We start from the raw sequence: 112,151 nt of genomic DNA, 5'->3' as shown, positions 1-112,151 counted from the left end.
GCGCCACCGTTACAGGCAAGCCGACAAGCTCGGAAACGCGCAGTCCGGTGGCGTAGAGCACTTCGACCAAGGCATGCAGGCGCAGCTCCGCCAGCCTGTCGCCATGGCCAAGCCCGGGATCGCTGGCCTCGAGGGCCGCACGGTCGATCAGCCGGCCGGTCTCGGCCTCGCTCATCGTCTTGGGCAGCGGGCGGCCCTTTTTCGGGCTGTCCAGCGTGCCGGTCGGGTCGTCGCCGCGCAGGCCCTCGGCATAGAGGAACTTGAAGAACTGACGGATCGCGGACAGTTTGCGCGCCTGCGATGTCGGCGCGAAGCCGCGCGCGGCGATCTCGTCGAGATAGGCGCGGATATCGGCCGCGGCCGCACCGGCGAGCCCGCCATCGATTTCGGTCGAAGCGTCCTCGAGGTCGCGGCGGTAGGAGGAAAGCGTGTTCTCGGCAGCGCCGCGCTCGGCGCTCATCATTTCCAGAAAGGCTTCGATGCGGGCGGCGCTGTTCATTTCCTTCAGGCGGTTCCGAGATCGGTTTCTTCTTGGAGCTCAGTTTTTCCTGGAGCTCAGTTTTTCCGGGGATTCAGCTTTTCCTGGGGGATGCGCACGCTCATCTCCGCTTTTTTCGGCTCGACGAACATCACCAGCGCGAACATCGTACCATAGGCAATGCCGGCCAGAATCGCGAGGGTCACGACAAAGCGAAACAGTGTCGGCATCAATTTTCGCTCGTCTTCTTGTTCTGCGTTTCCAAACCCTGTGCCCTTATGGGACGCCAATCCGGCCAATTCAAGAACAAGCGGAGGCCTGTTCGCAACTTCTGATGCGTCCGTCTGCCCATATCGGGCTCAGGGCACTCGGCGCTTGACGCAAACCGGCTTTTCATGTCGATACGCCGGCAAAGAGGGCCCAAGAAACGCCGATGAACGCACAGGCAAATCCTCCAGGCGAGACCCATGCCGCGCTGCTTGGCCAGCTGGGCAACCGGTCCATCGTGTTTGTCGGGCTGATGGGCGCCGGCAAGACGGCGATCGGCCGCAAGGTGGCGACGATGCTGGCGTTGCCGTTCATGGACAGCGACCATGAGATCGAAAGCGTTTCGCGCATGACCGTCCCTGAACTGTTCGAGCGCTACGGCGAGACCGAGTTCAGGGCCCTGGAGCAGCGTGTCATCCTGCGCGTGCTGGAGAACGGCCCGCAGGTTCTGTCCACCGGTGGCGGCGCCTACATGAACGCGCAGACGCGCGAGGCCATCGCCGCCCGTGGCGTGTCGGTGTGGCTGAAGGCAGAGCTCGACCTTCTGATGGACCGTGTTTCCAAGAAGCAGAACCGGCCGCTCCTGAAAAGCGCCGATCCGCGCGCCGTGCTGGAGCGACTGATGGGGGAGCGCTATCCGGTCTATGCGACATCGGATGTCACCGTGCCCACCCGCGACGACCGCAAGGAGGTCATCGCGGCCGAGGTGGTGGAGGCGCTGTGCCGGCATTTCGGCATCGATGCGATCGTCGCGACGGGCGAGGTCGAATCATGAGCGCGGATCAGCCAGTCACCGTCGAAGTCGGGCTCGGCGACCGGGCCTACGACATATTGATCGGCTCCGGCCTGCTTTCGCGCGCCGGCACCGAGATCGCGCGCCGCCTGCCGGGCACGCGCGCCGCTGTCGTTACCGACGAGAATGTCGCCGCCGCGCATCTCGATACGCTGAAGGCCGGGCTCGAGAAGGGCGGCATCCAGCCCGTTGTCATCACGATGCCGCCCGGCGAGAAGACCAAGAGCTTCGCCCATCTCGAGGAGGTGGTCGATGGCGTTCTGGCCGCCAGGCTGGAGCGCGGCGACGTGGTCGTCGCGCTTGGCGGCGGCGTCATCGGCGATCTCACCGGTTTTGCCGCCGGCATTGTGCGGCGCGGCATGAATTTCGTGCAGATCCCGACCTCGCTGCTGGCGCAGGTCGATTCCTCGGTCGGCGGCAAGACCGGCATCAACAGCCCGCGCGGCAAGAATCTTGTCGGCGTCTTCCTCCAGCCCAAGCTGGTGCTGGCCGACACCGAAACGCTCGACACGCTGCCGGTCCGCGAATTCCGCGCCGGCTATGCCGAGCTTGCCAAATACGGGCTGATCGACCGGCCGGAATTCTTCGCCTGGCTGGAAGCGAACTGGGCCAAGGTGTTCGCCGGCGGTCCGGAGAGGGCGCAGGCGATTGCCGAGGCCTGCCGCGCCAAGGCCGATGTCGTCGCCCGCGACGAGTTCGAGACCGGTGACCGGGCGCTGCTCAACCTCGGCCACACGTTCGGCCATGCGCTGGAGGCCGCCACGCAGTATGACGGAACCCGCCTTGTCCATGGTGAAGGCGTCGCCATTGGCATGGCGCTGGCGCATCGGTTCTCGTCGCGGCTCAACCTGGCGAGCCCCGATGACGCGGCGCGTGTCGAGACGCATCTGCGCGCCGTCGGCCTGCCGTGGCGGATGGCCGACATTCCGGGCGACTTGCCGGATGCCGAGGCGCTGCTCGCCTTCATCACCCAGGACAAGAAGGTGTCGCGGGGCGCGCTGACCTTCATCCTGACGCGCGGCATCGGCCAGGCCTTCATTGCCAAGGACGTGCCGGCCTCGGAAGTGCTGTCGTTCCTCAGGGAAAACCATCCGGTCAGCAGGAAAGCCGGCTGAGATGGAGACCGGCTGGATCGTTGCCGCCATCCTTGCCGTTCTCGTCCTGCTGGCCCTTGCGTTGCGCAAGAGCCTGCTGGCCGTGCTCGGCTACGAGCTGTCGCGCATCGAACCGCAGCGCTCGAGTGAGGCCGAATTGCGCGGCGCGGTCGATGATTTCCGCCGCGATGGCCAGGTGGTGCGCGAGGATCGCGACCGCGTGGGCGGCCTGTTCGATCTCGCAGAGCTCGAAGTCTCCGACATCATGGTGCATCGCACCAACATGCGCTCGGTCAATGCCGACAATGCGCCGGAAGCGGTGGTGCGCGAGATCCTGCAAAGCCCGCACACCCGCATGCCTTTGTGGAAAGGCTCGCTCGACAACATTGTCGGTGTGCTGCACGCCAAGGATCTGCTGCGCGCGCTGAACGAAGTCGGCAATGATTTTTCGCAAATCGACGTGATGAAGATCGCCTCGAAACCGTGGTTCGTGCCCGACACGACGACCTTGCAGGAACAGCTCAACGCCTTCCTGCGACGCAAGGCGCATTTCGCCGTCGTCGTCGACGAGTATGGCGAGGTCGAGGGACTGGTGACGCTGGAAGACATCATCGAGGAGATCGTCGGCGAGATCGCCGACGAGCACGATGTCGACATCCAGGGTGTCAAGCAGGAGGCCGACGGTTCGGTCGTCGTCGACGGCACCGTGCCGATCCGCGACCTCAACCGGGCGCTCGACTGGAGCCTGCCGGACGAGGAGGCGACCACGATTGCCGGCCTCGTTATCCACGAGACGCAATCTATCCCCGAGGAAAAGCAGGCTTTCACCTTCCACGGCAAGCGCTTCATCGTCATGAAGCGCGACAAGAACCGGATCGCAAGGCTCAGAATCAGACCCGCGGCCGACGCTTAGACCAGGATTGTCGGATTAGGATCATGCTTACGCTCAGCAGTCCTTGGTCCAGCGTTCGCTGAGCGTCGCCCCCGTTTCGGCGTCGATCGCCACCAGGCTGACTTCGTAACCCCAGAGATTTCGGATGTGGCGAAGGGTTGCGTCGCGGCTTTCATTATCGAGCATGATGCCATTCTTCACCTTGTGCTGCAGCCGCAAATGCCTGTCCCCGAGCAGGGCCACGTCCACGACCTGGATATCCGGCCGGCTTGCACCCAAATCATAGCTCTGGGCCAGCGCGGCCCTTATCCTGTTGTAGCCGCGCTCGTTGTGGATCGAAGCGACCTCGTAGTGCGGTTGGTCGGCTCCGTCGCCCAGCACGAAGAACCGCCATTTCCGGATCAGGGTCGGACTGAGATATTGGCGGATGAAGGATTCGTCGCGGTGATTGGCCCAGGCGTCGAGCAAGGTTTCAAGCCAGTCGCCGCGGCCGGCAATGTCAGGGAACCAATCACGATCCTCCGCTGTGGGCTCGGTCGAGATGCGCTGGATGTCCTGCATCATGTCCAGACCCAGAGCATAGGGATTGATACCGGAAAACCGCGGGTCGTCGAAGGACGGCTGGAAGATCACATTCGAATGGTTGCGCAGGATTTCGAGCATGGCGCCTTCGCTGATGCGGCCACGGTCGAAAAGCGTGTTCATGAGCGTGTAGTGCACGAAGGTGGCGCAACCCTCGTTCATCACCTGGGTTTGCCGCTGCGGATAAAAGTACTGGGCAATGACGCGGACGATCCTGACAATCTCACGTTGCCAGGGCTCAAGGATAAGGCTGGTTTTCTCAAGGAAATAAAGCAGGTTTTCCTCCGGCAGATGGAGCGATTTCTTCCGCTCCGACACGCCGTCTTCGCTAGTTTCGGCCTTGTCGTCCTCTTGCGAAGGAGGCAGCGTACGCCACAAATCGTTGTAGGAGCGTTCCTCGTATTCGAGGCGCTCTCGAAGCTCTTCGCGCTGCTGCTCCCCTGACGGTTTTGGCGGCCGATGATATCGGAAGACGCCCTGGTCCATCAACGCGTGGGCGGAATCGAGGATCGCCTCCACGGCGGCGAGGCCATGTCGTTCCTCGCATCGGGATATATAGCTCTTGGCGAAGTTCAGATAGCTCAGAATCCCCCCTGCGTCCGTCCATTGCCGGAAGAGATGATTGTTCTTGAAGAAGTGATTGTGTCCAAGCGCGGCATGGGCCGTCACCAGGGCCTGCAACGCCATGGTGTTTTCCTCCATGAGGTAGACGATGCAGGGATTCGAGTTGATGACCAATTCATAAGCCAGCCCACGTCTGCCTTTGCGGTAGAGAAGCTCGTTGTAGAGGAAATGCTTGCCGAACGACCAATGCTGGTACATCAGCGGCATACCGACCGAGGAATAGGCGTCGAGCATCTGCTCGGAGGAAATGACCTCCATCTGCACGGGGTAAACGTCTAGGCGAAGCTCTTCCATCCCAAGCGCTTCGATCTCGTCGTAGACCCGCGACAGTTTCTTGAAGTCCCAGTCCGCCCCGGAAAAGAGCAATTCGGATTTGCGCGCTGGAGTGCCCATCCGCCTTGTCCTCATGCGCTTTTGCGCAGTGCCGGCTGCCTGGCGAAGAGTTCACGAAAGACCGGATAGATGTCGGCTGGAGCAGCAATGCGCTTCATCTGGAAATTTGGCCATTTTCCATCGACAGTGCTGTAGGCGCGCCAGAGCGAGGTCCCGTTTTCGGTCGAACCGAAAATATGGCTCTCGCGTTCATCGATGATCTCCACATAGGCGAAATACTGGCACAGGCGCATGAGCTTGCCGCCGAGAAGCTCTATGCAGCGCTCGGAGTCGGTGGCGAAATTGTCGCCGTCGGACGCCTGGGCGGCATAGATGTTCCACTCCTTGGCCGGGTAGCGCTGTTCGATGATGCGATGCATTTCCTCAAGTGCCGTGGAAACGACGGTGCCGCCGCTCTGGGTGTGATAGAAGAACGTCTGTTCGTCCACCTCCTGGGCCTCGTGAGTGTGTCGAATGAACACGATGTCCGTCCTCTCATAACGGCGCGTCAGGAAGAGGTGCAGCAGCACGAAGAACCGTTTGGCCAGATCTTTTTCGCGCTCTCCCATGGACCCGGACACATCCATCAAGCAAAACATGACGGCGCTGGCATTGGGCTGTGGCTGCGGGTCGAAACGATTGAAGCGGATGTCGACCGGATCGACATAGGCAACTCGCCTGCGGCGACGTTCCAGCCGGTCGAATTCCTCGCGCAAAGCCGCGATCCGCTCGCGCCTTGCCGTGTCGAGCGGTTGTGCTTCCAGTATGGCGATCTGCATGGCGATCGCGTCCAACTGCGCCTGTTTGGGACGCCGAAGCGCGATGCGGCGGCCATGGCTGTTGCGCATGGTGCGGCCGACGTTGATGTTGGTCGGCGACCCGCTGGAGGCGAAGCCCGCCCGCTTTGGTTTGAACGTCAGTATCTGCTTGAGATTGAGCTTGACCAGATCTGGCAGTTCCAGATCCTCGAAGAAGAGGTCGAGAACCTCCTCGCGCGACAGCACGAAACGAAAATCGTCTTCGGATTCCTTGTTTCCGGGAGCGGAGGAGCCCATGCCTCCCCGCCCGGGCTTGGGGATCAGATCCCCGGAAATGTAAGTCCTGTTTCCGGGCAGGACGTGCTGGCGTCGGCCGCTATTTCCGGCATCGCTGAACACCGGCTCGCTGGTGTCCTTATGCGGCATGGGCACGGCATGCTCGCGGCCGACCTCAGCGATGCGGCCCTCGCGGACCTTGTCGCGGATGCTTCGCTTGAGTTCCTCGCGCGCGCGCTTGAGGAAGCGCTGGCGATTGCCCAGGCTCTTGTCCTTCGGATTCAGGCGGCGGTCGATGAAGATCGGCATGGAAGCGTTCGGGCTTGCCTCAACCCGCCTTGTTCACGCGCATGTACCAGTCGACAAGCCGGCGCACCTGCCGCTCCGTATAGCCGCGTTCCACCATGCGCTGCACGAATTCATTGTGGCGCTTTTCCGTGACACTGTCCTGCTTGGAGCCGAAGCTGATCACCGGCAGCAGGTCCTCGACCTGGCCGAACATGCGCTTTTCGATGACTTCGCGCAGCTTTTCGTAGCTTGTCCAGGACGGGTTGCGGCCATGATTGCGCGCCCGTGCCCGTAGCGTGAACTTGACCACTTCGTTGCGGAAGTCCTTGGGATTGGCGATGCCGGCCGGCTTCTCGACCTGCGACAATTCCTTGTCCAGAATCTCACGGTTGAGGATCTGTCCCGTGTCGGGATCCTTGTAGTCCTGGTCCTCGATCCAGGCGTCGGCATAGGCGATGTAGCGGTCGAAAAGGTTCTGGCCATACTCGCTGTATGATTCCAGATAAGCCTTCTGGATTTCATGGCCGATGAACTCGGCATAGCGCGCCGCGAGTTCCGACTTGATGAATTCGAGATAGGCAGCTTCCGTCTCCTTCGGGAACTGCTCGCGCTTAATCGCCTCTTCAAGAATATACATCAGATGCACGGGGTCCGCCGCGACCTCGTTGGTGTCGTAGTTGAAAGTCTGCGACAGGATCTTGAAGGCAAAACGTGTGCTTACGCCGGTCATGCCCTCGTCGACCCCCGCGGCGTCGCGATATTCCTGAACCGACTTGGCCCTGGGATCGACCTCCTTGAGGTTTTCGCCGTCATAGGCGCGCATCTTGGTGTAGAGCGGCGAATTTTCATGCGCCGCAAGACGGGTCGAGACCGTGAACCGGCTGAGAATGTCCAGCACCTCAGGCGCGCAGGGGCTGCCAGCCAGTTCGCTCTCGCGCAACAGCTTCTCGTAGATATGCCGTTCTTCGGTGATGCGCAGGCAGTAAGGCACCTTGACCACCAGAATGCGGTCGAGAAACGCCTCGTTGTTCTTGTTGTTTTTGAACTGCTGCCACTCCGACTCGTTCGAATGGGCAATGATGATGCCCTGATAGGGGAAGGAGCCGAAATTCTCGGTGCCATTGTAGCTGCCTTCCTGGGTCGCGGTGAGCAGCGGATGCAGGACCTTGATGGGCGCCTTGAACATCTCGACGAATTCGAGCAGGCCTTGCGTGGTCCGGTTCAGGCCGCCGCTGTAGGAATAGGCGTCCGGATCGGACTGGCTGAAATTTTCCAACTGTCTGATGTCGACCTTGCCGACCAGAGCCGAGACGTCCTGGTTGTTCTCGTCGCCGGGCTCGGTCTTGGCGATCGCGATCTGGCGCAATCTCGACGGCATCAGCTTGACGACGCTGAATTTGGAAATGTCACCGGACAGTTCGTCCAGCCGCTTGGCCGCCCAAGGCGAGATAAGTCCGTTGAGGCGGCGCCGGGCTATCCCGTATTTATCCTCCAGCAGGTCGCCCATGCGATCAGGATGGAAAAGGCCAAGCGGGGATTCGAAAATCGGACTGATCTGGTTGCCGACCTTGAGCGTGTAGATCGGTCGCTCTTCCATCAGTTTCTTCAGCCTTTCGGCAAGAGAGGATTTGCCGCCGCCGACAGGGCCGAGAAGGTAGAGGATCTGCTTGCGCTCCTCCAGTCCCTGGGAGGCATAGCGGAAATATCCGGCGATCCGCTCGATCGTATCTTCCATTCCATAGAAGTCGGAGAAGGAGGGATAGATCTTGACGGTGCGGTTGGAGAAGATGCGCCCGAGCCGCTCATCCTTGCTGGTGTCGACGAGGTTCGGCTCGCCAATCGCCTCGACCATGCGCTCGGGGGCCGAGGCGTACATCGACTTGTCTTCGCGGCAGGCCAGGAGATATTGCTGGAGACTGATCTCCTCCTGAGCCGCCTTGGTATAAATCTCTGAGAACAGATTGAAGACGTCAGACTGGTTCTCACCCATGATGCTTACCCTCAGAGCCGTTTTTGGCTGTCGAACGGCCACTTACCTATTCAACTGTCGGAACGCATTGTTGTTCCCTTCACATCAACGGGAGTACGTGCACTGCACATGAAACCGGGGATGCTGCCCATGCGTTGGACGCTCGCCATGGAACAGGAGAGATGGCGGGAGCACAATGATTGACCGACGAAGATTTGTCCTGGCTTCGATGGCGACGATGCTGCCACGGCGCGGGTCGGCCGCCTTGCGCGGCCCGGTGCCAAGGACCTTCGACTACGGGCCGGCCAAGCTCGACATCTATGCGCCCGATGGCGCCAAGGGCTTGCCGGTCGTCTTTTTCGTCCATGGCGGCACCTGGCAGTTCGGCAAACGTACGCAGGTGAACGCCAAGCCGGCCTTCCTGCTCGCCAATGGGTTCTGCTTCGTCTCGATCGACTACCGCATGCTGCCGCAAGCCGATGTCGCGACCCAGGCCGGCGACGTCGAAAGGGCCTATGTCTATGTCAGGGCCAACATCGCCCGGTTTGGCGGCGATCCCAGCCGCATCGTCGGCATGGGTCATTCGGCCGGCTGCCATCTGATTGCGTTGACCGGCATGCGCGGCGGATTGCCTGGCGTGGCGGCGCTCATCCTCGACGACACCAGGGCCTATGATCTTGCGGCGCTCCAGAAAAACGGCGGCATGGTGCGGGCCTATGCCCGGGTCTTTTCCGATCCTTCGCAATGGGCGGCATTGTCGCCGGCCAGCTATATCGATGGCCGCAAGCATCCGCCGACCTTCATCGCCTATTCCCGCGCCGAGGGTCGTGACCGGGACTCCAAGGCTTTCGCCGAGCGCCTGCGCGCCACGGGCACGCAAGTGACGCTGTTCGACGGCAGCGCCTACACGCATTTGTCGATCAACCGCGATTTCGGCGAAGACGGCGACGCGTTGACCGCCGCCGCGCTGGCGTTCCTGAAATCGACGGTCGGCTGATCCCTGCCGATTTCCGTCCGCCCCCTCTGTCACTGGATCATGCCAAAAGCGGCGGCGGGATATTGCCGCGCGGACGTCCGTGGGTGCAATTGCGCTATCTGTTTGTCTTGACGCAACTCCGGACGGAAAACCGATTCACGCTTTTCCCGGAATTGCTCCTCGATCGTGAGCGGGAGAAAATTGCATGAACGGTGCCGCTGTCCTGTGCGATGTGCTGCTGGCCAATGATGTGACGGTCTGCTTCGCCAATCCCGGCACCTCCGAGATGCATTTTGTGGCCGCGCTCGACCGCAAGCCTGAAATGCGCTGCGTGCTCGGCCTGTTCGAGGGCGTCGTGACCGGTGCCGCCGACGGCTATGCGCGCATGACCGATCGTCCCGCCGCGACGCTGCTGCACACCGGCCCGGGTCTCGCCAATGGGCTGGCCAATATGCACAATGCCCGGCGTGCGTTCAGCCCGATGATCAACATCGTCGGTGACCATGCCTCCTATCACCTGCCGCTCGACGCGCCGCTCACCAGTGATATCGAAGGCCTTGCGGCGCCGATGTCCAAATGGGTTCGCCGCATCGAGGGGCCGGCCGATGTTCAGCCGGCGACGGAGGCGGCCTTTCGCGCCTCGCTGACGCCGCCGGGCGTCACGACGCTGATCCTGCCGGCTGATGCTGCCTGGGGCGACGCTGCCCTGGCCTCGTCGGGCAAGGTCGTCGTTCCGCCGCCGCCGGCCGTCGACATGGACGCCGTGCGCAAGGTCGCCGCCGCGATCCGAAGCGCTCCAGGCCGCGTCGGCATGGTCGTCCGCGGGCGGGCCGCACGGGCCGATGGGCTCGAGATCGCCGGCCAGATATCAGCCGCCAGCGATGTCCGTCTGTTCAGCGAGGTGCTGATCGCGCGGATGCAACGTGGGCGCGGGCGAGTGGCGCCGACACGCATTCCTTATCCAATCGATGCGGCGACGGGGTTGCTCAGGGATATCGACGTGCTGGTGCTGGTCGGCGCGCGAGAGCCGGTCGCCTTCTTCGCCTATCCGGGAAAACCCGGACGGCTTGTCAGGGAAGACTGCCAGGTGATGACACTCGCCGCCCATGGCGATGACCTGCACGCGGCGCTGGAGGCGCTCCGCGATGAGTTCGGTGTCAAGCCGTCGCGGCAGATGATGTCCGCGACCGCCCTTCCAGAGGAGGCAACCCCGAGCGGCAACCTGACGGACGATGCCATCGCGCTGTCGGTGGCGCGCAAGCTGCCGGACAACGCGATCGTCTGCGATGAGGCGGTTACCTCGGCGCGCCGTTTCTTCGCGCTGTCGGCATTCGCGGCGCCACACGATTACATGATGGGCACGGGCGGATCGATCGGCGGCGGCATTCCGATGGCGACCGGGGCGGCAATCGCCTGTCCCGACCGCAAGGTGATCAATCTCGAAGCCGATGGCAGCGGCATGTATACGGTGCAGGGCCTGTGGACGCAGGCGCGGGAAAATCTCGACGTGGTAACGATCGTCTTTTCGAACCGGACCTACGCAATTCTGCATGGCGAGATGCGCAATGTCGGCGTGAGTGCCATCGGCGAGAATGCCAGGCGCATGCTCGACCTCGACCAGCCCGCGCTGGACTGGGTTTCGCTGGCCAAAGGTATGGGCGTGGAGGCGGCGCGCGCCGACACATGCGAGCGGTTCGATGCGCTCCTGGACAGCGCCTTGTCTCGGCGCGGTCCGTTCCTCATCGAAGCGCTGATCTGACCGTTTGCGAAAGGCGAGCCGTAGGTCGCCGGCTGAACGACCTACCAGCGGGTCTTTTCGCCGGGAGCCGCCGGTTCAATCGCCAGCGCATGCACACCGGCCTTCAATTCGTCGGCAAGCAGTTCGTTGACGGCGCGGTGGCGGTCGATGCGGCTCATGCCGGCAAAGGCGGACGCGACGACGCGGACGCGAAAATGCGTCTCGCCGGTACCGTCATAGGCACCGTGATGGTCGGAGCCATGATGGTGATGGCCGGCATGGAGGTGGCTTTCGTTGATGATGATCAGCCGCTCGGGCGAAAATGCCTTGTTGAGCTTGTCTTCCATGATCGCCTGTATGGACATCGCCATCTCCCTTCACCACATATGGCTGGTGCGTCAGCCTGGGGCCGCTGCAACGCTTCAACAAATAGATCGTTCGAACAAAATGGATCGTTCGTCCGCTTTTAAGCCGCGATTCAGCGGTTAGGGCGATGATCGCGAAAATGTCAATTCTTGTTTCGCATCTGCGAACGCCCCATAAATGGGTGAGATGAAGCCGTATCCCAAATATTTCGAGAAGATTCGCATCCGCCCGGAGAAGGACGCGGAGGTGAAGTCGGACTCGCCGATCTGCCAATGGGATGGCTGCAAGGAGCCGGGTACCCATCGCGCGCCGGTCGGGCGCATGAAGGAGGGCGAGTATTTCCGCTTCTGCTTCGACCATGTGCGCGAGTACAACAAGGGCTTCAACTACTTCTCCGGTGTGCCGGACACCGAGGTGGCGCGCTTCCAGAAGGAGGCGATGACCGGCCACCGGCCTACCTGGAAGATGGGCATCAACGGCGCCTCGACGCGTTCGTCGCCCGATATGGCGCAGATGCGCTCCGGCCGCGCCGGCTACTACAACCGCATGCGCGACCCGTTCGACCTGTTCAAGGGACCGAAGGACCCGCGCGAGGCGCGCGAGCGCAAGGCCAAGCCGCTTGAGGCCAAGGCGCTGGAAACGCTTGGCCTTGATACAAAGGCGACTGGCAAGGATATCAAGGCGCGCTATAAGGAACTGGTGAAGCGTCACCATCCGGATGCGAATGGCGGCGACAGAGGTTCGGAAGACCGGTTCCGCGATGTGCTGCAAGCCTATCGCGTGCTCAAACAGGCGGGCCTGTGCTGAGCGACCCTATGGTTTGTGTCGTTTTCCAACTTTCATAAGGGTGGAAAAGGCTCTAAGACCGCCCCCGAACAAAATCGATTGCCGGCGAAACGGGACGTTTCGCCCGTGGGAGACGTTGAGAGATATGAACAAGGTCGATCGCGACATTGCCAACCTGCCCGACACGACGGTGTCGGTGAAGGAGAAATTCGGCTTCGACTCCAAGATGGTGGTACCGGCCTATTCGGTCACCAGCGAGCATGTGCCCGATGTCGATCCCGACTATCTGTTCGACAAGGCGACGACGTTGGCGATCCTCGCCGGCTTTGCCTATAACCGCCGCGTCATGGTCTCGGGCTATCACGGCACCGGCAAGTCGACCCATATCGAGCAGGTCGCGGCGCGCCTCAACTGGCCCTGCGTGCGCGTCAACCTCGACAGCCACGTCAGCCGTATCGATCTTGTCGGCAAGGACGCGATCGTCGTCAAGGACGGGCTGCAGGTCACCGAGTTCCGCGACGGCATCCTGCCCTGGGCCTATCAGCACAATGTCGCGCTCTGCTTCGACGAATATGACGCCGGCCGTCCGGACGTGATGTTCGTCATCCAGCGCGTGCTGGAATCGTCGGGCCGGCTGACGCTGCTCGACCAGAGCCGGGTCATCCGTCCCCATCCGGCGTTCCGGCTGTTTTCGACCGCCAATACGGTCGGCCTAGGCGACACCACCGGCCTCTATCACGGCACGCAGCAGATCAACCAGGCACAGATGGACCGTTGGTCGATCGTCACCACGCTCAACTACCTGCCGCACGACAATGAAGTGAACATCGTGCTGGCCAAGGCCAAGCACTATCGCGACGGCAAGGGCAAGGACATCGTCAACAAGATGGTGCGCGTCGCCGACATGACGCGCTCGGCCTTCATCAATGGCGATTTGTCGACCGTGATGAGCCCGCGCACCGTGATCACCTGGGCCGAAAATGCCGAGATCTTCGGCAATATCGGCATGGCGTTCCGGTTGACCTTCCTCAACAAGTGCGATGAGCTCGAGCGCTCGGTGGTTGCCGAGTTCTACCAGCGCGCCTTTGGCGAGGATCTACCGGAGAGCGCCGCCAACGTGGTGCTGGGCTAAGCAGAGCCTCGATGGCGGGTCCAGGCGACAACACGCGCAACAAGTCGAAGACGGGGTCTGAAGCCGACAGCTTCAAGCGCGCCGTCACCGTCTGCATGCGCGCCATTGCCGGCGACAAGGACATGGAAGTCGGCTTCGCCAAGGACAGGCCGGCGCTGGCCGGCAGCCGCGCGCGTTTGCCAGAGCTGCCGAAGAAGGCGTCAAAGACCGATATCGCCATCACCCGCGGGCTCGGTGATTCCATGGCGCTGAAGCGCGCCTGCCATGATGTCCGCATCCACACCAAGCTGGCGCCGGAAGGCAAGGCAGCCCGTGCCGTCTATGACGCGGTCGAACAGGCCCGCGTCGAGGCGATCGGCAGCCGCGCCATGCAGGGCGTCGCCGACAATATCGGCTCAATGTTGGAAGACAAATACGCCAAGGCCAACCTCGTCGACGTCAAGGACAAGGCCGACGCGCCGATCGAGGAAGCGCTCGCGCTCATGGTGCGCGAGAAGCTGACCGGCCGCGCCATTCCGAAGAGCGGCGAGCGGCTGGTCGAACTCTGGCGGCCCTGGGTCGAGGAGAAGGCAAGCGCCGATCTCGACGGGCTTTCGGCCAAGCTCGACGACCAGCAGGCCTTTGCCCGCGTCGTGCGCGACATGCTCGCCTCCATGGAAATGGCGGAGGAACTCGGCGACGACCAGGAGACGGAAGACTCCGAGGACAATGACGACAACCAGCCGCAAGGCGAGGAGCAGAGCGAGGAGGGCGGCGAGGACGATTCCGGCTCCGAGCAGTCGCAATCCGAGGACGCCGAGGCGTCCGCCGACGACGAGCAGTCGGCAGAGACGGAAGCCTCCGATGCCACCGCCGACGATCTGTCGGACGATGACGATGCCGATGCCGAGACGCCTGGCGAGGCGCGGCGCAACGACAATCCCTTCACCAACCTGCCGAAGGAAATAGACTACAAGGTCTTCACCACCGCTTTCGACGAGACGGTCGGCGCCGAGGAGCTTTGCGAAGAGGAAGAGCTCGACCGGTTGCGCGCATTCCTCGACAAGCAGCTCGCCAATCTGTCCGGCGTCGTCGGCCGGCTCGCCAACCGCCTGCAACGCCGCCTGATGGCGCAGCAGAACCGGTCGTGGGATTTCGACCTGGAAGAAGGCTATCTCGACCCGGCGCGGCTGGTGCGCGTCGTCATCGATCCGATGCAGCCGCTGTCCTTCAAGCAGGAGCGCGACACCAAGTTCCGCGACACGGTGGTGACGCTGGTGCTCGACAATTCGGGGTCCATGCGCGGCCGGCCGATCACTGTCGCCGCGACCTGCGCCGACATCCTGGCGCGCACGCTGGAACGTTGCGGCGTCTCGGTCGAGATCCTCGGCTTCACCACAAGGGCCTGGAAGGGCGGACAGGCGCGCGAGAAATGGCTGAAGGACGGCAAGCCCCCCAACCCGGGCCGGCTTAACGATCTGCGCCACATCATCTACAAATCCGCCGACCATCCGTGGCGGCGGGCGCGGCGCAATCTCGGCCTGATGATGCGCGAAGGCCTGCTCAAGGAAAACATCGACGGCGAGGCGCTGCTGTGGGCACACAACCGCCTGATCGCCCGGCCCGAACAGCGCAAGATCCTGATGATGATCTCGGATGGCGCGCCGGTCGACGATTCGACGCTGTCGGTCAATCCGGGCAATTATCTCGAACGCCATCTGCGCGCCGTCATTGAACTGATCGAGACGCGCTCCCCGGTGGAGCTTTTGGCCATCGGCATCGGCCATGACGTCACGCGCTATTACAGGCGCGCCGTCACCATCGTCGATGCCGAGGAACTCGCCGGCGCCATGACCGAGCAACTGGCCTCGCTGTTTGCCGAGGAAAGCGCGCGCGACACGCGGCGCGGCGGCATCCGGCGCGCCGGATGATCCTTTCGCAGGGCGGCTTTCGGCAAACGGTTTTCGCCGCTTGCGCGCTCGCCAGTGTGGTCTTTTCGCCGGCCAATGCCAGCGGGCCGGCTTCGGTCGAGGTCTCGGCAAGACCAATAAGCCAGTTCAGAATAGGACATGACGAGAAACAGTTCGGTCCGCTCGAATTCGTCGGCGGACTGGAGATGACCTCGCCATCGCGCGATTTCGGAGGGCTGTCGGCTCTTCGTTTCCTGAAAGCGGGCGGCGATTTCATCGGCGTGGCCGATACCGGCTACTGGTTCTTCGGTACGGTGGCCCGCGACGCCGACAGGCGGCCCGTGGGCATCCAGAACTTCCGCATGCAGCAGATGGTCGACCAGAACGGCCAGCCTGTCGACGAGAAATCGGAAGTCGATGCCGAAGGTCTCGCGGTCAAGGACGGCGTCGCTACGGTCGGTTTCGAGCGCAATCACCGGATCGCCCAGTTCAACGTCGATCCCAGCAATATGAAGGCGTCATTCAAACAGCTGGACTTCCTGGTTCCGGTGCAGGAGTTGCGGCAGAACCGCGGCTTCGAGACCGTCACCCATGCCAATGCCGGCGGTCGGCATCAAGGCAGTCTGGTCGTGGTCTCGGAAAAGAGCCTCGACAAGGCAGGCAATATCTATGCCGCCATCATCGAAGGACCGCTCAAAGGCGTCTTCACCGTCACGCGCAATGGTGATTTCGACATCACCGATGGCGCCTTCCTGCCGGATGGCGACCTTTTGCTGCTGGAGCGCAGTTTCACGATGGAGGGCGGCCTCAGGATGCGTCTGCGACGCATCCACGGCGAGAGCGTCGAGAAGGGTGCCGTCGCCGACGGGCCGGTGCTGCTGGAGGCCGACATGGGCTACCAGATCGACAATATGGAAGGGCTCGATGTCTGGACCCGCGATGACGGCGCGTTGATGGTGTCGCTGATCTCCGACGACAACCACTCGATCCTGCAGCGCAACCTCTACCTGGAATTCATCCTGTACCAGAATTGAGCGGCGCACCTTTCCTCTCCCCCGTCGATCTGGGGAGAGGTGTCGAGCGTAGCTCGACGGAGTGGGGAGCGACGGTTCATCAGAGAGTTACGGACGCGCCCTGTCAGGTCACTGCCCGTTGGTGGCTATCCAGATGACATGGCGCGCGCCGCGCTTCCCGTTGGCGCGCGTCTTGACCTCGTCGACGGCGAAGCCGGCCTGCTTCAGCCGGCGTGTGAAACCGCTGTCGGGGCCTTGCGACCAGACTGCCAGCACGCCGCCTGACTTGAGCGCCGCGCGTGCCGCTCCAAGGCCGGCCGCGCCATAGAGACTATCATTGCCCTTGTAGGCGATGCCTTCCGGGCCATTGTCGACATCGAGCAGGATGGCATCCCAGGCGCCGGATCGTATCTCCTGCCCGACATCGCACTCGCGGATGGTCACGCGGGGATCGTCGAGGCAGCCGGCGAAAATTCCTGCCATCGGGCCGCGCGCCCAGGCGACGACAGCCGGCACCAGCTCCGCGACGACGATTACGGCATCATCGGGCAGTTCGGCAAGCGCGGCGCGCAAGGTAAATCCCATGCCGAGCCCGCCGATCAGGATTCGCGGCCGCCGATGACCGGCAATCCTGGAGCAGGAGAGTTTTGCCAACGCCTCCTCGGAGCCGCTCAGCCGGCTGTTCATCAGCTCGTTGGTGCCGAGCATGATCGAGAATTCGGAACCGCGCCGTTTCAGCCGCAATTCCTGTCCGCCGTCCGGCGTTTTTGCCGAATCGAGCTGGACCCAGGGGATCACGGCCTAGACCACCGCGACGGCCGGCTGGCTCCAGCGGGCGGCGAGCAGCCGGTAGGGGATGAGCGCGACCACGGCGATGATCAGCTTCACGCTGAGGTCGCCGAGCGCCCAGGAAACCCAGCGCATGGCCTCGACATGGAAGACACCCATCAGCGGCGCCGTTTCGAGCGCAAAGCTGTCGTTGGGGCCGGTAAAAGCGAAAGCGGCCGAGAACGCGACGGTGAAGAAGACCATGGTGTCGAACACCGAGCCGACCAGCGTGCCGACGGTTGGCGCCCGCCACCAGCTCTGCCGGCGCAGCCGGTTGAACACAGTCACATCGAGCAATTGCGCGGACAGGAACGCCGCGCCCGAAGCCGCCGCGATGCGCACCAGCCGGTCGGCGGCGGTCTCGAATTCGATGAAGCCGTGGCGGAACAGGAAGGGCGGCACGAGGATGGAGCAGACCACCGCCGTCATGAAGCCGACAAAGACGATCCTGCGCGCCACGGCGGGTCCGTAGCGGCGGTTGGCAAGGTCGGTGACCAGGAAGGAGAAGGGATAGGTGAAAGCACCCCAGGTGAGCAGATCGGCCAGCGACAGGCCGCCGATCCGGCCCTGCATGGGGAACTGCACAAGGATGTTGGACGCCACGACGACAAGCGCCATGGCGGCCACGAAGGGCAGGTATCGCGAAAAGGAAGGCATTTTTTTATCCTGGGTAATGGAACCAGCGGAGCGTTTTGCCGAAAGACCGGATCACGCTCGCTTTGTTCGAGCATCGAATCCGTCAACCGCTTCGCGGTTGCGATCCGATGCTCAAGGCCAACGAGTGGCTGGCCGGGCGGTCGTCCCCCGCCTGAAAGACGAATTAAGCAGCAGCCTGCTCGGCGATCTTCTTGGCGATCTGCTTCTTCAAGAGGCGCGCGCGCTGCGAGAGTTCCTTGACGTCGGCCTTGGCCAGGAAGGCATCGAGGCCGCCGCGATGTTCGACCGAACGCAGCGCATTGGCCGAGATGCGCAGGCGCACATTCTGGTTCAGCGCTTCCGAGATCAGCGTCACGTTGACGAGGTTCGGCAGGAAGCGACGCTTGGTCTTGTTGTTGGCGTGGCTCACATTGTTGCCGGTCTGGACTGCCTTGGCAGTGAGTTCGCAGGTGCGGGACATGGTTTTAACCTTCAGTTCTCTCGTGACCTGCCAAACCTTTGTGCCCACGCCGGGTGGCGCGCGGTTCTGGTCAGGCGGCCTTATGGAAAAAGTTGGCGTTCCATAGTTGCATTTCGCCAATGCGTCAAGCTCCGGTCCTGCGCGCAAGCGGCATGCATTTCACATTAAGGCCGGAATTCACCCTATAAGCCGTTCCATAGGGACATGCCAAGCCGGGTTGCCCGCCTCCGGCCGAAAAGATCGAGGACCGATCCTGCCATGCTTCGTTCGACTTCCGCCCTTGCCGCCATGCTTGCCATCGCCTTGCCATCGGCTGCGTCCGCCGGTTCGCCGCAATCTTTCAAGGGCGAGTACACGGTCTCATTTCTCGGCCTGTCGATTGCGAAATCGACCTTTTCCAGCCGCTATGAGAACGGCGTCTATTCGATCAACGGCAGCGTCTCGGCGGCGGGTCTCGCCAGGCTGTTCGACGACACGCGCGGCACGATCTCGTCCAAAGGCACGATTTCGGGCCAGAAGATGGTGCCGCAGGCGTTCCGCGCCGACTACACTTCGGGTAAGAAGGCGTCATCGATCGACATCCGCTTTGCCAATGGCAATGTGACCTCGACGCAGGTCATCCCGGCGCCGGGCAAGCGCGACCCCAACAACTGGGTGCCGCTCGGCGCCGGCGACCTGGCATCGGTGCTGGATCCGATGGCCGCGACCGTCATCCATGCCGACAGTCTCGACAAGGTCTGCGGCCGCACCGTGAGGCTTTACGACGGCGAGATGCGCGCCAATCTGACGCTGAGCTATGCTTCGAAAGGAACGATCTCGGTGCCGGGCTACAAGGGCGATACCGTTACCTGCCGAATGGGTTTCCAGCCGGTGGCAGGCTACCGCAAGGGTCGCAAGGCGCTCAACTATCTCAAGGATAAGAGCCGGATGATGGTGACGTTTGCGCCACTCGGCCAAACCGGGGTATATGCGCCGATCCACGCCACGGTTGGAACGCAGATCGGCACCTTGACCATCAGCGCCAGGCGTTTCGAAGCGGTACAATAGGCACGCTCTCACGACGGAAGAGGGCGCGCCACGGGAGACGGAATGGCGCGCGCTACACTGATCGGTTTTTCGGCGGTCGCCATGTGGGCCCTCCTGGCACTGCTCACCGACGCATCCGGCATGGTGCCGCCGTTTCTTCTGTCGGCGATCACCTTCTCTATCGGCACCGGGGTCGGGCTTGTCGCTCGGCTGTTCATGCCAGCCGCCGACAAGAGCCGGAAGATACCGCCGCAAGTCTGGCTAATCGGCATTGCCGGCCTGTTCGGCTACCACTTCTTCTATTTCACCGCGCTGCGTAACGCGCCGGCGGTGGAGGCAAGCCTGATCGCCTATCTGTGGCCGCTGCTGATCGTGCTCGGTTCGGCGCTGATGCCGGGCGAGAAACTTGCCTGGAACCATGTCGTCGGCGCGCTTCTCGGCCTTGCCGGCATGGTGCTCATCGTCACCAAGGGCGGCGGCCTCGCCTTCGATGCGCGCTACAGCTTCGGCTATGCCATGGCCGCCGTCTGCGCGGTGCTGTGGTCGTCCTATTCGCTCCTGTCGCGGCGTTTTCCCTCGGTGCCGACCAGCATCGTCACATGGTTCTGCGCGGCGACCGCCGTACTGTCGCTCGTCTGCCATCTGGCGCTGGAACAGACGGTGCTGCCTGACGGCGCCGGCCAGTGGCTGGCCGTGCTTGGGCTCGGCCTAATGCCGGTGGGCGCGGCCTTCTACGCCTGGGACATCGGCGTCAAGCGCGGCAACATCCAGGTGCTGGGTGCGGCAAGCTATGCGGCGCCGCTGCTGTCGACGCTGGTGCTGATCGCGGCCGGCGTCGCCGAGCCGTCGCTGCGCATCCTCGCCGCCTGCGTGCTCATCACCGGTGGCGCGGCCCTGGCGGCAAAATCGCTGTTCCTGCGCAAGTCGGCGGCGGCCGAGAGCGGAGCCAAGGCATCCGAGAGCGGAACTGGCGCATCCGAAGGCGGAGCCCGGGCATGATCATGCCGTTTGCCGGCGGCATCGACGCCAATGCCAATGCGACGTTGATCTTCTCGCTGGTGGCGGCGGTGATCTACGCCTTCACATCAGGCACGTCGCCGACACTCGCCCGCTCGGCGGCAAAGACGCTCGCCGTCGCCATGCTTGCCGTGCTCGCCGCAATGCAGGGCGGCCCGCTGCTGCTGGTCGCCGCCCTTGCGCTCAGCGCGGTGGGCGATGCCTTCCTGTCGCGCGATGGCGAAAAGCCGTTTCTCGGCGGGTTGGCGAGTTTTCTCGTCGCCCACATCGTCTACATCGTGCTGTTCCTGCGCAGCGGCGGCGGGCTGGATGTGCTTGGCGCCGAATCCTGGCGGGGCGCGACCGCACTGGCAATGGCGGTGTTCGCGATCGTCATGCTGGCCGCGCTCTGGCGCCGCGTCGGTCCCGGCCTGCGTCTTCCGATCGCCGTCTATGTCGTGGCAATCCTGGCGATGGGCATGGCGGCGCTGACGACAGGCAACGCCTGGGTGATTGGCGGCGCCGTGCTGTTCATGGCATCGGACGGGCTGCTCGCCACGGAAAAATTCCTGGTGGCGGCCATCTCGCCGCATCGGGCGTGGATGCGTTTTGCGGTGTGGGCCTTGTACTATGCCGCCCAGCTCGCAATCACACTCGGGTTCCTGCTGGGCTAAAGGCGCGTCGGCTGCCAGCCCGGTTCAGCCAGTTCGAAGGCGACGAAATCAAAGCCCGGCGCGACCGTGCAGCCAACCAGGGTCCATTCGCCCAAGCTGCGCGCCGATTGCCACCAGCCCGCCGGCACGACGATCTGCGGCCGTTCGCCCGCCGCGAGGTCGATGCCGAGAACCTGCTCGATCAGGGCACTGCCTTCTTCCCACATCGACAATGCCAGCGGCGCACCGGCATGGAAATGCCAGACCTCGGCGGCGTCCTTGACCCGGTGCCAAGCCGAAACCTGACGCTTCTCCAGCAGGAAATAAATGGCGGTCGAATGGCCGCGCGTGCCGCCGGCTTCATCGCGAAAGGTCTGCGTATACCAGCCACCCTCGGGATGCGGCTTCAGTCCGAGCGTCGCGATGATTTCCGCTGAGCTGTTCATCTGTCGAAGGCTAAAGCGCGTCGCGTTGAAACGGATCGATGCGGCGCGTTTTAGGTCCTTGTTTATTATGCATGTCGTTTCCCAAACCAGGTTCCCAAAACCAGGTCGCTTTTGGGCGGCATGCATAGCACGGCGCTCAGAAATTGTCCTTGCGCTTGCGGATCTCGGCGAACACCTCGGCATCTCCAGCCCTTTCCATACCGAGATGCTTGCGAATCGCCGGATCGTGCCAGCGCAGGAAAGGATTGGTCGACAATTCCTCGCCGATCGTGGTCGGCAGCGTCGGCTTGTTGTCGACGCGCAGCGCTTCGATCCTGGCGGCGCGCTCCTTCAAAGCCGAATTGGTCGGGTCGACGGTCAGCGCGAAACGGGCGTTGGCGAGCGTGTATTCGTGGCCGCAATAGATTGTTGTGGCAGCAGGAAGTGCGGCAAGTTTCTTTAGCGATTCGTACATTACCGGCGGCTTGCATTCGAACAACCGCCCGCAACCCAGCGCAAACAGCGTGTCGGCTGTGAACGCCACCGTCGATGCCGGCAGATAATAGGAGACGTGGCCGGCGGTGTGGCCGGGGGTGGCGATCACGTCGATGCGTTCATCGCCGAGATGAATCACGGAACCCTCTTCGACCGTTTCGTCAATGCCGGGAATCTTGGCTTTTTCCGCCTCCGGGCCGACGATGCGCAGCTTGAAGCGCTCCTTCAGCGCCAGATTGGCCTCGACGTGGTCGAGATGATGATGCGTGGTCAGGATCATGGTGGGCGTCCAGCCGGTGCGCTTGATCGCTGCCAGGATCGGCGCTTCTTCGGGCGCGTCGATGATCGCTGTCTGTCCGCTTTCGGGATCATGCACCAGAACGCCAAAATTGTCGGTGCGGCACATGAACTGTTCGATTTCGACCGCCATCGCATCTCTCCATTTTGTTGCCGCAGACATAGGGCGCCGGCGCGCCGATGTCATGTGGGAAGCACCGAACAAAATCCGCGATCCCAGACGCCTCGGGACCTTTTGTTGAATCCGGCCGATATCACGGCTACATCCCTGAAATGCATTCCGACATCGTCGATCTTCGCTCCTTCTATTCGACAACGCTCGGCCGGTTCGCCGAGCGCTCGATCACCATGGCGCTGTCGTCCATATGGGCCGCCGTGCCCAATGAACGGCTGGTCGGCCTCGGCTATACCTTGCCCTGGCTGGAGCGTTTCGGCGTCGATGCCGAACGGGTCTTCGCCTTCATGCCGGCGACGCAGGGCGCCGTGGTCTGGCCGGCGATGGGGCCGACGGCGACGGCCCTGGTCTTCGACGAGGAACTGCCGCTGGTTGATTCCTGCATCGATCGCATGCTGCTCGTCCATTCGCTCGAACATGTCGAAAATCCGCGCGAGACGCTGAATGAGATCTGGCGGGTGCTGTCGCCGGCGGGCCGCGTCGTCATCGTCGTACCCAACCGGCGCGGTGTCTGGGCGCGCTTCGAGCATACGCCGTTCGGAAATGGACGGCCTTTCTCACGAGGCCAGCTGACGGAATTGCTCCGTGAGGCGAATTTCACGCCAGCGGCCTGGTCGGATGCGCTGTTCTTCCCACCGTCGCGGCGGCACTTCATGATGCGCTTCCACAATGTGCTGGAGCGCGTCGGCCGGCGGCTGTGGCCGATCTTTTCCGGCGTCATCGTCGTCGAGGCGCAGAAGCGGCTCTATCAGGGTGTCCCGGTGGTCCAGCGCGCATCTCGCCGCGTCTTCGTGCCGGTGCTGTCGCCGCATGGTGCGACGCGGCTTGGCCGCCGGGCCGGCGCGGAGGGTGCGGCCTCGCCGGCTCGCCGGGTGAAACCCTCGTGATCATGGTAGAAACGCGCGCCGCGCGACCTTTCCCGGCCTATCTGTCGTGGTCAATGCGCAGCCTGGTTGATATTCGGATGCCTTCGGTTTTCTTCATCTGGGTTCAGCGTCGCTTCTGAACGCAAGGACATTGGGTATGGCTGATCAACCAGACAACGCTGTACACTCCCGGCCGGTGGTTGCGGCCGTCGAAACCAGCAGCCTGCGAGACCAGGTGATGACGATCAAGCAGGCGCTGGTGGGATCGCCGGTTCGCAAGTGGCTGCTGTGGACTTCGGTCGGCATCATGGCCGTCATCATCGCGACGTCGGTTGGCCAGGTCCTGCTCAACCGCTGGAACCAGCCCTTCTACGACGCGCTGGCGCGCAGGGACATGGCGGCTTTTCTGCACCAGCTTCTTGTCTTCGCAATGATCGCTGGCGGACTTCTGGTGTTCAATATCGGCCAGACGTGGCTTAACCAGATGATCCGGCTGAGGCTGCGCGAGGCGTTGACGCTGGACCTGATCGATCAGTGGATGCGGCCGGCGCGCGCCTTCCGGCTGGCCAATGCCGGCGCCATCGGGGTCAATCCCGACCAGCGCATGCAGCAGGATGCGGCGCATCTTTCCGACCTGTCGACGGATCTCGGCGTCGGCCTGCTGCAGTCGCTCATCCTGCTCGTGTCCTTCGTTGGCGTGCTGTGGGAGCTGTCTTCGGGCTTTGTGTTTCACGTCAACGGCTGGTCGCTGGCCATACCGGGCTACATGGTCTGGGCCGCGTTCCTCTATGCCGGCACCGCCTCCTGGCTGAGCTGGCTGGTCGGGCGACCGCTGATCCATCTCAACAGCGACCGGTACACAAGGGAAGCGGAGCTGCGCTCCTCGATGGTGCGCGTCAACGAGAATGTCGATGCCATTGCGCTGTACCATGGCGAGGCCGACGCCAAGCGGCGGCTCGAACTCGACCTTGGCACGGTGCTGGGCGCCATGCGGCGCATCTATACCGCCCAGATCCACCTGTCCTGGGTGACCGACACCTATGGCTGGATTACCTTGGTGGCGCCGATCCTCGTCGCCTCGCCGGTCTATTTTTCGGGCGATATCAGCTTCGGCGGGCTGATGATGGCAGTAGGCGCCTTCAACCAGGTCCACTCCTCATTGCGCTGGTTCATCAACAACATCGGCAGCATCGCGGACTGGCGCGCCACGCTGATGCGCGTCGCCGACTTCCGCATCGCGCTCGTCGAGACCGATGCGCTGCATGGCACGGAAAAACGCATCACCTTCAGTGAGAACGCGAATGGCAGCATGACTTTCGAGAATCTCCAGGTGGCCTCGCCGGAAGGATGCGCCAAGCTTGCCGACCAGCATGTCGAAATCCGTACCGGCGAACGTGTGATGATCACCGGCGAGCCGGGCGCCGGCAAGACGCTGTTCTTCCGTGCCATTGCCGGCCTGTGGCCTTGGGGAAGCGGGAAGATCGGCATGCCGGCGGGAGAGGCCCCCATCTTCGTGCCGCGTGTCCCATATTTCCCGGCCGGCACGCTGCGCGAGGTCCTCGATCATCCGAACGGGGTTGCTCCGGCCAGCGATGCGGAAATTTCGGCGGTGCTTGCCGAAGTCGGTCTCGGACGACTGTCGTCTTCGCTGGATCGGTCGGCCCGCTGGGAGCGTGAGCTGGGCGATGACGAACAGCGTTCGCTTGCCTTCGCAAGGCTCGCCTTGCGCAAACCGAAGTGGGTCATCATTGACGAAGCGATGGACGCGTTCGATGGCCCCACGCTGAGGCGGGTGTTGTCGGTGCTGGAAAAGCATTTGCCGGAAGCGGCCATCCTTAACATCGGGCGCGGCCAGCACAACAATCAGTTCTTTCCGCGCGGCTTGGCAATTGTGAAGGATTCCGGCGCGCCTGCGCTGAAGCCTGCCCGCGTCAGGGCTGGCGCCATCGAACCGCCGCCTGTCGCCACCCGCCGCAAGAAGTAGACTGCTTTCGGACCTTGACCGGTAGGTTCGCGGAGACGCCTTGTGCATGTCGTTGCCCCAAAGTCCGCTGGTCGTTTTGGGCGAGAGGCAATCAGGCAGGTCGGGCGCCAAAGGTGTCGCGAAACTCGTTGTAGAGATCGCGGCGCCAGCGCCGGCCACAGACATAACCGTTGACTAGTTCCGGCAGCGAATAGCCAAGCGCCTTCGACGAGCGGTTGGCCATGTAGCCCTCGAATGCCTCCGGTATCCGGCCCCTGAGAATATCGGCAATGATCTGCCGCGAAACCATGTAGGGCGGGATATGCGGATAGGCGTGGGCGATATACGGATGCTTGTCCATCAGGTTCGCATAGGCTTCGACATAGCCGCCGCGACGGCGCGAAATCGAATTCTGCGAATTGTATTTCGTCCAGTCGATATCCCCGGACAATTGCGCGCCGCACCGCCGCGCCAAGCGCAGCAGCAACTCCCGGTCCTGCATCCTGGTGATGTCGCTGTCATAGCCGCCGATTGCCAGCAAGGCCTCGCGGCGGGCGGTTATCGCGGAACCGGCGAGGAAGATCGTCTGCGCCACGAGCGTCCGCTCGAGCATCATGGGGCTCACGAAGGCCTCGGGGTTGACGCAGTTGGTGGCGCGGCCGCTCTTCACGGAAACATATGAGCTGATCAGCACTTCGAGCGCCGGATCTTCATCGAATCGGGCCAGGGTGCGCGCAAGCCGATGCGGCAGGTAGACGTCGTCGGAATCAAGGAATGTCACCACCGGTGCCCGCGCACGCTCGATTCCAGCATTCCTCGCGGCGTTGGCGCCTCGCCATTTCGCGCCGACATAGATCAGCCGCGGATCGCTGATGCGGGCCAGCGCCTCCTCCGTGCCATCGGTGGAACCATCGTCGACGACGATATGCTCAAGCTTCGGCATGCTCTGGGAAAGCACGCTCTCCACGGCACGCAACACCGTGTCGCGCCGGTTGTGGGTCGGCGTGATGACCGTGATGAGGGGAGAGCACTCCATCTTCCCGGTCATGCCGCGTCAGCCGGTTCCAGCGCAAAAATGCGCGTCCTGTCTGTTCCTTCGATCTTCAGGATGGTCGAATGGATCGGATGTCCCCTTCCGTGACCTTCATCGTATTCGTTCGAAGGGTACAAAAACCAGCCGCCCATGTCACCCCATCGCACCGAGGCTCAACCCATGAGGAGTGATGAATTCCGTGCCGAGCGCTTCAAGTGCAACACCATCGCCGCCCGGCATGTTTGCGAACCGCCGATACGAAGATGTCGCTGCCTGTCGCGGATCGCCTCTATTCTCCATGACGTCAGAGGTAATCGCTTCGCCGTCGATGTTGGGGCAGATTGGTCCTTGCGAGGCCGGTCGCTGGCCTCGACCAGAGGGAGTTATGTCATGACCGCCTATGCTGTTGCCCATATGCGCCAAGTCAAGATGGGGCCGCAGATCGCCGAGTATCTGCACAGGATCGATGCCACGCTGGAGCCTTTCGGCGGCCGGTTCCTCATGCATGACGGCGATGTGGAGGTGGTCGAGAACGACTGGCCGGGCAACCTCATCATCATCGAGTTTCCCGACAGGCAACATGCGCGCGGCTGGTACGACTCGCCCGCCTACCAGGCGATACTGTCGCTGCGCACCAACAATTCTCAATCCGACGTGGTGTTCGTCAACGGCGTCGAACATCCGCACAGGGCCACGGATGTCCTGGGATAGGAACGATTGCGGTTGCTGTTTTGGTGCCGTCGGTTTTGCGCGTGAATGCATTCATCCACCCGCAAAGTCGGGCAGAACTTCAATCTCGTCATGGACGAGTCCCACGGCCAGGCTGAACTGGCCCCAAAATGCCAAACTGTAGAATGCCAGGCCGACAAGCAGAGACATTGGAATTTGCCAGACCGGCATTCCCGTCTGCCGGGCATGCCGTACGACGCGCCGTGTTGTACGCCACGACATGGTCAGCCACCGGCTGAGCGACTTTGCGATCCGGCGGCCACGATGGGGACTCCCCAGTTCTCTAAATTTCCGGTCGGCATCGCGGCCGGTCACCAATGCGCGCCAGCGGAAGAATCGCCAGCCGCGCGGCGGGTGATGATAGACGCGTGCATTGGCGCTGACGAGTTTGTGGCCGTCGCGCTCAAGCGCACGCATCAGGAGCGTACAGGAAACCTTGAAACCATTGTTTTCGGGAAAGGGGTGATTGGCAATCCAGTCACGGCGAAAAGCCACGTTGTTGGCGTTTATCGCCCGTTTCAAAGCAAAACGCATGTCCTTTTGCGCCATTGGGAAAAACCAGATCAGCGCAAACGTTCGCGACATGAAGTCGTCGTAGTAAAGGTAGGTGTAACCGTTTACGGCGACGGTCGCTGGATCTTGAAATGGACCGAGCATGGCCGAGAGCCATCCAGATTCCACGACCGTATCGGAGTCTGTAAAAATGACGACATCGCCGTCGGTTGCTGGAATGCCGTTGTTCTTAAGATCGTAGTACCGTCCGCCTGGGCATGCGGCGAAGATCAAGTCGGCAACCTGCTCGAGCTGCGATGCCGCGGATGCGATGTTGCTTCTCAGCAAAAGTGTATCCGCATCGTCTCCGCCATGGGAGAAAACGACCTGTGGCCTAGCAAAACCCAGCGAAGAAACAGCGCCGATTTCGCGCGCCAAGGCAGTCAGCCCGACGCTGACCTCTTCGAGATCGACCGACCTGGCGTTCTCCATTTCCAGGATCAGGCAATAGCTCAGGGAATTTAGCGGCACGTTCCAAGAGATCCCATTACAGCGTCAAGAATTCAAGCAACCTCTTAGGAGCACGAAGAAATCCAGATATCAACCATTATCGTTTCAGCAAAAATATTGCCTGCTGGCCGAAGAAATTCCAGAACCACCAGGGCATCGACAGGCCGATCCTCTGGCCGTTGGCGTCGAGCGCGGTTGCCTTTTCCACCGTCGCGCCGAGTTCCTCGCATAGATTGACGAAGTCACGGATGGTGCAGAAATGGATGTTGGGCGTGTCGTACCAGGAATAGGGCAGGTCCTTGGTCACCGGCATGCGGCCCTTGACGAACAGCGACAGGCGCACCCGCCAGTGACCGAAATTGGGGAAGGAGACGATCGCCCGGTTGCCGATCCTGAGCAGTTCGTCGAGCACCAGCTTCGGGTTACGGGTGGCCTGCAACGTCTGCGACAGGACGACGAAATCAAAACCCTTGTCCGGGTAGAATTCGAGATCCTTGTCGGCATCGCCCTGGATGACGGAGAGGCCTCGCGCCACGCATTCGTTGACACCACGCTGCGACAGTTCCAGCCCGCGGCCGTCTATCTGTTTGGTGTCCTGCAGGAGTTCGAGCAGCGAGCCGTCGCCGGAGCCAACATCGAGCACCCGCGATTGCGGGGGAATGAGATTTGCGACGACCTCGAGGTCAACGCGCTGCGTACCGTTGACAGTCATGGATTGAGCCCCCTGGCGCGCGCCGCCGAGCCGATAAAGCCGTTGATGGCCGCGAACAGTTCCGGCTCGTCGAGCAGGAAGGCGTCATGGCCGCGATCGGTCTCGATCTCGACGAAGGACACCGAGGCGCCGGCGGCGTTGAGCGCGTGCACGATGGAGCGGCTTTCCTCGGTCGGAAACAGCCAGTCAGACGTGAAGGACACCAGGCAGAAGCGGGTCTTGGTGCCGGCGAAGGCGTCCGCCAGCCTACCGCCATGATCGGCGGCGATATCGAAATAATCCATCGACCGGGTCATGTAGAGATAGGAATTGGCATCGAAGCGATCGACGAAGGTCATGCCCTGGTGGCGCAGATAGCTTTCGATCTGGAAGTCGGCATCGAAGCCGAAGGTCAACGCTTCGCGGTCCTGCAGGTTGCGGCCGAATTTTCGGTGCAGGGCGGCTTTCGAGAGATAGGTGATGTGGGCGGCCATGCGCGCCACCGCCAGCCCCTTTTCCGGGCGTTTGCCATAGTCGAAATACTTGCCGCCATGCCACTCCGGATCGGCCATGACAGCCTGGCGGCCAACCTCGTGAAAGGCGATGTTCTGCGAGGAATGGCGGGCGCCGGTGGCGATCGGCAGCGCTGCAAAGACGCGCTCGGGATAGCTCGACGCCCATTCCAGCACCTGCATGCCGCCCATAGAGCCGCCGAGCACGCAGAACAGTTTCTCGATGCCGAAATGGTCGATCAGCATCTGCTGCGCACGCACCATGTCGCGAATGGTGATGACCGGCAGGTCGAGCCCATAGGGTTTCCCGGTGGCGGGATTGGTCGAAGCCGGGCCGGTGGAGCCCAGGCAGCCGCCGATGACGTTGGAGCAGATGACGAAGAAACGGTTGGTGTCGATGATCTTGCCGGGGCCGATCAGCACTTCCCACCAGCCAGGCTTGCCGGTCACCGGATTGGTGTTGGCGACATGCTGGTCGCCGGTCAGCGCGTGGCAGACGAGGATGGCATTGGAGCGGGCATCGTTCAGCTTGCCATAGGTCTGATAGGCGATCTGGAACGGCGACAGCAGCGTGCCGGCGTCGAGCTTGAGCGGCTTGTCGGGCCCGAAACGCAACACCGGGCTCGACGGCTGGTCGGCCTCGTTGTTGGTCTTTCCTGCGCGCTGAGCGGCCATCACGTCTCTCTTGCTGCATCGTGCGTTTGCGGAAATCGCTGCCGATCCGCCCGCCGCCGATACGTTCGTCCGGCCGGTCACGGACAACAAAAAACCGGCATTGCCTTCGCAAGCCGGTTACATCACGCAAACGGCCCTTTAGCGAATTGTTTAACGTGGCTGCAAGCCGACCGGCCAAATCACCACGGAAGTTCGCTGCTCTTCTAGAACTCGCCCGCCTTGCCGTCAATGCCGGCCGCTGGCCCCACTGCCACCTCTCGACATTGCGGCCCATGGCTTGTATTTCCGCTGCGGCTTCCGGGTGGAGGCATTTTCGACGGATTTTGCAAAAAATGAACCAGATACCGGATCAGGCACGTCCAACCCCGCGCGCGGGCATCATGGACATCGATGCCTATGTGCCCGGCAAGAGTACCGCACCCGCCGGTGTCGCCAAGGTCCACAAGCTGTCGTCGAACGAGAACCCGCTCGGTCCGTCGCCGAAGGCGATCGAGGCCGCGCGCGAGGTGGCCGCCAGGCTCGATATTTATCCGGACGGCACCGCGAGGCGGCTGCGCGAGGCGATCGCCGAGGTGCATGGGCTCAACCCCCAGAACATCATCTGTTCCAACGGCTCCGACGAGATCCTCGGCCTGCTGGCGCAGACCTATCTGGCGCCAGGCGACGAGGCCATTTTCACCGAACACGCGTTCATGGTCTACAAGATCTACATCCAATCGGCCGGCGCCACGCCGGTCGTGGTCAAGGAAACCGACGAGCGCGCCGACATCGATGCGATGCTGGCCGCGGTCACGCCGCATACCAAAATCGTGTTCCTCGCCAATCCCAACAACCCGACCGGTACCTATGTGCCGTTCCAGGAGGTGCGCCGCTTGCATGCCGGCCTGCCAAGGCATGTGCTGCTGGTGCTCGACGCGGCCTATGCCGAATATGTCCGCCGCAACGATTATGAGGCCGGCATCGAGCTGGTCGGCAGCGCCGAGAACGTGGTGATGACCCGCACCTTCTCCAAGATCGGCCTGGGTGGAGCACGGATCGGCTGGATGTATGGCCCCATGCACATCGTCGACGCCATCAATCGCGTGCGCGGTCCCTTCAATGTCAACACCACCGCGATCGAGGCCGGCATCGCCGCGATCCGCGACCGCGCCCATATCGAGCGCAGCGTTGCGCACAACGAGACCTGGCTCGCCTGGTTGACCGAAGAGATGACCGCGCTTGGGCTGCGGGTGACGCCCAGCGTCGGCAATTTCCTCCTCATTCATTTCCCGGACGACCAGAAGCATTCTGCGGCGGCGGCGGACGATTACCTGACCGCGCGCGGCTATATATTGCGGCGCGTTTCCGGCTACGGCTTCCCCAACGCGCTGCGCATGACTGTCGGCACCGAAGAGGCCAATCGCGGCGTCGTCGCCGCGCTCACGACATTTCTGAAAAGCTAGAGCACCATGACATCACCGATGTTTGAGAAGATCGCGCTGGTCGGCATCGGCCTGATCGGCTCGTCGCTGGCCCGCGTCATCCGCCGCGAGGGGCTGGCTCGCCATGTCGCCATCTCGACGCGCAGCGTGGCCACACTCAAGAGGGCCGAGGAACTGGGCCTCGGCGATTCCTACACCACCGACGCGAAGGAAGCGGTCCGCGACGCCGATCTGGTCATCGTCTCGGTGCCGGTCGGCTCATCCGGCGCGGTGGCGCAGGAAATCGCACCGGCCCTGAAAAAGGGTGCGATCCTCACCGATGTCGGCTCGACAAAGGCCTCCGTCATCGCGCAGATGCAGCCCCATGTCCCTGACGGCGTCCATTTCATCCCCGGCCATCCGTTGGCGGGTACCGAAAAATCCGGGCCGGACGCCGGTTTTGCCGACCTGTTCGACAATCGCTGGTGCATCTTCACGCCCCTGCCGGGCACCGATCCGGGTGCGCTGGAACGGCTGTCGGAATTCTGGCGCCGTTGCGGCGCCAACATCGACACGATGGACTCGCAGCATCATGACATGACGCTGGCTATTGTCTCGCATTTGCCGCACATCATCGCCTACAACATCGTCGGCACTGCCGACGATCTGGAATCGGTGACCAAGACGGAAGTGATCAAATATTCCGCCTCCGGCTTTCGCGATTTCACGCGTCTGGCCGCCTCCGACCCGACCATGTGGCGGGACGTGTGCCTTCACAACAAGGATGCCATCCTCGAAATGCTGGCGCGGTTCTCGGAAGATCTGGCGTTCCTGCAGCGGGCGATCCGCTGGGGCGACGGCGACAAGCTGTTCGACCTGTTCACCCGAACCCGTGCCGTGCGCCGCTCGATCATCGAGGCCGGCCAGGATATCGACGCGCCCGACTTCGGGCGTCAGGCGGTCGAGCACCCGGCGAAAACCTAGCAGGTTCTCAGGCTTGGGCGGGCCAGTGGGCCGCCATCATTGCCAGCGTCTCGGTTCGCTCCGGTGCGCCCAGCCTGCCGCCGAAGCGCTGGCATTTGAGCGCGGCGGCCGCGCTGGCAAAGCGCAGGGCGTTCTCTATCGGCATGGCTTCCGCCAGTCCCACCGCAAAGGCACCGTGAAAAACGTCACCAGCTGCCAGTGTATCCACCACTTTGATCTTTGGCGTCGCGACATGGCGAACAGTTCGGGTCGAGCGGTCGAACCACCAGGTGCCTGCCGCGCCGCCGGTGACGGCGACAAAAGCATCGGTACGCGAGGCCAAGTCGGCGCAGGCGGTCTCAGGGTCGAGCGCGTGCCCGCAGACGATGCGCGCCGCCGGCTCGGAGGCGACGATATGCGAAGCCAGCGGCAGCATCTGCTCCAGCACCGCCAGCGGTGCTGTATCGGCGTCGAGAATTGCCGGGAGGCCGGCAGCGCGCGCCGCCGCAAGGGCAAGTGCCGCCGCACCCGGCCAGCGTACGTCGACCAGCACGGCATCGAATGCCGTGACGTCCGCGAACGGCAGGGCCAATGGATCGGCTTGGGCCCGGCTGTCATAGAACGGCACGATGATGCGCTCGCCATGCGCGTCGACAAGGATCGATGCCAGTGCCGAGCGGGCGCCCCTGACGCGGCGCACATGGCTGCAATCGACACCTTCCGCCTCGATCCCCGCAATCAGCTGATCGCCGATCGGATCGTCGCCGGTGCTCGCCCACAACGACACCTCGGCGCCGAGGCGCTGTGCGGCACAGGCAGCGCTCGTGGCCATGCCGGAGGCGATCTGGACGCCATCCGAAGCGATGAACTTTCCCTGATGGGTCTTGCCATCGAAGCTATTGCACCGGCTTGATCTTGCCCAGCGGGATGAAGCCGAGTGCTGCCTTGCCCTTGACCACCTTCAGCGGCATCGACGGTTCCTTGCCGAGCAGAGCGAGAGCGGCAAAGCCCTGTTCGATGGCGTTCTTCTGTTCGGGTATCGCGCCGGCAAGAATTGTCGCCACGGCTTTCGGATCCTTGATCCTGATCATCAGATCGGCGTCGACCAGGCCTTCGGCATCCACCGACAGCGGCCCCGACACGGTAACCCGCGCCGTGCCTGACGACAGATCGAGGTTGCGGATCTCGACCCTCTGGCCGCGCAGGCTCTTCACCTGCGTTCCGATCAGCGCGACACCATTCTTCAGCGTGGCGTCGCCGCTGGCATCGAGCGCCGGCAGCACGCGCCCGCCAATCGCGTCGGGGTCGATCTCGAGATCAGTGAAGCTGCCGACATAGTCGACGTCCTGACCGTTCGGCTGCAGCTGGCCTGACGCCTTGCCGGCGCTGAACAGTTCCACCGGATCGGTGTCGTCGGCCGGATCGGTTTGACCTGACAGGCCCTCCGCCTGCAATGCGACGCGCCGTGGCAGCGGCCATGACAGTCTGACGTTGGCCTGCAGATTGTCCCAGTCGATCCATAGCGGCACCATGCCGGGGACAGAGGTCCTGAGCGGACCGCGCAGATCGGCGGTCGGCGACAGGGGCTGGATGATCTGCGCGGCCGCATTGAAGGAGCCAGACGAGGCCGCGATGTTCTTGGCGTCGTCCTCATAGGCCAGATTGTCGCAAGAGACGGCAAAGCTCAGCGGATAGCCACTGACCTGGAGGTTGGCGCAGCCGGCCTGGATGCCGCTCTTGTTGAGCGTGGCGACCGCCTTGTCGGCCTCGGTCCTGACCCTGTTGGCCAAATAGAACCAGCCGGCGCTGTAGATGGCGAACAGCACAACGATGAGCGCCACGAGCCAGAACAGGCCGCGGCGGGACTTTGGTCGGCGGTCGTCACTTGACGTCATGCTTTGGCTCTCGTTAACGCATGGGTATGGGTGGACGGACCTTCGATTCCGACAACACCGGGTAGACAGAGACGAATAGGTAGACGGAGACGGTCGGAAAAAACACCGTGTTCCGGTGCGGCATTGCCATTCTTTTTGCGATCAGGCGCGGCGATATGGGCGATTTTTGGGTGTTTGGCTACGGTTCGCTGATCTGGCGACCGGGTTTCGCGCATGTCGAGACGCGGCGCGCGCACCTGCATGGCTATCGCCGCTCGCTCTGTGTCTACTCCTTCGTCCATCGCGGCACGCGCCAGCGGCCCGGACTGGTGCTCGGTCTCGACCATGGCGGTTCCTGTGTCGGCCTTGCATACCGTGTGCCCGGCGATTTGCGCGACGAGGTCATTGCCTATCTGCGCGAGCGCGAACTCGTCACCAGCGTCTATCTCGAGCGTACGCTCAAGATTCGGCTCGACGGCGGCGATATGGTCGAAGCGGTTGCCTACATCGTCGACCGCAAGCACGAGCAATATGCCGGTGCGCTGGCAGCCGCCGATGCGGCGGCCGTGGTGCGCGGCGCGGTCGGCCAATCCGGCAACAACGAGGATTATGTCTTCAGTACGCTGAAGCATCTGGAAGCGCTGGGCATCCGTGACCATTGGCTGGAGGATGTTGCGCACCGGATAGCGCCTTTGTGAGCGTTGGCTCTGCGGAAAAAAGCAGCCAGGCCTTTGACCTCGACGCGGCGACACCTAGGTTAGGCTCCGAATCCCAGCCAGCGGGCAGCGTCCGCCCGGTTTCAACCATCACGGAGATCCGCCTTGCAGAAACGCCGTCTCGGTCGCACCGACCTTTCCATCGCGCCGCTTGTCCTGGGCGGCAATGTCTTCGGCTGGACCGCTGACGAGAAAACCTCTTTCGACCTGCTCGACCGCTTCGTCGGGGCCGGACTCAATGCCATCGATACGGCGGACGCCTATTCGCGCTGGGTTCCGGGCCACAAGGGCGGCGAGTCCGAAACCATCATCGGCAACTGGATGAAGGACCGCGGCAACCGTGACAAGGTCGTGGTGGTCACCAAGGTCGGCTCGGATATGGGACAGGGCCACAAGGATCTCTCCGCCGCCTATATCGAAAAGGCCGTCGAGGCGTCGCTGAAGCGGCTTCGGACCGATGTCATCGATCTCTATCTGTCGCACTGGCCGGATCCGACCACGCCCTATGAGGAAACGCTCGGTGCCTACGAGAAGCTGCTCGCCAAGGGCAAGGTCCGCAATATCGGCTGTTCCAATCTCGATGCCGGCCAGTTGCGGGCGGCGCTCGATGTGGCGAGCCTGCGAGGCCTGCCACGCTATGAGGTGCTGCAGCCGGAATACAATCTCTACGATCGCTCCTCCTTCGATGGGCCGCTGCGCGACCTATGCGTGGCCGAGGATATCGGCGTCATCACCTATTTCAGCCTCGCCAGGGGTTTCCTGAGCGGCAAGTACCGCAGCGAGGCCGATCTTAACCAAAGCCCCCGTGGCGGCGGGGTGAAGGACTATCTCAACCCGCGCGGCATGCGCATCCTTGCGGCACTCGACGCCGTATCGGCCAGGCTTTCGGCCAAGCAAGCGGAAGTCGCGCTTGCCTGGGTTATCGCGCGGCCAGGCGTCACAGCGCCGATCGCCAGCGCCACCAAGCCGAGCCAGATGGACAGTCTGATCAAGGCTGCGTCGCTGAAACTGACCGCCGACGATATCGCCGAACTCGACAAGGCCAGCGGCTGAAGCTTCCCGCGCCGCCGCGCACGAACGTCCAAGACCACCCTCAAGTCTTGCCATACCGTCTTTCGCACACAGGGCAGGATGAGGTGCAAATGTTCGAACCGCTTCTTTCGCAGCCGGCCCCTTGGCGCCAGCTTCTGGCGCTTGTGCTTGCGTCGACCGTCGTCATGGGCAGCCCGGGGCCGGCAACGATAAGCGTCACCGCCGCTGGCGCCGCCTTCGGCCTGCGCCACTCGCTGCGCTACACCTGCGGGATCGTGCTGGGCACGATCGCCGTGCTGCTGGTCGTGGCGACCGGGGTGACGGCGGCGCTCGCCTCGATGCCGGGGCTGGGGCAGTTGCTGGCTGCCGCGTCAGCGACCTACATCCTCTATCTCGCCTTCAGAATCGCCACGGCGCCGCCGCTCGCGGCACGCACTGCCGAGGCTTCGCGCCCGACCGGGCCGGCTGGATTCCTGCTGGCGGTCGCCAACCCGAAGGCCTATGTGGCGATCGCCGCCGTGTTCGCCGGTGCTACTTCGAGCGAGGCCGGCGCCGGGCTCGGCCCATGGACGAAGCTTGGTGTTCTCACCCTGATGATCGTTGCCATCCACGCCCTCTGGCTTGTCGCCGGGGCGGCGTTCGCCGGCATGTTGCGCAGGCCGGCGGCGTCGCGGGTCATCAATCTGTTCTTTGCCGCAACGCTGGTGCTGACCACGGTGTTGGCGGTTTACGGCTGATTGCCAGCCCGGGGTGTTCGCTTCAAGCCTTGACGCCAAGTTCCCCCAACCGCTTGATCGCCGTAGGCGGCAGGGCCGGAGGGTTTGGAGTGCGCGATGCGTCGACGAGAAGCTGGTCGCAGGCGGCTTCGGTCTCGCCGATCAGCCGCGCCATGAACTCATCCTTGGCCAAGCCCGGCGGTATGGGCGGCAGGAAACGCGCCTTGATGGTGCCGGGATAGCGCAGGAACTTGCGGCGCGGCCAATAGAGGCCGGCGACATGGGCGACCGGTACCACCGGAACGCCAAGCTGCGTATATATTTCGACGATGCCGTATTTGTAGGCCGGCTCGTCGCCAGGCGCCCGGCGCGTGCCCTCGGGATAGATGATCAGCTGGCGTGGGTTGCGCGCCATCTCTTCCTTGGTCGCCGCGACCACCGCCTTCAAGGCTTTGGAGCGGCTGCCGCGATCAACCGGGATCATGCGCATCTTCATGATGTACCAGCCGAAGAAGGGAATCCAGGTCAGCTCGCGCTTGAGGATATAGAGCGGGTCCTGGAGAAAAGGAAAGAAGGCGATCGCGTCCCAGAACGACTGGTGCTTGGGTGCCAGGATGAAAGAGCCCTCAGGCAGGTTCTCCTGCCCGGTGATGTCGTTTTTGGTGCCGGCGATCTTGTCATAGAGCCACATGCAGCTGCGCGACCAGAATTTCGGCACGAACCAGGCGCGGTGACGGGGAGACAGGAAATAGTAGGGCGTCCAGAGGATCATCTGGACGATCAGATTGACGTAGAAGACGAAGTTGAACGCCAGCGATCTGACATAGAGCATGGGGGAGGTCCGGTGAGGAAGTGTGCGTTGGTTACACCAAGCGCGGGGAAAAAGGAAATGGGCCAGGCCTGTCCCGACCGATGCTGAAGCAAGGTCCGCAGACGCGGCCTTGATCCGGTCACGCTACCCCAATCGTGCCAGCCGCTCCTTCAGGCGCGGGGCGGCGAAATCAAGAAAGGCGCGAAGCTTGACCGGCAGCAGGCCGTGGCCCGCATGCACCAGGCTAACCGGCCATGGTTCCGGTTCGAATTCCCGCAGCAGGATGCACAACATGCCTGACCGCACCGCGGCATCGACCTGATAGGAGAGCACCTTCGTCGGCCCAACGCCGGCAATCGCGGCGTCGATCGCCGCTTCGGCGGTGTTGACCTGAAGCCGCGAACGGACCTGCACCGCGACTTCCCTCTTGCCGCTGGCGAAGGTCCATTGGGCGGCGGAGGCAAGCCCCTCGAAGGTGACGCAACTGTGCGCGTCCAGGTCATCCAAGCTCATGGGCGTGCCGTGCTCGGCCAGATAGGCAGGGCTGGCACAGACGACGCGGCGGATCGCGCCGACCCCAAGGGCAACAAGGCTCGAGTCTGGCAATTGTCCGATGCGAAGCGCCAGATCGAAATGGTCCTCGACCAGCTGGGTTACGCGGTCGGCCAGGGTGAGCCGGATGTTGACGTCGGGATAAGCGGCGAGAAAGCCGGTGACGACCGGCAGCACATGAAGGCGGCCGAAGACGACCGGGGCGGTGATGGCAAGCTCACCGGTCGGGGCGCTGTACTCGCCCGCCGCCGTGCGTTCCGCCTCATCGACATCGTCGAGGATACGTCGGCAGGCCGCAAGATAGGCTTCGCCGGCATTGGTCGGTGTCAGCCGGCGAGGCGAGCGGTTCAGTAGACGGGTGTTCAGATGGCGCTCCAGATCTGAAACCTTGCGGCTGACGGTCGCAAGCGGAATGCCGAAGCGGCGGGCCGCGGCGGAAAGGCTGCCTGCCTCCACCACGGCTACAAAGAGTGACATGGCCTCGAGACGATCCATTGCGGCTTCCAGAAAATGGAAGGATGGATTGCGAATATGCCATCTGCATTTAAATCGTGGAAGACCTTACATCTGATGAAACGGCTCGCACATGGCGGCCCTGTCAATGAAGGAACCGCGATGTCCGAGAGCCGTCCTCCGCTTCCCCCTTTCACCGCCGAAACGGCAGCACAGAAGGCGCGCATGGCGGAGGATGCCTGGAATTCGCGTGACCCGGCACGTGTCGCGCTCGCCTATACGACCGACAGCCGCTGGCGCAACCGCTCCGAGTTCCTGCAGGGGCGCGATGCGATCCAGGCTTTCCTGACACGCAAATGGACACGTGAACTCGACTACCGGCTGATCAAGGAGGTCTGGGCTTTCCATGGCAACCGCATCGCCGTGCGCTTCGCCTATGAATGGCACGACGACAGCGGCTCCTGGTTCCGCAGCTATGGCAATGAGAACTGGGAGTTCGACGAACATGGGCTGATGCGCCTGCGCATCGCCAGCATCAACGACCTGCCGATCAGCGAGGCCGACCGCAAGTATCACTGGCCGCTCGGGCGCCGCCCGGACGACCATCCAGCATTGTCTGAGCTCGGGCTTTAGAGCAACTCCAGGAAAAGTTTGAAACGGTTTCGGTCCGGAGTCGCGTCAACTGCCATAGGTCCCGTTGCGGGCAAGGAGGCTTTCGATGAACGCGCATGCATTCACCAGCGACGTCGCCTTTACGCCGACCGTCAAGGCGATCCAGGCGCGCAAAGGCTCGCGCCAGTCTTACGCCCGAGTTGAGGAGCGCGGCAGCTGGCAGGCTAATATCACGCCGGACCTTGCCGCCTTCATCGAAGCGCAGACCAGCGTGTTTCTGTCGACGGCCAACGGCGATGGCCAGCCCTACATCCAGCATCGCGGCGGGCCGGCCGGTTTTCTCAAGGTGCTGGACGAGAAGACGATCGGCTTCGCCGATTTTTCGGGCAACAGGCAGTTCATCACGCAGGGCAACCTGGCCGATAACCCGCGCGCCTTCCTGTTCCTAATCGACTACATGCTGCGCCAGCGTATCAAGGTTTGGGGCACGGCGCGCGTCGTCGAAAACGATGCCGAGCTGACGGCGAGACTGATGCCGCAGGATTACAGGGCGCGTCCCGAGCAGGTCATCCTGTTCACGGTTTCGGCCTGGGACGCCAATTGCCCGCAACATATTCCGCAGCGTTTCGAGGCAGCGGATGTGACGGCGGCCCTCGGTGAACGGGACAGGCGTATTCAACAGCTCGAGCAGGAGATTATGCGCCTGAAGGCGTCGAAAGGGAGAGACGAAGCGTGATGATGCAGCGCCGAGGGCTTAGCCGCCAGCCGCGGTCTCGGCCAGTGCGAGGCCGTCGGGCGTCTGCTTCACCGGCACGATGCCGCGTGCCAGCGCCAGCAGATATTTGTTGTACTCGGTGAACAGCACGCGCAGGGCCTGCGGCTTGGTCAGCCAGCCACCATTGTCGAGATTGGAATTGACCACCGGGTAGGGTTCCAGCTTGGCGCCATGCAGCAGACGGCCCATTTCCAGGAGGCTGCGCGGCATATGGTAGTTGTTGGTGACGAGGATCACCGTGTTGTAGGCATGGCTCTCGACCCATTTGGCGCTTTCCTCGGCATTGCCGATCGTGTCGAGCGCGGCCCGGTCGATGTCGACGCAGCAGGAAAACAGCTTCTTGTCGCCGCCGGTCGCGGCCTGGAGCTGGCGACGGCTGGCAGAAGGATGCACGCCACTGATCAGGAGACGCTCGCCCTTGCCGGACGCCAGCAGGTCCATCGCGGCGTCGAGGCGAGACTGGCCGCCGGTCAGCACGATGATGGCATCGGCCTTGGCCGGGTTGGCTGGTGTGGTCAAATGGCTGACCTTGTTGGCAAACCAGCCGAAGCCGCCGGCGAACAATGTTGCGAGGATCAGGAGGGAGAGGGCGGAGAGACGCAGGGCGCTCCGCAAACGGCTGACCCTGCCGTGGGCGCGCGAACGAGCCACCACCGGCATCTGTCCAACCGTCCCGGTCGAATCCCGCACGTCCATAACCATATGGTTAATCCCGAAATGCGGCCTTTGGTAGGTAAAAGTCGCACTTTGCGTTACGCATATTCTCTATCCGTGATCGCCCTGCGTTCATCCAGGCCGTCCACCCAAAGCGCGTCCCCTTTTTCATGCATCGGGTTGGCGAACGTCGATGTCGCTGAGATAGGCTACGACCGTGGCATGCGAGGTCGCCGCCGTCAGCGCGCCGATCACCAGCACCATCATGACCACCCCCAGATAGCCTGCCGAGCCGATGGCGAAATTGCCGAACAGGGCGGTTGCCTGATCGGCCTGGGGCGTCGCCATGTTGCGCGACGACCACCAGGAAAAGGCGACGAAGACCAGCACCGCCGCCGCGCCGCCGGCGGCCGCGCCCCTCATGCCGGTGACCAGGAAATGCCGGCGGAATTCGCGCGCGATGAACCGCGCCTCGGCACCGACGAAATGCAGCACCTCGATGATGTGACCATTGCCGGCCATGGCGCCGCGGGTTGCGAACACCACGGTCAGCACGGTCGCCGACAGCATCAAGACCAGCACGGCGATGCCGATGGTCACCGTGGTGCGGGCCATAGCCACCAGCCGGTCGACCCAGGTGCGGTGATCGTCGAGTGATGCGCTCGGCAGCTTCGGGGCGATCGCGGCGCGCATGGTGGCGAAGTCGGGTGGGCTGTTCTCGTCAATGGTGACGGTGATCAGGCGCGGCACCGGCAGGTCGTCGATGTTGAGGCCTGAACCCAGCCACGGTTCGAGAAGCCTTGCCGTGGCTTCACGGTCGATGATCTTTGTCGACCGCACGCCGGGGAATTCGCCGGCGATCCGCGAAGCCTGGGCAAGCGCTGCTTCCATGTCGAGACCATCGACCGGTTTGATCTGGATCGTCGCCTCGCGCGAGATCTGGTTCTCCCAGACCGAGGCGGTGTCGCGCACCAGCGTCACCGCGCCGAAGGTGAGGCAGGACAGGAAGGTCATGATGGCGATGACCAGGACCAGCGCACGGCCGGCGATGTTTTGCGCCGGCACGATCGGCGCCATCCGGCGCTGGGCGCGCGGCCTTGCCTCGGCCAACTCGGCGTCACGGTCTTCCAGGTGTTCTGCGGACAGCTCAGTCATAGACATCCAGCCTTCCGCCAGCCAGGATCATGCGGCGTGCGTCGACCTGTTCCATCAGGCCAAGATCGTGGGTGGCGATGACCACGGCGGTGCCGAGCCGGTTGAGCTCGATGAACAGCCGCAGCAGGCGCCGCGCCAGGGGCGGATCGACATTGCCGGTCGGCTCGTCCGCCAGCAGGATCTCGGGCTGTTCGATCAGGGCGCGGGCGATCGCGGCGCGCTGCTTCTCGCCGCCCGACAGGACCGGCGGCAGCACATGCATGCGCTCGCCCAGCCCAACCCATTTCAACAGCTCGGTGACATCGGTGCGGTAGCTCGCTTCCTCGCGCCCGCGCACGCGCAGCGGCAGCGCGACATTTTCATAGGTGGTCATGTGGTCGAGCAGGCGAAAATCCTGGAACACCACGCCGATGCGGCGCCTGAGATGCGGCAATTCGGTGCGAGAGATGCGCGAGCGGTCCTTGCCGAAGATGGTGATCAGGCCGCGCGTCGGTTTCAACGACATGAAGAGCAGGCGCAGCAATGTCGTCTTGCCGGCGCCCGAAGGGCCGCTCAGGAACTGGAAGGAGCGCTCCGGTATGTGCAGGGAAATGTCGCGGAGTATCTCCGGACCCATGCCATAGCGGAGGCCGACATTTTCGAAGCGAATCAATTTCGGCGACCTGAAATTCCTAGAGCATGATGCCGAAAAGTGTGAAGCGGCTTTCGGACGACATCATGCTCCACCTCTTTGATTTAGAGCCGGATTCGAATTTCACGTCGATTCGACCTGAAATCATCCGGCTCTGCCGGCGGCGAGCCGGCCCGTTCTGGGAAAAGACCATCGGCCGGCATGGTTAACCGGCGGTTAATTTCTATGCTCTTTCGGCGCGTCACGAGGGCTCCGGTGGTGAAACGTTAACCATTTGTGTTTACGCAAAAGAAACGAAAAGCGAACAGGTGCAATACTGGGCCATGACGGCTGACGAGCGAACCGCGCGCCCGGTTTCCGGCGAAATCATGACCGATCCGCCGGCAATTGCCGTGGCGCACCGAATCTGGCGCGGTCCGGCGCCCGATATCGTCGATGCCGATTATGTCGTGATGCCGCGGACAGCCGCGGCCACGCAAGCCAAACCGCAGCCGCCCCCGATTATTACGCCGCCCGTAGAGGGCATGGATATGCTGCGTAAGCCAGAGGCGCCGGCGGTGCGGCCGCCGGCCTCGCGCGGCGGACCGATCTTCTGGATCGTCGGCATCGGCGCCGCCCTTGCCGCCTTCTGGATCTCCGGCGGACATGCGTTGGTGCGCCAGGCGCCGTTACTGACCGGCGCGCAAGCTTCGGCATTGACCATTTCAGGCGTCACCTCGCGCGTCGACGCCTCCGGCGCGAATCCTGTGCTGTTCGTCGATGGCGAGGCCGCCAATGACGGGACGGGTCCGGCGACCCTGCCGCCGCTCGAAATCCGGGTGACGGGCAATGACGGGCGCACAACCCGCTATACATTGGGGACATCCGGCCACGCGCTGGCCTCGGGCGAAAGATTCGGCTTTGCCAGCCGGCTCGACGTGCCTAAGAACGGCGTAAGAACCGTTTTGGTCACTTTCGCCGAGTAGGCGATCATCGGGAAGGCCATCAATGCCCATCGTACGCAACAAGGACATCGAAGTCCTGTTTTCGGCATCGGCGATCGCGCGGCGCAATCTCGAGCTCGCCAAGGAGATCGCCGAGCACGATTACCATGATCTGCTGGTGATCTCGGTGCTGAAAGGCTCGTTCGTCTTCGCGGCAGACCTGATCCGCGCCATGCACGATGTCGGCCTGTCGCCCGAGGTCGAATTCATCTTCATTTCCAGTTACGGCGCCGGCACCACCAGTGGCGAGGTGAGAGTGCTGCGCGACATCGACAACGAGGTTGCCGGCCGCGACGTGCTGTTGATCGACGACATTCTGGAATCGGGCAAGACACTGACCTTCACGCGCGACCTGATGCTGTCGCGTGGCGCCAGGAGTTGTTCCATAGCGGTGCTGCTCGACAAGCGCATGCGCCGCCAGACCGCGCTCAATGCCGATTATGTCGGCTTCGACTGCCCCGATTATTTCGTTGTCGGCTACGGCATGGACGTCGCCCACGCCTTTCGCGAACTGCCGTTCGTGGGTGTTGTGAAAGGCGACGCTTAGGATTTGTGGGAGCATTATCGCGAACCTGTAGGCGTGCTCAAAAATCGTCGCGGTAATTGTTCGATGCGGCGGTGATGGATTTCGCCGCCGCTGCGTTTCCGGTTGAGGAAAAGTCAACTTTTGCCCGCCAAATATGCCGGCCATGGCAAAGCTTCTGATCGTCGAGGACGATGAGTCCGTCCGCACCCTCGCAGCCCGCGCGCTCGAACGCGCCGGCCACACAATCGATATCGCCGCGGATGGCGCGCAAGGCCTTTCGCTGATCCGGGCCGCGAATGGCGCTTACGACCTCGTCGTTTCCGATATCCGTATGCCGGAGATGGACGGTATCGAGATGGCGATCGCGGCGGCCGCCCTTTTTCCGGCGATGAAGATCATGCTGATGACCGGCTATGCCGACCAGCGCGAGCGCGCCGAGGAACTGAACGGCATCATCCTAGATGTCGTGCAGAAGCCGTTCACACTGGCCGAGATCCGTTCACGCGTGGATAAGGCGCTGATCTGCTTCGCCTGATCAGGCTGGATCGGTGGCGGCGAGCGCCGGCGCCGTGCTCCGGCGCCGCCCTGCGTTGAGCGCCAGCAGGCCGGCGCCGATGATGAGAGCGGCACCGATCACGGTGGTCGGCCGCGGCACTTCGGCGAAGAACAGAAAACCCCAGAGCGGCGACCACAGGATGCCGGTGTATTCGAAGGTGGCAACGCGGTTTGCCGGCGCCAGCCGGTAGCCCTGCGACAAGAGGATCATGCCGGCCGAGGCGACGAGACCGCAGGCGGCCATCTTGAGGAAATCCGGCAGCGTCGGCCATATCCACGGTCGCACCAGAAACTCCAGGCTCGGGTGAACGGCGTGGCTTACGCCGGCAAGGTGAAATGTGGCGGCGACCACGGCGGCGCCGACCAAATAAGCGCCGTTCTGATAGAAGGCCATGACGGTGGACGATTCGGTGTCGCCGATCTTGCGCGTCATCAGCTGCGACAAGCCGTAGAGCGCCGCCGAGCCCAACGACAACAGCGCTGCCCCGTCGAACAGCCCGGCGCCGGGCCGCACCATCACGACAACGCCGAGCAGCCCGATCAATACGGTCGCCAGCGTCTGCCAGGAGACGCGCTCGCCAAGATAGGGTCCGGCTAGCGCCATGATGAAAAGCGGCGCCATGAAATAGAGCGCAACGGCGTCGGCCAGCGGCAGGGCGGCGATGGCCAGGTAGTACACCGTGTAGGAGGTGAACTGGATGAAGGCACGCACCGTCAGCAGGCCGAACCGTTTCGACAGGATCGCCCGCAGGCCGACATCGGCGTGGACAAGAACGATCAGGATAGGCAAGGCGACGATCGAACGGATCGCCATCACCTCGGTCACCGGGTAACCGCTCGACACGGATTTGACCAGCGGGTCCTGCAGCGAGAAGACCAGCACACCCAGACACAGGCTCAGGATGCCGCGCGCCATCCTATTGTGCATCTGCGTTCAGGCTCCTGCGCGTACGATCCGAAGCGTCCGACTCCGGATCAAAAAGAACCCGCCACCGTTTCGGGTAGCGGGCACGAGTGAGGACTCTTTAGATTGGTCCGCAGCTGATTTCGCAGCCGCATATCCAATGGGTGAGGCGACTATCGTTCGGCGTTTGACATGTTGCAAACGAATTGGAATGATGCCAGCAATCAAGTTTTCTTATGGCGGATTTCCATGCGGCCGACCCTCGACAGCGATCTCCTGCGCACCTTCGTGGCCATTGCCGAGACCGGCAATTTCACCAAGGCGGCGGAGCAGGCGGGCCGCACCCAGTCGGCCGTGTCGATGCAGATGAAAAAGCTTGAAGGACTGGTCGGCGACAGCCTGTTCGAGCGCGGTTCACGCGGCGTCGTGCTGACGCGGCGGGGCGGCGAACTCATCGTCAATGCCCGCCGCATCGTCTCGCTGCTCGACGAGACGGCGGCGTCGATCACCGCGGCGCCGCTGGGCGGGCCGGTGCGCATCGGCATTCCCGAGGAATATGGCCTCGCCATCTTGTCACGCGCGCTCGGCGCGTTTTCGAAACGCCACGCCCAGGTCGAGGTTACCGTTCGCTACGCGCATTCGGGGGCACAGATCGCGGCGCTCGCGGCCGGTGAACTCGATCTGTGCGTGATGTTCGAATGGCAGGATCCGTCCGGCGGCGAGGTGCTGATGCACGATCCGACCGTCTGGGTGACCTCGAACCTGCATCACATGCATGAAGAACGTCCGGTGCCGATCGCCCTCTACAACCGGGCAGGCTGGTGCAAGGATTTCGCCATCAAGTCGCTGGAGCAGCGCGGCCTTGCCTACCGCGTCGCCTATACGAGCGACACCAATGGCGGGCTGAAGCTTGCCGTCACCTCGGGGTTGGCGATCGCGCCGATTTCACGCAGCAACATTCCGGACGGCTGCCGTGAGTTGTCATCCGTCGATGGGTTCGGCGCCATCGATTCCTCGAATGTGGTGATGCATCGCAACCCGAACGCATCCGGCGAGGCGATCGACGGCATGCAAGAGGCGATCCGGGAAGCGTTCAGGCAAGATGTCTGAATGCTTCGGCCGATCGCCGCCGCTTCGCGTCCTCTGTTGTCCGTCCTGACGGAAAGCTGTCAGGAGCCGCATGATAGAAAGGCCCGTCGCCAACTGGAGAATGATGAATGATCGTCTTCTACCACAATCCCTGGTCACGCGCCTCCGGCGTCCATTGGCTGCTCGAGGAACTCGGTGTGCCGTTCGAATTCTCGCGCGTCGACATCCGTGCGAAAGAGGGCGTTCCTGAATCCTACCGGGCAATCCAGCCGAACAAGAAGGTGCCGGCCATCGACCACGACGGCACCATCATCACCGAACGCGCCGCGATAACCATCTACCTCGCCGATACCTTCGCCGAAGCCGGCCTCGCGCCCGCCATCGGCGATCGTGCACGGGCCACTTATCTGACCTGGCTGGTCTATTCGGATTCCGTCTTGGATCCAGTGGTGGCCGCCAAGGCACATGGCAAAGAATTCATGGGCAGCCGCTATTCCTACGGGTCCTTCTCCGAGATGGTTGCCAATCTGGAGAGGACGCTTTCGTCGCGGCCGTATATCGCCGGCGACAAATTTACGGCGGCAGACACGCAAATCGGCAGTGGCGTCCATTTTGCGACAAACGTGCTGCGCGTGCTGCCCGAGCATCGGGTCTTCCGAGCCTATATGGATCGTCTTGCCGCCCGTCCGGCATTCCAGCGCTATTCGCAAAGGGAATATGAGATGGCGCAGGCGGCCGGAATGCTCGACAGCCGCTGACGGCTTCTTCCGCTTCAGGATCCGTCTTGATGGAAATGCAGCCGGTTGCCGAATGGACCGGCGATCACCTCGCGCTTCTGACGCAATTCCGGACGGAAAACGGCTCACACTTTTTCTGGTATCGCCCTACTTCAGCTCCAACAGCCGTTCGAGATAGCTGCGCTCGATATCGGGGCTCAGCGCATTGCCGAGCCGCTTGCGGATCGCTTCCAGGATCTGGCGCGCGCGCTGGACGTCGATCTCGTCGGGCACTTTCACCGAATCGCCGAAATCGGGGCCTTGGCTGGCGCGTGGCCGGCCGAGCGGATCGCGGTCGGCATTCTGCTGGCGGCCGCCTTCCTGGCTGCCGCCCTGGTCGCCCTGCATGGCCTGCATCTGCTTCATCATGTCCTTGGCGCCCTTGCGCAGCGCCTCGAGCGCCCGGCCCTGATGACCGACGGCCTCGTCGCCCTGGCCTTCGCCGAGCGCCTGCTCGGCGCTGCCCATGGATTTACCAGCCTCGCCAAATCCCTCGTTGGGCTCCATGCCCATGCCTTCGAGGCCCTTCTTCAACTGCTCGAGATCGCTTTTCAGCTGCCCCTGGCCTTCCTGCAACTGCTTCAGCGCATCAGCGAATTCCTGCGGCGTCATCGGCTTTTGCCTGGCGCGCGGATCCTGGTCTTGGCCCAGACCCTGCCTGTCCTGATTCTCGCCACTGCCTTGTCCAAGCTGCTCGTCAGGGTTCTGCCCGCGCTGGCGCTCGCCGCGCTGCATCTGGTCCATGCGGAAAGTATCGTTCATCATCTCCTGCTGGCGCCGCAGGATCTCGCCAAGCTTGTCCATCTGCTGGCGCATCTGGCTGTCCTGCTCGCCGCCCTGCTGCTGACGGCCGGCCTGGAGATTGTTCATCATGTCCTGCAACTGCGACAGCAATTGCTGCGCCTTGTCGCGATCACCCGACTTCGCCAGGTTCTCGATCTGGTCCATCATGCGGTCGATGTCGCTCTGGCGCAGTTCCTGGCCGTTCTGCTGCATCTGCGGCGCATTCGGGTTCTGCTTGGCGCGTTCGGCGAATTCCTGCAGGAACTGGTTCATCGCCTCGCGCAGTTCCTTCATCGCCTTCTCGATTTCCTGGTCGCTGGCGCCGTTCTTGATGGCGTCCTGCAGCGCCTGTTGCGCCTGGCGCAGCCGCTTTTCGGCGGCCGAGAGGTTGCCCTCCTCGATGCCAAGCGCGATTTCCCAGAGATAGGCGACCTCGCCGCGCAGCTGATCGTCGTTCCCGGCCAGCTTCAGCCGGCTGCGCGCGCTCATGATGGCGAGGTAGTGGGACATGGTGTCGAACGTGTCTTCAGGCCGCAGCGTGATGGCGTCGATCAGATCGAGCACGTGTGGCTTGGCATTGGCGTCAAGCGCGAGCAGGCGGCGCTGTTCGATCACCGCCCGCGCCAACGGGTTGGTGAACGGCCGCTCGGGCATCACCAGCGTCTTGGTCTCGCTGGACGCGGTGTGTCCGGCGTCGTCCGTGGCGACCAGCGTCAGCTTGATGCTGCTGCCGGCCCAGACATGCTCGGTCAGGTCCTTCGTGGTCCTGGCGGCATTCAACTTGCCGCCGCGGCGCGGCAGCGTCAGCGGCATATCGGGTGGGCCATAGAGCGGATGCGCACCCGGCGCTTGCGGATCGGCCAGCGCGAAGACCGCCTTGGCGGTGGCGGCGCCATAGTCGTCGTCGATCTGGTAGTTGAGTTCGAAAGCGCCATTGGCGGCGCGCTTCGGCTCGCCGACGAAGCGGATCTGCGGCGGCTTGTCAGGGATCACGGCGAAGGCCCAGCGGCCGAGTTCGTCCTCGCCCGATTTCAGCGTCAACATGCCGTCGCTCGTCAGCTTGCCTGTGTACTGGCGCACCTTTGATGGCACCGCCGGGCCCGCGGCCGGCTTGGCCGAGGCTGCCTGAGGGCTGGCCGGATCGATGCTGCGCGCGCTGCCATCCTTGTCGGCATAGGCAAGCGTTTCCTCGCCCGAGCCACCGGTGACGCGCAAGGAGACGTCGCTACCCTCGGGGACATGAAACGTCGGCGTCGCCTGGTTGGCGTCGGCGGTCAGGAAGATCGGCGGCTTGCCTGTATAGGCCGGCGGCGTCACCCAGGCGTCGATGCGCGGCGGCACCGCGTCGTGCATGCCAAGGGCGCTGAACCCGTCGCCTATTCGGCCACCTGTCGGCCCGAACGAGAAGGCAAAGGCGGTGACGAGCAAAAGTGCGGCTACAGCGCGCAGCGCCCAGGGGTCGCGCTCCGGCACCCGCGTGCGCGGCACGTCGGCGCCGAGGCTGTCGAGCTTTGCGGCCATGCGCTTCTGGTGCTCGCGCCACAGCGCCTGCGAGAAGCTGCTTTCCCGGCCGCTTGGCCGGTCGGCCTGCGTCAGAACGGGGCTGTGCAGCAGGTTGTTGGCGGCCTCGATGCGGCGGTCGACCTCGGCGGCACCGGGTACGCGGAAGAAGCGCAGTGGATAGAGTGCGGCAAGCCCTGCCAAGCCGAATCCGGCGACAAGGCCGATGCGTACCGCATCCGGCAGCCGGGAGAAAATGCCGAACCAGGAGGCACTGAGGAACAGGCAGGCGACGATGACCAGCGGAAGCAGCAGCGGCCAACCGCGCTCGACCACCATCGAGATCCGCGTCGCCAGCCGGCTCAAGGCCAGGCGTCCGGCCAGTCCGCGATCGCTGCTGAAGATGGGTCGTTCCGTCATCGGCCCTTCCTAGAACGGTTCAGCGTTTTTGACCCGCTCCAACCTTTTTTCACGCAATCCCGCAACCGCCATGCACTTTTGCCGGAATTGCTCCAGCGCCTGTTCCAGTTCCAAAGAACCGGGACGGCGCTCCATCTCGCCAAGCATGAAAAGCGGGTTCCGCTTTTCCAGCCGTAGGGCGGACGCCAGCTAAGCCTTACGACTCGAAAGAATACCAGCAAACACGGCAAAGGCGAGGCAGTTTGAAAAAACGTGAACCCGGCCGAAATGGTTGCAATCAGAAATTGGCGGGGTTTGCGTTGGCGCCACAGACCAGAACGGCGATGCGCTCGCCTGATGCGGGCGTATAGCGGCCGGACAGGATCGCGGCGAAGGCGGCGGCACCTCCCGGTTCGGAGATGATGCGCACCCGGTTCCACAGCGCCCTCTGCGCGGCAATGATGTCGTCGTCGCTGACCAGGATGGAGCGCTCGACGAAGGCTTCGGCGATCGGGAACATCATTTCGCCGACGCGCTTTGGCGCCAGGGAATCGGCGGCGATGCCTTCCGCCGGCGCGTCGACGGGATGGCCGGCCTCGAAGGCGCGATGAAGCGTCGGCGCGCCCTCGGGCTCGACGGCGACGATGCGGATGCGGCCGGCATACCAGGCGGCGATGCCGGCGATCAGGCCGCCCCCACCGACGGCGACTAGCAACGTGTCGATCTCAGGCAGGTCGTTCTCGATCTCGAGCCCGAGCGTGCCCTGGCCGATCAGCGTCTCCTCCTGGTTGAAGGCATGGATCTGCAAGGCGCCGGTGTCCTCGGCGAAGCGTTCGCTGGCGGTTAGTGCCTCGGCATAGCGCGCGCCGCCGACGACCAGATCGGCGCCATAGCCGCGAATGCGCTCCAGCTTCGCCTGTGGGCTCACTTCGGGAACGAAGATGGTCGCCTTGTGGCCGAGCCGCATGGCGGCGTAGGCGACCGCCGCGCCATGGTTGCCGCCCGATGCGGCGACGACGCCGGCCTCGGGAACCGGCCGCTCCAGAAGATTGGTGAAGGCGCCGCGCGCCTTGAACGAACCGGAATGCTGCAGGCATTCGAGCTTGAGGTCGATCGCCAAAGGCGGGCCATCGAAGTCGGCCATGTCGACGCGCAGCACCGGTGTGTGTCTGATATAGGGACGGATGCGCGGTTCCATCGCGGCAATGCGCTCGCGTGTGACGGTGCTGTCTGGCATGGTTCCTCCCTTGACGTTTTCCCTTGGCGGGCCGGCTACTTCAGCCAGTCGGGGACCGAATCCAGCCCGATCAGGTCTTCATAGGTCAGGCGAGGGCGCACGACGTGGAAACGGTCGCCGTCGACCAGTACCTCCGGCACCAGCAGGCGGGTGTTGTAGGTGCCGGCCTGCACGGCGCCGTAAGCGCCGGCAGTGGACACGGCAACGAGATCGCCGGCCTTCAGCCTGGGCAGGTCGCGGTCGAGGCCGAGATAGTCACCGGTCTCGCAGACCTGGCCGACCACGTCGACCATCATGCGGGGCGTGTCGGCCGGCGGCTGCACGACCGGCCTGATATCGTGGAAGGCATCGTAGAGCGTCGGCCGGATCAGGTCGTTCATGGCGGCATCGACGACGAGGAAGTTCTTCGCGTCGCCTTCCTTCACGAAGATGACTTCCGAGACGAGGATGCCGGCATTGCCAACGATCAGCCGGCCCGGCTCGAACATCACCTTCAAGCCCAACTTGGTGACGTGCTTTCTGACGATCTGGGCATAGGCGTCGGGCAAAGGCGGCGGGCTGTTGTCGACGCGATAGGGAATGCCGAGGCCGCCACCGAGATCGACATGCTCGATGGCATGGCCATCGGCGCGCAACGCGCCGACCAGATCCACCAGCAGGGCGAAGGCGTCGTCGAAGGGCTGCAATTCGGTGATCTGGCTGCCGATATGGGTGTCGATGCCGGTAACCTTGATGCCCGGAAGCGTTGCCGCGCGGGCATAGACCTGGCGCGCCCGCTGCCATGGAATGCCGAACTTGTTCTCGGCCTTGCCGGTGGAGATCTTCTTGTGGGTCTTGGCGTCGACATCGGGATTGATGCGCAGCGAGACCGGCGCCACCTTGCCCAGTGCGGTGGCGCGGGCCGAGAGGAGTTCAAGCTCCGGCTCGGATTCGACGTTGAAGCAAAGGATGCCGGCTTCGAGGGCGAAGTCCATTTCGCGCGCGGTCTTGCCGACGCCCGAGAACAGGATCTTGCCGGCCGGGATGCCCGCGGCCAGCGCCCGGCGCAATTCGCCTTCCGAGACCACGTCGGCGCCGGCGCCGAGCTTTGTCAAGGTCCGCAGCACCGCCTGGTTGGAGTTGGCCTTCATGGCGTAGCAGACAAGCGCGTCCAGCCCGGCAAAGGCCTGGGCAAAGACGCGGTAGTGCCTGGTCAGCGTGGCCGTCGAATAGCAGTAGAACGGCGTGCCGACCTGGGCGGCGATATCAGGGATGGCCACGTCCTCGACATGGAGCACGCCGTCGCGGTAGTCGAAATGGTTCACGAGAGTGGTTCCGGAAAGTTGGGGCACGACGACATCGGGTTTGGAAGACCTGACCCGATCGCGTCGGCTCTAGATCAGCGGATCGAGAATGAACTTCTTGTCCCGGACCGGTTTTTCCGGCTCCGGCGGCAGGGGCTGCTTGGCTTTCTCGGCATCCTTGCGCGCCTGGACGGCCGCCTCATAGGGCGTGTCGAGGCCGGCCTTGCGACCGCAGGCGGTCACGGAGGCAAGAGCCGCCAGAAGCGTCAGCGTCACCAAAATCCTGCTTCCGGTCATCGATCCATCCGTCCGAAACGTTTGCCAGCCGCCGCTTTTAGCCGAGTTCTCAGCGCATTGCACCCCGGATATTGCTGATCGCAACATCCGGATATTGCTCGTCGCAATCCGGCATCATGCCTTTGCGATGCGCTTTTTCCAGGCGCGGATCTGCTTCCTCACTTCCGAGGGCGCCGTGCCGCCGAAACTGGTGCGGCTCTTGACCGAGTTCTGCACCGCCAACACCGAGAAGATATCGGAAGTGATGCCGGAATTGATCGACTGCAGGTCCTCCAGCGACAGCTTCTCCAAGCCCACCTTCTTCTCTTCGGCGAGCGCCACGGCGCGGCCGGTGACATGATGTGCCTCGCGAAAGGGCAGGCCGAGCGTGCGCACCAGCCAGTCGGCGAGATCGGTGGCGGTGGCGTGGCCCGAGCCTGCGGCCTTCTTCATCGCCACTGCGTTGACCGTCATGTCCGAGACCATGCCGGTCGTGGCCGCCAGCATCAGGTCGAGCGTCTCGGCTGCGTCGAACACCGATTCCTTGTCTTCCTGCATGTCCTTGCCATAGGTCAAAGGCATGCCCTTCATCACCGTCAGCAGGCCGACCAGATGGCCGTTGACACGTCCGGTCTTGCCGCGCACCAGTTCGGCGGCGTCGGGATTCTTCTTCTGCGGCATGATCGAGGAGCCGGTGGAGAAACTATCCGACAGCCTGATGAAGCCGAACTGCGGCGTCGACCAGATGATGATCTCTTCGGCCAGCCGCGACAGATGCGTGGCGCAGATCGCCGCCAGGCTTAAGAATTCCAGCGCGAAATCGCGGTCGGAAACGCTGTCCAGCGAATTGCGCATCGGCTCGCGGAAGCCAAGCGCCCTGGCGGTCTGGTGGCGGTCGATCGGGAAGCTGGTGCCGGCAAGGGCGGCGGCACCCAGCGGGCTTTCATCCATCCGTTCGATGGCGTCGCGTACGCGCGACAGATCGCGCGAAAACATCTCGACATAGGCCATGCAGTGATGCCCGAACGTCACCGGCTGGGCCGCCTGCATGTGGGTGAAGCCCGGCATCACGGTCGCCGCATGCTCCTCGGCCCGCTCCAGCAATGCCCTGATCAATCCTTTCAGCGCTTCGGCGACGCGAAAACACTCGTCCTTGACCCAGAGCCTCAGATCCACGGCCACCTGATCGTTGCGCGAGCGCGCGGTGTGCAGCCGGCCGGCAGCCGGACCGATCAGGTCGGCGAGGCGAGCCTCGACATTCATGTGGATGTCTTCCAGCTTGGTCGAGAACTCGAAGCTGCCAGCCTCGATCTCTTTCAGAATCGTGTTCAGCCCGTGAGCGATTTTTTCTTGATCGGCCGCCGAAATAATGCCCGTCTGCGCCAGCATCTCGCTATGAGCGATCGAGCCTCTGATGTCCTGCGCGTAGAGCTTGCGGTCGAACGAGATCGACGCGTTGATCGCTTCCATGATCGCGGCCGGACCCGAGGCAAATCGTCCGCCCCACATCTGGTTGCTGGTCTTCTTGTCGCTCATCGCTATAAACCCGTGCTTCGGAGCAGTTTGAGAAAAATGGCAGACGGAAACAGATTTTTCCCGGCCCCGCGCCTGATCCTCGCCGCCCTGGTGGCGGGAGTGCTGGCCGGCGCGGTCGCGGTATATGTCAGCGAGAGCCGGTCTGGCAACAACGCCGCGCCGCAAGCGGCGGTCGCCGGCAGCAGCGACGACGTCGCCTGCGCCGCCAAGAGTGACCGCGCCAAGAAGGTCGCGGCTGCCGCCACCGGCGAGGTCGCCGCCCTGTTGCCCGCCGATCCGCCGCAATCGATGAAGCGCCTGGCCTTCAACGGCCCGGACGGCAAGCCGATGACCATCGCCGACCACGCCGGCAAGACGGTGCTGCTCAACCTCTGGGCCACGTGGTGCGCGCCGTGCCGTGCAGAAATGCCCGCGCTCGACGCGTTGCAGAAGGAGAAAGGCAGCGACGCCTTTCAGGTCGTCGCCGTCAATGTCGATGCCGGCGACGATGTGAAGCCGAAGAAGTTCCTCAAGGAAACCGGTGTCGAGACGCTCGGCTACTATCGGGATTCGACCATGACGCTTTTCAACGACCTCAAGGCGCGCGGCCTGGCGCTCGGCCTTCCGGTCACCATGCTGATCGACGGCGAAGGCTGCCTGATCGCCCACATGAACGGTCCGGCCGAATGGTCGGGGCCTGACGCCAAGCGGCTCGTCGAGACGGCGCTGGGATCGTGAGCAAGAGGCTAGGCTGAGCGCACGCTTGGCTTGAGCAATATAGGGTTGTCGTCCTGGTGGTCAGCGACGCGCACCGGAGTACGCTTGCCGTTGCCCTTCAGTTCGTCGAACGTCTCGATCGGCGTCGGCTTGCCGAGATAGTAGCTCTGGCCGATCTCACAGGCCTCCGCGTCCGGGAAGTTCAACTCGCCAGGCGTTTCTAAGCCTTCGCCAGCACAGGCAGGCCGAGCCCACATCCCGTCCCCAGCACAGCGCGCACGATTGCCGCGAGCTGGTCGTTCGTGCGTCAGCACCAGCAGCATTCATCCATTTAGCCGGCTAATCATGGCGATCCGTCTCGGGCTTTACGCCGGCGACGATCACCCTGGCTACCTAAGGCGCCGGTACGACATTTTCATGCCGGCGCAACCGCCGTGGGGAGGAACGAACAGCTGTGCAAAGGCCTGGGAGCCACAACAGAACTGTCACATACCTTCTCTAAGAGAGCGGGCAAGGACTTGCGCAAGACCCTTGTCATCAGCCACTCAAGAGGGAAAAACCATGACCATGATCAAGCGGGGCCTCGCTGCCCTTGCCGTCGGTGCGCTCGGTAGCGCGCTGGCGATGCCTGCCTTTGCAGAACCGGTAAAATTCGATTTCTGGTTCGGCCTTTCGGGCGACCTCGCCCGCGTCGTCGACACGATGTGCAAGAACTTCAACGAGTCGCAGAAGGACTACGAAGTCGTCTGCACCAGCCAGGGCAATTACGATGCCACGCTGCAGAACACCATCGCCGCCTTCCGTGCCGGCAAGCAGCCAACCATCGTCCAGGTCTATGACGTCGGCACCGCCACCATGATGCTGTCGGGCGCCTACAAGCCCGCCGACAAGCTGATGGAGGAAAACGGCTACAAGATCGACTACGCCGACTATTTCCCCGGCATTGCGCGCTACTATGCGACCTCGAAGGGCGAGATGCTGTCCTTCCCGTTCAACTCCTCGACTGCCCTGATGTACTGGAACAAGGACGCCTTCGCAAAAATCGGCAAGACCGAAGCGCCCAAGACCTGGGAAGACGTCGGCGCCGACCTCAAGGCGATGAAGGACGCCGGCTACGAATGCCCGATGGCAATCAACATCTCGGCCAACGAAAGCTGGCAGTTGATGGAGCAGTTCTCCGCGATCCACAATCAGCCGATCGCCACCAAGAACAATGGCTATGACGGGCTCGATGCCCGCCTGGAGGTCAACAAGACCAAGTTCGTCCAGTACGTCACCGACCTCAAGAAGTGGTATGATGCCGGCCTGATCAAGATCAAGTCGAAGGATCTCGGCCAGGACATGGTCCAGTCCTTCGCCTCCGGCACCTGCCAGATGATCCTGACCTCCGTCGGCGACCACGGCACCGTCGGCAGGACCCAGAAGGAAGGCATGAAGTGGGACGTCGCCGAACTGCCGGTCTATGCCGGCACCGAGCGCAAGAATTCGCTCGTCGGCGGCGCTTCGCTGTGGGTGCTCTCCGGCAAGTCGGACGCCGAATACAAGGGCGCGGCTGCCTTCCTCAACTTCATCCACGACCCCAAGACCGCTTTGTTCTGGTCGACCAACACCGGCTACATCCCGGTGACCAAGTCGGGATTCGACTACATGAAGGCCGACGGTTTCTACGACAAGGCGCCCTACAAGGGCCGTGAAGTCGCGATCGCCAGCCTGACCGCCTCGGAGCCGACCGAAATCACCCGCGGCGTGCGCCTGGGCAACTTCACCCAGATCCGCGCCGAGTTTGGCACGCAGATGCAGGCGATCTTCGCCAACAAGGTCAGCGTCCAGGAAGGCCTCGACACGCTGGTCAAGAACGGCGACGCCATCCTCGACCGCTTCCAGCAGACCTATCCGGGCAAGACCCTGCCCTGATAGCCGAATTGCCAAAGGCCGCCCGTGTTCCAAGCGTGATCACTTCCGAAAACGATTTCCGTGTTTCGGGATCATGCTTGGGTCGACGGGCGGCCGTTTCGCATATTAATCTCACCCTTGCTCCAGGCCAGCTGTGAAGCGGCATCGGCGGACCGATGGAAAAACGCGTTACCTTCAGCAGATCGACGATCGGCATCCTGTTCGCGGTGCCGCAGCTCCTTCTGATCTTCACGTTCTTCTACTGGCCGGCAGGCCAGGCCGTGTACTGGTCGCTGACGCTGCAACAGCCCTGGGGCGGCGGCAACATCTGGGTCGGGCTCGACAATTTCCGGTCGATCCTGGCCAACGCCGATTATTGGAACTCGATCACCGCCAGCCTTGTCTTTGCGGGGATCAGCACCGGCCTTGCGATGTTCATCGCGTTGGTGCTCGCCGCCCTGACCGATCGCCAGCTCGCCGGCTCACGCCTCTATCGCGTGGTGCTGATCTGGCCCTACGGTATTGCCGCGCCCGCGCTGGCGATGGCGTTCCGCTTCATCCTGGCGCCGGAGGCCGGCTTCATGGCCGTCCTCAACCAAGTCTGGCCCGGCTTCTGGGACCCTGGTCTCGACGGCGCCGATGCCATGGCTTCGATCATCGTCGCCTTCTCCTGGAAATATGTCGGCTATAACTTCATCTTCTTCCTCGCCGCCTTCCAGGCCATCCCGCGTTCGCTGATCGAGGCGGCGGCGATGGACGGATCCGGCGTCGTCAGGCGCTTCCGGGACATCCAGTTCCCGCTCATCACGCCGACGATCTTCTTTCTGCTGGTCATCAACATCACCGAAAGCTTTCAGGATTCCTTCGGCATCGTCGACATCATGACCTCCGGCGGCCCGGCGAACGCGACCAATCTGATGGTCTACAAGATCTATTCCGATGGCTTCAAAGGCCTGGATTATTCAGGCGCCGCCGCGCAGAGCATCATCCTGATGCTGCTCATCATCGTGCTCACCATCTTCCAGTTCCGCTTCATCGAGCGGCGCGTGCATTACAGGTGAGATAGACATGGTCGAGCGCACCCCGTTCCTCAATTTCCTCACGCACCTGATCCTGTTCGTCGGGTTCATCTTTTGCATCGCGCCGTTCGCGGTCGTGGCGATCGCCGCGTCGCACAACCTCAAGGACGTCAACGATGTGCCGATGTCGTTGCTGCCGGGCAGCGATTTCTGGATCAACATGAAGACGGCCTGGACGACCGCCGATCTCGGTCCCAAGCTGTTTAACAGTTTCGTCATGGCTGCCGGCGTGGCGGCGGGCAAAGTGATCATCTCGGCGCTCACCGCCTTTTCGATCGTCTATTTCCGCTACCCCGGGCGCACGTTCATCTTTTGGCTGATCTTCGTCACACTGATGCTGCCGCTCGAAGTCCGCATCGTGCCGACCTACGCGGTCGTCGCCAATGTGCTGTCACCCTACAAGGCCATCCTCGACGTGACGGGCCTGAGCTGGCTGATCGAAAAAGTGTCGGGCGTGCAGGTCTCGCTCAGCCTCGGACTGCTCAATTCCTATACCGGTCTGATCATGCCATTGGTCGCCACGGCCACCGGCACGTTCCTCTACCGCCAGTTCTTCCTGACGGTGCCCGATGAACTGACCGAGGCCGCGCGCATGGACGGCGCCGGCGCCCTGCGCTTCTTCATTGATGTCCTGCTGCCGCTGTCGCGCAACAACATGGCCGCTTTGGGCACCATCATGTTCCTGTGGGCCTGGAACCAGTATCTATGGCCGCTGCTTATTACCACCGATCAGTCGCATGCGACTGCGGTTACCGAGCTGAAGCAGCTCATTCCTAATGTCGGCGGCGCGCCGGAATGGCACATCGCCATGGCGGGCACGCTGATCGTCATGCTGCCGCCGCTGATCGTCGTGGTGCTGATGCAGCGCTGGTTCGTGCGTGGCCTTATCGCCACCGAGAAATAACGGGAGACAGAAGATGGCCTCCATCGCCATACGCGGCGTCACGAAGAACTACGCCAGGACGCAGGTCGTGCACGGGGTCGACCTCGATTTCGCCTCGGGCGAATTCGTCGTCATCCTGGGGCCGTCCGGTTGCGGCAAGTCCACGCTTCTGCGGATGATCGCCGGATTGGAGGAGATTTCCGGTGGCGAGATCGCCATCGACGGCACCGTGGTCAACAAGCTCGAGCCGCGTGAGCGTGGCTGCGCCATGGTGTTCCAGAACTACGCGCTCTATCCGCATATGAGCGTCGCCCAGAATATCGGCTATTCGCTGAAGGTCTCAGGCGTTCCTTCCGCGCAACGCAACCAGCGCATCCAGGCGGTTGCGCGCACGCTGGAACTCGAACATCTGCTCGACCGCAAACCTATGGCGCTTTCGGGTGGCCAGAGGCAGCGGGTCGCCATGGGCCGCGCCATGATCCGCGAACCGAAAGTGTTCCTGTTCGACGAACCGCTGTCCAATCTCGACGCCAAGTTGCGCGTCCAGATGCGGTCGGAAATCCGCAAGCTGCACCGCCGGCTCAACGCCACCTCCGTCTTCGTCACCCACGACCAGGTCGAGGCGATGACGCTTGCCGACCGGTTGGTGGTGATGAATGCCGGACGTGTCGAACAGGTCGGCACGCCGGGCGAAATCTACAGCAGGCCCGCCAGCCGCTTCGTCGCCACTTTCGTCGGCGCGCCGGCGATGAACATTCTGGAAGGCACGGTCGAACTCGATGGGCTGTCGCTGCTCGGCGGCAGCCGGCGTATCGTTGTTCCGCGCGCAGGTCTGCCGGTCGGCACGAAGGTCGCGATGGGCATCCGGCCGGAAGCCGTCCGGCTGGTGGCGCCAGACGCGGCCGGCGCGCTCAAGGCCACCGTCGACCTGGTCGAGGAACTCGGCGCGGGGCGGGTCATCTACGTCGACCTCGACGGCGCGCCGTTTTCGGTGATGACATCGGAAGCCGTGCACCCGGAGCCGGGCAGCACGGTCGGTCTGAAGCTTTCGCCAGAGGACATGCATTTCTTCTCGTCGGAGACGGGAAACCGCCTCGATGTCTTCAAGGCGTCCGTTCCCGAGCCGGCACTCTAATTTCCAAAACTTCGCGCGAGCGGTGACCGAACCTGCCGCGGCCCGAGCACATCAGGCACTCGGCCGTTCAGGCCAGCACATGCGCCTTTCCCGACACGGTGAGCCGCACGATCTCTCCCACCGCGGGTGCATCCATGCCCGGCTTGCGCAGGATCAGCGGCGTGTTGCCGATGGCGGCGGCGTCCGGCGGATCGGGATTGTTCATCAGGCGCACCGCGATGGTGCACATCGAGCCGGCGAATTCGGATTCCACCACCTCGCCAAACAGCATCTCCGGTGTGCCCGACATGCCCTCGCGCGATGTCCTCTTCAATCCGATCTGCTCCGGCCGCAGCATGATGCGGGCGACATCGCGTCTATCTGATGTGTCGACCGCGATGCGGCCTAGCGGTGAGTTGGCGAAACCGCCTGCCACCTTTGCCGGCAGGATGATGGCGTCGCCGAGGAACTCGGCGATCATCCTGTCCTTCGGCTTGAAATAGAGCTCGCGCGGCGTGCCGACCTGCGAAAACTTGCCTTCGCGCATCACCGCCACTTGGGCAGCGAAGGACAGCGCCTCGGCCTGGTCGTGCGTGACCAGGATGGTGGTGATGCCGGCCGCTTCCAGAAGCTCGGCCACCGCCTTGCGCATCGAAGCGCGCAGACCGGTGTCGAGCGCCGAGAACGGCTCGTCGAGCAGCATCAGCCGCGGCTTCATCGCCATGGCGCGGGCAAGCGCCACTCGCTGCTGCTGGCCGCCGGAGAGCTCGTGCGGGCGGCGCTTGAGCACGGCCTTGTCCAGCCCGACGATGTAAGCGAGTTCGACGATGCGCTCGGCGCGCTTGTCCGCGCCGCGGTCCATACCGAAACCGATATTGTCCGATATGGTCAGATGCGGGAAGAGGGCGCCGTCCTGCGCCACCACGCCGATGCCGCGGCGATGCGCCGGGACAGCCGCACCACCATTGGCCAGCACCTCGCCGTCGAGCACGATGCGGCCCTGGTCCGGCGCCTCGAAGCCGGCGATAAGCCGCAGCAGGGTGGTCTTGCCGCAGCCGGACGGGCCGACAATCGCCGTGCGGCTGCCGCTGGCGACATGGAGGTCGACGCCGTCAAGGGCCGCGACCGGGCCGTAGTGCTTTTTCAGGCCGCTGATTTCGAGAAAGCTCATCGTCCGGCCATCCGTTTCGACTGGACATAGAGCAGCCAGGTCAAAGGCAGCGACATCGCCACCATGATGAAGGCATAAGGCGCCGCCGAGGCATAGTCGATCTCGCCGCTGTAGGACCAGAATGCCATTGCCAGCGTGCGGGTGCCGTTTGGCGCCAACATCTGGGTCGCGGTCAGTTCGTTCATGATGCCGAGCGCCACCAGCGCCATGCCGGCCGCGGCGCCGGGCGCCGACAGGCGGATCGTCGTCGACCAGAGTGCGTTGAGCGGACGCCGGCCAAGGCTGGACGCGGCGCGTTCGAGCTCGACCGGTGCCTGGGCGATTGATGCGCGCAGGCTGACCAGGGCACGCGGCAGGAACATGAGGGCATAGGCCACCAGGATGGTGAACAGGGTCTGGTAGAGCGGCAGGGCGATGCGCACGGTGATGGTGACCAGCGCCAGCGCGATGACGATACCCGGTAGCGAGCCGACGATGTAGTTGCAACCTTCCAGCAGGCGCTGCAACGGTCCCGGCGCGCGGATCGAGATCCAGGCCATCGGCATGGCGGCGACCGTTGCAAGCAACGCGCCGGCAAGCGACAGGAACAGCGTCTGGCCAAGCGCCAGGCCAATTTCATCGAGACGCCAGACATCGGCGCCGCCGGCGACGAGCCAGCGGCCGATGGTGATGAAAGGTACGCAAAGCGCCAGCAGCGTGATGACCATAAGCAAGGCGAGGCTCGGAATGGTGGCGCGGCCGAGGCCCTTGCGTTGCTGGTAGCGCGCCGCGCCGGAGCCGACACGGGCATAACGCTCCTCGCCGCGCACCAGCACTTCGATGCCCAGGAGCACAAAGCAGCAACACACCAGCACGCCGGCCAGCATGTTGGCGGCCGGTCCGTTGAAGGTCGACTGGAACTGGTCGACGATCGCCGTGGTGAAGGTATCGAAGCGGATGAAGACGTAGAGGCCGTATTCGGCCAGCAGGTGCAATGCGACCAGCAGCGAGCCGCCGCAGATGGCGAGCCTGAGCTGCGGCAACACGACACGCCAGAACACGCGCCAGGGTCCAAGGCCAAGCGCCGCGGCCGCGTCCTCCAGGGCGGGATCGAGGCGGCGCAGCGCCGCCGACACCGGCAAATAGAGGAAGGGGAAATAGGCGATCACGGACACCAGCACGCCGGCCCACAGACCGTGCAGCCCGGGCACCATGGTGATCCAGGCATAGGAGTGGACGAAAGCGGGAATGGCGAGGGGCGCCACGCATAGCCAGGCCCAGAACCGGGCGCCGGGCAGGTCGCTGCGTTCGGTCAGCCAGGCCAGCGCCACCGACAGGATGATGGCGATCGGCACGGCCAGCAGCACCAGAAGGCCGGTGTTGACCAGCAGTTCGCCGACACGGGGCCGGAAAACCAATGCCGAGACCGTGTCCCAGCCGGTCTGCACCGCGACCCCCATGATGAAGGCAAGCGGCAGCAGCGACAGCAGCGAGACGAAGATGGCGGCGGTGACGAGCCACGGCGCCGTCCGCCGCCGAGCCTTTCGGCCCATGCGCGCAGGCAGGCCCGAGTGTTCGAGATCGATCGCGGACTGCATCAGGTCAGGCACCGCGCCGTTGCCGCCCGGTGGCAGCAATCGAAGGACCGCAATCGCGGTCGGGAATACAGCGTGTCGTCATCGACGAATGCCATCTCGAAAAACAAAAGCACTCCCGCCGAAAATGAATTCCGGCGGGAGCATGGTCGGTTGTCCTTTTAGGACGAACGATAACTAAAGCAAGCCGGCTGCCGTCATCAGGTCGGTGACCTTCTTCGAGTTCAAGGTTGTCGGATCGACCTTGGGCGCCTGCAGATCGGCCAGCGGCACCAGCTTCGGATTGGATTCGGCACCTTTGCCGACCGCGTATTCGAAGGAGTCACCGTTCTTGAGAACGTCCTGGCCGCCCTTGCCGGTGACCCACTTCAGGAAGGCCTGTGCTTCCTTCGGATGCTTGCTCGAGGCGAGCACGCCACCACCGGAAATCGAGACGAACGCGCCCGGATCCTGGTTCTTGAAATAGTGCAGCTGGACATTCTTGCTGTTTTCACCGGTCTTGGCCTGATCGCCAAAGTAGTAGTAGTGATAGATCACGCCGCCTTCGATCTCGCCGGCGTTGACCGCCTTCATTACCGTGCTGTTGCCCTTGTAGGCCGTGAAGTTCGTCTTCATCGCCTTCAGCCAATCGGCCGTAGCGGCCTCACCCTTGAGCTGCAGAAGCGCGCTGACGATCGCCTGGAAATCGGCACCCGACGGCGAGGCGGCCCAACGGCCCTTCCAGCTAGGATCGGCGAGATCAAGCATCGACTTCGGCAGCTGGTCGGCGGTCAGCTTGGTCTTGTTGTAGGCAAAAACGGTGCTGCGCGCCGCAACGCCGACCCACTTGCCGCTTGCCGGATGGAAGTCCTGTGGGACCTGAGCCAGCGTGTCGGCATCGACCGGGGCGAACAGGCCTGCATTCTCGACCAGCGCCATGGCCGGCGAATTCTCCGTCAGGAAGATGTCGGCGGGCGAAGCAGCACCTTCGGCGACGATCTGGTTGGAGAAGTCGCTGTCGCCGCCATTGCGCAAGGTGACCTTGATGCCGGTTTCCCTGGTGAACCCTTCGGCCCATTCCTTGGCGAGGCTTTCATGCTGGGCGTTGTACACGACGATGCCGGCATCTTCGGCCATCGCCGGACCGGCGATGAGGCCGATTGCAAGTGCCGTGGCGCCGGCAAGGGCAAGAAGGGGGGATTTCATAAGGTGCTCCTCGGGTTTCCCACATTGCGGATGCGCCCGAGTATCAAATCATGAATGCGCTAGTCAAGATTGAAAGGCGTCCGGCTGATCTGTTTCGCATGTCAAGACGTCAGTGACGGGTATCACCCGATACCGGGGGGCGATGGCGGGCCTCTGGACTACACGCTTCAACGGGCCGTGGCGATCGGGAGTTTGACAAATCGGCATGGCATTCCGGTGGGCCATCCCGCACACTTTCGTGACTTGCCCGTAGTTTGGCTTGGACATTATTTCGCCGGCCACGTAACAAATCAACGCCGAGGCGCGAAAACCGGGGAGTGAACTCTTGTGAGCGGCAAGGACGAGGCCGAGCTTTCCCGGCTGTTGCGAGCCGCCATCGCGGGAGATGAAAAGGCCTATGCCGACTTTCTCCACCGAATTGCCGCGCTGGTGCGCGGCTTTGTCAGGCGCAAGATCGTGCAGGGCGGGGTCGATCCCGAGGATGTCGTGCAGGAAACCTTGCTGGCCATTCATGTTAAACGGCACACCTGGCGCCAGGACGCGCCGGTGCTGCCCTGGATCTACGCGATCGCCCGCTTCAAGCTGATCGATGCATTCCGGCGCCGCGGACGGCGCATCGAGATCGATGTTGACGACATCGCCGAGACATTCGCCGAACCGGAGACCGAGACCGTCAGCGAGCGCGATATCAATCGGGCGCTGGACGGGCTGCCGCCAGCCCAACGGTCCGTGGTGTCTTCCATATCGGTGGATGGCCGCTCGATCGGCGAGACGGCGGCGAAGTTCGGCATCAGCGAGACGGCGGTGCGCGTGTCGCTGCATCGTGGGCTCGCCGCGATAGCCAAGCGATTCGGTCAGGGGCGATCCGGGCGGGAATGACATGAGGACGGACGATCTCATCAAGGCGCTCGATGCCGATGCCCGCAGCAAGGCGATGCCATTGCGCTCGGCCTGGTGGCTGGCCGCCGGCGCGGCCGTCGTGATCGCCGCGATCGTTTTCCTGTCGACGATCGGTCCGCGCCCCGATTTCATGGCGGCCGCGCATACTATGCGCTTCCTGTCCAAGTTTGTTTTCACCACCGTGCTTGCCATCAGCGCTTTCGCCTCGATCCGCGCCCTGTCGACGCCGGGTGCGGCGACGGGCCCGGCAATGGCGGGGATGATCGCCGCGCCGCTGCTGGTCGCGGTGGCGGTGGTTCTGGAACTGTTCGCAGTGCCCGAGGCCGATTGGAGTACCAGGATGATCGGCTCCAACATGATGATCTGCATGAGCTTCATCCCGCTGATCGGCATTGGCCCGCTGGCCATCTTCCTGGGAATGCTGCGCTATGGCGCGCCGACACGGCCGGTGCTTGCCGGCGCGGTGGCGGGGCTGCTTGCCGGCGGGCTGGCGGCGACCTTCTATGCCGCACACTGTTTCGACGACTCGCCGCTCTTTGTCGCCACCTGGTACACGATCGCGATCTCGGCTCTCGCTTTGCTTGGTGCGCTTGGCGGGCGTTTTTTCGTGCGCTGGTAGCATACTCCAAGCAACCGCAAGCCGTGCACACTGATCCTTAATCATGCCGGCAATTGTTTGCCGGTTCCCGATCTCGCCAATACCCCGGCGCAACCATTCCTTAAAATCGATCCTTCAGGGTTTTGACGGGAAAAAGCGATTGCCCACGGGGGTGGCACGGGTCGTGATATTGCGGGGATTGATCGGGCTGAGGCTCCACAAGCGTGCAGCGCTGGCGTTGCTTGTGGCCGCTCTTGCCGTGGTGGGGGCGCCGTTCGTGGTGTCGAGGCTGAACCTTGGCGCGGAAGCACTGAGAGTTTGCCTTCAAATATCGGTCGCGTTGACAGTATGCGCACTGTTCTTCGCTTACCTGTTTATCGTTCGCATCTCCGACGACCGGCGCCAGATCGCGGAGAGCGAACAGCGCTTCCGCCGGGCCATGGAGGACTCGGCGATCGGCATCGCCATCGTGGCGCTTGACGGGCGCATCCTTCAGACCAATCCAGCCTTTGCCGCCATGCTTGGCTACAGCCGCCAGGAAATCGAGGCGCTGACCTTTTTCCAGATCACGCATCCCGACGATCTGCATATCGGGCGGGAAACGATGGACTCCATGAGGGCGGGCAACGTCGACGCCTTCCACTTCGAAAAGCGTTATCTGCGCAAGGACGGCACACCCGTCTGGGCGCGTCTTGCCGGCTCCGTCATCCGCGATGAGAGAAGCGGGCATCCGCTCTATCTCGTCTCGCAGATCGAGGACATCGACGCGCGCAAGCAGGCCGAGGCGCGCATTGCCGAAGCCGAAACGCGCTGGAATTTCGCGCTCGCCGGCGCGGGTCAGGGTGTCTGGGACTTCGATAAGCGCAAGGGCGGCACGACCTATTCCTCGACCTGGGTCAAGATGCTCGGTTTCGAGGAAGGCGAACTCGACGGCGATCCGGACCGCTGGCTGACGATGATCCATCCCGACGACCGCCAGGCCGTCGCCGAAGCGGACCGCGCGCATCTTGATGGCCAGACGCCGTTCTTCGAAGCCGAGTTCAGGATGCGCCACAAGGACGGTCACTGGATCTGGATCCTCGACCGCGGCAAAGCCATCGAGCGCGACGAGGACGGGCGGCCGATCCGGGCGATTGGCAGCCTGACCGATATCACCCGGCGCAAGGAGGCCGAAGAGCGCCTGACGGTGTCGGCGGCAATGCTGGCCGACGAGAAGGAGCGGCTCAGGGTGACGCTGCAGTCGATCGGCGATGCCGTCATCTGCACCGATGCGGCGAACCGTGTGACCTTCATGAACCCGGTTGCCGAGAAGCTGACCGGTATTTCCGGCGAGGCCGCTCTCGGCAAGACGCTCGGCCATGTCTATCGGGCGGTTGACGAGGAGACGGGCCACAGGATTGGTGCGACGCGGCCCGCGATCGGCGCGGAGGCGCCCTCCGACCAGAACAGCCGGGCCGTGCTGATCCGCCGCGACGACACACGCTGCAGCATCCGTCAGGTCGTGTCGCCGATCATGAACGAGCGCAATGAATTCTGCGGCCTGGTCATTGTCTTCCAGGACTTCACCGATGCGCGTGCGTTGCAGCGGCAGCTTGCCCATGCCGCCGCGCATGACGCGCTGACCGGCCTTGCCAATCGATCGAGCTTCATCCGCACCATGGAGGGGCTGGTCGAGCAGGCGCGCAAGGAGGACGGCACGATGGCTGGGGGCATCCACCAGTTCATGTTCATCGACCTCGACCATTTCAAGCTGGTCAACGACACTGGCGGCCACGCCGCTGGAGACGCACTGCTGAAGCGGGTCGCCGAGGCCATGCGCGGCGTGCTTGGCCCTGAAGACATCGTCGCACGCCTGGGCGGCGACGAATTCGCCGTCATCCTGAAATCGGGCTCGATCGCGGGCGCCAGGATCGCGGCGCGCTCCATAATCGATGCGATAGCCGGCCTGAACTTCACCTGGGATGGTCGGCCGCATGCGATCGGCGCCAGTATCGGGCTGGCGGCGATCCGCGCCAATTGCGGCGAGGTCGATGAGATCATCGCGAGGGCCGACGCCGCTTGCTATGCGGCCAAGGCGGCCGGCCGCGGATGCCTTTCCGTGGCGCCGGATGGCAACCTCATGAACGACAGGTCGGAACCGCCCAAGCCGCTCGCCGTGGCATCGTAGGCTGCGGACGCGTCGAAGCGGTTCATCGTTTCACCGAAACGCCGAACCCTTCCATTTCTCGACTTTGACTAGCGCGTCGGAACGGGGTGCTCGCCGCGATAGTCGTAGAAGCCGCGCCCGGTCTTGCGGCCGAGCCAGCCGGCCTCGACATATTTGACCAGCAGCGGGCAAGGCCGGTATTTCGAATCCGACAGGCCGTCATGGAGCACCTGCATGATCGACAGGCAGGTGTCGAGGCCGATGAAATCGGCGAGCTGCAGCGGCCCCATCGGATGGTTGGCGCCGAGCCGCATGGCGGTGTCGATGGCATCGACCGTGCCGACGCCTTCATAGAGCGTGTAGATCGCCTCGTTGATCATCGGCAGCAGGATGCGGTTGACGATGAAGGCCGGGAAATCCTCCGACACGGTGATCGTCTTGTCGAGCTGCTTCACATAGGTCTTGGCGGCCTCGAAGGTCTGGTCCTCGGTGGCGATACCGCGCACCAGCTCGACCAGTTTCATCACCGGCACCGGGTTCATGAAATGTATGCCGATGAAACGCTCCGGCCGGTCGGTCTGCGCGGCAAGCCGCGTGATCGAGATCGACGAGGTGTTGGTCGCCAGGATGGCCTCGGGATTGAGCTGCGGACAGAGCTGCGCGTAGATCTTGCGCTTGACGGTCTCGTCCTCGGTCGCCGCCTCGATCACCAGATCGGCGCCGGCAAGATCGGCCATGGCCGGTGCCGACGCAATGCGCGCCATCGCCTGGTTGCGCAGCTTTTCGTCGAGTTTGCCAGACCCCACCTGACGAGCCATGTTGCCGCTGATGGTGGCGATGCCCTTCTCGATACGGTCAGGCGATATATCGTAGATCAGCACCTTGTAGCCCGAAAGCGCGGAGACGTGGGCGATGCCGCCGCCCATCTGGCCCGCGCCAATGATGCCGATCGTCTCGATCTTGCTCATGACCCCGATCCCGTCCGGAGCTTTCCGCTTGAATCGCGAAAATGCTCCATCTTTTGTTTTTCCGCAATTCCAGACGCAAAACCGCTGCGGGTTTGCTGGAATTGCACTAAGCCCTTCTGGCCCGCTTTTTGTGCAGTGCAAACTAAAAGGGCGGGGCGACTTAGTCTACCCCGCCCCTGACAATTTAATACGCTTTGGCAGAGAGCGTCAAAGCGCCTTCTGCAACTCCGGCAGGACAACGAAGAGATCGCCGACGAGGCCATAATCGGCAACCTGGAAGATCGGTGCCTCCTCGTCTTTGTTGATGGCGACGATGACCTTGGAGTCCTTCATGCCGGCGAGGTGCTGGATGGCGCCGGAAATGCCGACAGCGATGTAGAGATCGGGAGCCACGACCTTGCCGGTCTGGCCGACCTGCCAGTCGTTCGGGGCGTAGCCGGCATCGACGGCCGCGCGGGATGCGCCGACGGCAGCGCCGAGCTTGTCGGCGACCGGCAGGATGACCTCCTGGAACTTCTCCGAGGAGCCGAGCGCACGGCCGCCCGAGATGATGATCTTGGCCGAGGTCAGTTCCGGACGGTCGGTCTCCGACAGCTTGTTCTCGACGAAGGTGGACAGGCCGGGATTGGCCGCGGCCTTGACGGTCTCGATCGCGGCCGAGCCACCCTCGGGAGCCGCCTGGAAGGAGGCGGTGCGCACGGTGATGACCTTCTTGGCGTCGGTCGACTGCACGGTCTGGATGGCGTTGCCGGCATAGATCGGCCGCTTGAAGGTATCAGGCGAAACGACCTCAATGATCTCGGAAACCTGCGCGACGTCGAGCAGCGCCGCGACACGCGGGGCGACATTCTTGCCGGTGGAAGTCGCAGGCGCGATGATGGTGTCGTAGCCGCCGGCGAGCGACACAACGAGAGCCGCCATCGGTTCGGCGAGGCGCTCGGCGAGTTCGTCGGCCTCGGCGAGCAGCACCTTGCTGACCCCCTTGAGCTTGGCGGCTGCATCCGCCGCGCCATTGGCGCCCTTGCCGGCCACCAGCACATGCACGTCCGAGCCGATCTGCAATGCAGCCGAGAGCGCTTTGGCGGTCTGGTCCGAAAGGGCGGCGTTGTCGTGTTCGGCGATGAGGAGAATTGCCATTTTATCTGTTCCTTTCCCGATCGCTTACAACACGCCGGCTTCGTTCTTCAGCTTGTCGACCAGTTCGGCGACGCTCTTGACCTTGACGCCCGCCTTGCGGCCGCCCGGCTCCTCGGTCTTGATGACCTTGAGGCGCGGCTTGACGTCGGCGCCGTAGTCGGCCGGGCTCTTCTCGTCGAGCGGCTTCTTCTTGGCCTTCATGATGTTGGGCAGCGAGGCATAGCGCGGCTGATTGAGGCGAAGGTCGGCGGTGACGATCGCCGGCATCTTCAGTTCCACGGTCTGCAGGCCGCCATCGACCTCGCGGGTCACCTTGGCCTTGTCGCCTTCAAGCACCACTTTGGAGGCGAAGGTGCCCTGTGCCCAACCGAGCAGGGCCGCCAGCATCTGGCCGGTCTGGTTGGAGTCGTCGTCGATCGCCTGCTTGCCGAGGATGACGAGGCCAGGCTTCTCTGCCTCGACCACGCCCTTCAGCACCTTGGCGACGCCGAGCGGCTCGGTCTGCTCGTCGGTCTTCACCAGGATGGCGCGGTCGGCGCCCATGGCAAGCGCGGTCCGGAGCGTTTCCTGCGCCTGCTGCGGGCCGATCGAAACAACGATGATTTCTTCGGCCTTGCCGGCTTCCTTCAGCCGGATCGCTTCTTCAACCGCGATCTCGTCGAACGGGTTCATCGCCATCTTGACGTTGGCGAGTTCCACCGCTGAACCATCAGCCTTGACGCGAACCTTCACATTCGCATCGACAACCCGCTTCACGGGCACAAGGATCTTCATTTGCCTGTCACCTCTTCACGCTAGTTGGGCGCGCTATAGCAGCCTGCGCCCTTTCTGAGTTGTCGAAAGCCGACATTCCGGATGGAAATTCTGGTCTCCGACCGCCTTGGGCTGCGACGGAGACGTTTCCGTAGTTGTGGTAATCCTGCGCGTCAATACGCTGAAGGCGGCTCAAATCGGTTCAGTTCGGGCCAGAAGGGTTTCCCCGGCCCCAGCGCGCCGCGGTGGCCGGCGGTTCGGCCGCCACTGGCTCAGCGGGAACCGGCGGCTGGTCGGATAGGGGAGCCACGATATCCTCGTCGGCAGCGGCAAACAGCGGCACGCCGCGACTGCGCAAGACCAGCACCAGAATCGCCCCGGCGATGATGCCGCCGATGTGGCAGGCCCAGGAAATCTGGTCCTCGCCGCCGGCGGCGAACATGACGATCTGAAACAGCACCCACAGGATGAGCGGGATAAAGGCCGGAATGCGCAGTGGGATGCGGGCAAAGGCAAGCACCCAGACCTTCACCCTGGGATAGAGGATCAGGTAGGCGACGACCACGCCGGCGATGGCGCCCGAGGCACCGATCAGCGGCACCTGCGAGTCCCAGGCGACGAGGCTTTGGAAGGCTGCTCCGGCAACTGCGCACAGGAGATAGAAGATGAGGTAGCGGATGTGACCGAGCGCATCCTCGACATTGTCGCCGAACACCCACAAAAACAGCATGTTACCACCGAGGTGGAAGATGTCGGCATGCAGGAAGGAATAGGTGAGGTAGCTCAGGCTTTCCGGAATGACCACAAAGCGGGGATCGAGTTCGGCCGTGTCGTGAACCACGGCGGGGATGAAGCCGAGTCCGAGCACGGCGGCATTGGTGAAGTTCTCGCCGCCAAGCGCGGTGGCGCAATAGACCAGCGCATTGGCCACGATCAGCCCGATCGTGACATATTGCAGGCGGATGTGGCGCAGCCTGTTGGTGTCGTAAAGCGGGATGAACATCGGTCCCCGGTCCCCGGTCCCCTTCCGCCTTTCGGATATTTTAGCGGTTCTTGCCGGGAATCCATAGCACGTCGGCATTTCCATTGTCATTGACCGCCCGGGCGGCGACAAACAGGAAATCCGAGACGCGGTTGACGTATTTCAGCCCGTCGCGGTTGACATGTTCCCCCGGATCCTGGGCGAGCGCGACCATCAGCCGCTCGGCCCGCCGCGCCACCGTGCGGGCGAGATGCAGGGCGGCGGCGGCCGGCGTGCCGCCATTCAGCACGAAGGATTTGAGTGGCTGGAGATCCTTGTTGAGAAGGTCGATATCCTTCTCGACGCGATCGGTCTGCGCGGGGGTGATCCGCAACGCCTCATAGCCGAGCGGTTTGCCGTCGTCGGGCACCGCTAGATCCGCGCCGAGGTCGAAGAGATCGTTCTGGATGCGCGACAGCATGGCGTCGATCGCCGGATGGGTCTGGGCGGTGTGGACGCGCGCCATGCCGATGCAGGCATTGGCTTCGTCGACCGTGCCGTAGGCATCCACCCGCAGATCGGATTTCAGCCGCCTTTCACCGGTGCCGAGCCCCGTGGTGCCGTCGTCGCCGGTGCGGGTGTAGATCTTGTTGAGCTTGACCACGTCGCCTCCCGAAAGGCCGTCACTTGCGGGTGAAATAGACGGCCAGCAGAATCAGCGCCAGCGCCACGGCCTGCAGCATGACGCGTGCTTGCATCAGCTTGTTCGAAGTGACGCCGGAACCGCCGCGCATCATGTTGATGAGCCCCCGGATCAAAACGATCACCACGGCGGCCATGACCAGAATGGCGAGGATGTTGAAGACGGATGCCATTGTTGCGTTTCCAGTTCTCTTGTTGTTCAGGCGCGTTTGGCCATCAGGCGGTAGAGTATCGATGCCGGCAGGATGCGTTTGAGCGCAGCGCCGATCCTGGCCGGCACCGTTACCACATAGTGCGGGCGCGGGCTCCGTGACAGAAGTGCATGACGCAGAGCCTTGTGAACCACCTCCGGCCCGGGCTTCAGCGCCGATTGGCTGCCGCCGGCGCGCAGCCGCTTCAACTGCGCCTCATAGTCCAGCCGATGCACGGAATTCTCGTGGTCGATATTCCTCAGGAACCAGGGCAGGCCATTGCTGGCGATCTTCGATTTCACCGGCCCCGGCTCGATCAGCGAGACATGGACACCGCTGCCTGTCAGTTCCTGACGCTGGCAAAGCATCAGTGCCTCAAGCGCATGTTTCGATGCCGAATAGGCGCCACGAAAGCGCACCGGCACCAGGCCGAGAATCGATGAGCAATGAATGAGGCGGCCGTGGCCCTGGCGGCGCATCACCGGCACGATGCGGCGGGTCAGGTCATGCCAGCCGAAGAAATTGGCCTCGAACTGCGCCTTGAGCGCCGCGACGGTCAAGTCCTCGACCGCGCCTGCCTGAGCATAGGCGCCGTTGTTGAACAGCGCGTCGAGCCGGCCGCCGGTACGGCCGAGCACCGCTGGCACCAGGGCGGCGATCGAATCCGGCTCGCTGTAGTCGAGATAGAAGGCCTCGATGCCGTCAGCCTCGAGTGCGGCAATGTCTTCAGGTTTGCGCGCCGTGGCAAATACCTGCCAGCCCTCGGCCTTCAATGCCCGGGCGCAATAGGCGCCTATGCCTGAAGACGCACCGGTGACGATGACGGTGCGCAACTGCGCCGCTGCAGGATTCGTGGTTTGAAGAAGGGTTGCCATTTGCCGCATTCACTTCCCATATTCGCGGCGTCGAGACAATCGAAGGGAGCGCGCGTTCTTGCTGCGGAATATTGTCGCCCTGCGCCGCGTGCTCTACGACGCGATCGGCCATTTCACCACCGATGATGGCTGGGCGATGGCCAGCCATCTGGCGATCACCTCGCTGATGGCGCTGTTTCCGTTCCTGATCTTCGCCACGACGCTGGCCAGCTTCCTCGGCGCCCAGGCCTTCGCCGACACGGCCGTGCATCTGGTCTTCGACACCTGGCCGGAGCAGATCGCCAAGCCGATCGCGCGTGAGGTGCTGAACGTGCTGACCGTCAGGCGCAGCGATTTGTTGACCTATGGCGTGCTGCTTGCCGCCTACTTTGCTTCGAACGGCATCGAGGCGCTGCGCACGTCGCTCAACCGGGCCTATCGCGTGACGGAAACGCGCGGCATCATCCATCGCCGGGTGCAGAGCATCTTCTTCGTGCTGATCGCCACCGCCGGTTTTCTTGCGATCAGCGTGCTGCTGGTGTTCGCGCCCTTGCTGGCGCGGCTGGCGGAAGCCCATTTCGAATGGATAAAGCCTTATACGGGGACGATCACGCTATGGCGCTATGTCATTGCCTCGACCGTCATCATCGGTGGGCTGTTTGCCGTGCATTACTGGCTGCCGGCCGGCAAGCGCCGCTTCGTGTCGCTGGTGCCGGGTATCATCTTCACGCTGGCCGCGTGGCTTATCGGCTCGACGATGTTCGCCACCTATCTCGATCATTTCTCCTCCTATGTGACGACCTATGCCGGCCTGGCCTCGATCATGATCGCGGTGGTTTTCCTCTACATCGTCTCGGCGATCTTCATTCTTGGCGGCGAGCTCAATGCCGCCATCAGCCGCTATCTCGAGGCACGGGCAAGAGTCGGCTGAGCCGAGCATGATCTGTTCCGAAAACCGGTTCCCACCTTTCGGGATCATGCCTTGATCGGCTCAGCCTGTGTCTTGGTCTGCCGAGCAGTTGCCAGGGCAACGCCGAAGGTGGTGATCGCCATGCCGGCAATCTGCAGCGCGTTGAGCTGCTCATTAAACAGGGCCCAGGCGATGACAGCGGTCACCGCGGGCACCAGATAGAACAGCGAGGCCACTTTCGACATCTCGCCGTCGCGGATCATCACCATCAACAGGAAGATGGCGCCGACCGACAGCACCAGCACCAGCCAGGCCATCGCGAAGATCAACTCGCCATTGATGACCACGGTGTGCGTTTCGAAGGCAAGCGCGGCCAGGATCATCAGCGCCGCGCCGCCGACATATTGCCACATCGTCGCCGCCACGAGGTTGCCGCCAGAGGCAAAACGCTTCTGCCAGATGGTGCCGGCGGCCATGCCGAGCACGGAGATGAGCGAGGCGGTCAGTGTCGCCGATGTCACGCCGCCGCCGAGCGCGCCAAGTTTTGGCCACAGCACGATGACGACGCCGATCAGACCAACGGCGAGGCCGGCCCAATGGCGCGGCAGAATGGCCTCGCCCAAGAATTTGCCCGCGAGCACCGCCGTGATCAGCGGCTGCAGTCCGACAATCAGCGCCGAAAGCCCTGCAGGCATACCCCTGTGGATGGCCCAGAACACGGCGCCGAGATAGACGCCATGCATGAGGATGCCGGCGCCGGCCGCATGCAGCGCCTCTTCGCGGGTGGCTCTTTTCGAACCCAGAACGACCGTCAGGACAGCGAATAGCGCCGCCGCCAGGACGAAGCGCACGGCGAGAAAGGTGAAGGGTTCCGCCCACGGCATGGCGTAGCGGGCGCCGATGAAGCCGGTCGCCCACAGGACGACGAAGGTGGCGGGGATGAACCGCTTGATGCTGTGCATGTTCCGGGGACCGCCACGCTGGTGAGACTTGAACCGTGGCGATGCTCTAGTCCGGTTCAGGCCGTCGCGCAAAACGAAACGATTGATCCATGCATCACCGGAATTCAACGGCTGGTGCGTGCGATATGCGGCTTTCCAGTACTTCGCAGGCTCAGAGACCAACCATCCGCCTGATATCGTCCGGCGATGCTCCGGCATCGCGCAACGCGGCAAGGCCGGTATCGCCGAGACTCTTCGACAGCTTCCGCCCGTCCGGCCCGAGGATAAGCCGATGATGGAAATAGGCCGGCTGCGGCAACCCAAGCAATTCCTGGAGCAGGCGCTGCACTCCTGTCGCGGAGAACAGGTCCTGTCCGCGCACGATATGGCTGACGCCTTGCAGGGCGTCGTCCATGACGACGGCAAGGTGGTAGCTGGTCGGGATGTCGCGGCGCGCCACGATCACGTCGCCCCACTCTTGCGGGCGGGCCTCGACCGAGTGCGTCGCCGACAGCGTCTCGTCGCTGAATTCGGCCCATGCGAGGTCCTTGCCGACATGCGCCAAGGCGGCGCCGATATCCAGCCGCCAGGCGAAAGGGACGTTATCGGCGATGCGCCGCTTGCGCTCTGTCATCGGCAGCGCCCTGTCGGTCGGAGGGTAGAGTGGGACGCCGTCGGGATCGCGCGGCCAGTCGCGCCCGCGCTTTTCGCAGCCAATGATAAAGGCGCGGATCTCACCACGGCTCATGAAGGCGGGATAGACAAGCTCCTCGCGGATCAGCCGGTCGAGCACCGCCTCGTACTCGGCGAAATGTTCGGACTGGCGGCGCACCGGCTCCTCCCAGCCAAGGCCCAGCCATTTAAGATCGGCGAGCACGCCAGCCTCGAATCGCGGCGTGCAGCGCGTCGTGTCGATGTCCTCGATGCGCAGCAGCAGGCGTCCGCGAGAGGTATTTGCCAGCCTCTGGTTGAGCAGCGCCGAATAGGCGTGGCCGAGATGCAGGTCGCCGTTGGGGCTGGGCGCGAAGCGGAATGTCAGGAGCGTCATGTCTCAGGCGGCGATCGGGTTGTGCGGCGGTTTTGGCAATTGCTACTTTGCGGCACATTCGCGGACAAGGATACCATGCAACGCATCACGACACTGGACGACATTGCGCGCGGGCTGGATGCGCTCTGCATCATCGACCCGCGCCTGGAAAAGGTGCGCGGCATGGCCGGCGAGGTACCGCTCAGGCTTTCCGAGCCGGGGTTCAGGAGCCTGGCCTCGATCATCGTCTCGCAGCAGGTCTCCCGCGCAAGCGCCGATGCGATTTTCGGCCGGCTGACAAGGCTTGTCGATCCGCTGACGCCGCAGGCGATCTTGGCCGCCGACGAGGACATGTTTCGCGAGGCCGGCCTGTCGCGGCCCAAGCAGCGCGGCCTGATCGCGGTCGCCCAGGCGGTGGCCGATGGTCTCGACCTCCATCACCTGTGTTCGCTCGACGCAACCGAGGCGATCACCACGATGACCGCTGTGGCCGGCATCGGACCCTGGACAGCCGAAGTGTACCTTTTGTTTGCCGCGGGGCACCCCGACATCTTCCCGGCGCGCGACGTCGCCCTGCAGGCTGCTGTCGGCCATGCGCTCGGCATCGACCCGCGTCCGCCGGAGAAAACGCTGATCGCGTTGGCCGAATCATGGATCCCGTGGCGAGGTGTCGCATCGCGGCTTTTCTGGTCCTATTATCGCGAAACCAAGGGACGCGACGCCACGCCGCCTGCCTGAATCCGCAAAAAGGCATGAAAATCACGCATTTTTGGCACTTCGGGCAAACGACAATCCGCTTCACATCCCTGTCATGTCGGGCTTACAGTATCCGCGCCGAACGGTGGGTCTTTTGAAGCTGCACGTGACCCTTTCCGAAAGTCGAATTCGATTTTCGGGGTCATGTGCGAACCAAGGAGGTCAACAAGGTGACGGTTGCCGTATCTCCGGATGGGCTTCCAGCGCTGGTGCTGAATGCGGATTACCGTCCGCTCAGCTATTACCCCTTGTCGCTCTGGTCCTGGCAAGACGCCATCAAGGCGGTGTTCCTCGATCGGGTGAATATCGTCGCCGAATACGAGCATGCGGTTTCCTCGCCGACCTTCTCGATGAAGCTGCCGAGCGTGGTCAGCCTGAAGGCCTATGTGAAGCCCTCCAGGCATCCGGCCTTCACCCGTTTCAACGTGTTCCTGCGCGACCGCTTTCAGTGCCAGTATTGCGGCACGCCCGAGGATCTGACCTTCGATCACGTCATCCCGCGCCATCGTGGCGGTGCCACGACATGGGAGAATGTCGTCGCCGCCTGCTCGCCCTGCAATTTGAGGAAGGGCGGCATGATGCCGTCGCAAGCCAAGATGTGGCCGCTGCAGAAGCCCTATCAGCCGACGGTGCACGATCTGCACAATAACGGCCGCCTGTTCCCGCCGAACCATCTGCATGAAAGCTGGATGGATTATCTCTACTGGGATGTCGAACTCGAACCATAGAGTTCGACACAAATCCGCCATGCCGGCCGTCTGGCGCGGCTTTCTGCGCTTCCGGTGCTCACATACTCAAGTACGCTCCGCTCCGGTTCTCGAAAGCCGAGCCATGCGACTCAGCCTGCCGAATTTTTGCTCGAACTCTGCGTCGAGCAGCTCAATTAAGTGCTCAATCGCGGGCAAGCGCGCCGCGGAAGGCGACGGCGGCAAGGACCAGGCTGGCGATGGCGTTCCAGCCGGCGAGCGACAGGCCGAGGATGCGCAGCGCGGCCTTGTCGCAAGAGGGCGGCACGAATTTGTCGAGCGCGTCAAGCACGCCCTTGCCGCCAGTGTCGACCGGACCGGCGCCCGCCGTGCAATCGGCCGGACCTTGCCACCAGGCCCATTCGACGCCGGAGTGGTAGACGCCGAGATAGAAGCCGTAGAGCATCAGCAGGCCGGCAATGCCCAGCAGGCCGCGCGTCAGCCATGCGGGCGCACGCAGCAGCGATGCAATCACTGCCAGCACCATCAAAGGCGCGCCGATATAGTAGGGGGTGCGCTGTTCCAGGCAGAGGTGGCAAGGGATGTAGCCGCCAATATACTGGAAGCAGAGCGCCGAACCCACCGTGGCGGCCATGGCGACGGCGAGAAACAGGGCGGTCCGCATGCGCTGGCGTCCGGTATCGGCATTCATCGTCGCTGTCATGGGTCTTTCGTCCATTGTGTTCGCCGCCCGCCAGTCCGGTTGCCGCTCTTCCAAAAGCATTGCGCGGTTCGAGAGAGAGGGTTCAGAGGGCGTACTTGATCACGATATAAAGCAAAATCAGGGCGACCGCGGCGGCGCTGGCGATGAGGCCGAGACGCTTTTCGATGAATTCGCGGATCGGTTCGCCATAGCGGCGCAAAAGCCAGGCCAGCAGCAGGAAGCGGCCGCCGCGGGCCACGATGGCCAGCACGATGAACAGGGCCAGGTTGACGCCAAGAGCGCCGGACAGGATCGTCACCACCTTGATCGGCGGCAGATGGGCGGCACCCGAGGTGACCAGCATCAGGGCGATGAACTCAATGCTTACGCCCGACGACGCCCGCAACTGCTCGAATTCGTCGTATTTGCCATAAAATTCAAGGATGGGGCGCGCCACGGCGTCATAGGCGTAGTGGCCGATGAACCAACCGGCAATGCCGCCCAGCACCGAGGCGACGGTGGCGACGAAGGCATAGCGATAGGCGCGATCCGGCCGCGACAGGGCCATCGGCAGATAGAGCACGTCCGCCGGCACCAGGAACACCGAGCTCTCGACGAAAGCGATGAAGGCCAGCCACCATTCGGCGGATTTGCGCGCCGCCAGTGACAGCGTCCAGTCGTACAGTCCGCGAAGCATCGGCTCTCCTATGGAACGGCTCGTCTGTCTAGAAAGGTTTTTCGCGCCGCACAATGGCCGCGGTCTTACAAATTGGAAAGGTGCCGTCTGGTCGCGGCTGTGAGCTGGTCTGCAAATTGGACAGTTGACGAACAGCCCTCCAACCGTATAGTCCGCGCCCATCCAGGCCGCCCGGCCTGAGCCCCTATGGCGGAATTGGTAGACGCGCTCGACTCAAAATCGAGTTCCGCAAGGAGTGCTGGTTCGATCCCGGCTAGGGGCACCAAATTCCTTCGCACGCCTTCGGCGAATTCGATTGGCTCAGCGCCGCCTCAGCAGGCTCTTCATCCGGTTGCGCAGCAGACGCGCCATGTTGCGAGTCTCGCGGTAGAGGTGCAGCTGCGAGGCGGCCTGGCGGGCGAGGCGGTCGGCGTCCGGCGTCAGCCCGATCACCAGTGTGCCGATCGGCTTGCGCTCGCTCCACAGCCTGCTCATCACCGGATGGTCGGGCACGGCGCAGGAATCGGTCATCATGATGTTGGGGTCGTCGAGATGCTGCCTGGTCACCTCGATCATCAGCAGCGTGCCGGGCGAATAGGTGGCAAGCGTCTCGTCATAGGCCGTCTTCCAGGTATAGGCGACGCCGGCCTCGACGAAGACGATCAGGCAGGCGATGGTGCGGCCGTCGAGCGTCAGCGAATGAATGCGGCACATGTCCTGTTCGGCGAGCCTGTGCACGGCCTCGCGGGCGAACGCGGCGCGGTAGCGGTCGATCGCCATGGCGGTGCGCTCGCGGCCCTTCCAGCCGGCCGCCTCCAGCGTCAGGAAGCTTTCGATTGCGTGGCGGATCTCTTCGGGACCGCGCGCCACGATGTGCTCCAGCCTGCCGAGGTCGGCAAGGCGTCGCTTCAGGCGGCGGAGCTCGCGATAATGGTGCGCGCGCAGTGAGGTCTTCAGATAGGCGTCGCCGTCGGCTTCGCTCTCCAGCACGGGGCGTGGGGTCTCACCGGTAGTGATCAGCGTCAGGCCGCGCGTCTCGGCCACCGTGCCAAGCAGGCTCGCCACCGGACCGTCCAGCCTGATGTCGGGCAGGACGAAGACTTTCGGCAGCTTGAGATGCGGGCGCGACAGCATCGAGAAGAAATCCTCGAGGACGCCGACCGGATCGTCGCGGTCGATCAGCGGCGTGCCGAGCGGGCCGAACAGGCTCGACCAGGTGCGCATGGCCGGCACGCCGAGCGGCACCACCGGCCGTTCCACCGAGAACGGCACCAGAAGGCGCAGCCGGTTGCGGTATTCGTCGCCGTCGCGGATCACCGCCAGGCGCACCTCGCGGTCCTCCAGCCGGGGCATGGCCGGCGCCAGGAAACGCGGGTTGAAGAAGACGTTCGGCTCGATCGTACGGGTACAGAGGTAATCCAGTTCCTCCACCAGGTCGAAGCCGGCCGACGCCGGATAGATGGCAAGCTTGCGCTCGGGCCGGTTGTTGGCAAGGATCTCGATATGGGCTGGGTCGGGGTCGCGCGCCAGCCCGGCAAGGCCCGACACCATGGCGCCGGCGGGGCCGCCGCTGGTTTCCTCGAGCAACGGGATGGCGGCCATCAGGTGGCTCCTTCGGCTGGCACGAAGATCGCCATGACGATGCCGAGCTTGCGCCAGACCGTGAAGGACAGCGCGCTGGCCTCGAAGATCATGGCAAAGGCGGTGGCCATGGCCGCGCCCCACAGGCCGAAAAGCGGGATCAGCACCACGTTGAGGCCGATGTTCAAGGCCAGCGTCATGGCATAGACGGCGGCGCAGATATTCTGGTTGCCGCTCATGGTGAGCAGGCTTTCACAAGGGCCGACGGCCGCCCGCGCCACGACGCCGAAGACAAGTAGGAACAGCAGCGGATAGCCTGTCGTGAATTCGGGGCCGAACAGCACCAGCATGGGTTCGCCGAGCGCCAGCACCAAGAGCGCCATCAGCAGCGAAGGCCAGAAGGTCCACGACACCGTTTCGCGGGCGAAAGCGGCGAGCTTTTCCGGCTCGCCATGGGTGAACTGCGCATAGCGCTGGGCAACACCCGCCTTGACGGCGAAATAGACGAAATGCACCAGCGCCAGCGTCTTCACGGTGGCGAAATAGACGGCAACGTCGTTGGGATCCATATAGGCGCCGACCATCAGCACGTCGGCGTTGGTGAGCAGGAAGAAGAACCCTTCGACCAGGAAGATCGGCAGCGAGACGATGAACCATTGCGCGAAATGCACCTTCATCGGCCCGGCCGGGATCTGCCTTTCCATGCGCTGGGTGACGCCGATCAACTGAGCGAGCGTGGTGACGTAGGTGGCGGCGATCGAGGCGAAGATCGCGGTTCTGGCATCAGGGGCGTAGCCGGCGAAGAGCATCAGCGCCATGAACAGCAGGATCAGCACCGGCCGCACCAGGTAGGTCGGCGACAGGGCAAACAGCGCCCAGCTGTTCGCCCTTGCCTGGCCTTGCAGCAGATCCGAGAGCGCGATCATCGGCAGGCAGATGACGCCAAGGATGAACGGTATCACGTAGTAGTTCTCGATCCAGGGAGCGGCCAGCCAGACGCCGAGCGCGCCGAGCCCGGCGATCATCGTCGAGGCAATCAGCACGAAGAGGCGACTGGCCACGACGATGCCGCGCAGTTCGTCCATCCGGCCGCGCTCGCGGTACTCGGGGATGAAGCGGATGACCGAGGTGTGGAAGCCGAGGCAGGCGAGATTGCCGACGATGACCATCGTCACCCAGACAAGCACGAAGATGCCGTACTCGAACGAGCCCATCCAGCGAGCCATCAGCACCTGGCTGACGAAGGCGATGACGGCGCTGACGATACGGACCGAGAAGGCGATGACCGACATGCGGCCCGCCTCGCCGCGCTCGTCGGCGGTGAACAGGACGGCATCGATGCGGTCAAGCAGCGGCCCCACGCGCAGCGCCAAACGCTGCGGCAAGAACCGCCCGGCAGTCGTGGCCGCGGAAAAGCGCACCCCGATTACTCTCCGTTTTCCGCCTCTTTTTCGGACCTTGGTGTAGCGGAGACACCTTAAGAAAACGTGGGCGGAGAGCCTTCCTTCTCCCCGTCACTCCACGGGGAAAAGATGCCGGCAGGCGGATGAGGGGCGGCGCAAGCCTACGGAGATTGCGCTGATGGGCCGGGTGAGGAGAATTAGATTAACTATAGACGAACCGGCTTGCGCAGTCCGGCATGTCATCTCCCGGTTGGGGACATGCGATAATCGCGGGACTTCGCGCCGCCCCTCATCCGCTCTTCGGGCACCTTCTCCCCGTATAGGGACGGGGAGAAGGAAAGCGCTGCGCCGTTATGCGAAGGCGCCGTGGCAGTGCTTGTATTTCTTGCCGGAACCGCAGGGGCAGGCCTCGTTGCGGCCGACCTTGCCCCAGGTGGCGGGGTTCTTCGGGTCGCGGTCTTCCGGGGCGACGATGGCGCTGGTCTCCTGGCGCACCAGAAGGGCAGTCTCACCGCCGTCGAAATCATTCTCGCCGGTGCTGCCGTCGATATGCGTGCCGAACATGTCGGGCGCTTCCGGAGGCGGGGCTTCGGCGGCCTGGCGAACCAGTTCGACGCGCATCAGCTGCGCGGTGACGGCCTGGCGCAGATTGCCGAGCATCGCCTGGAACAGCTCGAATGCCTCGCTCTTGTATTCCTGCAGCGGATCGCGCTGGGCGTAGCCGCGGAAGCCGACGACCGAGCGCAGGTGGTCGAGGTTGACGATGTGCTCGCGCCACAAATGGTCGAGCGTCTGCAACACGACCGAACGTTCGACATAGGTCATCACCTCAGGCCCGAACCGCTCGGCGCGCTCCTTGGAGGCGGCGTCGGCGGCAGCGGAAATGCGCTCGCGGATGTCGTCCTCGGCGATGCCTTCTTCCTTGGCCCACTCGTCGACCGGCAAGTCGAGATTGAGGAATTCGGCGACCTCTGCCTTCAGGCCAGCGACATCCCACTGCTCGGCATAGGCATTTTCGGGGATGGCCTTGGCGACGATCTCCTCGATGACGCCTTCGCGCATCTCGGTAATGGTTTCCGACAGGCCTTCGCCGTCCATCAGCTCGATGCGCTGTTCGAACACCACCTTGCGCTGGTCGTTCGAGACGTCGTCATATTTCAAGAGGTTCTTGCGGATGTCGAAGTTGCGCGCCTCGACCTTCTTCTGCGCCTTTTCCAGCGCCTTGTTGATCCAGGGATGGATGATCGCCTCGTCTTCCTTGAGGCCGAGCTTCTGCAGCATGCCGTCCATGCGCTCGGAGCCGAAGATGCGCATCAGGTCATCCTGCAGTGACAGGAAGAATTTCGAGCGGCCGGGGTCGCCCTGGCGGCCGGAGCGGCCGCGCAACTGGTTGTCGATGCGGCGCGATTCATGGCGCTCGGTGGCGAGAACGTATAGGCCGCCGGCGGCCAGCGCCTTTTCCTTCAGGCGCTCGACGTCGGCGTTGATTTCCCTTTCGCGTGCTTCGCGTTCGGGACCTTCCGGCATGTCGCCCAGTTCCTCGGCGATGCGCATCTCGGCATTGCCGCCAAGCTTGATGTCGGTGCCGCGGCCGGCCATGTTGGTGGCGATGGTGATGGCGCCGGGTTTGCCGGCCTGGGCGACGATCGCCGCCTCGCGCTCGTGGTGCCGGGCGTTCAGCACCTCGAAATCCTTGAAGCCTTCCTTGCGCAGGCGCTCGGCCAGCTGCTCGGACTTTTCGATCGAGGTCGTGCCGACCAGTGTCGGCTGGCCCTTGGCGCTGGCTTCACGGATCTCCTTGACGATCGCCTTGTATTTCTCCTCGACCGTCCGGTAGACCTCGTCGTCCTCGTCCTTGCGGATGACCGGCAGGTTGGTCGGGATTTCGGTGACCTCGAGGCCGTAGATGTTGCCGAATTCCTCGGCCTCGGTCAGCGCCGTGCCTGTCATGCCGGAAAGCTTCTTGTAAAGGCGGAAGTAGTTCTGGAAGGTGACGGAAGCGAGCGTCTGGTTCTCCGGCTGGATCGCCACGTGCTCCTTGGCTTCGAGCGCCTGGTGCAGGCCTTCGGAATAGCGGCGACCGGGCATCATGCGGCCGGTGAACTCGTCGATGATGACGATCTCGCCGTTGCGCACGATATAGTCCTTGTCGCGCTGGAACAGCCGGTGCGCCTTCAGCGCGTTGTTGACATGGTGGACGATGGCGACGTTCTCGACATCGTAGAGCGATTCGCCCTTCAGCAGGCCGGCATCGCGCAGCAGGTTCTCCAGCTTCTCGGTACCTTCCTCGGTGAAGATCGAGGTCTTCTGCTTCTCGTCGATCTCATAATCCTGCGGCTGCAGCTGGATGATGAAGGTGTCGATGGTGTTGTACATTTCCGAACGATCCTCGAGCGGACCGGAAATGATCAGCGGCGTGCGCGCTTCGTCGACCAGGATGGAATCGACTTCGTCGACGATCGCGTAATTGTGGCCGCGCTGCACCATCTGGGCGCGCTCGTATTTCATGTTGTCGCGCAGGTAGTCGAAGCCGAGCTCGTTGTTGGTGGCGTAGGTGACGTCGGATGCGTAGGCGACGCGACGCTCCTCGTCGGACAGGCCGTGGACGATGACGCCGACCGAGAGGCCGAGGAATTTGTAGACGCGGCCCATCCATTCGGAGTCGCGCGTGGCGAGATAGTCGTTGACGGTGACGACATGGACGCCGTTGCCGGCAAGCGCGTTGAGATAGACCGGCAACGTCGCGACCAGGGTCTTGCCTTCGCCGGTCCGCATTTCGGCGATGCCGCCATTGTGCAGCACCATGCCGCCGATCAGCTGGACGTCGAAGGGACGCATGCCCAGCACACGGCGCGCCGCCTCGCGGACGGTGGCGAAGGCCGGTACCAAAAGGTCGTCAAGGCTGGCGCCGTTGGCGATGTCCTGGCGGAATTTCTCCGTGCGGCCGGCAAGCTCGGCGTCGGAGAGCGCCCGCATCTCGTTTTCCATGGCGTTGATCGCCTCGACACGGGGCCGGGTCGATTTGACCCGACGGTCGTTGGAGGAACCGAAAACCTTACGGGCGAGACCGCCGAGACTGACCATTCAATGGCCCTTTCGATAGAATTCTCAATCTTGAGATGGGCGCCGGCCGGCCCCATCAAATCCGCGTGAACGCGCCGCCTGAATACGGGCAAACACAAAAAGCGCCCGGAAAACGGTTCTGGACGCCAAGTCGTTGGACAGATAAGAGGGGGCTCAACTGATGTCAACGCCGCGCTGGCCCTGGCGGTCGCGCCAAATTCCGCCACAATCTGGCTGATCTGGAACCCATCCTCCTTACAATCCTTCACCGGAGTCATTCCAATGCCCTTGTTGTTCCGCCGTGCGTCGCTTGCCAGCCTTGGCCTGGCCTTCGGCCTGTCGGCTCTTTGCCTCTCCCCGCTGATGGCCCAGGAGACCGCTCCTGCTGCTCCGGCCGACGCGGCGGCACCCGCGGCGAAGCCGGTCGATCCGAATGCCGTCGTCGCCACCGTCAATGGCCAATCGCTCACTGAAGCCGATCTGGTGCTTGCCGAAGGCGAGCTGTCGCAGCAATTCGCGCAACTGCCGCCCGAACAGCGCCGCGCCGCCGCACTCTCCGCTGCCATCGAGATCCGCGTCATGGCCGCCAAGGCCGTCACCGACGGTCTTGACAAGGATCCAGACTTCCAGCGCCGCATGGCCTTCCTGCAGCAGCGCGCCCTGCATGGCGAGATGGTCGAGAAGGGTGTTGTCGACAAGGTCACCGACGCCGAGGTTCGCGCCCGCTACGACCAGGAGATCGCCAACACGCCGCCGGTCAACGAGGTGCATGCCCGTCACATCCTCGTGAAGACGAAGGAAGAGGCCGAGGCCATCATCAAGCAGCTCGATGGCGGCGCCGATTTCCAGAAGCTCGCCAACGAGCACACCAGCGATCCTTCAGGCAAGTCCAATGGCGGCGACCTCGGCTGGTTCGGACCTGGCCAGATGGTGCCGGAGTTCGACAAGGCGGCCTTTGCGCTCGAGGTCGGCAAATACACCAAGCAGCCGGTGCAGTCGCAATTCGGCTGGCATGTCATCAAGCTCGAGGACAAGCGCGCCAAGCAGCCGCCGGCTTTTGACGACGTCAAGGACCAGGCCAAGCAGGCCGTCATCCGCGACAAGTATTTCGCGTTGGTCAAGTCGCTGCGCGCGGGCGCCAAGGTCGAGATCCCCGACGCCAAGCTGAAGCAGGCCGTCGATACGCTGGAAAGCGGCAAGTAAGCCTTAAAGGCTTTTTCAAAAAGGGCGCGGCAGCGAAGGTTGCCGCGCCCTTTGTTTATTGGGCGGCCGCTATGCCTTTCAGGAGATAGCGGACCACCGTGCGTATCGTTGCCTCGGGCTCGTCGAGCCGGTTGGTCAGGAGATGCCGCCATGCATAGGAAGCCAGCAGGTCGGCGACCATGGCCGGATCGATGTCGCCCGCGACCTCACCTCTTGCCTTGGCGCGCTCGATGATCTGACCGGTGTGGGCGCGGCGCCCGCCGGCATAGCCGGCAAGGGCCGCGGCCGCGGCTTCATCCGACTGCGCCTCCGCGATCAGCGACCTGAACACGCTGCCCGACGATGTCTCGCGCCAGTGGAAGAACAGATTCTGCAGGAAGCCGACGAGATCCTCTTCCAGATTTCCGGTATCGGGAACGTCGACGCGCTTCTGGCGCTGGTAAACTTCGAGCAGCAGCGCGGCCTTGCTTGGCCACCAGCGATAGATGGTCGGTTTGCCGGCGCGGGCGCGCCTCGCCACCGCCTCGATCGAGAAGCCGGCATAGCCGGCTTCGACAAGCACTGCCTCGGCGGCCTCCAGAATGGCATCCGCACTGTCAGGATTGCGCCGCGCACCGATCGATTTGCGCGCCGTATCCGTCTCCTCGGCCATTCCTGTCGTCCTCGTTTCAATTTCCCGGCAATGATAAGTGATCCGGCGACGAAACGAAACGACCCGTTTTTTAGCGTGAGAGCGCGTCCGTGATCAGGACGCCGGTCCTCACATCGTCTGCGATGTCTCCGGCAGGATGCGCCATCCCTCGTCGGTCTTGAACGGAGCGGGTTTTCCGCCCCGCAGGCGTGGCGAAAACGCCCTTGCGCCGGCGCGCTGTATCGGGCAAACCGGCCTTCCCCTTGCGATTTTCCCGCCCGAGGTTGCCATGTCCACCACGATTTCACCGCTCGCGCCGAAGAAATATCCCAAGATGCCTGTCGTCGAAGGGGTGCGCATCGCCACCGCCGAAGCGGGGATAAAGTACAAGAACCGCACCGATCTGCTGGCGATGGTCTTCGACGCGGGCACCACGGTCGCCGGCGTGTTCACGAAGTCGAAATGCCCCTCGGCGCCGGTCGATTTCTGCCGGCAGAACCTTGGCGCCGGCAAGGCCCGGGTGCTGGTCGTCAATTCCGGCAATGCCAACGCCTTCACCGGCAAGAAAGGCCGCGAATCCACCGCGCTGACCGGCGAGGCGGCGGCCAAGGCGGCCGGCTGCACGGCGGGCGAGGTTTTCCTGGCCTCGACCGGTGTTATCGGCGAGCCGCTCGACACAACCAAGTTCAGTCATCTGCTCGCCGGGCTGGTCAGCGACGGCAAGCCGGACCTGTGGACCGAGGCGGCAAAGGCCATCATGACCACGGACACCTATCCGAAGGTGGCGACGCAGACCGTCAAGCTCGGCGACACCGACGTCACCATCAACGGCATTTCCAAGGGGGCCGGCATGATCGCGCCTGACATGGCGACGATGCTTTCCTTCATCGCGACCGACGCGCCGATCGCCGCACCGGTGCTGCAGGATCTGTTGTCGCGTGGCACGGCCAAGACATTCAATGCGGTGACCGTCGACAGCGATACGTCGACCAGCGACACGCTGCTGCTCTTTGCCACCGGCAAGGCCGCGAAGCGCGGCGCGCCTGAGATCACCGACCCTAGGGATGCCCGGCTCGGCGCGTTCCGTCGGGCGCTCGGCAAGGTGCTGAAGTCGCTGGCGCTGCAGGTGGTGCGCGACGGCGAGGGCGCGCGCAAGCAGGTCGAAGTCACCGTCACCGGCGCGAAATCGGCCCGATCGGCCAAGCGGATCGCGCTGTCGATCGCCAATTCGCCGCTGGTCAAGACCGCCGTTGCCGGCGAGGATGCCAATTGGGGCCGCGTCGTCATGGCCGTCGGCAAGGCCGGCGAGCCCGCCGATCGCGACCGGCTGTCGATCTGGTTCGGCGACAACCGGCTGGCCCATGAGGGCGAGCGCGACCCGGCCTATTCGGAAGAAAAGACCTCGGCCTACATGAAGCGCGCCGATATCCGCATCCGCGCCGACATCGGCATCGGCCGCGGCAAGGCGACGGTGTGGACCTGCGATCTCACCAAGGAATATGTCGCCATCAACGGCGACTACCGGAGCTGATCGCCTTGGTCTCGCGCCATCCGGCAAGCATGCTCGCAACCGTGCGCCGCTACGAAGCGGCCGGCTTTCGCGCGTGGCCGGCGGCCGCCGTCCACTATGACGGCACCTGGGTGGTGCGGCTGACCGCCGGCCACCCGGCCAAGCGGCTGAATTCGGTCAATCCGCTCGATCCCGGCGACACCCAGCACATCGCAGACCGCATCGGCCGCGCCAGCCGCCGCTTCGATGCCTATGGCCGGCCGCTGACGTTCCGCATGTCGCCACTGTCGGGTCCCGATCTGGCCAGCCATCTCGACAAGGAGGGCTGGAGCCGGTTCGACGAATCGCTGGTCATGCGGCTGTCGCTGGCTGATGCCCATCTCGACGCCGCCATGGATCAGATTCCGCTCAAGGACATCAGCCGCTTCATCGGCGCGTCGCTCAAGGTCAGCGGCTCCGACGTTTCGCTGCGGCCTGGCCTGTCGGAGATCATCGGCGCCATCCAGCCGGAGGCCGGGCTGTTCGCCCTCGAGGATGACGCGGAGCCGCTGGCGACGTTGATCTGCGTGCATGATGGCGATCTCGCCGGACTGTTCGAGGTCGCCACCGACAAGTCGGCGCGCAACAAGGGGCACGGCCGCAACCTGATTCTGTCGGCGCTGAAATGGGCACGGCTGCGCGGCGCGCGGGAAGCGTGGCTGCAGGTCGAGGCGGGCAATGCGCCGGCGCTGGCGCTCTACCGCTCGCTCGGCTTCGAGGAAGTCTATCGCTATCACTACCGCCGGCCGCCCGGCCATGAATGATCTGGTCGATCCCGGCAAGCGCCTGCTCCTGGTTGCTGCCTGTGCTCTGGTCGACACCGACGGTCGCGTGCTTTTGGCGCAGCGGCCGCAAGGCAAGCAGCTTGCCGGCCTGTGGGAGTTTCCCGGCGGCAAGGTCGAGCCCGGCGAGACGCCGGAACAATGCATCATCCGCGAACTGCATGAGGAGATCGGCATCGAGACCGAGATCCCGTGTCTGGCGCCGCTCACCTTCGCCAGCCATTCCTATGACGACTTCCATCTCCTGATGCCGCTGTTTGTCTGCCGCCGCTTCCGCGGCATCGCCCAGCCCAGGGAAGGGCAGGCACTGAAATGGGTGCGGCCAAAGCAGATGCGCGACTACCCGATGCCGCCGGCCGACGCGCCGCTGATTCCGTTCCTCATCGATCTCCTCTGAGGATCGGTGAACTGATCGGTACCACGGTCCATGTCAGCCAGCGTTAATGGAAGATTTATCTCATCATGAAAAATTGATGCATGGCCGTATTTGTCGCGGTCGCCGCCGAATCGCAGGGAGCGATAGCATGAGCCTGGACAGGGATTGGGATTCGATCCGGCCCGACCGCGGCTTCCGTGCCGCCGATGCCGGGATGGGCATCTTGCGCGTCACGTTGCTGTTCGGATCGGCCGCGGTGGCGCTGGCGCTGATCGCGACGCCTTTCCTCGACAGTCAGACGCGCTCGCAGTCGGCTCGCGACGGTTTTCCCGGTCTCGACATGACGGCCACCGGTTCGATCAGCCATCGCAGCACCTATACGGTGCGCCGCAGCGTGCTGCAGCCGGAGCCCGGTTCGGTCTGCATCATCGGGTCGGACGGCAAGACCAGCGGCGACTGTTGAGATGGTTAAGACATTTTCACGGGAGCGGCTGTTTCACCGCCTGTTAAGCCTTTGCTATTAACCTTTCTTAACAGATCGGCGGTAAGGTCCTGGCAACGGGGATCGAGGCCATGAAAACAGTGCTGCTGCGTTTTCTGAAGGACGACACCGGCGCCACCGCCGTCGAATACGCCCTGATCGTCACCGTGCTGTCCCTGACCATCATCGGCGGCATCGGCCAGGTCTTCAACTCGATTACCTGGCTGTTCAGCGACAACACCAGCCGGCTTGCGAACGCCTTCGCGCCTTGACCCTGGCTGTCCGCGCGGCGGACAGATCAATGCCCTTCAGGTCCTTCCAGCACAGCCTTCAGCGAGACCTTGGCTGAACCAGGCTTCAGCGGTTTTTGCTGTGACGCATCGGGTGCCCAGCCGGACATCCAGACCATCGAGAAACTTGCCCGGATCCGACCGTCGGGGTCGGAAAAACGCTCGGCGTAGATTTCCGCGGCGCGGGCAAACAGCCTGCGAAGCCCCGGTCGCCGGCTGCGATCGGCCAGTGCGCTGGTTTCGCCCATGGCGCGCAGATCGGCCATCAGGGCAAACAGGTTGGCATAGCGCACCGTCACCGTCTCGACGTCGGCGACCGGCAGGGCGAGACCGGCGCGCTGCAGCAGCGCACCGGCGTCGCGCACATCGGTGAACGGGATGACGCGCGGGCTGGCACCGCCGTAAAGCTCGGTCTCGGCCGCAAGCAGGCTTTCGCGCAGCTCGCCGAGCGTACCTGCACCGGCAAAGGCACCGAGGAAAAGCCCATCCGGCCGCAGCGCGCGGCGGATCTGGATCAGCATGCCGGGGATATCGTTCATCGCCTGCAAGGACAGAAGCGACACGGCCAGATCGAGACTTTGCGGTTCGAACGGCACGGTCTCCAGGGGTGCGATCAAGCCGGCGCTGCCGATGAGGAAGGCGGCGTCTGTCTCGACGCGGACGATGTCCCCAACCTTGCCGCTCACGGCCAGAACGTCGGCTGCCGCCTGCGTCTGGCAAAACAGCACCGCCGCCTTGCCGAACCGGCGTTCGACCGCACCCAACCGGTCGGCAAGGTCCTCGGCGGCACGGTTCATCAGGAAATCGGCGCCGTCGACAGGATGAGCAAGCGCGCGCCGCTTGTGCGCCAGCCATAGTGAGGTATCCATTATAGGCTGCAAGGGGCGGATCCTTGTTTGTCCCTGCCCTGATATGGTTGGGCACTGATCTAGTTGGTATAATGGCATGCAGGTGGCCGATCCGATGTCCAAGATCAAGTCCATCGACATCAGGAGCCTGGCCCGATCGGCTCTCGGTTGGCCGTCGCGCATCCTGTTTCCGCCTGTCTGCGCCGGCTGTCGCCGGCATGTCTCGCAGCCCGGCGTACTGTGCGGCGCCTGCTGGCCGAAGCTCAGGCTGCTGGAACGACCCTGGTGCCCGGTGATGGGTACGCCATTCATCCACCATATGGGCGAGGGCTTTCTGTCGGCCGAGGCGATCGCCGATCCACCGCCCTTCGAGCGAGCACGGGCGGCCGTCGCCTATTCGGGCGTGGCTCGTCAGATGGTGCAAGGGCTGAAATACCAGGACCGTACCGATCTCGCGCCCTGGATGGCGCGCTGGATGGTGCGCGCGGGCGCCGATCTCATTGCCGAGGCCGATGTGGTGGTTCCGGTGCCGCTACACTGGCGGCGCTTTTTCAGGCGGCGTTTCAACCAGTCGGCGGAATTGGGGCGCGCGGTTTGCGAACTCAGCGGGCTGTCCTTCGCGCCCTCGGCCATGCGGCGCGTGAAACTCACCCGCCAGCAGGTCGGGCTGGAGCGACAGGAACGCGAGGAGAATGTGCGGGCCGCGTTTCATGTGCCGGCGGAAGCGGAAATCGAGATTGCCGGCCGCAGGGTGCTTCTAATCGATGATGTCTACACCACGGGCGCCACGGTGCGTGCCGCCACCAAGGCGCTGAAAAGAGGAGGTGCGGCCGCCGTCGACGTGCTGACGTTTGCCCGCGTGTTGCCGGGGGACTTCCGGGCGGACGAGTCCGTGACTATATAAGTCGGCAACAGAGAACGGAAACGTCATGGCCGATGTCACCATCTACACCCGCATGATGTGCGGCTATTGCACGGCAGCCAAGCGGCTGCTGGAGCGCAAGGGTGTCGCCTATACCGAGCATGACGCCTCGTTTTCGCCGGAACTGCGCCAAGAGATGATTTCGCGTGCTCATGGGCGTACGACCTTTCCGCAGATTTTCATCGGCGACAGGCATGTCGGCGGCTGCGACGACCTCCATGATCTGGAGGCCGAAGGCCGGCTGGACAAACTGCTCGCTAACGGCACGACGATTTGAGGGTATGATCATGGATGTTTTCAAGGCCGCGGCGATCCAGATGCGCTCAGGCGAAAGTCCAGAGCGCAATGCGATCGATCTCGAACGGTTGGTGCGTGAAGCGGCGGCGCAAGGTGCCACCTACATCCAGACACCTGAAATGACCGGGGCGCTGATCCGCGACAAGGAAGCGCGTGCCGCCTCGTTTACCTCCGAGGACAAAGACATCGTCGTTGCGACCGCGCGCGGACTGGCGCGCGAACTCGGCGTCTGCCTGCATATCGGCTCGACCGCCATCCTGCGCGCCGACGGCAAGCTCGCCAACCGGGCGCTGTTGTTTGGCCCGGACGGCACCACGCTTGCCACCTATGACAAGATCCACATGTTCGACGTCGATCTCGACAATGGCGAGAGCTGGCGCGAATCCGCCGCCTATGAACCAGGCACCGAGGCCGTCGTGACCGAGATCGCGGGCGCGAAGCTTGGCTTCGCGGTCTGCTACGATCTGCGGTTCCCGCAGCTGTTCCGTGCCGAGGCGATGGCGGGCGCCGACCTTTTGACCGTGCCCGCGGCCTTTACCCGTCAGACGGGCGAGGCACACTGGCACGTGCTGCTGAGGGCCCGCGCCATCGAGAATGGCGCCTATGTCGTCGCCGCCGCGCAAGGCGGCCTGCATGAGGACGGCCGCGAGACCTACGGTCATTCATTGATCGTCGATCCGTGGGGCCGTATCATCGCCGAAGCCGCGCATGACGAGCCGGCGGTAATCATTGCCGAGATCGATCCGGCGCAGTCGCTTGCGGCGCGCAAGAAGATTCCGAACCTCAGAAATGCGCGGGATTTCACCATCAACGCCGGCACGGTGGAGGCGCCGCGTCTCAGGGGTGCCGCCTCTTGATCCGCTTTTCCCTCATCTGCGAAAACGAGCACGAGTTCGAGGGCTGGTTTCGCGGCAATGACGATTTCGATACGCAGAAGAAGCGCGGTTTTGTCGATTGTCCCAGCTGCGGCTCGCACAAGGTGCAGAAGGCCCTGATGGCGCCCGCCGTCTCGACCGCCCGCAAGCAGGAAACCATTGCGCTGGCCATGGGCGAGGCGCAGAAGCAGGCCATGGCGCAACTGAAGGCGATGGCCGAGAAGGTGCGCGAGAATGCCGACTATGTCGGCGACAAGTTCGCCGAGGAAGCGCGAAAAATCCACTTTGGCGAGACGGACCCGCGCGGCATCTATGGTGAAGCGACGCTGGAAGAGGCCAAGAGCCTGGCCGAGGACGGCGTCGATTTCATGCCGATCCCGGTATTTCCGGACGATCGCAACTGAATGATCAACTCACGTTGCCGATCAGCTTCTCGAGCAGGCTCGAAAGCGTCTCCTGCTCGGCCTTCGTCAGGCCCGAAAGAATCTCGTGTTCATTGGCCACATGGGCGGTGACAGCCTCGTCGATCAGCGCGAGACCTTTTTCAGTCAATTGAACAACAACCCCGCGCCGGTCGCTGGGGTGCGGCGCGCGCTGGATCAGTCCGGCCTTCTCCAGCCGGTCGAGCCGGGCGGTCATGGCACCGGAGGTCACCATCGTCGCCTCATAGAGTTCGGTTGGGGTCAGCGTATAAGGCTGGCCGGAGCGGCGCAGCGTCGCGAGCACATCAAATTCCCCCGATTGGAGTCCGAAGCGGGCAAAAACCGGCGCAAGGCGGTCACGCGCGATCAGCGAGGACGCCTCGTTCAGCCGGCCGATCACACCCATCGGCGACACGTCGAGATCCGGCCGTTCCCGCCGCCACTGTTCGATGGCCTTCGCTGCTCTATCCATATATCTCACCATCAAATATCTTGACACTAAGAATCTTTTCATTATCTTATCGCAAGATATCCCGGCGGCCAAGCGCTGCCATCAACGACGGGACCGTCCGATGAAATTTCTCTGGGATTCGGCGCTCGGCCTGCTGGTGGTCACCGGCGGCCTGCTTGGCCTGACATTGCCCTTCGGCAAGCTCGCCACGGCGGCCGGCGTGCCGGCCATGGTCTGGGCCTTCATCATTTCGCTCGGCGCCGGCGGCGTGCTTTTGTGCGCATTGCTGCTCAGCAGGCAAAAGATCCGGCTGACGGCGCACAAGCTGCGCTATTTCTTCGTCACTGCGGCGGTGTCCTACGCGTTTCCCAATCTCCTGATGTTTTCAGCCCTCCCGCATCTCGGCGCCGGCTATACGGGCATCATGTTCACGCTTTCGCCCGTCGTCACGCTGGTGTTCTCGATCCTGCTCGGTGTCCGGCGCCCCAATATGCTCGGCATATCAGGCATTGCCGTCGGCTTCATCGGTGCGGTGATGGTGGCTCTTACGCGCGGCGAGGCCGGCCAGCCGGCCGACTATTTCTGGGTGGCCGTCGGGCTGCTCATTCCGATCAGCCTCGCCGCCGGCAACATCTACCGCACCGTCGACTGGCCGGAAGGCACCGGCCCGATCGAGCTTGCCGTCGGCAGCCATCTGGCGTCGGCGACGCTATTGCTCGCCGGCATTCTCGCTCTGTTCGGCTTCAGGGCTTTCGCCCCGCTCGGCGGTGTGCCGCTGGTGGTCGTCGCGCAAGTCGCATCCGCATCGGCGATGTTCGCCTTCTTCTTCCGGCTACAGGCCGTCGGCGGCCCGGTCTATCTCAGCCAGATCGGCTATGTGGCGGCCGCGGTCGGGCTGTTTGCCGGCACGGTCTTCCTTGGCGAGCACTACCAGCTGCTGACCTGGGCCGGCGCCGTCATCATCACCGCCGGCGTGTTCATCACCACCAGGGCGCAGAGCCAGACCAGCATGAGAGCGCAGGGCCAGGCCGCCTAAACGTCTTCACCCTTGCCGCCATACTGGCGAGGCGGCTCCCGTCCGCTCGATGCCGAATCGAGAGACAGGATCAGACCGATCCCTTTTCCGCCAGCACCATGTAGTTGACGTCCATGTCCTTCGATCGCGACCAGCGGTCGGCAAGCGGGTTGTAGGTGACGCCGGTGCGGTCGATGACAGTCAGGCCGGCGCCGCCAAGCGCCTTTTCCAGTTCTTCCGGGCGCACCAGCTTGCCGAATTGGTGGGTGCCGCGTGGCAGCCAGCGCAGCACGTACTCAGCGCCGATGATGGCCAGCCCCAGCGCCTTCAGCGTACGGTTGATGGTGGCCACGAACATGATGCCGCCGGGCCGGACCATCTGCCCGCATTTGGCGACGAACAGGTCGATGTCGGCGACATGCTCAACCACTTCCATGTTCAGGATGACGTCGAATGTCTCGCCGGCGTCGGCGAGGTCCTCGGCCGTCGTGGCGCGATAGTCGACGCTCACATTGCCTTCGGCGGCATGCAGTTTTGCCACTTCGATGTTCGTTTCCGAGGCATCCGCTCCCACCACTTCGGCGCCAAGCCGCGCCATCGGCTCGCACAAAAGGCCGCCGCCGCAGCCGATGTCGAGGATGCGCAGGCCTTCGAACGGCCGTGCCGCGCGCGGGTCACGGCCGAAGCGCGCCGCGATCTGGTCGCGGATATAGGACAGCCGGACCGGATTGAATTTGTGCAGCGGACGAAACTTGCCGTTCGGGTTCCACCATTCGGCGGCAAGGGCGGAAAAGCGTTCCACTTCTCCGGCATCGATCGTCGATCGTCGGGGCTCTGGCATCGGTTGGTCTCCTCGACACTACAGCGCCGCGCGTCCTTCGGATGCGCAAAGGACGCTGTAGCACTTTGATTCTGCGCATGATCCTTTTCCGAAACCGAAGTCGATTTCGGGGTCATGCGCTAGGAAGTCGGGCGTGAGGCCTCGAATGTCAAGGCAACATTTTCTCCCTGCTTCAGGGCCCGCCTACTTCGTGTCCAGCACGTCGCGCAGCTTCGCGGCCAGTTGCTCGATGGTGAACGGCTTGGCCAGGAAATGCACGTCATGGTCGAGCACACCGTTGTGGACGACGGCATTCCTGGTGAAGCCGGTGGTGAAGATGACTTTCAGCCCGGGCTGTTGCGCGACCGCTTCCTCGGCAAGCTTGCGACCGTTCATCACCGGCATGACGATATCCGTGAAAAGCAGGGCGATGCCAGGCGTCGCGGCCAGCTTCTGAAGAGCCTCCGGGCCGCTTCCGGCCTGGATGACAGTGTAGCCGAGTTCGCGCATGGTGTCCGTTGTGGCGGCTCGCACGCGGGCGTCATCCTCGACCACGAGGATTGTCTCGGTGACCTTGGAGACGCTCTTGCCACGCTCAGCGGGCGCGGCCGGCTCCTCGGGGCCGAAGAACCGTGGCAGGTAGATCTTGATCGTCGTGCCTTCGCCCGGTTCGGAGTAGATATTGACGTGGCCGCCTGACTGTTTGACGAAGCCGAACACCTGGCTCAGCCCCAGTCCCGTGCCTTTGTTGACTGGCTTGGTGGTGAAGAAGGGTTCGAAGGCCTTGGCAATGACCTCCGGTGACATGCCGGCACCGGTGTCGGTCACCGCGATCATCACATATTGGCCCGGAGCGACTTCGGCATGCGTCGAGGCATAGGCCTCGTCGAGGTAGCTGTTGGCGGTCTCTATGGTCAACTTGCCGTCATTATCCATGGCATCGCGGGCGTTGACGGCCAGGTTGAGGATCGCGTTCTCGATCTGGCTGGGATCGGCGTGAGTTTTCCACAGGCCACCCGCCAGCACCGTTTCGATGCGTATGCCCTCGCCCAGAGCCCGGCGCAGGAGGTCGGACATGCCAGTCACCAGCCGGTTGGTATCGACGACCTGCGGCGCCAGCGGCTGCAGACGGGAGAAGGCAAGCAGCCGCGAGGTCAAGTTGGCGGCGCGGCTGGCCGCATCCGTCGCGGCCTCGATGAATTTCTCGATGTCGTTCTCGCCTCGCTTCAGCTTGCGCTGGGCAAGGTTCATGGCACTGAGGATCACCGCCAGCATGTTGTTGAAATCATGGGCGATGCCGCCGGTCAGCTGCCCCACGGCCTCCATCTTCTGCATCTGGCGTATTTGGGATTCGGCCTTTTCACGCGTCTGGATCTCGTTGCCAAGTTCGATGTTCTTGCGCATGAGCTCTTCCTGAGCGGTGGCGACCTCGCGGAAGCGGCGGCGGGATTCGCGAATGGTGTAGGCGCCGAGCAGGAAGATCGCGGTGAGCGCCGCCAGCGAACCGATGCGCAGCCACGCCTCGACCCGGTCCGTGTGCTCGTCGCGCGCAGCGATGTCGGCGGCGTCGATGCGCCGGATCATATCCATGTTGGTCCGGATTTCGTCCATGGCGGACTTGCCCTGGCCGCTGCGGAACCTTTGCAGCGCTCCGGCCGCGTCGCCCTTGTCGTACAGGGCGATGGTTTCGGCCAGTTCAGCCTGCTGTCGCGAAAGCGCGTCCTTGATATGACTGATCTGCTGGACGAAAGGGCTGTCCGAAGCCGCCATGGCGTCGATGCGGGAGAGCTGCCCCGGAATTGCATCGACCGCCTTCCGGTAGGGTTCGAGATAGGCTCTCTCGCCGGTCAAGAGATAGCCGCGCCGACCGCTCTCGGCGTCCTGCGCCAGCGAAAGCAGGCCGGAGAGCAATTGCTGATACTCAATTGTGGCGCGCGCGGCGGCACGATTGGCCCTCTGGCTTTCGACGAGCATGGCGCGGGAGCCGACGATCAGCGCCAGCACCGCGAAACCGGTGACAATCGGAAACGTTTGCCATCGCATGGCACGTCGAAGACGAGCAATCATCTGTTCTGCCGAACCAAAAGGAATTCCCGCGGGCAGCATTTGGTAAGCGGCGGCAGCCTGCAAGGCAATATGCCGTCTTCTTGAAGCCGGCAATCCGCGTCCAGCCTTGCGAAACCGAAAGCATTTGGCTAAGGAGGCCGCGCATTCAGCGGCCGGCGCAGCCGGACGTGTCTTTCCGCTTTTCGGGATTCCGCTTTCTGAGTTGGGGTCCGGCTTCAGTCAAAGGCAATTCGCTTCCATGGCGCGCATCGTGATGAAATTCGGCGGAACCTCCGTCGCCGACATCGCCCGCATCCGCAATGTGGCGCGTCACGTCAAACGCGAGGTCGACGCCGGCCATGAGGTGGCGGTGGTGGTTTCGGCAATGGCCGGCAAGACCAATGAACTTGTCGCCTGGACGCGCGAGGCCTCGCCGATGCACGACGCACGCGAATACGATGCCGTTGTCGCTTCCGGCGAGCAGGTCACCGCCGGACTTTTGGCGATCACGCTGCAGAACATGGGCATCCATGCGCGGTCCTGGCAGGGCTGGCAGATCCCGATCAAAACCGACAACGCGCATGGCGCGGCGCGCATCCTCGACATCGACGGCGCGTTCTTGGTCAAGCGTTTCGGCGAGGGCCAGGTTGCTGTCATCGCCGGTTTCCAGGGTATCGGGCCGGACAACCGCATCGCCACGCTTGGCCGCGGCGGTTCCGATACCAGTGCAGTGGCCATAGCCGCGGCGGTCAAGGCCGATCGCTGCGACATCTACACCGATGTCGACGGGGTCTACACCACCGATCCGCGCATCGAGCCCAAGGCGCGGCGGCTGGGCAAGATATCGTTCGAGGAAATGCTCGAAATGGCCTCGCTCGGCGCCAAGGTGCTGCAGGTGCGTTCGGTCGAACTTGCCATGGTGCACAGGGTGCGTACCTTCGTGCGGTCGTCCTTCGACGATCCCGACGCGCCCGGAATGGGGGATTTGCTCAATCCTCCGGGAACGCTCATTTGCGACGAGGAAGAGATCGTGGAACAGCAGGTCGTCACCGGAATTGCCTACGCTAAGGACGAGGCCCAGATTTCGCTGCGCCGCGTCGGCGACCGCCCCGGCGTTGCCGCCGGCATCTTCGGGCCGCTGGCCGAGGCCAACATCAATGTCGACATGATCGTCCAGAACATTTCCGAGGACGGCAAGTTCACCGACATGACTTTCACGGTGCCGTCCGGAGACGTCGACAAGGCGCTTGCCGTGCTCGATCGGATGAAAGCCGAGGTCGGCTACGATGTCGTGCAGTCGGAAGCCGGCATGTCGAAGGTGTCGGTCATCGGCATCGGCATGAGGAGCCACGCCGGCGTCGCGGCCACCGCCTTCAAGGCGCTGGCGGACAAGGCGATCAACATTCGCGCCATCACCACCTCCGAGATCAAGATTTCGATACTGATCGACGGTCCGTACACGGAACTTGCTGTTCGCACTTTGCATTCCGTCTACGGTCTGGATAAGCAGTTGTAAGACTGAATCAGTTGTTGCGCGCGTGCCGGCAGCGGCGGAAACTGCGCCGGCAAGTGTTTCATTGGAGAAGAAGCCGCGATGCGTGAGACGGCCGTTGGCCCGCGCGTTCTGCTGAAACGGCTCCGCGAGCTCATGCAAGAGCCGCTGGAGCCGCAGGAGCGGCTTGACCGGATCGTGCGCGATATCGCCTCCAACATGGTCGCCGAAGTGTGCTCGCTCTATGTGCTGCGCGCCGATTCGGTGCTCGAGCTCTATGCCACCGAAGGTCTGAACCCCAACGCCGTCCACCTGGCGCAACTGAGGCTAGGGCAGGGCCTGGTTGGCACGATCGCCGCCAGCGCGCGGCCGCTCAACCTTTCCAACGCGCAGGAGCACCCGGCCTTCGCCTACCTGCCGGAGACCGGGGAAGAGATCTACAACTCCTTCCTTGGTGTGCCGGTGCTGCGGGCAGGGCGCACGCTGGGCGTCCTGGTTGTCCAGAACAAGACCATGCGCCACTACCGCGACGACGAGGTCGAGGCGCTGGAAACGACCGCCATGGTGATCGCCGAGATGATCGCCACCGGTGATCTGGCGCGGCTGACCCGGCCAGGTCTCGAACTCGACCTGCGCCGCCCGGTGAGCTTCACCGGCCTGTCCTTCAACGATGGCGTCGGGCTTGGCCATGTCGTGCTGCACGAGCCGCGCATCGTCGTCACCAACCTGTTCAACGAGGACAGCGAGGAAGAGGTCCGGCGGCTGGAAAGCTCGCTCGGCTCGCTGCGGCTCTCCATCGACGACATGCTGGAGCGCCGCGACGTCGCTTTCGAGGGCGAGCATCGCCAGGTGCTGGAAGCCTACCGCATGTTCGCCAACGACCGTGGCTGGGTGCGGCGCCTGGAAGAGGCGATCCGCAACGGCCTGACGGCGGAAGCGGCGGTGGAAAAGGTGCAGAGCGACATGCGCGCCCGCATGCTGCACATGACCGATCCCTATCTGCGCGAGCGGATGAGCGATTTCGACGATCTCGCCAACCGGCTGCTGCGGCAGCTGATGGGACGCGGGCCGGAGGATGTCGCGGCATCGCTGCCGAAGGATGCCATCATCGTCGCGCGCTCCATGGGCGCCGCCGAACTGCTCGACTATCCCCGGGACAAATTGCGTGGACTGGTGCTCGAGGATGGCGCGGCCACCAGCCACGTCGTCATCGTCGCGCGCGCCATGGGCATTCCGGTCGCCGGCCAGATGAAGGGCGCCGTTTCCATGGCGGAAAACGGCGATGCCATCATCGTGGACGGCGAGGAAGGCGCGATCCATCTGCGGCCGCAGTCCGATCTCGAGGCAGCCTATGCCGAAAAGGTGCGGTTCAGGGCACGCCGGCAGGAAGTCTACCGCGAGCTGCGCAAGAAGCCGTCGATGACCAGGGATGGCGTCCAGGTCGACCTGCTGATGAATGCCGGGCTTGCCGTCGACCTGCCGCAGCTGGCCGAGGCGGGCGCGGCCGGCATCGGCCTGTTCCGCACCGAATTGCAGTTCATGGTCGCCTCGACCTTTCCGCGCGCCGAAGCGCAGGAGAAACTCTATCGCGACGTGCTCGAGGCCGCGCGCGGCAAGCCGGTAACTTTCCGCACCATCGATATCGGCGGCGACAAGGTGCTGCCCTACTTCAAGGGCACCATCCAGGAAGAGAACCCGGCGCTCGGCTGGCGGGCGATTAGGCTGACGCTCGACCGTCCGGGTCTGCTTAGGACCCAGATCCGCGCCCTGCTCAAGGCCAGCGGTGGGCGTGAACTCAAGCTGATGCTGCCGATGGTGACCGAGCTTGGCGAGATCGCCCAGGCGCGCGAGATCATCGACCGCGAGGTGCGGCATCTCTCGCGCTTCGCCCACCACCTCCCGACCAGCCTCAAGCTGGGCGCCATGCTGGAAGTGCCGTCGCTCCTGTTCCAGCTCGACGAATTGATGAAAGCCGTCGACTTCGTCTCGGTCGGTTCGAACGATCTGTTCCAGTTCGTCATGGCGGTCGACCGTGGCAACACGCAACTGGCGAACCGCTTCGATACGCTGTCGGCGCCGTTCCTGCGTGTGCTCAAGCAGATCGCCGACGCCGGCGCTCGCAACCACACGCCCGTGACGCTGTGCGGCGAACTCGCCGGCAAGCCGATCTCGGCAATGGCGCTGATCGGCCTCGGGTTCCGCTCGATCTCGATGTCGCCGGCCTCGATCGGCCCGGTCAAAGCCATGTTGACGGAACTGCCCTTGGACGAGCTGAAAGCCTTCTTCGACGATAATCTGATGGCGCCGGCGCAGGGGCTGCCAATGCGGGCGTTGCTGCAGGCCTTTGCCGACGACCGCTCCATTCCGCTGTAGCATTTGTCATGATCAACCTGCCCCGCGACCGCATGGATCAAGTCGTCAAGCGTTTCGAGATGCTCGAAGCGCAGATGTCGGCCGGCCCGGCGCCGGATGCCTATGTGAAGATGGCGTCGGAATATGCCGAGCTTCAGGACATGGTGGCCAAGGTTCGGGCGCTGCGCTCGGCCGAGCACGAGCAGGCCGACCTCGAAGCGATGCTCGCCGACAAAGGCACCGACGCCGAGATGCGGGCTCTCGCCGAAGCCGACCTGCCCGGCGTCGAGGAGCGTATCGAAGGACTGCAGAAGGACATCCAGATCCTGCTCCTGCCCAAGGATGCCGCCGACGACAAGAACGCGATCCTTGAAATTCGCGCCGGCACCGGCGGTGACGAGGCGGCACTCTTCGCGGGCGACCTGTTTCGCATGTATGAGCGCTATGCCGCCGAACGCGGCTGGCGGTTCGAAACAGTGTCGGCCAGCGACGGCGATGCCGGCGGTTTCAAGGAAATCATCGCCACCGTGTCCGGCAAGGGCGTGTTTGCCCATCTGAAGTTCGAATCCGGTGTGCATCGCGTGCAGCGCGTGCCGGCAACCGAGGCTGGCGGCCGCATCCACACTTCGGCCGCCACCGTTGCCGTGCTGCCGGAAGCGGAAGAGGTCGACATCGAGATCCGCGCCGAGGACATCCGTATCGACACGATGCGAGCCTCGGGTTCCGGCGGGCAGCACGTCAACACCACCGATTCGGCGGTCCGCATCACGCATTTGCCGACTGGCATCATGGTGGTGCAGGCGGAGAAGTCGCAGCACCAGAACCGGGCGAAGGCCATGCAGATCCTGCGGGCCAGGCTCTATGATTTGGAGCGCGGCAAGGCTGACGAGGAGCGTTCCGAATCGCGCAAGTCGCAGGTCGGCTCCGGTGATCGCTCCGAGCGCATCCGCACCTACAATTTTCCGCAAGGCCGCGTCACCGACCACCGCATCAATCTGACGCTCTACAAGCTCGACCGGGTGATGATGGGCGAACTCGATGAAATCGTCGACGCACTGATCGCCGATCACCAGTCAAAGCTGCTGGCCGATATAGGCCTCGATGGCTGACCCTCTGCCCGAGGCACTGGGGCCGCTGCTGCGGGAGGCGCGGGCCAGGCTTGCGGCGGCCATGATCGACGATCCGGCGCTCGATGCGCGGCTGATCGTCGAACATTATTCCGGCACGACGCGTACACAGGCCATTGCCGAACCCGGGCGCAAGGTCGACGGGGGCGCCATCGCCGAAATCGAGGCCGCGCTGAAACGGCGAACCGGTGGCGAACCGGTGCATCGCATCCTCGGCTATCGTGAATTCTACGGTCTGCGCCTATCGCTATCGTCGGAAACGCTGGAGCCGCGGCCGGACACCGAGACGCTGGTGGAGGCGGTGCTGCCCTTCGTCAAGGCAACGGCCGCACGGGAGGGCACATGCCGCATCCTCGACCTCGGCACCGGGACGGGCGCGATCGCCCTGGCGCTGCTGAGCACGGTGCCGGCCGCGACCGCCATCGGCGTCGACATTTCCGCAGGCGCGCTGGCGACAGCGACCCGCAATGCCGGGCAATTGGGGCTCGGCGGCCGGTTCACGGCACTGCAGTCGGACTGGTTCGAAAAAGTTTCCGGCCGATACCATGTAATTGCCGCAAACCCTCCCTATATACGGTCGGAGGATATTGGAAATCTGCAGAACGAAGTTCGCGATTTCGATCCGCGCCTGGCACTTGACGGCGGTGCGGATGGGCTTACCCCCTACAGGATCATCGCCGCCGAGGCGGCAAGATTTCTGGAAGCCGAAGGCGTGATAGCGGTCGAGATCGGCCACACGCAACGCAACGAGGTCAACGACATGTTTAGCGTAGCCGGCTATGCCGCCGGTGAGGTGTTCGGCGATCTCGGCGGAAACGACAGGGTTCTTGTCTTTCAACGGGGAAAGCCTTGACGCAGTGCGAAAAAACCGCTTGGCAATGCCGGGGAATGCGGCTAGGGTCGCCTCAACCGGATGAGACGAAGCAGGCAGTGCTCTTAGCGATTCGGTTTCCTTGGAAATAGCTGCCTTCTTGCGCAAACGACGCCCAAGCTTCGTGCGGGAATCGTCCGGCAAGTGATGTAACCGGAACAGGATGGCACGTGGCGCCAACGCAATCGATGCGGGCGAACGCCGGTGAAGAAACGAAACGGCTGGCTGCATGAGCGCCTCCGTTCGTAACGAGTTTTCGAAAATTTCAAGATGAAGAGAGTCGAATGAGGCCACAACAGCAGAACAGGCGCATGCGCGGTCGCAACAACAATGGCGGCGGCGGTGGCAACAACAATAACAACAACCGCAAAGGCCCGAATCCGCTGACGCGCAATTACGAGAGCAACGGCCCGGACGTGAAGATCCGTGGATCGGCTCAGCAGATCGCCGAAAAATATGCCACCCTTGCCCGTGATGCGCAAAGCTCCGGCGACCGGGTCATGGCGGAGAACTATCTCCAGCACGCCGAACACTACAATCGAATCATTGCCGCCGCGCAAGCGCAGATGCCGATCCAGAACGTCCAGCAGAACCGCGACGACTTCGACGATGATGGCGACGAGGACCGCGACGAGTTCGACAATGCGGGCAACGTCGGGGCCGGCAACAGCGGAGCAAGCAGCGGCGGCAACACCATTTCCGATCCGCAAGTTCCGGTGATCAACCATGGCGCCGGTCCGCAGCCAGTGATCGAAGGTATGCCGGCCGAGGTCGCGCTCAACCGGGAAAGCGGCCGCGACAATCGTGACAATGCTGGCCGTGACAATAGTGGACGCAACCATGGCGGCCGCCATCGCGATCGCCGCCCCAATGGCGGCTATGGCCAGAACGGCCAGCGCGATTATGCTTCGTCCGCCGAGCAAGGCGGCCAGCAGCAGCGCAACGAGGCCCCGGGACAGGCTGAGGTGCAGGCAGAGTCCGCTTCGCCGGCCGAAACCGTCGCGGCGACCGAACCGGCTCCGCTGTTCGAGAATTTTTCGCCAGCCGGTCTGGCCGCCCAGGCCGAGCTCAATGAGGCGGCGGCCGAGAGCGGCGCTGCCCGCCGCCCGCGGCGACCGCGCCGCCCGCGCGCCACTGCCGACCAGGCAGACGGCGGCGGCCGCAATGCGGATGCCGGCGAGGTGGCCGCGGCCCCTGCCGAGGGCGGCAGCGCAGAGCCCGTGATCTCAGACATCGACAACTGATCGAGCAGCACTTGAAGACGTTGAACGGCGGGGAGAAATCTCCGCCGTTTTCGTTTTTTGCGCCTGTGGAATATTATGCGTTGACCGACATCAAGGCGTCTTGAGACAGCATGGCCTATGCACCATATCTCGGCTGAACAGGATCCGGCTCGAATGGGCGGGTCCGTCACCGCAATCTGATCCGGTGCCGCAAAGCGGGTCGGTGACGGAAGGAGACAGATATGAATCTTGAGAAATACTCCGAGCGCGTGCGCGGCTTTATCCAGTCCGCGCAAACCATGGCGCTCTCCCGCAATCACCAGCAATTCACCCCCGAACACATCTTGAAGGTACTCGTCGACGATGATGAGGGCCTAGCCGCATCGCTGATCGAGCGCGCCGGCGGCAATGTCCGCGACGTCAAGCTCGGTGTCGAGGCGGCACTTGAGGCGATGCCGAAGGTGGAAGGCGGTAATGGCCAGCTCTATCTGGCGCAGCCTCTGGCCAAGGTGTTCTCGACCGCCGAGGAACTGGCCAAGAAGGCCGGCGACAGCTTCGTCACCGTCGAGCGGCTGCTGCAGGCGCTTGCCATGGAAAAATCGGCCAAATCAGCCGAAATCCTGGCCAAGGCCGGCGTCACCGCGCAGGCGCTGAACCAGGTCATCAACGATCTCCGCAAGGGCCGCACCGCCGATTCGGCGAGCGCCGAGCAGGGCTATGATGCGCTGAAGAAATACGCGCGTGACCTCACAGCCGATGCCCGTGCCGGCAAGCTCGATCCGGTCATCGGCCGTGATGACGAAATCCGCCGCACCATTCAGGTGCTGTCGCGCCGCACCAAGAACAATCCGGTGCTGATCGGCGAGCCCGGCGTCGGCAAGACGGCCATCGCCGAAGGCCTGGCGCTGCGCATCGTCAATGGCGACGTGCCGGAATCGCTGAAGGACAAGCAGTTGATGGCGCTCGACATGGGCGCGCTGATCGCTGGCGCCAAATATCGCGGCGAGTTCGAGGAGCGGCTGAAGGCCGTGCTCTCGGAAGTCACTTCGGCCAACGGCAGCATCATCCTGTTCATCGACGAGATGCACACGCTGGTCGGTGCCGGCAAGGCGGATGGCGCGATGGATGCGTCCAACCTCCTGAAGCCGGCCCTGGCGCGCGGTGAACTGCACTGCGTCGGCGCGACCACGCTCGATGAATACAGAAAACACGTCGAGAAGGACCCGGCGCTGGCCCGCCGTTTTCAGCCCGTCTTTGTCGACGAGCCGACGGTGGAGGACACCGTCTCGATCCTGCGCGGTCTGAAGGAAAAATACGAGCAGCACCACAAGGTGCGCATCTCCGACTCGGCGCTGGTGGCGGCGGCGACGCTGTCCAACCGCTACATCGCCGATCGTTTCCTGCCGGACAAGGCGATCGACCTGGTCGACGAGGCTGCCTCGCGGCTCAGGATGCAGGTCGATTCCAAGCCCGAGGCGCTGGACGAGATCGACCGCCGCATCATGCAGCTCAAGATCGAGCGCGAGGCGCTGAAGGTCGAGAAGGACGAGGCCTCGAAGGATCGGCTTGCCCGCCTGGAAAAGGAACTCGCCGGTCTCGAGGAGGAATCGACCGAGATTACCGCCAAATGGCAGGCCGAGAAGCAGAAGCTCGGGCTTGCCGCCGACCTGAAGAAGCAGCTCGACGAGGCGCGCAACGAACTGGCCATTGCCCAGCGCAAGGGTGAATTCCAGCGCGCAGGCGAGCTTGCCTATGGCAAGATTCCGGAACTGGAAAAGAAGCTGAAGGAGGCTGAGGCCCAGGACGGCAAGGCCGGCATGGTCGAGGAAGTGGTCACCCCCGACCACGTCGCCCATATCGTGTCGCGCTGGACCGGCATTCCCGTTGACAAGATGCTGCAAGGCGAGCGCGACAAGCTGCTGCGCATGGAAGACGAGATCGGCAAGCGCGTCGTCGGCCAGGGCGAGGCGGTGCAGGCCGTTTCCAAGGCGGTGCGGCGTGCCCGTGCCGGCCTGCAGGATCCGAATCGGCCGATCGGCTCGTTCATGTTCCTCGGACCGACGGGCGTCGGCAAGACCGAACTGACCAAAGCATTGGCCAGCTTCCTGTTCGACGATGAGAGCGCCCTGGTGCGCATCGACATGTCGGAATTCATGGAAAAGCACTCGGTCGCCCGGCTGATCGGCGCGCCTCCCGGCTATGTCGGCTATGAGGAAGGCGGCGCGCTGACCGAGGCGGTGCGGCGCCGGCCCTATCAGGTCGTGCTCTTCGACGAGATCGAGAAGGCGCACCCGGATGTGTTCAACGTGCTGCTGCAGGTGCTCGACGACGGCCGGCTGACCGATGGCCAGGGCCGCACCGTCGACTTCCGCAACACGCTGATCATCATGACGTCGAATCTCGGCGCCGAATATCTGGTCAATCTCGGCGAAGACCAGGATGTCGACGCCGTACGCGACGAGGTGATGGGCGTGGTGAGGGCGCATTTCCGGCCGGAATTCCTCAACCGCGTCGACGAGGTGATCCTGTTCCATCGGCTGCGCCGTCAGGACATGGACCGCATCGTCGAGATCCAGCTCAAACGGCTGGAGAACCTGCTTGTCGATCGCAAGATCGCGCTGTCGCTGGATCACGAGGCGATCGAGTGGCTTGCGGCCAAGGGCTACGATCCGGCCTATGGCGCCAGGCCGCTGAAGCGGGTGATGCAGAAGGAACTGCAGGACCCGCTGGCGGAGAAGATCCTGCTCGGCGAGATCCTCGATGGCTCGACGGTGAAGGTGACCGCCGGTTCCGACCGGCTGAATTTCCGCTCGAAGCCGACTGTTGTCGCGACCGAGGCGGCGGCCTGACCGATGCGTGTCGCCTAAACCGGCCTTGGTTTTGGGACAATGACATGCATTAAAAACAAAAGATCTGAAGCGCGTCGCGCTTCGGAGTGCCGCGCGCCCAGTTTGGGCGCGAGGCGTTTTTCATAGCAAGCATGGGACGCGGATGACGCTGGATGACTACAACGACTTCTGCGCCTCTCTGCCTGCCACGAACCATGTCGTGCAGTGGGGTGGCGCCCATGTCTGGAAGGTCGGGACCAAGGTCTTTGCCATTGGTGGCTGGAACGAAGGCGCGCAGCTCTTCGTCACCTTCAAATGCTCCGACATTGCCTATGACGTGCTGAAGGAACAGCCGGGCTTGCGGCCCGCGCCGTATCTTGCCTCGCGCGGCATGAAATGGATCCAGCGTCAGACAAGCCAGAGCATGGATGATGACGCGTTGCAGGACTATCTGCGCGAGAGCCACCGCCTTGTTGCGCTCAAGCTGACGAAGCAGGCGCGCAAGGAGTTGGGGCTTGGCGCAGGCTAAAGCGCGTCTCGTGAAAACGGAGTCATGCGACGCCCTTTAGGTTCTTTGTTTTGATGCATGTCGTTGTCCCAAAACCGAGGTCACTTTTGGGCGACATGCATTAGCTGATATTCCCAGAGGTGCCGGAAAACCGCCATCTTCATGCCCGGTTCATGTTGGAACCATATTGTGGATAGCTGGTTTGCTGGCGAAGGGGTTCGCCTCACAGGGACAACGCCGGGCGACGGCAATCTACGGACCGGAGAGTTTTGGCCACCATGTTCCGCACGATCTTCGTCTTTTCGGCCCTCGCAGCCGGGATGCTTTCTTGCGGCGCGCTCGCAGCGCCGACGCAAGACAATGCACCCAGGGTTAGCCGCACCGCCAGCGACGGTGGCATCCTTGTCGCCCAGGACGGCAATCTCGATATTTACTACGACGCCAGGGGTAATCGCGTCATCGTTGACGCCGATACGGGCAAGGTGATCGCCATCCAGCCGCCGCAGACGAGACTCGACCGGCGCGCGCTGCGCCGCGATACAAGACTGCGCGAGTTGGGCCGTGCCCCAGCCGACGATGACCGCTACTATCTCGACGATCCGCAAGACATGGCGCGGTTCCGCCGCAAGCAGTTGGAAGAAGAAGGCCGGGTCATCCCCCCGCCGGCGGACGAGGCCGACCCCTATGGCGACAATTCGGTTGAGGCCTATCCGCCTTCGCAGCAGGATGACGGCAGCTACGACAACACTTATCCCGAGGCGCCGCAGCCGGCAAAACCGCAGACCATCAAACGCCAGCCCCTCAATGAGGCCTCGATAGAACCGGCCCAGCCGGGCCAGCCCGAACTGCAGCCGGCCAATCCGGAAACGCAGACGTCCCTGCCGCCGGACACTGGCGGCAAGGCCACCATCGATCCGTCGCTGTCGCTCGGCGCGCGGCAGGACGTGGCGGCGCTGCAGGTGCTGCTCGACCGCGGCGGCGCTTCGCCGGGGGTGATCGACGGGCGCTTCGGCTCTAACGTCGACAAGGCCTTGGCCGCCTACAACCAGATCACCGGTAGCAATCTGAAATCGACCGACGCGGTCGGCATCCAGGCGGCCCTTGCCCAGACCGGCGGCGACGCTTTCGCTTCCTACACGATCACCCCCGAAGACGCGGCTGGCCCCTATGTAGCCTCGATCCCGGAGGACTACAGCCAGAAGGCCAAGCTCGACCGCATGGGCTACACCTCCGTCACCGAGGCACTCGCCGAGCGCTTCCACATGGATGAGACCTATCTGAAGTCGATCAACAAGGGCCTCGACTTCAATCGCCCCGGGACGATCATCAAGGTCGCCAATTTCGGCAAGCTGGTGTCAACGCCGGTCGCGCGTATCGTCGCCGACAAAGCCAAGAAGGAAGTGTACGCCTACGATGCGGACGGCAAGCTGGTCGCAGCCTATCCCGCGACCATCGGCTCGGCCGACACGCCGTCGCCCACCGGGATACACGCGGTGTCGCGTGTCGCGCTCGACCCGAACTACACCTATAACCCGAACATCAATTTCAAGCAGGGCCAGAACGACAAGATTCTCACCATTCCGCCAGGCCCCAACGGACCTGTCGGGTCGGTCTGGATCGCCTTGGACAAACCGACCTACGGCATCCACGGCACGCCGGACCCATCGAAGATCGGCAAGACCGAAAGCCATGGCTGTGTGCGCCTGACGAACTGGGACGCGCGCGAGCTCGCCAAGTTGGTGTCGCCAGGCGTCACCGTGGAATTCGTCGGGGGATCTTCAGCCGATGACTTTGCGCAGCAATGAGCCGCGCAGCGCGGCGGCATAGATCAGCTGCACCACCAGAATGAAGCCGACGCTGAGCAATGGGGTGACCAGGCAGAGTGCGGCACCGATTGCCCACAGGATCTGCGCCTTGACGATACGCAGATAGACCGTGCGCTTCGCTTCAGCGTCGACGTCTTCCGCGACAAAGCCGTTCTTCTCCGCGTAATGCCAGCTGGCGAACAGCGTGACGCCGAGCATCAACAGGTTGAGCCAGTAGACCAGCACCGCGGTCCTGAATTCGAGGAAGTCCGCCAGAAGGTCGGTCGAGAACGGCAGCAAGGCGACAAAGGCGAGAAAGCAGAGGTTCAGCGTGGCAAGCCGCCTGTCGGACTTGGCGATCAGCCCATGCTGGGCCTGCTGGCCGAACCAGAAGATCGTCAGCGTCAGGAAACTCAAGGCATAGGTCAGAAAGCGCGGCGCCAATGCCGCGATCGCAGCGAGCAGTTCATGCTCGGAATGGATCGTCTCATGCGCCGGCACCCTGATCTCGAGTACGATCAGGGTGAGCGCGATGGCGAAGACGCCGTCGGTGATGCCGACAATGCGGCCGCGTCCCTCCGCTGATGCTTCGAGTGGACGCTTCATAGATTTCTCCCCGCTTGCGGCTCTCCGGAACTTAGCATGACTGCCGCCGTTTGCATCCGGTGCGGCGCGACCCTGCCCAGTTGGCTGGGCTCAGTGACTGCGAGCCGCTGGCCGGTTGTTGCCGAAACACCGACGGTCTAAGCAATGTGTCATGCATTCACCAGATAAAGCCTCCGCAATCCCGCTGACCAATCCGGTCACGAACGGAACTTTCTGTCCGCCTTCGCTGCGGCGATACGTGCTGGTTGCGGCGATCCTGGCTTCGGCGCTCGGCTTCATCGACGGCTCGATCCTGGCCATCGCCATGCCGGCGATCCGCGTCGATCTCGGTGCCAGCCTTGCCGCGGCACAGTGGATTTCCAATGCCTATGCGTTGACGCTCTCGGCGCTGATCCTTGCCGGCGGAGCCGCCGGCGACCGGTTCGGGCTGCGCCGCGCCTTCGTGGCCGGCATTGCGCTGTTCGTCGCGGCCTCGCTTGCCTGTGCGCTGGCGCCGAACGCGATCGTGCTGATCGCGTTTCGCGCCCTCCAGGGTATTGGCGCGGCGATCATGGTGCCGGGCAGCCTCGCCATCATCGCCAAGGCCTATCCGAAAAAAGAGCGGGGCCGCGCGATCGGCATCTGGGCGGCGGCCTCCGCGCTGACCACCGCGCTCGGCCCAGTACTCGGCGGCCTGGTGCTCTCGGCTTTCGGCGGTGGCATCTGGCGGGCGATTTTCGCCGTCAACCTGCCGCTTGGCCTGATCTCGATCTATCTCCTGCTTGCCAAAATTCCGGCCGATGAGCCGACTGAGAAACGCAGCCTTGATCTGGGCGGCGGCGGGCTTGCGACACTGGCCTTCGGCGCGCTCGCCTATGGGCTGACCTCGATGAGCGCCAGCGGCGGGGGCCACATGGCGGGACCGAGCATTGCCGCCGGCGCTGTGCTGCTTGCCGTCTTCATCCTGTTCGAGCAGCGGCAACGCGAGCCGATGATCGACCTCAGCCTGTTTCGCATCGGCGCTTTCGCTGGCGCCAATGTGGCGACCTTCTTCCTCTATTTCGCGCTGTCGGCCAATCTTTTCTACCTGCCGATGCTCATGATCGCCGGCTGGGGTCTGAGCACGGCCGAAGTTGGCTTCATCTTCCTGCCGCTGTCGGCATCGATCGCGCTTCTGTCGGGACCGGTCGGGCAATTGTCGGACCGGATCGGACCGCGTTTCCCGATCGCCTGCGGCAGTCTGGTCGTGGCCTTCGCCTTCGCCGGACTTGCCTTGCTCACCCATGCCGGCATCCACCATTTCTGGACCGGAACATTTCCACTGATGGCGCTGATGGGGCTCGGCATGGCGCTGGTCGTATCGCCGCTCTCGACCGCGATCATGACGGCGGTGGAAGACAAGGACACGGGGGCCGCTTCCGGCATCAACAATGCCGTCTCGCGCATTGGCGGCCTGATCGCGGTGGCGGCGATGGGGTCGCTGGCGGCCTGGGTCTATGCCAAGGCACTGGATGGGAATGCGATTTCAAGCGTGCCTGGCTTCGGTGAACTGGCACCGGCCGGCTTGGCGCCGGCGCTCGATGCGGCAAGGCTTGCCGCCAGCGACGCAGCCTTTTCGGCTGTCTCCTCGGTGACGGCGCTGCTTTGCCTGCTTTCAGCCGCCATCGCATGGACAACGATTCCCGGCGAAGCGCTGCCGTGGTCGCGGCGCGCAGAAACCGAGCAGGACTGAAAGGCGAAGGGCTCAGCCTTCGATCTTGGCGCTGGCAACCTTCAGCGAATTGCCATCTTCCTGCTTCAAGAGATCGTCGATGCGCTCGCGCTCGCGCTTGAA

Annotated in this window: 110 protein-coding genes, 1 tRNA gene, 2 pseudogenes and 1 riboswitch (2 of these 114 cut by a window edge); of the genes and pseudogenes, 59 read left to right on the top strand and 54 right to left on the bottom strand. The window is 63.5% G+C overall.

From position 1 onward, the window contains the following. On the bottom strand, window positions 1–499 hold the 5' portion of the coding sequence (locus FJW03_RS20700; protein WP_140764474.1) for a site-specific tyrosine recombinase XerD. The gene continues 419 nt to the left of window position 1, outside the view; only the first 499 of its 918 coding nucleotides appear in the window; the start codon lies at window positions 497–499; its stop codon lies beyond the left edge, outside the window. A 56-nt stretch (window positions 500–555) separates the two neighbouring features. Next, window positions 556–708: a histidine kinase gene (locus FJW03_RS20695; protein WP_140608908.1), complete on the bottom strand. Its 153-nt coding sequence runs from the start codon at window positions 706–708 to the stop codon at window positions 556–558. A 203-nt stretch (window positions 709–911) separates the two neighbouring features. On the opposite strand from FJW03_RS20695, the gene FJW03_RS20690 reads away from it, so the two are divergent. The 3 genes from FJW03_RS20690 to FJW03_RS20680 are packed head-to-tail and all read left to right on the top strand — an operon-like array spanning window position 912 to window position 3,545. After that, a complete protein-coding gene (locus tag FJW03_RS20690; RefSeq protein ID WP_140608697.1) occupies window positions 912–1,520 on the top strand; it encodes a shikimate kinase in 609 nt (202 codons plus the stop codon). After that, window positions 1,517–2,653, top strand: a complete 1,137-nt coding sequence (gene aroB / locus FJW03_RS20685; RefSeq protein ID WP_140764471.1) for a 3-dehydroquinate synthase — start codon at window positions 1,517–1,519, stop codon at window positions 2,651–2,653. Before FJW03_RS20690 ends, aroB begins: the two co-directional genes overlap by 4 nt. Window position 2,654: 1 nt before the next feature. Beyond that, window positions 2,655–3,545 carry an HlyC/CorC family transporter gene (locus tag FJW03_RS20680; RefSeq protein WP_140764468.1) on the top strand — a complete coding sequence of 297 codons (891 nt, stop codon included), beginning with the start codon at window positions 2,655–2,657 and terminating at the stop codon, window positions 3,543–3,545. 33 nt (window positions 3,546–3,578) lie between these two features. Here the strand turns inward: FJW03_RS20680 and FJW03_RS20675 are convergent, their stop codons facing one another. From FJW03_RS20675 to FJW03_RS20665, 3 genes are read right to left on the bottom strand one after another with little or no spacing between them, the layout of a single operon-like run. Next, window positions 3,579–5,123, bottom strand: coding sequence for a SpoVR family protein (locus FJW03_RS20675; RefSeq protein ID WP_140764466.1), 1,545 nt, complete (start codon window positions 5,121–5,123; stop codon window positions 3,579–3,581). Between the two features lie 11 nt (window positions 5,124–5,134). Then, on the bottom strand, window positions 5,135–6,445 hold the full coding sequence (locus tag FJW03_RS20670) for a YeaH/YhbH family protein (protein ID WP_140764463.1): 1,311 nt from the start codon (window positions 6,443–6,445) through the stop codon (window positions 5,135–5,137). A gap of 19 nt (window positions 6,446–6,464) precedes the next feature. Continuing rightward, entirely contained in the window at window positions 6,465–8,414 is a 1,950-nt protein-coding gene (locus FJW03_RS20665; RefSeq protein WP_140608687.1) for a PrkA family serine protein kinase, read from the bottom strand. A 175-nt stretch (window positions 8,415–8,589) separates the two neighbouring features. Between FJW03_RS20665 and FJW03_RS20660 the strand changes: the two genes are divergently transcribed. Both FJW03_RS20660 and FJW03_RS20655 read left to right on the top strand, forming a co-directional pair. Continuing rightward, the gene (locus FJW03_RS20660; RefSeq protein ID WP_140764460.1) at window positions 8,590–9,390 is read left to right on the top strand and encodes an alpha/beta hydrolase; all 801 of its coding nucleotides are present in this window, start codon (window positions 8,590–8,592) and stop codon (window positions 9,388–9,390) included. A gap of 184 nt (window positions 9,391–9,574) precedes the next feature. Further along, window positions 9,575–11,128: an acetolactate synthase large subunit gene (locus FJW03_RS20655; protein ID WP_140764457.1), complete on the top strand. Its 1,554-nt coding sequence runs from the start codon at window positions 9,575–9,577 to the stop codon at window positions 11,126–11,128. A 41-nt stretch (window positions 11,129–11,169) separates the two neighbouring features. Here FJW03_RS20655 and FJW03_RS20650 read toward each other — a convergent pair whose 3' ends face one another. After that, on the bottom strand, window positions 11,170–11,472 hold the full coding sequence (locus tag FJW03_RS20650; protein ID WP_140608681.1) for a BolA family protein: 303 nt from the start codon (window positions 11,470–11,472) through the stop codon (window positions 11,170–11,172). A gap of 178 nt (window positions 11,473–11,650) precedes the next feature. Here FJW03_RS20650 and FJW03_RS20645 point away from each other — a divergent pair, with 178 nt between their 5' ends. The 4 genes from FJW03_RS20645 (at window position 11,651) to FJW03_RS20630 (ending at window position 16,314) form a co-directional block, all read left to right on the top strand. Then, window positions 11,651–12,280 (top strand): J domain-containing protein, encoded by a 630-nt coding sequence (locus FJW03_RS20645; protein WP_140764454.1) that lies wholly within the window; start codon window positions 11,651–11,653, stop codon window positions 12,278–12,280. A 124-nt stretch (window positions 12,281–12,404) separates the two neighbouring features. Then, a complete protein-coding gene (gene cobS, locus FJW03_RS20640; protein ID WP_056576002.1) occupies window positions 12,405–13,391 on the top strand; it encodes a cobaltochelatase subunit CobS in 987 nt (328 codons plus the stop codon). An 11-nt stretch (window positions 13,392–13,402) separates the two neighbouring features. Beyond that, a complete protein-coding gene (gene cobT / locus FJW03_RS20635) occupies window positions 13,403–15,301 on the top strand; it encodes a cobaltochelatase subunit CobT (protein WP_140764451.1) in 1,899 nt (632 codons plus the stop codon). Continuing rightward, complete coding sequence (locus FJW03_RS20630) at window positions 15,298–16,314, top strand: esterase-like activity of phytase family protein (protein WP_140764448.1); 1,017 nt, start codon at window positions 15,298–15,300, stop codon at window positions 16,312–16,314. The genes cobT and FJW03_RS20630 overlap by 4 nt, the downstream gene beginning before the upstream one ends. A gap of 108 nt (window positions 16,315–16,422) precedes the next feature. Here FJW03_RS20630 and FJW03_RS20625 read toward each other — a convergent pair whose 3' ends face one another. The 3 genes from FJW03_RS20625 to rpmB form a co-directional block, all read right to left on the bottom strand. Next, window positions 16,423–17,091 carry a hypothetical protein gene (locus tag FJW03_RS20625; protein WP_140691668.1) on the bottom strand — a complete coding sequence of 223 codons (669 nt, stop codon included), beginning with the start codon at window positions 17,089–17,091 and terminating at the stop codon, window positions 16,423–16,425. Between the two features lie 3 nt (window positions 17,092–17,094). Beyond that, window positions 17,095–17,778 carry a queuosine precursor transporter gene (locus FJW03_RS20620; RefSeq protein ID WP_140691670.1) on the bottom strand — a complete coding sequence of 228 codons (684 nt, stop codon included), beginning with the start codon at window positions 17,776–17,778 and terminating at the stop codon, window positions 17,095–17,097. Window positions 17,779–17,941: 163 nt separating this feature from the next. Next, window positions 17,942–18,238 (bottom strand): 50S ribosomal protein L28, encoded by a 297-nt coding sequence (gene rpmB, locus FJW03_RS20615; protein WP_140608670.1) that lies wholly within the window; start codon window positions 18,236–18,238, stop codon window positions 17,942–17,944. A 258-nt stretch (window positions 18,239–18,496) separates the two neighbouring features. Between rpmB and FJW03_RS20610 the strand changes: the two genes are divergently transcribed. From FJW03_RS20610 to FJW03_RS20600, 3 genes are read left to right on the top strand one after another with little or no spacing between them, the layout of a single operon-like run. Beyond that, window positions 18,497–19,285 (top strand): DUF3108 domain-containing protein, encoded by a 789-nt coding sequence (locus tag FJW03_RS20610; protein ID WP_140608668.1) that lies wholly within the window; start codon window positions 18,497–18,499, stop codon window positions 19,283–19,285. Between the two features lie 42 nt (window positions 19,286–19,327). Continuing rightward, the gene (locus FJW03_RS20605) at window positions 19,328–20,263 is read left to right on the top strand and encodes a DMT family transporter (protein ID WP_140764445.1); all 936 of its coding nucleotides are present in this window, start codon (window positions 19,328–19,330) and stop codon (window positions 20,261–20,263) included. After that, entirely contained in the window at window positions 20,260–20,934 is a 675-nt protein-coding gene (locus FJW03_RS20600) for a lysoplasmalogenase (RefSeq protein ID WP_140764442.1), read from the top strand. Before FJW03_RS20605 ends, FJW03_RS20600 begins: the two co-directional genes overlap by 4 nt. Here FJW03_RS20600 and FJW03_RS20595 read toward each other — a convergent pair. Continuing rightward, entirely contained in the window at window positions 20,931–21,359 is a 429-nt protein-coding gene (locus FJW03_RS20595; RefSeq protein ID WP_140764439.1) for a cupin domain-containing protein, read from the bottom strand. The genes FJW03_RS20600 and FJW03_RS20595 overlap by 4 nt on opposite strands. A 136-nt stretch (window positions 21,360–21,495) precedes the next feature. Continuing rightward, complete coding sequence (gene gloB / locus FJW03_RS20590; RefSeq protein WP_140691681.1) at window positions 21,496–22,263, bottom strand: hydroxyacylglutathione hydrolase; 768 nt, start codon at window positions 22,261–22,263, stop codon at window positions 21,496–21,498. 140 nt (window positions 22,264–22,403) lie between these two features. On the opposite strand from gloB, the gene FJW03_RS20585 reads away from it, so the two are divergent. Both FJW03_RS20585 and FJW03_RS20580 read left to right on the top strand, forming a co-directional pair. Further along, window positions 22,404–23,192, top strand: coding sequence for a class I SAM-dependent methyltransferase (locus FJW03_RS20585; RefSeq protein WP_140608658.1), 789 nt, complete (start codon window positions 22,404–22,406; stop codon window positions 23,190–23,192). Between the two features lie 136 nt (window positions 23,193–23,328). Continuing rightward, complete coding sequence (locus tag FJW03_RS20580; protein ID WP_140764436.1) at window positions 23,329–25,155, top strand: ABC transporter ATP-binding protein/permease; 1,827 nt, start codon at window positions 23,329–23,331, stop codon at window positions 25,153–25,155. Window positions 25,156–25,246: 91 nt separating this feature from the next. On the opposite strand, the gene FJW03_RS20575 is transcribed toward FJW03_RS20580, so the two are convergent. Beyond that, window positions 25,247–26,182, bottom strand: coding sequence for a glycosyltransferase family 2 protein (locus tag FJW03_RS20575; protein WP_140764432.1), 936 nt, complete (start codon window positions 26,180–26,182; stop codon window positions 25,247–25,249). Window positions 26,183–26,557: 375 nt separating this feature from the next. Between FJW03_RS20575 and FJW03_RS20570 the strand changes: the two genes are divergently transcribed. Further along, a complete protein-coding gene (locus FJW03_RS20570; RefSeq protein ID WP_140764429.1) occupies window positions 26,558–26,878 on the top strand; it encodes a DUF1330 domain-containing protein in 321 nt (106 codons plus the stop codon). Window positions 26,879–26,929: 51 nt separating this feature from the next. Here the strand turns inward: FJW03_RS20570 and FJW03_RS20565 are convergent, their stop codons facing one another. From FJW03_RS20565 to metX, 3 genes are all read right to left on the bottom strand, one after another. After that, entirely contained in the window at window positions 26,930–27,919 is a 990-nt protein-coding gene (locus FJW03_RS20565; protein ID WP_226890416.1) for a glycosyltransferase, read from the bottom strand. Window positions 27,920–27,995: 76 nt separating this feature from the next. Continuing rightward, a complete protein-coding gene (gene metW, locus FJW03_RS20560; protein WP_140691692.1) occupies window positions 27,996–28,610 on the bottom strand; it encodes a methionine biosynthesis protein MetW in 615 nt (204 codons plus the stop codon). Then, window positions 28,607–29,776, bottom strand: coding sequence for a homoserine O-acetyltransferase MetX (metX, locus tag FJW03_RS20555; RefSeq protein WP_140691694.1), 1,170 nt, complete (start codon window positions 29,774–29,776; stop codon window positions 28,607–28,609). The genes metW and metX overlap by 4 nt, the downstream gene beginning before the upstream one ends. Before the next feature lie 118 nt (window positions 29,777–29,894). Further along, a riboswitch (SAM riboswitch) is annotated at window positions 29,895–29,972 on the bottom strand. A 136-nt stretch (window positions 29,973–30,108) separates the two neighbouring features. On the opposite strand from metX, the gene hisC reads away from it, so the two are divergent. Further along, window positions 30,109–31,218 carry a histidinol-phosphate transaminase gene (gene hisC, locus FJW03_RS20550; RefSeq protein ID WP_140764426.1) on the top strand — a complete coding sequence of 370 codons (1,110 nt, stop codon included), beginning with the start codon at window positions 30,109–30,111 and terminating at the stop codon, window positions 31,216–31,218. Window positions 31,219–31,224: 6 nt separating this feature from the next. Further along, window positions 31,225–32,160 carry a prephenate/arogenate dehydrogenase family protein gene (locus FJW03_RS20545; RefSeq protein WP_181173256.1) on the top strand — a complete coding sequence of 312 codons (936 nt, stop codon included), beginning with the start codon at window positions 31,225–31,227 and terminating at the stop codon, window positions 32,158–32,160. 7 nt (window positions 32,161–32,167) lie between these two features. Here the strand turns inward: FJW03_RS20545 and FJW03_RS20540 are convergent. Continuing rightward, window positions 32,168–33,019, bottom strand: a pseudogene (locus tag FJW03_RS20540) (PfkB family carbohydrate kinase); the annotation flags it as partial. Between the two features lie 16 nt (window positions 33,020–33,035). Next, complete coding sequence (locus FJW03_RS20535; RefSeq protein WP_140764417.1) at window positions 33,036–34,034, bottom strand: DUF2125 domain-containing protein; 999 nt, start codon at window positions 34,032–34,034, stop codon at window positions 33,036–33,038. 155 nt (window positions 34,035–34,189) lie between these two features. On the opposite strand from FJW03_RS20535, the gene FJW03_RS20530 reads away from it, so the two are divergent. The 3 genes from FJW03_RS20530 to FJW03_RS20520 all read left to right on the top strand — a co-directional run bounded on the left by FJW03_RS20530 (window position 34,190) and on the right by FJW03_RS20520 (window position 36,498). After that, complete coding sequence (locus FJW03_RS20530) at window positions 34,190–34,711, top strand: gamma-glutamylcyclotransferase (RefSeq protein WP_140764414.1); 522 nt, start codon at window positions 34,190–34,192, stop codon at window positions 34,709–34,711. 123 nt (window positions 34,712–34,834) lie between these two features. Then, window positions 34,835–35,782: an aldo/keto reductase gene (locus tag FJW03_RS20525; protein ID WP_140764410.1), complete on the top strand. Its 948-nt coding sequence runs from the start codon at window positions 34,835–34,837 to the stop codon at window positions 35,780–35,782. Between the two features lie 89 nt (window positions 35,783–35,871). Next, entirely contained in the window at window positions 35,872–36,498 is a 627-nt protein-coding gene (locus FJW03_RS20520; protein WP_140764407.1) for a LysE family translocator, read from the top strand. A 22-nt stretch (window positions 36,499–36,520) separates the two neighbouring features. Here FJW03_RS20520 and FJW03_RS20515 read toward each other — a convergent pair whose 3' ends face one another. Both FJW03_RS20515 and FJW03_RS20510 read right to left on the bottom strand, forming a co-directional pair. Beyond that, complete coding sequence (locus FJW03_RS20515; RefSeq protein WP_140764404.1) at window positions 36,521–37,309, bottom strand: lysophospholipid acyltransferase family protein; 789 nt, start codon at window positions 37,307–37,309, stop codon at window positions 36,521–36,523. Between the two features lie 123 nt (window positions 37,310–37,432). Continuing rightward, on the bottom strand, window positions 37,433–38,335 hold the full coding sequence (locus tag FJW03_RS20510) for a LysR family transcriptional regulator (RefSeq protein WP_140764401.1): 903 nt from the start codon (window positions 38,333–38,335) through the stop codon (window positions 37,433–37,435). 120 nt (window positions 38,336–38,455) lie between these two features. Between FJW03_RS20510 and FJW03_RS20505 the strand changes: the two genes are divergently transcribed. Then, window positions 38,456–38,926: a DUF1348 family protein gene (locus FJW03_RS20505; protein WP_140691719.1), complete on the top strand. Its 471-nt coding sequence runs from the start codon at window positions 38,456–38,458 to the stop codon at window positions 38,924–38,926. Between the two features lie 85 nt (window positions 38,927–39,011). Then, complete coding sequence (locus tag FJW03_RS20500; protein WP_140691721.1) at window positions 39,012–39,641, top strand: pyridoxamine 5'-phosphate oxidase family protein; 630 nt, start codon at window positions 39,012–39,014, stop codon at window positions 39,639–39,641. Window positions 39,642–39,659: 18 nt separating this feature from the next. Here the strand turns inward: FJW03_RS20500 and FJW03_RS20495 are convergent, their stop codons facing one another. The 3 genes from FJW03_RS20495 to ftsE form a co-directional block, all read right to left on the bottom strand. Continuing rightward, the gene (locus FJW03_RS20495) at window positions 39,660–40,382 is read right to left on the bottom strand and encodes a YdcF family protein (RefSeq protein ID WP_140764398.1); all 723 of its coding nucleotides are present in this window, start codon (window positions 40,380–40,382) and stop codon (window positions 39,660–39,662) included. 120 nt (window positions 40,383–40,502) lie between these two features. Further along, window positions 40,503–41,489 carry a cell division protein FtsX gene (locus FJW03_RS20490; RefSeq protein WP_140764524.1) on the bottom strand — a complete coding sequence of 329 codons (987 nt, stop codon included), beginning with the start codon at window positions 41,487–41,489 and terminating at the stop codon, window positions 40,503–40,505. Next, window positions 41,482–42,141: a cell division ATP-binding protein FtsE gene (gene ftsE / locus FJW03_RS20485; protein ID WP_027041732.1), complete on the bottom strand. Its 660-nt coding sequence runs from the start codon at window positions 42,139–42,141 to the stop codon at window positions 41,482–41,484. Before ftsE ends, FJW03_RS20490 begins: the two co-directional genes overlap by 8 nt. Before the next feature lie 302 nt (window positions 42,142–42,443). Between ftsE and FJW03_RS20480 the strand changes: the two genes are divergently transcribed. The 3 genes from FJW03_RS20480 to FJW03_RS20470 all read left to right on the top strand — a co-directional run bounded on the left by FJW03_RS20480 (window position 42,444) and on the right by FJW03_RS20470 (window position 44,164). Beyond that, on the top strand, window positions 42,444–43,085 hold the full coding sequence (locus FJW03_RS20480) for a hypothetical protein (RefSeq protein WP_140764395.1): 642 nt from the start codon (window positions 42,444–42,446) through the stop codon (window positions 43,083–43,085). Window positions 43,086–43,107: 22 nt separating this feature from the next. After that, on the top strand, window positions 43,108–43,650 hold the full coding sequence (hpt, locus tag FJW03_RS20475; protein WP_140613087.1) for a hypoxanthine phosphoribosyltransferase: 543 nt from the start codon (window positions 43,108–43,110) through the stop codon (window positions 43,648–43,650). A gap of 142 nt (window positions 43,651–43,792) precedes the next feature. Beyond that, window positions 43,793–44,164: a response regulator gene (locus FJW03_RS20470; protein ID WP_181173255.1), complete on the top strand. Its 372-nt coding sequence runs from the start codon at window positions 43,793–43,795 to the stop codon at window positions 44,162–44,164. Here FJW03_RS20470 and FJW03_RS20465 read toward each other — a convergent pair whose 3' ends face one another. Continuing rightward, window positions 44,165–45,112, bottom strand: a complete 948-nt coding sequence (locus tag FJW03_RS20465; RefSeq protein WP_140764389.1) for a DMT family transporter — start codon at window positions 45,110–45,112, stop codon at window positions 44,165–44,167. It abuts the gene before it with no gap. 225 nt (window positions 45,113–45,337) lie between these two features. Between FJW03_RS20465 and FJW03_RS20460 the strand changes: the two genes are divergently transcribed. Next, window positions 45,338–46,198: a LysR family transcriptional regulator gene (locus FJW03_RS20460; RefSeq protein WP_140764386.1), complete on the top strand. Its 861-nt coding sequence runs from the start codon at window positions 45,338–45,340 to the stop codon at window positions 46,196–46,198. 107 nt (window positions 46,199–46,305) lie between these two features. Continuing rightward, window positions 46,306–46,935 carry a glutathione S-transferase family protein gene (locus FJW03_RS20455; protein ID WP_140764383.1) on the top strand — a complete coding sequence of 210 codons (630 nt, stop codon included), beginning with the start codon at window positions 46,306–46,308 and terminating at the stop codon, window positions 46,933–46,935. 126 nt (window positions 46,936–47,061) lie between these two features. Here FJW03_RS20455 and FJW03_RS20450 read toward each other — a convergent pair whose 3' ends face one another. The 6 genes from FJW03_RS20450 to argH all read right to left on the bottom strand — a co-directional run bounded on the left by FJW03_RS20450 (window position 47,062) and on the right by argH (window position 53,967). Then, the gene (locus tag FJW03_RS20450) at window positions 47,062–49,656 is read right to left on the bottom strand and encodes a TIGR02302 family protein (protein WP_140764380.1); all 2,595 of its coding nucleotides are present in this window, start codon (window positions 49,654–49,656) and stop codon (window positions 47,062–47,064) included. A gap of 9 nt (window positions 49,657–49,665) precedes the next feature. Then, window positions 49,666–49,803 (bottom strand): hypothetical protein, encoded by a 138-nt coding sequence (locus FJW03_RS20445; protein WP_181173254.1) that lies wholly within the window; start codon window positions 49,801–49,803, stop codon window positions 49,666–49,668. Between the two features lie 130 nt (window positions 49,804–49,933). Beyond that, entirely contained in the window at window positions 49,934–50,872 is a 939-nt protein-coding gene (locus FJW03_RS20440; RefSeq protein WP_140764377.1) for a threonine/serine dehydratase, read from the bottom strand. A gap of 35 nt (window positions 50,873–50,907) precedes the next feature. After that, entirely contained in the window at window positions 50,908–52,176 is a 1,269-nt protein-coding gene (gene lysA / locus FJW03_RS20435; RefSeq protein ID WP_140764374.1) for a diaminopimelate decarboxylase, read from the bottom strand. 69 nt (window positions 52,177–52,245) lie between these two features. Continuing rightward, a complete protein-coding gene (locus FJW03_RS20430) occupies window positions 52,246–52,452 on the bottom strand; it encodes a lipoprotein (RefSeq protein ID WP_140764371.1) in 207 nt (68 codons plus the stop codon). Window positions 52,453–52,566: 114 nt separating this feature from the next. Further along, complete coding sequence (gene argH / locus FJW03_RS20425; RefSeq protein WP_140764368.1) at window positions 52,567–53,967, bottom strand: argininosuccinate lyase; 1,401 nt, start codon at window positions 53,965–53,967, stop codon at window positions 52,567–52,569. A gap of 36 nt (window positions 53,968–54,003) precedes the next feature. Between argH and tlpA the strand changes: the two genes are divergently transcribed. Next, window positions 54,004–54,684, top strand: a complete 681-nt coding sequence (gene tlpA / locus FJW03_RS20420; protein WP_140691743.1) for a thiol:disulfide interchange protein TlpA — start codon at window positions 54,004–54,006, stop codon at window positions 54,682–54,684. An 8-nt stretch (window positions 54,685–54,692) separates the two neighbouring features. On the opposite strand, the pseudogene FJW03_RS20415 reads toward tlpA, so the two are convergent. Beyond that, window positions 54,693–54,967 (bottom strand): annotated as a pseudogene (locus tag FJW03_RS20415) (bifunctional diguanylate cyclase/phosphodiesterase); the annotation flags it as partial. Between the two features lie 257 nt (window positions 54,968–55,224). On the opposite strand from FJW03_RS20415, the gene FJW03_RS20410 reads away from it, so the two are divergent. The 4 genes from FJW03_RS20410 (at window position 55,225) to FJW03_RS20395 (ending at window position 59,653) form a co-directional block, all read left to right on the top strand. After that, window positions 55,225–56,577 carry an extracellular solute-binding protein gene (locus tag FJW03_RS20410; RefSeq protein WP_140610519.1) on the top strand — a complete coding sequence of 451 codons (1,353 nt, stop codon included), beginning with the start codon at window positions 55,225–55,227 and terminating at the stop codon, window positions 56,575–56,577. Between the two features lie 155 nt (window positions 56,578–56,732). After that, on the top strand, window positions 56,733–57,617 hold the full coding sequence (locus FJW03_RS20405) for a carbohydrate ABC transporter permease (RefSeq protein WP_140610520.1): 885 nt from the start codon (window positions 56,733–56,735) through the stop codon (window positions 57,615–57,617). Between the two features lie 7 nt (window positions 57,618–57,624). After that, complete coding sequence (locus FJW03_RS20400) at window positions 57,625–58,539, top strand: ABC transporter permease subunit (RefSeq protein WP_140764365.1); 915 nt, start codon at window positions 57,625–57,627, stop codon at window positions 58,537–58,539. A gap of 13 nt (window positions 58,540–58,552) precedes the next feature. Further along, entirely contained in the window at window positions 58,553–59,653 is a 1,101-nt protein-coding gene (locus tag FJW03_RS20395; RefSeq protein WP_140610522.1) for a sn-glycerol-3-phosphate import ATP-binding protein UgpC, read from the top strand. A gap of 67 nt (window positions 59,654–59,720) precedes the next feature. Here the strand turns inward: FJW03_RS20395 and FJW03_RS20390 are convergent, their stop codons facing one another. From FJW03_RS20390 to FJW03_RS20380, 3 genes are all read right to left on the bottom strand, one after another. Next, window positions 59,721–60,803, bottom strand: a complete 1,083-nt coding sequence (locus tag FJW03_RS20390; RefSeq protein ID WP_140610523.1) for an ABC transporter ATP-binding protein — start codon at window positions 60,801–60,803, stop codon at window positions 59,721–59,723. Continuing rightward, on the bottom strand, window positions 60,800–62,380 hold the full coding sequence (locus tag FJW03_RS20385; RefSeq protein WP_181173253.1) for an ABC transporter permease: 1,581 nt from the start codon (window positions 62,378–62,380) through the stop codon (window positions 60,800–60,802). Before FJW03_RS20385 ends, FJW03_RS20390 begins: the two co-directional genes overlap by 4 nt. A gap of 174 nt (window positions 62,381–62,554) precedes the next feature. Beyond that, window positions 62,555–63,562 (bottom strand): iron ABC transporter substrate-binding protein, encoded by a 1,008-nt coding sequence (locus FJW03_RS20380; RefSeq protein ID WP_140764359.1) that lies wholly within the window; start codon window positions 63,560–63,562, stop codon window positions 62,555–62,557. Between the two features lie 327 nt (window positions 63,563–63,889). Here FJW03_RS20380 and FJW03_RS20375 point away from each other — a divergent pair, with 327 nt between their 5' ends. The 3 genes from FJW03_RS20375 (at window position 63,890) to FJW03_RS20365 (ending at window position 67,227) form a co-directional block, all read left to right on the top strand. Then, window positions 63,890–64,441 carry a sigma-70 family RNA polymerase sigma factor gene (locus FJW03_RS20375; protein WP_140764356.1) on the top strand — a complete coding sequence of 184 codons (552 nt, stop codon included), beginning with the start codon at window positions 63,890–63,892 and terminating at the stop codon, window positions 64,439–64,441. 1 nt (window position 64,442) lies between these two features. Next, entirely contained in the window at window positions 64,443–65,081 is a 639-nt protein-coding gene (locus FJW03_RS20370) for an NrsF family protein (protein WP_140764353.1), read from the top strand. Window positions 65,082–65,220: 139 nt separating this feature from the next. Next, window positions 65,221–67,227: a PAS domain S-box protein gene (locus FJW03_RS20365; RefSeq protein ID WP_226890415.1), complete on the top strand. Its 2,007-nt coding sequence runs from the start codon at window positions 65,221–65,223 to the stop codon at window positions 67,225–67,227. Between the two features lie 68 nt (window positions 67,228–67,295). On the opposite strand, the gene FJW03_RS20360 is transcribed toward FJW03_RS20365, so the two are convergent. From FJW03_RS20360 to FJW03_RS20330, 7 genes are all read right to left on the bottom strand, one after another. Then, complete coding sequence (locus FJW03_RS20360) at window positions 67,296–68,174, bottom strand: 3-hydroxybutyryl-CoA dehydrogenase (protein WP_140610529.1); 879 nt, start codon at window positions 68,172–68,174, stop codon at window positions 67,296–67,298. Window positions 68,175–68,381: 207 nt separating this feature from the next. Continuing rightward, complete coding sequence (locus tag FJW03_RS20355) at window positions 68,382–69,311, bottom strand: electron transfer flavoprotein subunit alpha/FixB family protein (protein WP_140764347.1); 930 nt, start codon at window positions 69,309–69,311, stop codon at window positions 68,382–68,384. A gap of 24 nt (window positions 69,312–69,335) precedes the next feature. Next, complete coding sequence (locus tag FJW03_RS20350; protein WP_140691765.1) at window positions 69,336–70,085, bottom strand: electron transfer flavoprotein subunit beta/FixA family protein; 750 nt, start codon at window positions 70,083–70,085, stop codon at window positions 69,336–69,338. A gap of 181 nt (window positions 70,086–70,266) precedes the next feature. Beyond that, window positions 70,267–71,067, bottom strand: coding sequence for a rhomboid family intramembrane serine protease (locus tag FJW03_RS20345; protein ID WP_140764344.1), 801 nt, complete (start codon window positions 71,065–71,067; stop codon window positions 70,267–70,269). 40 nt (window positions 71,068–71,107) lie between these two features. Then, window positions 71,108–71,689, bottom strand: a complete 582-nt coding sequence (locus FJW03_RS20340) for a cob(I)yrinic acid a,c-diamide adenosyltransferase (protein ID WP_140610533.1) — start codon at window positions 71,687–71,689, stop codon at window positions 71,108–71,110. 19 nt (window positions 71,690–71,708) lie between these two features. Continuing rightward, entirely contained in the window at window positions 71,709–71,900 is a 192-nt protein-coding gene (locus tag FJW03_RS20335; RefSeq protein ID WP_140610534.1) for a twin transmembrane helix small protein, read from the bottom strand. Between the two features lie 26 nt (window positions 71,901–71,926). Next, window positions 71,927–72,793, bottom strand: coding sequence for an SDR family oxidoreductase (locus FJW03_RS20330; RefSeq protein ID WP_140764341.1), 867 nt, complete (start codon window positions 72,791–72,793; stop codon window positions 71,927–71,929). 58 nt (window positions 72,794–72,851) lie between these two features. Here FJW03_RS20330 and FJW03_RS20325 point away from each other — a divergent pair, with 58 nt between their 5' ends. Next, window positions 72,852–73,703, top strand: coding sequence for a YihY/virulence factor BrkB family protein (locus tag FJW03_RS20325; protein ID WP_140610536.1), 852 nt, complete (start codon window positions 72,852–72,854; stop codon window positions 73,701–73,703). 44 nt (window positions 73,704–73,747) lie between these two features. Here FJW03_RS20325 and FJW03_RS20320 read toward each other — a convergent pair whose 3' ends face one another. Together FJW03_RS20320 and gluQRS are read right to left on the bottom strand one after the other, a co-directional pair. After that, window positions 73,748–74,644, bottom strand: coding sequence for a DMT family transporter (locus FJW03_RS20320; RefSeq protein ID WP_140764339.1), 897 nt, complete (start codon window positions 74,642–74,644; stop codon window positions 73,748–73,750). 151 nt (window positions 74,645–74,795) lie between these two features. After that, window positions 74,796–75,671, bottom strand: a complete 876-nt coding sequence (gluQRS, locus tag FJW03_RS20315) for a tRNA glutamyl-Q(34) synthetase GluQRS (protein ID WP_140764336.1) — start codon at window positions 75,669–75,671, stop codon at window positions 74,796–74,798. Between the two features lie 75 nt (window positions 75,672–75,746). On the opposite strand from gluQRS, the gene FJW03_RS20310 reads away from it, so the two are divergent. After that, complete coding sequence (locus FJW03_RS20310; protein ID WP_140691780.1) at window positions 75,747–76,388, top strand: DNA-3-methyladenine glycosylase family protein; 642 nt, start codon at window positions 75,747–75,749, stop codon at window positions 76,386–76,388. A 188-nt stretch (window positions 76,389–76,576) separates the two neighbouring features. Next, window positions 76,577–77,134, top strand: coding sequence for an HNH endonuclease (locus tag FJW03_RS20305; RefSeq protein WP_140691782.1), 558 nt, complete (start codon window positions 76,577–76,579; stop codon window positions 77,132–77,134). Between the two features lie 163 nt (window positions 77,135–77,297). Here FJW03_RS20305 and FJW03_RS20300 read toward each other — a convergent pair whose 3' ends face one another. Further along, window positions 77,298–77,816 (bottom strand): disulfide bond formation protein B, encoded by a 519-nt coding sequence (locus FJW03_RS20300; RefSeq protein ID WP_140610541.1) that lies wholly within the window; start codon window positions 77,814–77,816, stop codon window positions 77,298–77,300. Window positions 77,817–77,898: 82 nt separating this feature from the next. Further along, window positions 77,899–78,492: a YqaA family protein gene (locus tag FJW03_RS20295; protein WP_140610542.1), complete on the bottom strand. Its 594-nt coding sequence runs from the start codon at window positions 78,490–78,492 to the stop codon at window positions 77,899–77,901. A 180-nt stretch (window positions 78,493–78,672) separates the two neighbouring features. On the opposite strand from FJW03_RS20295, the gene FJW03_RS20290 reads away from it, so the two are divergent. Further along, window positions 78,673–78,757 (top strand) — tRNA-Leu (locus FJW03_RS20290). A 35-nt stretch (window positions 78,758–78,792) separates the two neighbouring features. On the opposite strand, the gene FJW03_RS20285 is transcribed toward FJW03_RS20290, so the two are convergent. The 3 genes from FJW03_RS20285 to secA all read right to left on the bottom strand — a co-directional run bounded on the left by FJW03_RS20285 (window position 78,793) and on the right by secA (window position 84,539). Continuing rightward, window positions 78,793–80,073 carry a GNAT family N-acetyltransferase gene (locus FJW03_RS20285; RefSeq protein WP_140610543.1) on the bottom strand — a complete coding sequence of 427 codons (1,281 nt, stop codon included), beginning with the start codon at window positions 80,071–80,073 and terminating at the stop codon, window positions 78,793–78,795. Continuing rightward, entirely contained in the window at window positions 80,073–81,473 is a 1,401-nt protein-coding gene (locus tag FJW03_RS20280) for a lipopolysaccharide biosynthesis protein (protein ID WP_140764333.1), read from the bottom strand. Before FJW03_RS20280 ends, FJW03_RS20285 begins: the two co-directional genes overlap by 1 nt. Window positions 81,474–81,806: 333 nt before the next feature. Then, window positions 81,807–84,539 carry a preprotein translocase subunit SecA gene (secA, locus tag FJW03_RS20275; RefSeq protein WP_140610545.1) on the bottom strand — a complete coding sequence of 911 codons (2,733 nt, stop codon included), beginning with the start codon at window positions 84,537–84,539 and terminating at the stop codon, window positions 81,807–81,809. Window positions 84,540–84,800: 261 nt separating this feature from the next. On the opposite strand from secA, the gene FJW03_RS20270 reads away from it, so the two are divergent. After that, a complete protein-coding gene (locus FJW03_RS20270; protein ID WP_140610546.1) occupies window positions 84,801–85,721 on the top strand; it encodes a peptidylprolyl isomerase in 921 nt (306 codons plus the stop codon). Between the two features lie 55 nt (window positions 85,722–85,776). Here the strand turns inward: FJW03_RS20270 and FJW03_RS20265 are convergent, their stop codons facing one another. Further along, entirely contained in the window at window positions 85,777–86,373 is a 597-nt protein-coding gene (locus FJW03_RS20265; RefSeq protein WP_140764330.1) for a TetR/AcrR family transcriptional regulator, read from the bottom strand. A 268-nt stretch (window positions 86,374–86,641) separates the two neighbouring features. On the opposite strand from FJW03_RS20265, the gene argJ reads away from it, so the two are divergent. The 5 genes from argJ (at window position 86,642) to FJW03_RS20240 (ending at window position 89,812) form a co-directional block, all read left to right on the top strand. Beyond that, window positions 86,642–87,883: a bifunctional glutamate N-acetyltransferase/amino-acid acetyltransferase ArgJ gene (argJ, locus tag FJW03_RS20260; RefSeq protein WP_140764327.1), complete on the top strand. Its 1,242-nt coding sequence runs from the start codon at window positions 86,642–86,644 to the stop codon at window positions 87,881–87,883. Window positions 87,884–87,912: 29 nt separating this feature from the next. Beyond that, window positions 87,913–88,665, top strand: coding sequence for a GNAT family N-acetyltransferase (locus tag FJW03_RS20255; RefSeq protein WP_140764324.1), 753 nt, complete (start codon window positions 87,913–87,915; stop codon window positions 88,663–88,665). Continuing rightward, window positions 88,658–89,080, top strand: a complete 423-nt coding sequence (locus FJW03_RS20250) for a (deoxy)nucleoside triphosphate pyrophosphohydrolase (protein ID WP_140691797.1) — start codon at window positions 88,658–88,660, stop codon at window positions 89,078–89,080. The genes FJW03_RS20255 and FJW03_RS20250 overlap by 8 nt, the downstream gene beginning before the upstream one ends. A gap of 127 nt (window positions 89,081–89,207) precedes the next feature. Then, on the top strand, window positions 89,208–89,522 hold the full coding sequence (locus FJW03_RS20245; protein WP_140691799.1) for a hypothetical protein: 315 nt from the start codon (window positions 89,208–89,210) through the stop codon (window positions 89,520–89,522). A gap of 110 nt (window positions 89,523–89,632) precedes the next feature. Continuing rightward, window positions 89,633–89,812, top strand: a complete 180-nt coding sequence (locus FJW03_RS20240) for a Flp family type IVb pilin (RefSeq protein ID WP_140691801.1) — start codon at window positions 89,633–89,635, stop codon at window positions 89,810–89,812. Between the two features lie 26 nt (window positions 89,813–89,838). Here the strand turns inward: FJW03_RS20240 and FJW03_RS20235 are convergent, their stop codons facing one another. Continuing rightward, the gene (locus FJW03_RS20235; protein ID WP_140764321.1) at window positions 89,839–90,711 is read right to left on the bottom strand and encodes a methyltransferase domain-containing protein; all 873 of its coding nucleotides are present in this window, start codon (window positions 90,709–90,711) and stop codon (window positions 89,839–89,841) included. A gap of 70 nt (window positions 90,712–90,781) precedes the next feature. On the opposite strand from FJW03_RS20235, the gene FJW03_RS20230 reads away from it, so the two are divergent. Genes FJW03_RS20230 through FJW03_RS20215 form a run of 4 tightly spaced genes read left to right on the top strand, consistent with a single transcriptional unit; the run spans window position 90,782 to window position 93,176 of the window. Continuing rightward, window positions 90,782–91,582 (top strand): ComF family protein, encoded by an 801-nt coding sequence (locus FJW03_RS20230; RefSeq protein WP_140764521.1) that lies wholly within the window; start codon window positions 90,782–90,784, stop codon window positions 91,580–91,582. A gap of 25 nt (window positions 91,583–91,607) precedes the next feature. Further along, a complete protein-coding gene (gene grxC / locus FJW03_RS20225; RefSeq protein ID WP_140691806.1) occupies window positions 91,608–91,877 on the top strand; it encodes a glutaredoxin 3 in 270 nt (89 codons plus the stop codon). Window positions 91,878–91,887: 10 nt separating this feature from the next. Continuing rightward, window positions 91,888–92,754 (top strand): carbon-nitrogen hydrolase family protein, encoded by an 867-nt coding sequence (locus FJW03_RS20220; RefSeq protein ID WP_140764318.1) that lies wholly within the window; start codon window positions 91,888–91,890, stop codon window positions 92,752–92,754. Then, window positions 92,751–93,176 carry a DUF1178 family protein gene (locus FJW03_RS20215; RefSeq protein WP_140764316.1) on the top strand — a complete coding sequence of 142 codons (426 nt, stop codon included), beginning with the start codon at window positions 92,751–92,753 and terminating at the stop codon, window positions 93,174–93,176. The genes FJW03_RS20220 and FJW03_RS20215 overlap by 4 nt, the downstream gene beginning before the upstream one ends. 4 nt (window positions 93,177–93,180) lie before the next feature. On the opposite strand, the gene FJW03_RS20210 is transcribed toward FJW03_RS20215, so the two are convergent. Continuing rightward, complete coding sequence (locus FJW03_RS20210) at window positions 93,181–93,666, bottom strand: MarR family winged helix-turn-helix transcriptional regulator (RefSeq protein WP_140610557.1); 486 nt, start codon at window positions 93,664–93,666, stop codon at window positions 93,181–93,183. Between the two features lie 100 nt (window positions 93,667–93,766). On the opposite strand from FJW03_RS20210, the gene FJW03_RS20205 reads away from it, so the two are divergent. Continuing rightward, window positions 93,767–94,681, top strand: coding sequence for a DMT family transporter (locus FJW03_RS20205; RefSeq protein ID WP_140764313.1), 915 nt, complete (start codon window positions 93,767–93,769; stop codon window positions 94,679–94,681). A gap of 70 nt (window positions 94,682–94,751) precedes the next feature. On the opposite strand, the gene ubiG is transcribed toward FJW03_RS20205, so the two are convergent. Together ubiG and FJW03_RS20195 are read right to left on the bottom strand one after the other, a co-directional pair. Further along, window positions 94,752–95,501, bottom strand: coding sequence for a bifunctional 2-polyprenyl-6-hydroxyphenol methylase/3-demethylubiquinol 3-O-methyltransferase UbiG (gene ubiG, locus FJW03_RS20200; RefSeq protein WP_140610559.1), 750 nt, complete (start codon window positions 95,499–95,501; stop codon window positions 94,752–94,754). A gap of 183 nt (window positions 95,502–95,684) precedes the next feature. Then, the gene (locus FJW03_RS20195; RefSeq protein WP_140764310.1) at window positions 95,685–97,523 is read right to left on the bottom strand and encodes a CHASE3 domain-containing protein; all 1,839 of its coding nucleotides are present in this window, start codon (window positions 97,521–97,523) and stop codon (window positions 95,685–95,687) included. 262 nt (window positions 97,524–97,785) lie between these two features. Here FJW03_RS20195 and FJW03_RS20190 point away from each other — a divergent pair, with 262 nt between their 5' ends. From FJW03_RS20190 to FJW03_RS20155, 8 genes are all read left to right on the top strand, one after another. Then, the gene (locus FJW03_RS20190) at window positions 97,786–99,042 is read left to right on the top strand and encodes an aspartate kinase (protein WP_140610561.1); all 1,257 of its coding nucleotides are present in this window, start codon (window positions 97,786–97,788) and stop codon (window positions 99,040–99,042) included. Between the two features lie 78 nt (window positions 99,043–99,120). Next, window positions 99,121–101,391 carry a phosphoenolpyruvate--protein phosphotransferase gene (gene ptsP / locus FJW03_RS20185; RefSeq protein WP_140764306.1) on the top strand — a complete coding sequence of 757 codons (2,271 nt, stop codon included), beginning with the start codon at window positions 99,121–99,123 and terminating at the stop codon, window positions 101,389–101,391. A gap of 8 nt (window positions 101,392–101,399) precedes the next feature. Continuing rightward, window positions 101,400–102,479: a peptide chain release factor 1 gene (gene prfA / locus FJW03_RS20180; RefSeq protein ID WP_140610563.1), complete on the top strand. Its 1,080-nt coding sequence runs from the start codon at window positions 101,400–101,402 to the stop codon at window positions 102,477–102,479. Continuing rightward, window positions 102,472–103,350: a peptide chain release factor N(5)-glutamine methyltransferase gene (gene prmC / locus FJW03_RS20175; RefSeq protein WP_140764303.1), complete on the top strand. Its 879-nt coding sequence runs from the start codon at window positions 102,472–102,474 to the stop codon at window positions 103,348–103,350. The genes prfA and prmC overlap by 8 nt, the downstream gene beginning before the upstream one ends. A 302-nt stretch (window positions 103,351–103,652) precedes the next feature. Beyond that, window positions 103,653–104,612 carry a DUF4167 domain-containing protein gene (locus FJW03_RS20170; protein ID WP_140691831.1) on the top strand — a complete coding sequence of 320 codons (960 nt, stop codon included), beginning with the start codon at window positions 103,653–103,655 and terminating at the stop codon, window positions 104,610–104,612. A 221-nt stretch (window positions 104,613–104,833) separates the two neighbouring features. Beyond that, window positions 104,834–107,440, top strand: a complete 2,607-nt coding sequence (clpB, locus tag FJW03_RS20165) for an ATP-dependent chaperone ClpB (protein ID WP_140610566.1) — start codon at window positions 104,834–104,836, stop codon at window positions 107,438–107,440. Window positions 107,441–107,582: 142 nt separating this feature from the next. After that, window positions 107,583–107,948 (top strand): MmcQ/YjbR family DNA-binding protein, encoded by a 366-nt coding sequence (locus FJW03_RS20160; protein WP_140610567.1) that lies wholly within the window; start codon window positions 107,583–107,585, stop codon window positions 107,946–107,948. Between the two features lie 257 nt (window positions 107,949–108,205). Further along, the gene (locus tag FJW03_RS20155; protein WP_140610568.1) at window positions 108,206–109,732 is read left to right on the top strand and encodes a L,D-transpeptidase family protein; all 1,527 of its coding nucleotides are present in this window, start codon (window positions 108,206–108,208) and stop codon (window positions 109,730–109,732) included. Here FJW03_RS20155 and FJW03_RS20150 read toward each other — a convergent pair. After that, window positions 109,706–110,338, bottom strand: coding sequence for a TMEM175 family protein (locus FJW03_RS20150; protein ID WP_140764301.1), 633 nt, complete (start codon window positions 110,336–110,338; stop codon window positions 109,706–109,708). The genes FJW03_RS20155 and FJW03_RS20150 overlap by 27 nt on opposite strands. 151 nt (window positions 110,339–110,489) lie before the next feature. Here FJW03_RS20150 and FJW03_RS20145 point away from each other — a divergent pair, with 151 nt between their 5' ends. Then, the gene (locus FJW03_RS20145) at window positions 110,490–112,049 is read left to right on the top strand and encodes an MFS transporter (protein WP_140764299.1); all 1,560 of its coding nucleotides are present in this window, start codon (window positions 110,490–110,492) and stop codon (window positions 112,047–112,049) included. A 12-nt stretch (window positions 112,050–112,061) separates the two neighbouring features. Here FJW03_RS20145 and FJW03_RS20140 read toward each other — a convergent pair whose 3' ends face one another. Beyond that, on the bottom strand, window positions 112,062–112,151 hold the final stretch of the coding sequence (locus FJW03_RS20140) for a M23 family metallopeptidase (RefSeq protein ID WP_181168870.1). 1,881 nt of this gene lie beyond the right edge of the window; only the last 90 of its 1,971 coding nucleotides appear in the window; the start codon falls outside the window, past its right edge; it ends in the stop codon at window positions 112,062–112,064.

It is taken from the genome of Mesorhizobium sp. B4-1-4, from assembly GCF_006439395.2.
In the GTDB taxonomy this organism is placed as follows: domain Bacteria; phylum Pseudomonadota; class Alphaproteobacteria; order Rhizobiales; family Rhizobiaceae; genus Mesorhizobium.
This window is presented reverse-complemented; position numbering and strand designations above follow the sequence as displayed.

Coding starts and splice junctions, on each gene's coding strand:
- FJW03_RS20660 (WP_140764460.1), top strand. CDS start 8,590: ATGATTGACCGACGAAGATTTGTCCTGGCTTCGATGGCGACGATGCTG.
- FJW03_RS20520 (WP_140764407.1), top strand. CDS start 35,872: ATGTTCGAACCGCTTCTTTCGCAGCCGGCCCCTTGGCGCCAGCTTCTG.
- FJW03_RS20345 (WP_140764344.1), bottom strand. CDS start 71,067: ATGTTCATCCCGCTTTACGACACCAACAGGCTGCGCCACATCCGCCTG.
- FJW03_RS20585 (WP_140608658.1), top strand. CDS start 22,404: ATGCATTCCGACATCGTCGATCTTCGCTCCTTCTATTCGACAACGCTC.
- FJW03_RS20480 (WP_140764395.1), top strand. CDS start 42,444: ATGACGGCTGACGAGCGAACCGCGCGCCCGGTTTCCGGCGAAATCATG.
- FJW03_RS20545 (WP_181173256.1), top strand. CDS start 31,225: ATGACATCACCGATGTTTGAGAAGATCGCGCTGGTCGGCATCGGCCTG.
- FJW03_RS20330 (WP_140764341.1), bottom strand. CDS start 72,793: ATGGCAACCCTTCTTCAAACCACGAATCCTGCAGCGGCGCAGTTGCGC.
- FJW03_RS20450 (WP_140764380.1), bottom strand. CDS start 49,656: ATGACGGAACGACCCATCTTCAGCAGCGATCGCGGACTGGCCGGACGC.
- FJW03_RS20630 (WP_140764448.1), top strand. CDS start 15,298: ATGATCCTTTCGCAGGGCGGCTTTCGGCAAACGGTTTTCGCCGCTTGC.
- FJW03_RS20265 (WP_140764330.1), bottom strand. CDS start 86,373: ATGGCCGAGGAGACGGATACGGCGCGCAAATCGATCGGTGCGCGGCGC.
- FJW03_RS20445 (WP_181173254.1), bottom strand. CDS start 49,803: ATGCTTGGCGAGATGGAGCGCCGTCCCGGTTCTTTGGAACTGGAACAG.
- FJW03_RS20510 (WP_140764401.1), bottom strand. CDS start 38,335: ATGGATCGTCTCGAGGCCATGTCACTCTTTGTAGCCGTGGTGGAGGCA.
- FJW03_RS20575 (WP_140764432.1), bottom strand. CDS start 26,182: ATGACCGGGAAGATGGAGTGCTCTCCCCTCATCACGGTCATCACGCCG.
- FJW03_RS20385 (WP_181173253.1), bottom strand. CDS start 62,380: ATGCAGTCCGCGATCGATCTCGAACACTCGGGCCTGCCTGCGCGCATG.
- FJW03_RS20155 (WP_140610568.1), top strand. CDS start 108,206: ATGTTCCGCACGATCTTCGTCTTTTCGGCCCTCGCAGCCGGGATGCTT.
- FJW03_RS20170 (WP_140691831.1), top strand. CDS start 103,653: ATGAGGCCACAACAGCAGAACAGGCGCATGCGCGGTCGCAACAACAAT.
- FJW03_RS20515 (WP_140764404.1), bottom strand. CDS start 37,309: ATGCTCTATGTCAGATCGCTGGCGTTCAACTTCGTCTTCTACGTCAAT.
- FJW03_RS20600 (WP_140764442.1), top strand. CDS start 20,260: ATGATCATGCCGTTTGCCGGCGGCATCGACGCCAATGCCAATGCGACG.
- gluQRS (WP_140764336.1), bottom strand. CDS start 75,671: ATGACGCTCCTGACATTCCGCTTCGCGCCCAGCCCCAACGGCGACCTG.
- FJW03_RS20440 (WP_140764377.1), bottom strand. CDS start 50,872: ATGCCAGACAGCACCGTCACACGCGAGCGCATTGCCGCGATGGAACCG.
- FJW03_RS20430 (WP_140764371.1), bottom strand. CDS start 52,452: ATGACCGGAAGCAGGATTTTGGTGACGCTGACGCTTCTGGCGGCTCTT.
- FJW03_RS20350 (WP_140691765.1), bottom strand. CDS start 70,085: ATGAAGATCCTTGTGCCCGTGAAGCGGGTTGTCGATGCGAATGTGAAG.
- FJW03_RS20695 (WP_140608908.1), bottom strand. CDS start 708: ATGCCGACACTGTTTCGCTTTGTCGTGACCCTCGCGATTCTGGCCGGC.
- FJW03_RS20620 (WP_140691670.1), bottom strand. CDS start 17,778: ATGCCTTCCTTTTCGCGATACCTGCCCTTCGTGGCCGCCATGGCGCTT.
- FJW03_RS20455 (WP_140764383.1), top strand. CDS start 46,306: ATGATCGTCTTCTACCACAATCCCTGGTCACGCGCCTCCGGCGTCCAT.
- FJW03_RS20535 (WP_140764417.1), bottom strand. CDS start 34,034: ATGACGTCAAGTGACGACCGCCGACCAAAGTCCCGCCGCGGCCTGTTC.
- FJW03_RS20245 (WP_140691799.1), top strand. CDS start 89,208: ATGAGCCTGGACAGGGATTGGGATTCGATCCGGCCCGACCGCGGCTTC.
- FJW03_RS20190 (WP_140610561.1), top strand. CDS start 97,786: ATGGCGCGCATCGTGATGAAATTCGGCGGAACCTCCGTCGCCGACATC.
- FJW03_RS20460 (WP_140764386.1), top strand. CDS start 45,338: ATGCGGCCGACCCTCGACAGCGATCTCCTGCGCACCTTCGTGGCCATT.
- FJW03_RS20465 (WP_140764389.1), bottom strand. CDS start 45,112: ATGCACAATAGGATGGCGCGCGGCATCCTGAGCCTGTGTCTGGGTGTG.
- FJW03_RS20250 (WP_140691797.1), top strand. CDS start 88,658: ATGAATGATCTGGTCGATCCCGGCAAGCGCCTGCTCCTGGTTGCTGCC.
- FJW03_RS20380 (WP_140764359.1), bottom strand. CDS start 63,562: ATGAAATCCCCCCTTCTTGCCCTTGCCGGCGCCACGGCACTTGCAATC.
- metW (WP_140691692.1), bottom strand. CDS start 28,610: ATGACTGTCAACGGTACGCAGCGCGTTGACCTCGAGGTCGTCGCAAAT.
- FJW03_RS20205 (WP_140764313.1), top strand. CDS start 93,767: ATGAAATTTCTCTGGGATTCGGCGCTCGGCCTGCTGGTGGTCACCGGC.
- cobT (WP_140764451.1), top strand. CDS start 13,403: ATGGCGGGTCCAGGCGACAACACGCGCAACAAGTCGAAGACGGGGTCT.
- argH (WP_140764368.1), bottom strand. CDS start 53,967: ATGAGCGACAAGAAGACCAGCAACCAGATGTGGGGCGGACGATTTGCC.
- FJW03_RS20150 (WP_140764301.1), bottom strand. CDS start 110,338: ATGAAGCGTCCACTCGAAGCATCAGCGGAGGGACGCGGCCGCATTGTC.
- FJW03_RS20310 (WP_140691780.1), top strand. CDS start 75,747: ATGCAACGCATCACGACACTGGACGACATTGCGCGCGGGCTGGATGCG.
- FJW03_RS20405 (WP_140610520.1), top strand. CDS start 56,733: ATGGAAAAACGCGTTACCTTCAGCAGATCGACGATCGGCATCCTGTTC.
- FJW03_RS20690 (WP_140608697.1), top strand. CDS start 912: ATGAACGCACAGGCAAATCCTCCAGGCGAGACCCATGCCGCGCTGCTT.
- FJW03_RS20650 (WP_140608681.1), bottom strand. CDS start 11,472: ATGTCCATACAGGCGATCATGGAAGACAAGCTCAACAAGGCATTTTCG.
- FJW03_RS20505 (WP_140691719.1), top strand. CDS start 38,456: ATGTCCGAGAGCCGTCCTCCGCTTCCCCCTTTCACCGCCGAAACGGCA.
- hisC (WP_140764426.1), top strand. CDS start 30,109: ATGAACCAGATACCGGATCAGGCACGTCCAACCCCGCGCGCGGGCATC.
- secA (WP_140610545.1), bottom strand. CDS start 84,539: ATGGTCAGTCTCGGCGGTCTCGCCCGTAAGGTTTTCGGTTCCTCCAAC.
- grxC (WP_140691806.1), top strand. CDS start 91,608: ATGGCCGATGTCACCATCTACACCCGCATGATGTGCGGCTATTGCACG.
- ptsP (WP_140764306.1), top strand. CDS start 99,121: ATGCGTGAGACGGCCGTTGGCCCGCGCGTTCTGCTGAAACGGCTCCGC.
- FJW03_RS20285 (WP_140610543.1), bottom strand. CDS start 80,073: ATGGCCGCCATCCCGTTGCTCGAGGAAACCAGCGGCGGCCCCGCCGGC.
- gloB (WP_140691681.1), bottom strand. CDS start 22,263: ATGGCGGTCGAAATCGAACAGTTCATGTGCCGCACCGACAATTTTGGC.
- FJW03_RS20335 (WP_140610534.1), bottom strand. CDS start 71,900: ATGGCATCCGTCTTCAACATCCTCGCCATTCTGGTCATGGCCGCCGTG.
- FJW03_RS20645 (WP_140764454.1), top strand. CDS start 11,651: ATGGGTGAGATGAAGCCGTATCCCAAATATTTCGAGAAGATTCGCATC.
- FJW03_RS20495 (WP_140764398.1), bottom strand. CDS start 40,382: ATGGTTATGGACGTGCGGGATTCGACCGGGACGGTTGGACAGATGCCG.
- cobS (WP_056576002.1), top strand. CDS start 12,405: ATGAACAAGGTCGATCGCGACATTGCCAACCTGCCCGACACGACGGTG.
- FJW03_RS20680 (WP_140764468.1), top strand. CDS start 2,655: ATGGAGACCGGCTGGATCGTTGCCGCCATCCTTGCCGTTCTCGTCCTG.
- FJW03_RS20610 (WP_140608668.1), top strand. CDS start 18,497: ATGCTTCGTTCGACTTCCGCCCTTGCCGCCATGCTTGCCATCGCCTTG.
- FJW03_RS20195 (WP_140764310.1), bottom strand. CDS start 97,523: ATGCGATGGCAAACGTTTCCGATTGTCACCGGTTTCGCGGTGCTGGCG.
- FJW03_RS20270 (WP_140610546.1), top strand. CDS start 84,801: ATGCCCTTGTTGTTCCGCCGTGCGTCGCTTGCCAGCCTTGGCCTGGCC.
- aroB (WP_140764471.1), top strand. CDS start 1,517: ATGAGCGCGGATCAGCCAGTCACCGTCGAAGTCGGGCTCGGCGACCGG.
- FJW03_RS20355 (WP_140764347.1), bottom strand. CDS start 69,311: ATGGCAATTCTCCTCATCGCCGAACACGACAACGCCGCCCTTTCGGAC.
- FJW03_RS20410 (WP_140610519.1), top strand. CDS start 55,225: ATGACCATGATCAAGCGGGGCCTCGCTGCCCTTGCCGTCGGTGCGCTC.
- argJ (WP_140764327.1), top strand. CDS start 86,642: ATGTCCACCACGATTTCACCGCTCGCGCCGAAGAAATATCCCAAGATG.
- ubiG (WP_140610559.1), bottom strand. CDS start 95,501: ATGCCAGAGCCCCGACGATCGACGATCGATGCCGGAGAAGTGGAACGC.
- FJW03_RS20395 (WP_140610522.1), top strand. CDS start 58,553: ATGGCCTCCATCGCCATACGCGGCGTCACGAAGAACTACGCCAGGACG.
- FJW03_RS20500 (WP_140691721.1), top strand. CDS start 39,012: ATGAACGCGCATGCATTCACCAGCGACGTCGCCTTTACGCCGACCGTC.
- FJW03_RS20145 (WP_140764299.1), top strand. CDS start 110,490: ATGCATTCACCAGATAAAGCCTCCGCAATCCCGCTGACCAATCCGGTC.
- FJW03_RS20360 (WP_140610529.1), bottom strand. CDS start 68,174: ATGAGCAAGATCGAGACGATCGGCATCATTGGCGCGGGCCAGATGGGC.
- FJW03_RS20255 (WP_140764324.1), top strand. CDS start 87,913: ATGCTCGCAACCGTGCGCCGCTACGAAGCGGCCGGCTTTCGCGCGTGG.
- FJW03_RS20320 (WP_140764339.1), bottom strand. CDS start 74,644: ATGCACAGCATCAAGCGGTTCATCCCCGCCACCTTCGTCGTCCTGTGG.
- FJW03_RS20370 (WP_140764353.1), top strand. CDS start 64,443: ATGAGGACGGACGATCTCATCAAGGCGCTCGATGCCGATGCCCGCAGC.
- FJW03_RS20300 (WP_140610541.1), bottom strand. CDS start 77,816: ATGACAGCGACGATGAATGCCGATACCGGACGCCAGCGCATGCGGACC.
- FJW03_RS20470 (WP_181173255.1), top strand. CDS start 43,793: ATGGCAAAGCTTCTGATCGTCGAGGACGATGAGTCCGTCCGCACCCTC.
- FJW03_RS20210 (WP_140610557.1), bottom strand. CDS start 93,666: ATGGATAGAGCAGCGAAGGCCATCGAACAGTGGCGGCGGGAACGGCCG.
- FJW03_RS20665 (WP_140608687.1), bottom strand. CDS start 8,414: ATGGGTGAGAACCAGTCTGACGTCTTCAATCTGTTCTCAGAGATTTAT.
- clpB (WP_140610566.1), top strand. CDS start 104,834: ATGAATCTTGAGAAATACTCCGAGCGCGTGCGCGGCTTTATCCAGTCC.
- FJW03_RS20655 (WP_140764457.1), top strand. CDS start 9,575: ATGAACGGTGCCGCTGTCCTGTGCGATGTGCTGCTGGCCAATGATGTG.
- FJW03_RS20580 (WP_140764436.1), top strand. CDS start 23,329: ATGGCTGATCAACCAGACAACGCTGTACACTCCCGGCCGGTGGTTGCG.
- FJW03_RS20490 (WP_140764524.1), bottom strand. CDS start 41,489: ATGACTGAGCTGTCCGCAGAACACCTGGAAGACCGTGACGCCGAGTTG.
- FJW03_RS20220 (WP_140764318.1), top strand. CDS start 91,888: ATGGATGTTTTCAAGGCCGCGGCGATCCAGATGCGCTCAGGCGAAAGT.
- FJW03_RS20570 (WP_140764429.1), top strand. CDS start 26,558: ATGACCGCCTATGCTGTTGCCCATATGCGCCAAGTCAAGATGGGGCCG.
- prfA (WP_140610563.1), top strand. CDS start 101,400: ATGATCAACCTGCCCCGCGACCGCATGGATCAAGTCGTCAAGCGTTTC.
- FJW03_RS20595 (WP_140764439.1), bottom strand. CDS start 21,359: ATGAACAGCTCAGCGGAAATCATCGCGACGCTCGGACTGAAGCCGCAT.
- rpmB (WP_140608670.1), bottom strand. CDS start 18,238: ATGTCCCGCACCTGCGAACTCACTGCCAAGGCAGTCCAGACCGGCAAC.
- FJW03_RS20390 (WP_140610523.1), bottom strand. CDS start 60,803: ATGAGCTTTCTCGAAATCAGCGGCCTGAAAAAGCACTACGGCCCGGTC.
- FJW03_RS20160 (WP_140610567.1), top strand. CDS start 107,583: ATGACGCTGGATGACTACAACGACTTCTGCGCCTCTCTGCCTGCCACG.
- FJW03_RS20670 (WP_140764463.1), bottom strand. CDS start 6,445: ATGCCGATCTTCATCGACCGCCGCCTGAATCCGAAGGACAAGAGCCTG.
- tlpA (WP_140691743.1), top strand. CDS start 54,004: ATGGCAGACGGAAACAGATTTTTCCCGGCCCCGCGCCTGATCCTCGCC.
- FJW03_RS20675 (WP_140764466.1), bottom strand. CDS start 5,123: ATGGGCACTCCAGCGCGCAAATCCGAATTGCTCTTTTCCGGGGCGGAC.
- prmC (WP_140764303.1), top strand. CDS start 102,472: ATGGCTGACCCTCTGCCCGAGGCACTGGGGCCGCTGCTGCGGGAGGCG.
- FJW03_RS20240 (WP_140691801.1), top strand. CDS start 89,633: ATGAAAACAGTGCTGCTGCGTTTTCTGAAGGACGACACCGGCGCCACC.
- FJW03_RS20295 (WP_140610542.1), bottom strand. CDS start 78,492: ATGCTTCGCGGACTGTACGACTGGACGCTGTCACTGGCGGCGCGCAAA.
- FJW03_RS20530 (WP_140764414.1), top strand. CDS start 34,190: ATGGGCGATTTTTGGGTGTTTGGCTACGGTTCGCTGATCTGGCGACCG.
- hpt (WP_140613087.1), top strand. CDS start 43,108: ATGCCCATCGTACGCAACAAGGACATCGAAGTCCTGTTTTCGGCATCG.
- metX (WP_140691694.1), bottom strand. CDS start 29,776: ATGGCCGCTCAGCGCGCAGGAAAGACCAACAACGAGGCCGACCAGCCG.
- FJW03_RS20605 (WP_140764445.1), top strand. CDS start 19,328: ATGGCGCGCGCTACACTGATCGGTTTTTCGGCGGTCGCCATGTGGGCC.
- FJW03_RS20400 (WP_140764365.1), top strand. CDS start 57,625: ATGGTCGAGCGCACCCCGTTCCTCAATTTCCTCACGCACCTGATCCTG.